We start from the raw sequence: 93,612 nt of genomic DNA on the forward strand, positions 1-93,612 counted from the left end.
GAGGGCCAGTAGACGAGCCTTCGATGGCACGTGCTCAAGGTTCGCTGTCTCCGAACGCCCATCGGCAAGATCACGATCTACAGCTGGAGTACTAAGAGCCCACTCGACAGTCCCCATATCCTGCGCACCGAGGCCACATCGGTACATTTCGTGTTATGGACCAGCACCGGTGTGTCGCCCGCGACCACATAGTACGTGTGCAGGTCGTCAACGGTGAGATTGTAGGCCGAGTGAAGCCGGTGGTAGCGGTGGACGCCGACCACTGTGACGGTCCTGCCGCTGCTGGTGCGCAGGGTCTGGCCGGACTGGAGGTCGCCGGCGTCGATCCAGCGGTGGGCGCTGGGTGACCAGAAGGGGTGGTGCTGTGTGGCGGTGATCCGCGCATGCCCGACGTCGATCGTGATGTCGGCGAAGTCGGTGTCGTCCGGTGTGTAGATGGTGCGGGTGACGGTGTGGGTTTCGGTGCGGCCGCTTTCGGGATCGGTGGCAAGGACCGCGTCGTCGACCCGGACATCCTCGATCTGCTTGGTCGTGCCGTCTGCCATCACCACGCGTGTGGTGCCAGGGAAGCTGTTGCGCTCGCACGCCTTGGCAAGGGCCCTACTGGCTTTGGCTGCGATACCGGCGATGGCCTCATCGGACAGAGGGAGGGCGCGCAGGACTTTCCAGGCGTCCACGAATCCGATTCCGGTCTTGGCAGAGGCGTCAAGTGCCGTGACGGCACGCGCGATCGGGCCGAGTGCGCCTTCGACCGGGACGTATGTGGCGATGCTCCAGGCGCAGGCGGACTTGCTGCCGTGCCAGCAGTCCATCAGGTCTGCGGCGAAGAAGTGGAACAGGATCGATCCGGCCACGTCGCCGAAGAGGCTCTGCCATCCGGCTTCGACGATCTGTTTGCCGGTGAACTTGTGCGTCCAGCCGTCGATCTTGATGCTCTTCAGCGTCGCCCGCTGGAGGAACTGCCACGCCGCCTTCGGGCACCCGTCCGCGGTGGCCTGGGCCTGGTCGTCGGTGCACAGGTAGAAGTCGGCCTCGTAGGTGACGACCAGGTCGTACATCGCGTCGCAGCCCTTGAAGGCTGCTTCCGGCATCGACGGGCATGTGCCGATCTGCTTGGAACTGACGATCTCGACGGTGGACTCGTCCGGGACGGAGAACACACCGGGGATGCCCGTACCGGACCCCTGGGATGCTTCCTTGTTGGCCTCTGTCGCCTCCGTTTCCGCGGCGGCTTGCTGGGCTTCCTTGGCGTATTTGTCGGCGTCCTTCGCGGCCTGTTCGGCCTCGGTCGCCGCCGTGTCGGCTCGGGTGGCTGCCGCGCGGGCGTCCTTGGCGTCCTGTTCGGCCTGGGAGGCTGCTGAGCGGGCTGCGGCCGCGTCGAGTTCTGCCGTGTCGGCGGAGTCGCGGGCGTTCTTGGCGTAGCCCTCGGCGTTGCCCGCCGCCTTGTCGGCTGCTGCCGCGTCGTCGGCTGCCTGCTTGTCGTACTCGATGGTGCGGGCCAGTGATGCCTGCGCCGCTGCCGCGGCCTTGGCGGCGTCGGCCGCGTAGCCGAGGGCGTCCTTGGAGTAGGTACGGGCGTCGGCGGCGTACTGGGCGGCGTTGGCCGCGTGCTGGTAGGCCTCCTTGGCGTCGCCCTTGGCCTGGTCGGCGAGGTTCTTGGCGGCGTCGGCCTCGGCGGCGGCATTCTTGGCGTGCGCGTCGGCGACGGCCTGCTGCTGCTCCGCGATCGACTTCGACGCCTGTCCGGTCAGTACGACCAGGCCGGCCGCCGAGTCGGTGTCGACATAGCGCGATCCGAGCTGGATCGCGTCGTTGGCCGGGTTGGCGACCTGCTTGGCCGCTTCACCGGCGTCCACGGCGGCCTGCGCGGTGACATGGGCGAAACCGGCGGCCTTCGCCGAGGCGGCGAGGGCCTTGGCGGCCTCCGCGTTGGCACCGTCGGCCTGGGTCTTGGCGTCCTTGGCGTGCTGTTCGGCCTCGTTGGCGAGCTTGACCGCGGCCTTGGCCTCGGTGGCGGCGTCCTGGGAGGCCTTGATGGCGTCGGCGACGGCGCTGGTGGCGGTCTTCACCGCCGCGTCGGCCTTCAGCTTGTCCGCCTGGGCGGCGTCCGCGTCGGAGCGGGCCCGCTTGGCGGCCGCCTCGGCGCGGGTGGCCGCGGCGTCGGCGTCGGCCGCCGCCTTGGTGGCGGCGTCCGCCTCGGAACGGGCCTTCGTCGCAGCGGCTTCGGCGTCGTCGGCGGCCTTGTCCGCGTTGTTCGCCGCGGCGCGTGCGGCGGTCGCCGCGTCCCCGGAGTCGAGGGAGTCGGCGTAGGCCTCCTTGGCGTCCGCCTTGGCGCGCGCGGCGTCGGCCTTCTGCTCGGCGTCCCAGGCGTCGTCCCGCAGGGACTGGGCGTGGTCCTTCGCCTTGACCGCGTCGTCGCGCCGGTCCCCGGCGGTCTTCTCGGAGGCTTCCGCCTTGTCCTTGGCGTCCTTGGCCTTGGTCGCCTGGGACTCGGCGTTCTTGCGGTGCTGGGCGGCCTCGGCCTGCTTGGCGGCGGCGTTCTCCTTCTCCGCCTTGGCCGTCTTCTCCTCGGCCTCGGCGGCGAGCCGCTTGGCGTGCGCGTCGGCGGCGGCCGCCTTCGCATCGCCCTCCGCCTTGACCGCGTCGGCCAGTTTCGCCTCGGCGGTCTCCTTGTCCTTCTTGGCGTTGTCGCGGTGCACCTTCGCGGCGTCGGCCGCGGCCTTGGCCTGCAACTCGGCCTTCTCCGCGGCCTTCTTGCGGAACTCCGCCTTCACCTGCGCGGCCTGGGCGAGCGCGCGCTCGGCGATGGTCTGGCTGTCTCCGCCGGAGGCGCGGGTGGCGGCCTCGGCGGTCTCGCCGGCCTTCACCATCGCCGCAAGCGCGGCCGCAGCACCCTGGGTGACCTGAGCCTTCTGCTGCCCGACCAGCAGACCGCGCCCCCGCGGCGCGCCGTTGGTGTCGGCGATGGTGTAGGAGGCCCGCTCGGCGGTGTCCGAGGCGGTGGCCGCCTTCTTCACGGCAGCGAGCTGGGTCTTGAGGGTGTCGAGCTGCTTCTTCGCCGCCGTCTGGGCGGCCGTGATGCCGGCCTTGGCCTTGTCGAACTGGGCCTTGGGCGGCACGGTGCCGGTGTGTCCGGAGGGTGTGACGTCGAACTGCTGCGGCCCCGTCCCGTTGCACGTGTACAGCCACGAGTTGTAGCCGTTGGTGTACTCGTGCAGGTCAAGGCACTTGTCGGTGCCGACGTTGCGCAGGCTGCCGGTGGCGCGGAGGTTGAACTCCCACGTCTGCGCCGGGGATCCGCTGCACGTCCAGATCTGGATCTTCGTGCCATTGGCCGGGTTGTTGTTCGAAACGTCCAGGCATTTGAGGGAGTTGACGTTCTGCAGGTGCAGTCCCCGGTCGTCGCCGTAGACCTTCCACTCCTGCGCTGCCGAACCGTTGCACGTGTACAGCTGGACGGGGGTGCCGTTGTCCTTCTTCGCGCCCTCGACGTCGAGGCACTTGCCCTGCGCGGCGTGCACCTCGATCACCGCCGGGGCGTCGCCGACCCAGCCGGCCCCGCCTGCGGACCAGTAGTCCTGCCAGCGCGCGAGGTGGTCGGCGACCCACGAGTTGCCCAGCAGGTCACCCAGCGCTTTGGCGCCGGTCGCCAGGGACTTGGTGGCGTCCTTGTTGGCGTTCAGGATCTGGTTGCGCTGCGTTGTCTGAGAGGCGATCTCCTGCTGCCACTCCGTGGCGGCAGTGCCGGAGACGGCGCCCAGCACGTTGCCCGGATCGATCGGGTCACGCCACGCGCACGCGGCGAACCGGGACTTGAGGTCCTCGACCGCGATGCGGTACTCCGCCGTGCCCGGCTGCGGGGCGCTACGGGGGAATCCACCGGACGCCAGGAACATCCGGGCGTTGTCCGCGCCCGCGTTCTCCCCGGGAGCCCCGTGCAGCTGCTTGAACGCGTCCCGCTCGGCGAGGGCACGGTTCCACTCGTCGGTCGGCAGCCCGGCGGGGTCGGGGTCCTTGCCGTAGAGAGGGCTGCCCAGGTCGTCAACGGCCTTGAGGGTCGCCGCGTCCGCCTTGGGCGTGGAGTCGGTATAGAAGTCGCCGTCGTTCTTCCAGAACCGGTCGGCGGTCCACTTCATCAGGCCGGTCTGGCCGTAGAAGTCTTGCTGCCCGTCACCCGGGAACCCCGGAGGCCAGTGGAAGTCGGTGTCGGTGAAACCTGCCGGGTTCGTCAGACCCTCGAGCGGCTTCCGCCATCCGTCCCGTAGAGCGTGGAGGGCATCCAGTTCCTTGCCCGCCGCGTCCCGGTCCGTCTGGTACGCGGTGGCGAGCGGAGTCCTCTCCCAGCTCTTGCGGTCGGCCAGCGTATGAAGCTTGTCCGCAGGCTGGTTCAGGCCGTCCTGCGCGGTCGTGGCCATGGACGGGCCGCCCAGCCGCAGTACATCGGCCATGAGGCACTGGTCCTGCCGCAACTGCTCGGCAGCCGTGTCCACATTCCAGTCGTAGGAGGCAGCCGCCGGATCGGCGTCCCCTCCACGGCCGAGCAGGTCGGGCTGGACCGCCAGCCCGCCGAGGACGGCCAGCGCGGCCACGGACGTGACGACGGGAGTGAAGAATCCGGATCTTCGTGATCCGGGCATAGGGAACCACGGTCTGGGGCGCAACAGAGCAACTCTTTCTTCGTTCAAGGGGGGCGGGCCCGGTGGGTCAGGCCCGGTCGAAGACAAGGGGGAACACCGGTCCTGAGTGGTAGTCAGGGGCGCGCAGCGCGGGCTGGACAGGCGTGCGCGGACGGCCGGTGTGACGGCATGGCGAAGCAGCCCCTCCCCGTGGGCGACGGTGTTCCCCCGGTCGCCGAATGACAGACGCGTGTGTCCGGACTGGTCAAGATCCACCGCACGCGGCGCTCACCATAGACAGGGAACACGTGAACAGAACAGGGAGAATTCAGGGCCTACAGGCGCATGCACACACCGTTCTGGGGAGACGAGAACCGTTCCGGAATACGTCGTTCACGTGCGCATCCCATGCGGGACCTGTGTGATTCATGTGAAGCGGAATGGCGGCTGAAGCCTCCGGCAACTTTCCGCACCCGCCACCAGGTGATGCACGTCACGACACGGAAGCGGAGAACGGTACCGCCACACTCCCGGTAAACGCGAGCCGCACCGAGAAGACGAACAGCTATCCGAGGGGCCTCAGTACATCTACTACCTCCCTGACGACCACAACAAGGGCAAGGCGTTGGCCACGATCGACCACGGACTGACCTCCGGCAGCTGACCTCGATGGGGAAACTCCTGGAGATGTGGGCCGAGTTCGCTCTCGCCCTGGCCAATGCCGGGATCGGCTACGAGCTCGGTGACACCAAGATTGCGAACCCCGACTTTCTGTTCACCCGGACCGGCGCCGTCTGTGCCGGAGTCGAGGTGACCGCCCGGGCGCCGCGGAACATCAACGAACTCGTCGAGCGTGTGGAAGCGGCCAGCGGCGGCCGGTTCGATCGTGCCCCTTGTCGTGGTGTAGCCGATCAACTGGTGTGCTTGTTCGTGGTGTTGGGGAGTGCGGGGGCGCTTTCGGGGAGCTCGGGGTAGAGCTTGTCCATGCTGCCTTCGGGGATATAGCGGCGGGGGAAGGCGATCCATTCGTCGTGCATCTCGCAGAGCACGGCGGTCGTCAGCCGTTCCAGGGCGGGTGGGTTGGGGAAGACCTGGACGACGTCGGTGCGGCGTTTGATCTCTCGGTTGATCCGTTCCAGAGGGTTGGTGGACTGGATCTTCTTCCAGTGTCGTGGTGGGAAGTCCGCGAAGGCGGTCAGGTCCTCCTTGGCGTCCAGGAGTATGGCCCTGACCTTGGAGAACTGGCCGCCGAGCATGTCGGCGACGGTGTCCAGTTGGGTGCGCACGAGGTCCGCGGTGCGCTGGGTGAAGATTGTGCGGATGTCGCGGCGACCATCTCGCCGGACTCCTTGTCGATCACGCCGAAGACGTTGCGCAGGAAATGAACCCTGCACCTTTGCCAGGCGGCCCCGAGCATCACCTTGCGGACCGCGGCGACCAGGCCGGAGTGGTTGTCGGTGATGACGAGGCGGACGCCGGTCAGGCCGCGTTCGCGCAGGGAGCGCAGGAACTCCTTCCAGAACGCTTCGGTCTCGTTGTCGCCGACCATCAGCCCGAGGACCTCGCGCCCGCCGTCCTCGGTGATGCCGGTGGCGATGACCATGGCCTGGGAGACGATCTGGTGGTTCACCCGCACCTTGCAGTAGGTGGCGTCCAGGTAGACGTAGGGGAAGCGGGTGTGGTCGAGGGGGCGGGTGCGGAAGGCGGTCAGCGGTTCGTCCAGGGCCTCGCAGATCCGCGAGACCTCGGACTTGGAGATCCCGGTGTCCCCGCCCAGCGCTTTGACCAGGTCATCCACGCTGCGGGTGTTCTGTGCTCGTCGGCTGGTCAACCGTCCTCATCGGTACGCCCACGGCTGCTGAAGATCGGCAGCGTGGAACGATGGTCGCCATGTCTGGTCAGGTCTGGGTGTCACTCATATCGTTGGGCGGCGTTGCGCTCGGTGGCGTGCTGTCCTTCCTCGTTCAGTTCGCTACGCAGCGGTCGGCGGAACGAACGGAACAGCGGCGGCAGCAGACCGAGTTGTCGGAGGCCCGGCGTGCGGAGCGGCTTGCGCTGCTGGAGCGGTTCGTCGAGGTGGGGGCCGAGGCGGAGCGCGCCGCCTTCAGCCGACCGCACGAATGGGACGACACCAGCGCCTGGTTCCTCACGACCCAAGACGCCATGAACCGGCTGTGGGTCGCCGAGCGGCTGATCCGTATCCAGTTCCCCCTTCCTGTGCATGACGCAGCACGCAAGTACTTCCTCGACCTCAACCGGACCGTGTGGGAAGGCTTGCCCGACGGCGAGAGCGTGCGTGACTACCTGGAAGACAACAGGCTGGCCTTTCTCGACGCGGCCCGAGCAGTCATGGGATAGCCCGCTGCGGACCCCGAAGCTCCTTTACAGGGCAGCCCTCAGCAGCCCAGTTGCGGCTTCGACAGCTTCTGTTCCTGGCAGCTGACCACTGCCTCCGCCACTGCCTTGGCCTCGGGTCCGGCTGCGCGGCGCAGGGCGGCGGGATCTGGGCCATGCCCGGACAGTGGCCACGCGAGGGTGGACTGACACCATCTGTGCCCTCTCCCGTACAGTCCGTGGTGCCAGTGCTCCGTTACGGCCAAGCCCAGCGGTTGACCAGGAGAAAGAAACATGGACACCGAAGCCAGCCTCGGCTCCCTTCCGTACGTTCCCGGAACCGGGCGGCCAGTCCCCGAAGCCGAGCCTGAACTCGTGGAGCAGTGGCGATCGGGAGGAGGCGAACTGGCCGAGCTGCTGTCCCAGGTGCGCGAACGGTTCGGCGGCATCGCCGCGTTCCGCCTCGGGCCGGCCCCCACCGTTCTTGTCACCGACCCGCAGGCAGTCCAGCACGTACTCGCCCGGCACCCGGAGCGGTACGTCAAGCGCTCCCACCGCGCCCGAGTGCTGATCGGCGACGGCGTCCTCGCCGCCACCGGTGAGGCATGGAAGCGCCAACGCCGCTTGCTGCAGTCCCAGTTCACCGGTACCGGGATGCGCCGCTACGAACAGCGGATCACCAAGGCCGCCCGGACCACCGCCGGGCGCTGGGACGGCTACGCTCGTACCGGGCAGACCTTCGACGTCGGGCAGGAGATGCGCCGCTTCGCCCTTGACGCCATCTGGCGCTCTCTTACCGGGCACCCCCTCGACGACGGGACCGAGCACGAACTGGCCGCCGTGGCCGCCGTGGCGACCGCCCTTCCGACTCTGCCCGCTGACGTCACCGACGCCCAGGACGCCGTTGCCGCCGATCTCGCCCGGATCGATGCAGTCGCCCGGCACGCCATCGAGGCCGCCCGCAGCGGGGCGGCCGGCCCCGACGGCCCGGGCCTGCTACACGTCCTGACCGACGCTGCCACCGAGCACCCCGAGTACACCGACCAGCTGATCCGTGACGAACTGGTCACGTTGCTCGTGGCCGGGCACGAGACCACCGCCACCACCCTGACCTGGCTCTACCTGCTCCTCGACCAGCACCCCGCCGCCCGCGAACAAGCTCTCGCCGCCGGCGGCGAAGGCTCAGCTGGGCGCCGCCAGGCCATCCAAGCCCTGGTCCACGAGACGCTCCGGCTCTACCCGTCCGCCTGGATCCTGCCCCGCCACGCCACCGAGGACGACACCCTTGCCGGCTACGCCGTCGAGGCGGGCACCGACATCCTGATCTGCCCGTACCTCACGCACCGCGATCCTGAACTGTGGCCAGACCCAGAGCACTTCGACCCCCGGCGCTTCCTCACCCCGGACGGCCGACCTGCCCACCCGGGCGCCTACTTCCCCTTCGGTATCGGTCCCCGCGCCTGCCTCGGTCTGCAATTCGCGCTCCGCGAATCGACCGTCCTGCTCGAACACCTCCTGCCGGTCCACACCCCGGCCTTCCACTCCACTCCCACGAAGGCGGTGTACGGCATCACCGTCCGCCCCGACGGCCCCACCCCCGCAACCTTGGTATTGCCACTCACCTGAGGCGGAACGGTACGGAGGACGGGCAGCGCATACTCAGAAAAGATTGAAAGAGCCCAGCGAGGACCGGTACTACGCATAGTCATTGACAACGGAGTTGCGGATCCTAGAGCCTCCGCTAACTTGAAGTCGCAGGTCAAAGGGCTGGTGTGACCGGTACTCAGGGTGCTCACGCTGGTCGTGGGCGGGAGTCTCTGGAGTAGATCGTCTGTCAGCGGTTGACTTCGAGGTCCGCCGTTCTCCGCCAGAGGCGCGCCACCGGCGCGCAGCCGAGCATGTATGGTCGGGCGGCAACTGGGCCCCGGCTGCTTTCCTCAGACGCTGTTGCCAATTCGGGGTCTGCTTCGCCCCGCTGATCATTGGTCGAGTGGGGGCGCAGGCAGTGCCCGGTACTGAACCGTCCGGACGCCGTGGAGCGGACGGTCGAGGCGTTCACCAACGGCCCGAATAAGTCGACGCCCGAGCAGGCGTAGGAGCTGACGAGGTGATCCGCACGTGCATCTGTGATCACGAAACCGCACAGGCAGCCCCTGTCAGCTTCTCGGCCGGCGGGGGCTTCGTCGTTTTCTACCGGCCCGCTGCCAGTGGACGGGAGGGAACGGCCAATTCCACGACTGAGAACCGGACAAACAGCGGAAAGTTCGCGCCACGGATCTTGTGTGGCGCCTGTGAACTCATGAGGGTGGTCGGTGGCGCAACACGCGTTCGATTTTTCTTAGGGGGAAAAGTGAAAGCACGTTTTGTCGTCCCGCTTCTCGCGGCGGGGGCCCTGCTGGTGCCGGCTGCCACGGCGTCGGCTGCGGCAGCTCCGAGCGGCAGCACGGGAAGGGCCGTCGCGAGGGCTGCTGCCTTTCCCGTGTGGTGCACGTTCCAGGGTGAGAAACCGTTCCAGGTCACCCATGGCGGCCCGCTGTACGCCCAAGGCCATTACACGGGTTGCTCAACTCCGGCACCCGACCAGTGCCGGGTTCAGGTCGATCTTCAGGAGTACGTGCGCGACGGGTACTGGCGCGCGGTGAAGCACAAGGACAGCGGGTGGACGAGGTGCAGCGGGCGCTACACCACTCCAGGGCTCACGTGCGTGCATGATGGAGAGAAGGAAACGTACAACACTCAGGTGACCCTTCAGGTCGAGTACCACGGACGCTTCAGCGAACCCGGAATCGCAGACACGCACAACACCGTGATCGACTGCTGAAGTCCGGTCACCCGTAACGGCCTGCCGGATTGATTCGGTAGGCCGTTTTCGGCTTCGGTCGCACAGATGAAAGTGAGACAGCAGCATGCACGTTCATTTCGAAGCAGTAGACCCAGAGAAAATGATCAGGTTCTGGGGCGGCATCCCGGGTTGGGGTGGGTACAGCGTCGGCGAAGCGGAATCTCCGGCTGTGCTACCGGTCGTCACCGTCCTTGTCGGAACGATCGCCGAACAGGTTCAGACGCTGATCGCCAAGGGCGCCTCTCTCGTGGAACCTCACGATTGCATGCACGCCCTCATGACGGATCCGGAAGGCAACAGGTTTATGGTGGTGCTCGACCCCGACCACGAAGCATGACGTTCTCCAGCGTGGATGCGGCCCGGCGTACGGCACTCGCCCTTCAAGGGCGCCGGGTGGACGATCCGGTGTGGGGCGCCTTCACCGTCGCTCCGACGTCGAGGCCGATGGAACCTGCTGGCCAATCCAGGTCGCTTTCTCGGCGGCCGGATGGCGCTGGGAGACGGCTTGCACCGCCACGTGAATCAACGACGACGCGAGGGCGCCGACAGCCAGCGCGGGTGGAAGACGTGCGGGAGGCCGCCGAGTAGGAGCGGACAGCTCTGCGGTTCCCGCTCGCTGAGGCCGGGTGGCCTTCTACGACCCAGTGCATGGATCCCGAGCTGCTGGAACGGATCACCGCGCGGCGTGCGGAACTGGACGAACTCGAAGAACAGCTGGCCAAGCAGTTGGCAGAGGTGCGGGCCGAGCGGGACGAACTTGCCGTCGCCGAGCGGATCCTGGAGCAGGTGAGCGAACAATTCGCCGACGAGCGCGCCTCAGCCGCGCCGATGCTGCGGATCCTACCGCCCGGGCCGGATCGCGGTGATCGTCCTGGCCGTGCTGCGGCACGATCAGCGCCTGGCCGACATGGCCGACGGCAACAACGTGTCCGAGTCCACCGTCCGCCGTTGGCGCGACGAGCTGATCGCCCTGCTCGCAGCCCAGGCACCGTGCCTGGACCGCGCCTTGAAGAGGGTCGCTAAGACAGGCGGGGAGGTGGTCCTGATCGACGGCACCCTCATCCCCACCCAACGTCGCACCGGCAAGGCCAACCGGCGGAACTACTCCGGCAAACACCACCATCACGGCCTGCACTTCCTCGCCTTGACCGACGAACGCGGCCGCCTGATCTGGATATCCGCCGCCCGGCCCGGCCGCACCCACGACATCACCGCCGCCCGCCACGACCACATCCTGGCCCACCTGCGCGCCGCCGGCCTCGGCGCCCTCGCGGACCTCGGCTTCCGCGGCCTGGACAACGACGTACGCGACCCCGTGATCGTCACCGGCTTCCACGCCAGCCGCACCCACAAGCTCACCCCAGGCCAGAAGGACGCCAACCGCGTCCTCGCCAGAGGACGCGCGCCAGTCGAACACGGCTTCGCGCACCTCAAGAACTGGCGGACCCTCACCAAGCTCCGCACCGACCCCGCCCGCGCCACCCGCATCCTGCCAGCCTTGCTCGTTCTGACGAACCTCGAAGTCAACCGCTGACAGACAATCTACTCCACAGGCTCCCGCCCACGACCAGCGGGAGCACCCTGAGTACCGGTCACACCAGCGCTTTGACCTGCGACTTCAAGTTGGCGGAGGCTCTCTGCGCCGCATCGCTCGCACGTGCACGGCCAGGGGTCCTTGGCCTTGGTGAACACGGTCCTGGGTATGCACCCACTGCGCAGCATCAACTGCCTTGCTTCTTCCGGGTCTACCCGTCTTCCCGACACCAACCTGACCAGCTCCCGGCGCACTCGAGGATCTCTGATGATGCGGCATCGGCCGTCACAGTGCGCCTAGCGTCCGCACCGAGTATCGAAGATCCGGCATGCGTGCTGCTGATACGACCACTGGCGGATCAAGCAGATCTGTCTGCCTCGGGAGATGAGTGAGGTTCCCACAGCACGACCGTTGAGGTTTCGTCGGTGCGGGCGACATATAGCCGGTCTCCGATCCGGCACTCGATACGCCACTCGTGGGTTTCGGTGTTCTCCGACGCCGTCAGGAGGCGGGGCGTGGGTGCGTCCGGGGGAGACACCGCCGCCGAGGACGCCTTCACTTTTGCCCATGCCTGGTCGAAGTCCCAGTCCGGCGGTGACGGGGTGTGCGAGCGTCGGCGGTTCCAGCGGGCGCGCAAGGAGGAGCCGCCCGCGGTCAGCAGGAGTGTGGTGATCGTGGAGACCGATGCCTCACCGGCAGCCGCCAGCAGGTCGGCCGCGCCGCGTTCGGGTGTACGCGACGCTGCCAAGGCAGCACGTGCGACGCGGAGTTCGGTCTTCTCCACGTCGGACAGCGGGGCAGGATCGGGCATCAGCAGCACAGCGATCGTGCCGGCGGGTGAGGGCTCGAGAGGGAAGGCGATCGGGTAGGTCGGTGCGCTCAGGTTCTCTTTCGCAGCGGCTTCTTGTGACATGTGCTGTCTACTCCCGGAGCAGTAGGGTCTGCCGCTAATCTCCCCTGAGGGAGATGATGGGCATGTCGGGCACAGATATGACGTCCGGACATTCATGGGCGCTGGAATTGTTCTGGCGGGTCGGAACATATCGGTCGATCCGTAGATTGCGCAGGCGAGTTGGGGATCTGCTGATCGCTGCGCCGTTGTCGGCCCTCGGACTGGTCTGGGAGTGGCGTCGAAGCGACACCAGGCCGCTGCCGGCGAACTGGGCCGAGTCGCCGGGGCACGCGTGGGTGGTGGTGTCCCAACAGCACCAGGGGCCAAGGTGGTTGGATCCCGACATGGTCCTGCCGGTCCTGGACCGATGGATCAACGGCACGCGCGCGATGGCCTGGTTTCCGGTCCTCCTGGCTCTGGTGGTCTTCCTGGTGCTGCGTGGGCGTGTGAAGGGCGTCCTGAACGATGTCCTGCAGGTCGACTCGGACGTCCAGGAGTACTCTCCGACGCGCCGTGACTGGGTTGAACTCGCCCGGAAACTGCTGCTCGTGCCGAGTGTTGCGATCGCGGCGTCCGTCTACCTTTTGTGGGACGGATACGGAGACTGGAGCGCACGCTATGTGCCGCTGCTGGTCGCCGTCGGCGCCGCCTTTCTCGTCGGGCGCATGGACAGCACGATTTCACGGCGTCCGCAGACCAACGCCGGATGCCGAGTTCCGATGCGCACGCTGCTGTCACGCCGGGGGCGGCGCGCTGTCCGGGAGGTCGCTTTCCAGCACGCACTGTTCCAGGCGGGCGCGGGATGGTGGAACGTCGACGTCGTGGAGGAAGGCCAGTCACCGGAGCCGTACTCGGGAGCCGACGAACATGACGGCGGGCGCGCGAGGCGCAGGGAGTGGTTCCTGCAGCGGGCCGGGGCATTCCGGGATGCCGGAGGGGCCGCCTCTCTCGGTTGGTACACGGGCTGGGCCATCGACATGTGCGTGAACGTGGGGGACCTGGAGACGGCGGAGGATCTGCTGCGCGTGGCCGCGGACGTGGCCGGAGCGGCTGAGACCAGGTCCTGCCGTGCCGCGGAGGCCGCGTTGCTGGACGTCGTCGGGGCTCCTTCGCTGGCGGCCGAGCAGTGGCGGAAGGCCATGGCGGGGCCGGGTCGGGTCCCGCTGGCTCTGCGGGTGCGGGCCGAGCAGTGCCCTGCCTTCGTCGCCTCGAAGGGGCGGACGCCGTCGGCGTGGCGGTTGACCCGGCTCGCGTGGTGGCAGACGGGGCAACTGCTCGTAACCGAACTGGCTGGCCGGCTTCAGGAGGACTGGCCGGGACCCGCTGAGGACAGGGGCGTCGCCCGACTCGATGAGCTGATCGAGGCGGTCGGCGTGGCCGCGCTCCTGGACGATACCGACGTATACGCGGGGGCTGCGAGGGACAAGGCCGCGGCCCTGTACTCCCTGGGCGAGGCCCGGGCGGCGGCAGGCCGTACCATGCCTGCCGCCGATGCCCACCTCGCAGCCGTGGAGGCGTATCTGACGCTGCGTCACCCCTGCGGAGTCGGCCGTGCACTGGCCTCGGCATGCCTGGCGTTTCTGTCGCATCCCCGGCTTCGTGCCACGGACGCGCAGCACGCCCTGGACCTGCTGCGCGTCGCCCTCGGCCTCATGGAGCAACGGCGGGCCGCGTTGCGTGATCCCGATCGCCGCAGTGCGGTGGCTCGTCAGGACGAACCGCTGCATGATGCCGTGCTGGACCTGGTCGCCGAAGACCGGCACTGCGATGCCGCCGCACGCGCGGAACTCGCGCTGTGGCTGATGGAGTCGCGGCGACGCAGTATCAGGGACCATGTCCTCGCCGATGCCGGCGTCCCGGACGATGCCGAATTCGCCGCGCAGTGGCGCGAGCTGGACTCCCGGGAGGCAGAGCAGCACGTGCCGCCGCCGCACTCAGGCTGGGCCAAGGCGTGGGAGGAAGCGCTGGCGGCTCCCGAACTCGCCGATGCCAAGGCGAACGTGTGGGCGACGATCACCGCGCTGCACACTGCCCTGCCCGCGCCGACTGCCACCGACATGTCCTCGTCGCTGCGCCGCGCCGGCGACGCGGTGGTGCTCGCCTTCCGCACCCGGCGTACCCCGTCGGCCGGTTGGACGGTGGACACGGTCATGGCCGCCCCGGGCTTCCCACCGCGGCTGTACCGTGCCGTTCTGCCTGCCGCTCGCCAGCACGACGGTGACCCGGTGTCCGTCGCCCACGACGCGTGCCTCACGCTGGATGCTCTGCACAGCGGTGACCACGCCGCCGTGAGCCATCTCATCCGCAACGTCGGTTGTGACCTCTTGGCCTGGAAGGACATCGCCGCCGCGGTGCTGCCGCCCAGCCTCAGCCGAGTTCTCACCGTACGACGTTCGACAGCACGCCGGCCCGTCCTCATCGTCGTCCCCGACGGCCCCGTCGCCGCACTGCCGCTGGCGGGACTTCCCTTGGACGACGGCGAATTGCTGGGCGAACGCGCCCTGGTGACGCTCGCTCCATCCCTCGCCGTGCTCCGTGAGCCGGAGCCAGGCGGAGCCACCGGTCCGATCACGCGGCGGGTGATTCTCCACCTGGATGCGCATGCCCTGAAGGTCTACGGCCAGGAGACCGATCTGCACGCTGGCGACGCACGCGTGCAACTGAGCACCGACCGCGCAAGCCTCATCGAGGAACTGCGTGCCCGTCCTGCCGCGGACATGGCCCTGCTCGCGGCCCACGGTGAGTTGGTCCGTACGCCCGGCGCACCGGATACCGGGAACGAATGCCTGCCGCGACTGGCGGACGGCAGCACCCTTTCCGCTGCGACGGCGTTGGGTCTGGCCTGGCCCAACACCGTTCTTCTCGGGACCTGTTGGGTCAGCCGCCTCGACACCGCCTTCGGCCGTGACCCGGTCAGCTTCCCCATGTCATGTCTGCTCGCCGGAGCGCGGACCGTCGCCGGGGCCACCGGACCCGTCCAGGACAAGGTCGCCTCGGACGTCTTCGGCGGAAGCACCGCGGAGGCCCTCGGCGGCCGGGATCTATGGGACTCCCTCCACCTGCGTCTGCGCCGTCATCTGCGCGACGGTTTCGGGGACGCGGCCGCTCCCGTGGCTGGACCCGGCATCGCCGTGTGGACCGTCCAGCCGCCAGTCGCGCCGGCTCCAACAACCCACCGCCCTCTGTGGGACCGCGACGGCCTGACCACAGGAACCGCCCGCAGCGATGAGTCGCCCTTCCACACACGGACCGGACACGAACTGCTTCTTCCCACGGCCTCCGAGGCACTCTCCATCGCCCTGCGCCACGCGGCGGGCGGCGCCCGACCACAACAGGTCGTCGACACGTCGGGACTGGCCCTGGCGATAGCGGCCACCGACCCAGTCGGCAGATGGGAGGACTTCGCCGACATGGACGGCGGTGCGGGCCCCGCCACATTGCCGCTCTCGGAGCAATCCACCGTCGACGTCGTTCTGGCGGACGGAACCTGGGTAGAGGCCACCGTCACGGTGGCCGTCGCTCTGGAGATTGCCGAACTCCTGCGCCGCCACCTCGACGACGAGTGGCTGCACCCCCAACACGCCGTGTACGGCCTCATGCACGTCGAGGAGACAGACGGGCCCCGGCCATCGATCTTCTTCTATGCGTCACCGCAGCGAGGACGGCAGAAGCTGGCCGCGCACGCGTTCAACGGCGCCGACCTGCCCCACCCCGACGAACTTCCCAACGACGACGATCATCCTGGCCCCCAACCCCCGGCCGACGACGACCTGGCGATCCGCCTTCGCGGACTGGGCCGCCAATACTTGAAAGTGGCACTCATCGCGGCGGCAGTTGCTGGCATCATCCTCGGCTTCTTCCTGCCGGACATGGCCCAGGTCGCCCGTACTCCGTCGCTGGGTGCGCAGTTCCGGCCCGTGCGCCTACCCACGGGCGAGATCGTCAACGAAGTTATCTGGACGGTCGACGGCGGCCCCGCAAACGCTGCTGGACTGCATGCCGGCGACATCATGACCGCACACGGCAGCCTGCCCGACGGCCGCATGGCGCTGATCGTCTCCTCCCCGGCCGGCACGCCGTTGCGCCGACTGACCCTGACGCCAGTGGCACCACAATGCCTGGTGATGCGCTGCTGAGGTCTGCCCGGTGCACCCGGAACGTTTCGCGGTACACGCCATCGCCGGTCGGCGACGGCGCACAACAGCATTCCGCCGACCCAGTACAGGTGGACTGACCTGGCTGTTGTGGCTCTGGGCGGCGTCCGTCGTCTGATAGACGCAACTCCCTTAGCAGTAGTGGCGAACAGCATCCTCCGTCACAGATACATATGTAGAGTCGCGAACACGAGGATGACGGCATCCCTTGAACGCGTCCTGCGCGCCTTCCTGGAGGACCCCGCCGCAGCCCGCTACGGCTACGACTTGATGAAGGCGACAGGACTGCAGAGCGGAACGCTCTACCCGCTGCTGGCACGCCTGAAGGACGACGGCCTCGCCGACTCCCGGTGGGAACCTCCGGGCGAGGACGGTCAACGTCCCCGTGTCTACTACCAGTTGACCGCGGAAGGCGTCAGCCGGGCACGCCTGGAGCTCGCCCAGCTCTCCCTGAGCCGCGCGGACATCCAGGCCGGCGTTACCCGCCCCGTCCCCGGGAGTGCCGGATGAACTGTTCCCCCCGGCCGCAGCGTGTGGCCGAGTTCCTCCTGCGCCGCGCCTGCCGCAAGCTGTCGCTGGCGTCGGCGGCGAGGGATGAGCGAGGCCCAGGTGAAGCGCCGACGGTGGGAAACAGTCGCCTGCCGGGACACGTCGGGGGAGCTGGAGGAGGGTGCGGCCTTTGGGGCCGTGGGAGGGGTGCGCGCTTCGCTGTTCATGACAGGCGGAGCAGTGAGGGAAAGCTGGACGGGGCGGGCTGCGCGGCGTGCTGCTGGGCGTGCGCGCGGGCACAGCTGCGGCGGTGGCGTTCGCGGCCGTGTTCGGCACGTTCGAGAGCGGCCATGGTGGTGAGGGCGGCGACAGGACGAGCCGCCGTTCGCAGGCGGCGCGGCAGCGCGGGAGGCCGTCCGCCCGCCTTCGACCGCCAGGACTACAAGGCCCGCCATGCGGTCGAGTGCGGGATCAGCCGTCTCAAGCAGTACCGGGCCGTGGCCACCCGGTACGACAAGCTCGCTGTCCGCTTCGAGGCAACGGTCCAGATCGCGGCGATCCAGCAGTGGCTGTGAGCCGACGGCGGCCCACACGGCCGTGCCATGCTGACGTCCGAGCCGACAGCACACCGTGGGGAGAAGTCCAGTGGCCGCCAAGTACTACTGTGCAGACAGCGAAAACGGCGACCACATCGACGACCCCTCCGAGGACGCCCTGTTCGACCTGGTCAGAGACTTGAACGACATAGACAACACGTTCGTCGTCATCCAGCCCGACCAGGACGATCCTGCTTGGTTCGCGTCCGTCGCTGTCCTGGACGAGGGCGGATACGAGATTGTCCGGCGCGACACGACCCGCCGTGAACACGAGGTTGGCACCGACACCAGCATGGGAAAGATCGCAAACGACCTCATCATTTGGCTGGCCGCACGCGACTTCAAAAACACGCCTAGAGGGCTCCCGTGACCGCAGGAGCGAACACAGCGCCCGCCGGCGCATCCCCGGAGCGGGCGCTGTCGTTGATCCGTCAGGCAGCCCAGTCGAGCCCCAGCACTGTCAGCTTGTCGGCAGTGAGTGTGACTGGGCGCTTGGGGCGCCCGGCCGCGGGGTCGCCGGGGCGGTGGTAGACGGTCGCCAGGTGGCCTTCTTGAAACGTCGTCAGTACGCCCCGAACGACCAGAAGACGCCCACCTCGTCGTCGGTCACCGCGATCAGGCCCAGGTCCTCGGAGAAGTCGAGGCCGTTGAGGTAGTCGCAGGTGAGGAAGCCATGGGATTCCGTGCCCTGGAGGCCTGCTGCGAGGAAGTCCGGTGCCGGGTCGGATGCGGCGGCTGTCGCGTTGGTCCAGTAGCGCGCGGTGGGCCCGTACCGGTCGAGCAGGGTTCGGGCATCCGCCAGTACGGCGTCCCGGTCCGGGCGGGAGTGGACGGGGGCGGGCTCCGACTGCCATTCCTCGGCCATGATGGCGAGCGTGGTGATCGCCGCCTCCGCCTCCAGGGGGTACAGGCGGCCGGGAAACTCTGGTGCGTCCGGGAGGTCGAAGGGGTACGCGGGCGCCGTGTGGCGGGCGGCGTTGGTGCGGTCCTGGTCCAGTCGGACCCAGCCCAGGGGGTCGGCAACCGACCGGTGCAGCACGGCGTGGACGTCGTACGCCCAGTCGTCGTGTCGCCGGGGGCCGGTAGCCGCGAAGGTGTACGTGTCGTCGAGCAGTCGCAGCGCCGCCGCGTTCCAGGGACAGCGACGGGAGCGGAACTCCGTTAGCAGACTGCCGACTTGGCGGGCAAAGATGCCCTTCGGTTCGCAGGGGATGCGCCGGAGCTGATCGAGGGCCCAGTGGACGAGCCCGGCCCTTCCTTCCGCTGCGAGGCAGACCAGCCCCTGCGGGAGCGGGAGGTCCGTTCCGTCCCAGAGCGCTTCCAGGTGTGCATCGAGCAGGTCCAGGGTGGTCTGGTCGGCAGGCAGGGACATTTCGCCACTCTAGGCTGTCGCTTTCGGACTGTGTCGGCCCGGGGTATCGGCAAGAGGCGCGCTGCGGCGAACGGTCCGGAGGTGCATCGACACCGTGCCTCAGCCGGCCCGAGGAAAGCACGGTGCTGTCGAAACTCGGGCTCTGGCACAGATTTCGTGATCGGTTACGGCGTGTGTTGGTCACTGGTACCCGGCAGTGGTGCACTGATGGCCAGATCTTCGTCGAGTCTGGCTGCCAGGTCCTCGGCGAGAGTCGGAACATGGCGAGTGGCCCACTGCTTGGTCAGAGTGAGAAAGCCTTGCAGTCCCTCCTGCACGGTATGCAGGATCCCCGGTAGGTCACCCACCACGATCTCGATGGGCTGCCCGGAAGGAGTTTTTTTGAGCGTCTACGCTGTCCGGCCACAGCTGCATGATCTCATCGGCATGCTCAAGCCTTGGTGAAGGGTCATGGCCGAGCCACAGGGTCTCTCCGTCTGCGACGTCGAGCCACTCGCGCCAGTCCTCCAGCCCACAACAACATCCTGGCTGGACGGTGACGTTGGTACGGGTGTCGTGGACGCGCAGCCCTCCTGGTGCGATGACTTTGTCTGTCTCCAGCAGGCGGCGAATCGCCTCGCTGGCGTCCATCAAAGGGCGATCCTCGTCACCTGTCCGCGAGTTGTAGTCAGCCAGCATGGCCAGCGCGCTGCCGACTTCGAGCGGGGACATGCTGCTCGACAGAGCCATGAACTGGTACGGAGGCAGGTCAGCCACCGGCCAGAAAGAAAAGCCAACGGTGTCTGGGGTTTCCAGGACGGCATTCACGATCAACACCGCGTCATTCTCGCCTGGGGCGGTTCAGCCCGCCTAGCAATTTCTCCCGGCGCTCATCACGCCAAGAGAACGCGCTTCCGGAGGAGGTTGAAGCCGGCGCTGCCGAACATCTGGCGCTTGAGCATCTTGATGCGGTTGACGTGCCCTTCCACGACTCCGGAGCTCCAGGGCAGGGTGAGGCCGGCGACGACGGTGTCACGGTCGCGGTCGATGCCCGCGGCGAGGATGTGGAGACCGGGCAGGTCATCTTGGCGGACGGCATCGAGCCACTCGGGCAGCCGTTGGCCCTGTCGCTCGGTGAGGATCTGAGCGAACGAACGGACATGTCTGGTGAGGGCTTCCAGTTCGGGGCAGTGGGCCAGGACGGCCTTCATCCGGAGCTGTTCGCCCTCGGAGAGGGACTCGGGGTGCCGGAGGATCCAGCCGGCGACCGTGCGAACAGGGCATTCGCCGCCGCCTGCGCTCAGGCCGGTGTCCGGCAGTCCATGAGCGCCGTCGGCAGCTCGGCGGACAACGCCGCCGCCGAGAGTTTCAACGCGAGTGGCCTCGGGAGCCGTCGTGGCGGTGGATGCTACGGAACCCGAGGCCCTGCACCAGCGGTGGTACTCGGCGTGGTCGTCGACGAACACACTCCGGCCCGGTCAGCCCCGACGTCAACGCCCGTGCCTTGTCTTTTCCCCTGGGAGCGGCTCAGCTCAGAATGCCAGTGATCTCCTGGTTGGTGAGGGCCTGGGCGATCTGCCAGCGCATGCCACCCCGGGAGCCCTTGACGATGACCACGTCGCCGGGCTGCAGCAGCTTCTTCAGGAGGTCGGTCGCGGTCTCGTTGTCCCTGACGATGGCGACGTCCACGCCAGTGTCCGCAGCACCGAGGGCGAGTTGTTTGGCCATCTCTCCGCCCACCGCGACCACGACGTCGGCGCCGTACTGGCCGGCCATCTGGCCGACGTCCCAGTGGGCTTTCGCTGCTTCGTCGCCCAGTTCCAGCATCTCGCCGAGGACAGCGATCCTGCGCCCGTCTACGGGCAGTGCCTTTGTCCCGACCTGGTCGCTCACGCCTCCCCCCGCCTTGCCAGGGGCTCGAAGGTGATCGCACGGCCGGAGTACGAAGCGGCTACGCGGCTGAGTGGCAGCCGGTCGTGGGTTTGCCCCCAGCGCGACGGGTCCCGGAAGTGCACCGTCGGCACCGCTTCGGTCTCGTAGCCGCGTGCGACGACCAGGTGCCCGCCGCGGCGGCCGTTCTCTGGGAACTGCTCGCTCACCGAGATGATCATCGGGGCGTCGGCGAGACGCTGCCCCAGCTTCTCCACCGGAACCGGCTGCGCCTCGCCGACGACACCGAACTCTCGTGCGAGGTTAGCGATGGCTGCATGAACCCAACCACGTTCTACACGGGCGCCGCGCTTCTCGCCGAGCTTGAGCAGCTCGGTCACGCTGGGCGAGGCGCCCGTGTAGGCGAGCAGGATCATGCGGAGCGCCGCCATGCCGCATGCGCGGTCGGACCATTCAAGGCGGTCGCCGAGTGCCCAGCCGCCTTGCTGTTCCCATTCCTCTGCCGGAATGAGTTGTCGGCACATGGGAACCTGGTGGATCACGGACACAGGCAGTGCTCTCCCCTGGGGACTAGGCAGCGTCCCGCGGTTCCGGCGTTCCGGTGAAGACGGGCACGGGCAGGGGAACATCGTATGCGGGCCGGGTCAGCGCCTCGTGGAGATACGCCCGCACCACATCGGTATGGCTCAATCCCACCAGTCCCGCGCCGGTGATGAAGTTGGCTTCTCGAGACATGCCTGGCGTGGGGTTGATCTCGAGCGCATACGCCGCGCCGGCGCTGGTGACCATGAAGTCGACGCGGATCGCTCCCCGACAGTCCAGCGCCTCCCACAGGATGCAGGCGTAGCGCATGCTGACCGCAGTCAGTGCCCACGGAACCGCGAAGTCGCAGCTCTTCCGTCTTCGAGTTGGAAGTGCCAGATGACCACGATGGGGGAATCGTCCAAGGCCGCGGCCGATGCTTCTGGGCACCAGTGCAACAGGTCCCAGGACATATGAGTGCGTTGTGGCAAACCGGATTTCGTTCGAGGTGTGCGGCGGCTGATCATCTGGAAAGAGGTATGGGTGCGGCCGCGGGCATGAAAGAACGGGCCCCTTGGTAGTGACGCTTTCGAGCGCCCCGGGGTATGAGAGCGCGCCCCCTCGTGCGCTCCTGACAACCAGTCGGTTGTCCGGATAGCGTCGCTGGGCCGGGCGGGGTCGGGGCGCCACAAACTGGGGCCGCCGGGACCCCGGAGAGGGGAGATCCGTTGAATCTGGATGAGGTCTCGTACGAGCGTCGCAAGTTGCTGGCGGTCGAGGCTGGCATCTCCTTGAAGGACATGACCGGTAAGGACTGGGCGATTGCCGCCACCTCGCTGGTGCCGGCCGTCGGCCTGCCCGTCGCCGGCTGGCAATGGCACCGGCGGCGGTCTCTCGGCATCACCATGGTCACGGTGCAGGCGGCGAAGGAGGTCTTCAACTTCCCGGACGGACACCCGGTCAGCGGCACGGTCTACGCCGCCCATCCTCACGATCACGCCAGCTACTACCCGCTGCATAACGTCCACGGCTATCTGCTCCGCGGCCGGGTGGAGGAGCTGGCCGTCCTCTTTCGGACAGCCGGCGCCGGTTTCATCGAGATCGAGGCCGCGGACACCGCCAGTGAACACGAGCTGCAGCTGGCGCTCGGGCTGCCCCTGGTGACCCAGACCGGCCTTCCCATCGGACAGGGAACGGCCGGAACCGATTTCTCGTGGCGGAAGCAGGCCCGTGTCGCCTACCGGTGGCAAGGAGGTCTCGGCCCATCGGTGCAGGGGGAGGGGGCCGATCCCCTGGCGCACCCCTTGCTGGCGACCGAGCCGGTGATCCGCGACATGGTGAGGACGCTGGTGGACAGCACGATGTCGCAGGCTTCGGCAGTCATGGAGTCGTCCAAGGACTTCGGATTCACCCCGGAGCTTGCCGCCAAGGTGCAGCAGCAGGGTTTACAGCTGGGCGGAGCCTTCCGTCGGCACACCTCCAGCCGGCTCGTCGTCCGCGTCGCACGTGATCCCGACGGATTCAACTACGACGGATAGCCGGGGACTTCACGAGCAGGGAGCCGGGCCGAGCCGAGCCGTGGAGAAGGAGTTGTCAGCGTGCCGAGGAACAGTCGGTCTTCGCAGGATTCCGTGGCGCGGCAAGTCGTCCGACTCGTCCTCGATATCCAGGAGCGACACGTCTCGGAGGCCGTTGCCGTCGAGCGGGTCCGTTCTCCGCAGTGGGCTTTCTCCCAGGAAATGGCAGAGCAGACGGCCGGGGCTTCTCGCGAGGCGATGAGAGCAAGGCGCCCGCGCGATGCCTACTTGTACGCCCGCCTGGCCTTGGAGGCATCGGAGATCCGTTGGGGACGGACGCGGTCGAGCCCGTGGTGGTCTGCGGCTGACGCGCTGGTGGACGCGGCCCGCCTCTGTCTTGCGGCCGAGCCGGATGCCGGGCGCTTTCGCCTGGCCTGCGACGTCGTGGACCAGCAGATCGCACTCCTCCGTGCGGACGGCGATGTCGTGGAACTGGCGGAGACTCTCTTCGCGGCCGGAATTTTGCGTGTCCATCCGCACTCAGCCGTTGCGCTGGACACGGCGGCGTCCCTGGGCATGAGGGAGCGTCAGGAGACCAGGCACTGGCGCAGGAATGTGCTCATCGCAGACCGGCGGTCTCCCGAGCAGGGCGAGTCCATGCCGCCCGCCCTGGACTGCGCCATGGAGGCACTCACATACCTCCATGAGGCAGTGGACATCAGCGAAGGCCATGTCAAGGGACGCTGTATCAATGCCGCAGTCGAGGCGTTAAACCTGGTTCAGGCCGCCGCGCCCCAGCCGGACCGTGCGGCGTGGATCGATGACGTGAAGCTCCAGTACAGCAGGGACGCCCTCCATCTCCTCGACCCGGAGGCCGAGCCGCACGCCCGCCTGCAGTTGCAGCGGGTCCTCGCCTCACATGGTGCGGCGCCCCCGGTGCGCTCCTTGGCCGATCTCTTCCCGCTTCCCGTGGCGGGACTGCCGGTCCGCTACGGAGACCAACACGCGATGGCCATACTTGATCAGGCTCTGCGTCTCCTCACGGAACGGGGCGAGCGGGGCCTCCTCCGGCAGCTCATTGCCGGAGTACAGGAAAATGCCGCGCATTCCCCCCGAGCGGTGGCCCAGCGCGGGCTCTGGAACGCACAGATTCACGTGCTTGAAGACGATGTCCGGGAGTGTCCTGCACCCGGTGACTCAATCCAGGATCCCGACGAACGTGAAGTCCCCGAAAGCCTTGGTGAGCACTCGCCGAAGCATCGAGCCGCCGAGCTGTTCCACATGGCGGCGCACCTGTACGAGCGCCATGACAGCTTCAGGGCGATGCAGCTCATCGAGCGCGCCGAAGCGCTTGAGGTAGACCATGCCGACCTTGACCTGCAGGCAGTTGTCCACCTGGCTGCGAACGTCTGCGCTCATGCGGGCGCCATGTACGAGGAGAGAGGGGAGGCCCTCCCCGCCGTAGAGGCGCGTGCGCGAGCGATCAGGTACTACTCCCGCCTCCACCTCGTCGATCCGGCGCTGCACGAACTGGACATGATGGTGGACTGCGCCACGGAGGCAGGCGGAAGCGCCATGCGTATGGCGGCGGAGATGCTGAGCTTCCGGTTGGTTCAGGTACTGCCGACATCGGTCGACGAGGAAGCCGCGGTGGCCCTCAATTTCGCCGGCCAGCGCCTGGTGTCAGGACTGGTCAGCGAACGCTTCGACGCCGAACTGCTGTGGTCCCTGATCACGGCCGCCAAGGGATTCCACACCGCCGCCGCACTCCATGCCCCCGGCCCGCGCCCGCGCCACCCCCTCCTCGACTCCACCCTGAACCGGATCGCGGAGCTGGAGAAGTCAGGGACCAGCCCGGTGCCGCCGCGACTGGACGCAGCCGTCGAAGACCTGCAACTGCTCTGCTACACGGGTTCACAGGAGAACAGCCCGGGCGACTCCAAGGCCCAGTACCTGGACAATCTGCGGCGTACGTACGACCGCGAGAGTTGTCTCGCGCTCCACGCGCTGTCGAGCCGCAGCGATCCGGTCATGTCCCTTACGCCGTTCGAGGACCTCCGGGGAGTGCTGGGGCCGGAGACCGTACTCGTGAACATGTTCATGGGAATGGAGCCCGGCGGTAGTTCGCAGGCCGATCTACCGGACGCGGGCCTCGCTCTGTATGTACTCGCCATCACCCACGAGTCGTTTCACATGGACGTCGTTCCCTTCTCCGGACTGAGGGCCGGACTGGTCAGGATCAGTTCGGAGGGCTACAGCCATCTGATGCACCCGCTTGCGCAGATCGGCTTCCATCTGCGGACCCAGGTCCTCACCGATCCACTGCACCGCCCAGTGGCCCGGGAAGCGGAGGACCACCTGAATTTCGAGCGGCTTTTCGGAGAGATCGCCGACGTTCTCCCGGAACTCCGGCACAGCGGGAAAACGCACCTATGTTTCTGGGGCCATGGGCCGTTCCACTACCTGCCATTCTCCCTTCTGCATCTCGAAGGCCGGCCGCTTGCGGATACGTGGACCGTCACCTCCGTGCCGAGCCTGAGCAGTGTCAGGGTCCTTCGTGCCGATGCCGAGACCACCGCTCGCCCGCGGGGGAGCGACCTGCTGACCGTGGGGGCGGCGCTGGGTGGCGCTGCTTGGGAGCTGCAGGCAGAACCGGCGCTGGAGGAGCACGCGCGCGCGGTGGCCCGCGCCGCTGCGGGCACCGCGCTCACCGGCCCGGAGGCGACTGCAAAGACATTCATCGCCCGCGCTCCCGGCGCCCGATATCTGCACATTGCCGCGCACGGCTCCCTTGACCAGGCCGCGCCGTCGTTCCAGTGCCTCTACCTGAACCCTCCAGACAGAGAGACGGAAGGACGACTGTTCGCACACGAGGTCCTCAACATGGATTTGCGCGGCGTCGAGTTGGTCACGCTCAGCGCATGCGAGTCCGCGCTGGGGCGGTTTGACCTGGTGGACGAAGTGCGGGGACTGACCGCGGCATTCCTGATCGCCGGTGCCGATGCCGTCGTCGGATGCCTGTGGCCCGTACGCGTGCCGGTCGCCACCCACTTCTTCAGCGCCCTCTATCAAGCAGTGCCGCACCAAGGTGACGCCCGATCCGCCTTCCGGCACGCCCAGAAATCCACCCGTGGGGCGTTTCCCCAGTACCGGGATTGGGGCACGTTCGCGTACTCGGGCGCCTGGCGCCCCATAGGAGAAAGGGTGCCTCAGTGGACATCATAATTCCCGCCCAACTACCAGAGCACGCAGTCGACCTCATTGTTCCGGCAACCCTCCAAAGTCCCTCCGTGGAAGACAGGATCCGCAGTCGCCTCACCGTGAGCGCTCCGTTCGTCGCTCGTCTCACCCGGGACCAGGTGGCCGACGCGGGCGGCTTCCCCACGCCGTCCCGGGGCGACGCGACACCCTTTGACTACTTCGTCCTGGCCTTCTTCTGCGGCTACCGCCCTCCGCCGGAGGGGATGTCGGAGCCGTTCGTGGACTCACGGATTGGCGTACGGCTCGGCTGCACGGACGGCGAGCCGCACCCCATTGCGCTGTCCCTCTCTCCGTCGACCTCCGCCGTGCCGGTACCGCCGAACTTCCGGTTCACCGTCAGCGTGCCACTTGTGGTCGTCGAACCCGCAGTGGAGTATGCTCCCGCAGCCGACCGTCAGGAGCAGTACATCGTCGCGATTGGTCGAGGACAGAGCGACCCGGAATGGCATCTGAAATCGGTGCGCAACCAGCCGCTCATGGGAGACGTCCAGTTTGCGCTGCTCGTGCAGAGCCCACCGACTCGCCTCGTCACCGCTGAGATCATCGTCGCGGCCACCGTGCGGCGGCGTGGGCTCCTGCGCCGCGGCAGGGCGGACCTGCCCTCGCTGCTGCACCGCATCGACTTGCGAGGCGCGGCTGAACCCGCCGTACTTGCCGCGTCCGTGGAAGAGCTGCCCCCCGGGAGGTAGGCGACCGTACTGGTTGTGTGTCAACGGCCATCGGGATGGTCTTGTCAACTTGGTGGGGTTCGGAGTGTGTTGGGGCTGACGGGGCGAATGGAGCCGTCGGCTGGTGCTGTGGTGAGGGTGCCGCAGGTACGCCTGTGATCTTGTTCCAGATCGTGAAGCGGATGGTCATCTCGGCGCGGTAGTCGGGGGCGGTCAGAAGGTGGCGGCGGGGCCGGAAGTGTGGCGAGACGGCGCTGAACACCGAGAGGAATTTCTGGGCGCTGGCGGGTGAGCGGAAGCCCTTCATGGCGCGTTCGCGCTGGCGGGTCGGCTGGTGGGAGTTCTCCGCCCGGTTGTTCAGGTACTTGGACTGCCGATGCTCGACGGAGCGCATCAGCTCGCGGTGGGCGACGCCGTAGCTGCGGAGCTTGTCGGTGACCAGCGCCCGCGGCACCCGGCACTGCTTCTTCATCAGCTTGGCCATGAACCGCCTGGCGGCCTTGGCGTCGCGCCTGCTCTGGACAAGGACGTCCAGCACGTTGCCGTCCTGGTCGACCGCGCGCCACAGGTACCGCCGCTCGCCGTTGATCTTTACGAACACCTCGTCCAGGTGCCACTTGTCACCGACCCGGGGCTTTCGGCGGCGCAGCCCGGCCGCGTACGCGGGTCCGAACTTGGCGCACCACTGGCGGATCGTCTCGTAGGAGACGATCACGCCGCGGGCGAGCATGAGTTCCTCAACCTCGCGGAAGCTCAGCGGGAAGCGGTGATACAGCCACACGCAGTAGGCGATGATCTCCGCCGGGTACCGGAACCCCTTATACGACGGCGACCCCGCGTCCAAGACTGCCCTCCCCGCGATCACATCCCCAAGGTCATCCCAGATCTCAGCCAAGTTGACGACGCCGACGGAATGCCCGCGTGGGCTCAGCGGGGGCGGGCGGCTGTAGGCCTGATGTCCCCTGCCATCCAATCGAGTCGTTTGACAGCGAACCCAGCCGTTTCGGCTTCCATGACAGTGAACCCAGTCGTGTGGGGTGAGCACGCTGGGGGTGTTGATGACCGTACCGGCTGGGAGCGGACAGGTCCGCCCAGAAACTGGTCCGGGAGACGGAGGCCCGCGGCGGAAACGCGGTCATGGTCCTTGTCCAGCTCTTGGAGGAATCCGTAACGACCCTCGTGAAGCGCCGGACGGGACTTGCCTAGCCGGTCAGCGCGGAGCGGACCCGCGGGGGAACCGGGCGGCCCGGGCCGCCCGGTGGGATTCACGGGTTCAGGGGTTCACCACGCTCCAGCGTTCGGCGCGGATGTCGTTGCACGAGTAGAGCCTGACCCTGCCCGAGCCGGCGCTGGGGGCCATGAGGCACAGGTGGTTGGCCTCGTTGCGGTAGCGGACGGTGCCATCCGCGTAGGTCTCGGACAGCCAGCGCTGACCGGCCCCGTCGACGCCGCGCGGGTCGTCACACGTCCGAAGCACCGCATCCGTCTCCGAGTTGGCGTGCTCGTCACGGACGCCCAGGCACCGGTTGTCGCCGTCCATGCTCTGCAGGCGCACCAGGTTGTCGGCCGAGTCGATCCGCTGGATGTTCCAGCCGAAGTCGACCTGCTCATACCTCAGCCAGTAGACCCACCACCACCAGGGCGGAGTGGGCTGGGTGATGACCCCGGTGCCGGGAACCGATCCTGACCGGCGCAGGCGGCTGCCGTTCGCCAGGTCTTCAAGGCGTACGTTGCCGGTGGTCGTCGGCCAGTCCTTAGGCAGCGCGGCGGGGTTGGTCCACCACCGCTGGGCGACGTCCTCCGTGCACGGTTCCAAGGTCACCTGCTTGTTGGACGGGGTCAGGCACATCCCGGGGAAGGCCACGTTCTGCCAGCGCTGCGGTCCGCCGCTGTCGCCGTTCCACCCCGGGTCGTCCTCCAGGTGGCTGGTCGTCCACTGTGACCGCGGGTCGGAGCAGTCAGCGGTGACGGCCTGCGATGACGTGTCCCTGCGGGTACCCGTGGGGGCGGCGATGCAGAGTTTCGAGACGGAGTTCCGCAGGGAGTGGGTGAGGGCTTCGCCGTCGGTGTACTCGCGATAGAGCTGGGCGCCGCCGTTGTTGGGAGCGGCGATCTCCATCGTGCCGTTCGCGTTCTCCTGCACCACATTGCCGTTGGGGGTGCCCACCGTGGTGGCGTAGGGGTGCGACGGTCCGTTGGGCGCGACGGGCGGTGTCGTCCGCGAGAAGCCCACGGCCACGTGGTCGGATCCGGCACCGTCCGCGCGGGTCGCGGTGAAGCCGCCGGGCAGACCGCTCGCGACCGCGTAGTCCAGCTCGCTCGGCCTGTTGCCGGCGATGTACGTCGGCTGACCGGTGCGCAGCAGGTTCTCGTTGGTGCGCAGGTGCAGCGACTGGTCACGGGCCTCGGCGTTGCTGCGGTTGAGGATGTTCACGTTGTAGTCACCCCCCAGGACCCAGTTCCGGCCGCGCTGGTCGTTCGTGGCCATGAATTCGCGGACCCGGTCGAGCAGTCCGGTATGGGTTGCGTCCCCGGTCACGTCCTCGCCGCGGGCGTGCGTGTTCCAGTACCAGGTGTTCCCGAACAGCAGACCGAGCAACGGGCGTGCCCGGTAACGGTTGTTGGGGGCGTTCGGGTCCGGGTCGTAGTACGCGTTCTCCAGGACGCGGACCTCATCGGCCCGGGTGTCAGTGACCGTGGCCAGGTTCATCTGGCCGCCGTCCCAGGTGTCCTCATTCGTGGCGCTGATCCTGCGGGGGTCGGTCTGCAGGTAGTACACGTAGCGGTTCTGGTGGTTCGGGCCGCCCGCCCAGGTCGAGATCGTGTAGCTGCTGGGCTGGGGGCTGCGGTTCGGAACGATCCGCATGGACCGGTAATTGGTCCGGTGGTCGTCCACCGCCGGAGGCGGCCCGCTGCCGGCCTCCTGCAGCATCACCACCGGGTAGCTGGCGACCAGGCGGTTGATCTCCGAAGTCCACCTCGCACCGTCGTCCGAGCCGTGCATGTTGTATGTCGCGAACGATGAACTGCCGTCACGACTCACGGCGTGCGCCGACGTGGCCGTCAGCGGCACGGCCAGCATTGCCGCAAGTCCGCCCAAGGCGGCGGTCACGGCGATGATCCATCGTCGTGACCGCCGCTTTGCCCCTAAGGCCCCAGAAGCCTTCAGGCGGTTGTCTCTACTCAACGATCAAGCCTCTCCCGTTGGCCCCAGGCCGATCCGGTCCGGGGGAACTGCCGAGGCCGCCGACTCCACGTGGCGGCACCGTGCTGCCGTACCGGCAGCAAAGCGGGACCGGGCCCGCCCCTGGTCCGCTGTCGAGCGGGTGGTGCACGGACCGTCGAACGAGCGGTCACCGGCCCGTCGGTCAGAGGAGACGGAAGATCGAGCTCAGCGGTTCAGAGCCCCGTCGATTTCCGGCCCCTCCCCCGCACCCCGCGTCCCGTGACAGCCGTCAGGCGCCTGGCCAGTGCGAATGGCACCGCGAAGTTCGCACGTGCACTCGGCGCAGCGGCTCGGCGCCACGGCCCCGGATCGTCCCGGGAAGGCGCCCCGTCCTAGCGATACGCCGCATCAGGCCGAACTCCCACAAGGCAAGCCGATGTTGTCCTTAATCCGGGCTGTGTGGAGAGAAGAGGCAAAGGGGGAACAGTGAAGCGGCGGCCTTCTGGAGTACAAGGGTGGGTTGCACGGCCGGGCGCGGCGCGCAGCCGACCGGCAGGATGCCCACGGAGCAGAGAGCACTTCGCCCGGTACGAGGCACGCGCTGCTGAGGCCCTTGCCAACCAACTTAGTCGCCGCAGGTCAGCTCGCAGCGGACGACTGGCCTTGCTGTCCAAGGACACCTGAACTGCCTCACCCAGCTCCTTGCCTGGGTGCCGACTGCGTCCATGTGCGGACCACGCACTGTCGAGCAGTGAGATGTGGGTCACCTCCGGGGCGTCGGTGTCACACTCCGGGGGCTCGCCGCCCTCTCAGGGGGAAACCGTAGCGACCGCGGCAGGAGGCACTCATGAGCTCCGACACCCGGCCTGGCGCACTGTGCAAGTCCCGGCCAGACGGCATAGATGGCGACACGCTCCCCGGTGTCCTGGTCAACGGCAGCCTCGCTCCGACGCGACGCTACGGGATGTCCGAAGTAGCAGCAGGGGGCTGCCAGACAAAGCCGCGGCCGGAAAGCTCGATGCCCGGCAGGACCTCCACCGGCCCCGCCCAGCCCGACGGCACACGCCACGGGGGACCCTCAGGCCCGACGGGCCGACGAGAAGGGAAAGATCATGACCAGGTATCGGAAGACAGGGCGCGCACTGACCGCCGGCGCGGCTCTGCTGGGCGCACTGGCGCTTTCGGGACCGGCGCACGCCGCCGACCGCACCTCCATCGTCGCCTACGGCGCTCACACCCGCGCGAAGGCCGTGTCCTACGGTGCGAACGGCGCCGTCAGGGTCTGCGACGTCTATCCGGACGGCTACGGCGTCGCCGTCCGCTACTACCGCAAGGTCGGAAACCTTCAGACGCTGACGAACTACAACGGCACCTGCAGCGAAACCACCGACATCCAGAGCAATCCGATCATCCTCTTCACGGCGTGCGTGGTCATTGACAGCGTCGACTACTGCGCCTCCCCGTACCAGGACACCGGCCGGTAGCCCGCGCGCTCCCACGGGGTGCCGCAACTGGCGTGACCACGGACAGCAGCCGTGCCTTCAGGCTGGCGCCGGCCCCGTACGGCGCCCGCCGCCACGGGGCGGGCGCCCGCCGGTCCGTCGACCGGCTGCTCGGCGGTGCGCAGCCCCGCCCTCCACGCTGCCCGGCGTCTGCGGTGGCTGCGCCCGGTGCCTCAGGTGAGCTACCGACGAAATGCGGCTTGTCAGGTGACGGAATGCCGGTCGTGGGTCAGCGGTCCGGGCGGTCGGCTCGTGTCCGGCGGCGTTCGCGCCGAGGCGGGTTCCCAGTTTGGGAACGCGGGACCTGGCGGGGGAACTCCGGTCGCTCCTCGTAGGTGAATTCCGTGGCCAGCGTGAGGGCGCGGCGGGCTTCCTCTGCCGTGGTTGAGGGCTGGTCGCGTTCCCGGGCGTGGCCGTGGATCGCTCGTACAAAGCTCTCCAGCCAGCCGGTGAGTGCGTTTCCGGCGGGGTCGTATCGGTCGTCGATGGTGTCCGCGAGTTCGCCCAGCAAGTACGCCGCCCAACTGTCCAGGACCAGGCCGTCGCGCGGTCCCAGGCCACCGGCGGCGCGGCGGCAGTGCGCTGCCTGGGCTTGTGATCACTCCGGAACCTGGAGAGGAGCTCGGGGTGGCCTCCGCGGGAGCGTTCAGGAAGCGGCGATGGCCGGTTCCGCGAAGCCGTGCGGTTTCGCGGCGGAGAGGTGGCTGGCCTCTCCATATCGGCTATCGTGCGGCGTCTGGCCCGCCGGGAGTTCGTCGATCCCTTCAACCGGAGGCTGCGGCGGTCTTACGGTATCCCGCTCGCGACGCGGTTCAGTGCGCTGTCAGGGCGTCGAGGACCGGACCGGTGGGCGGTCAGCTCCTCGAGTCGGGAGCGTCTCCAGCGCTGCTGGCGCGGTCGGCCGACGTTGCCCCGGCGGTATTCGAACCCGTCGGGCTGCTCGAGATCGGACAGGAGCCGTGCCCGAGTGTGCTGATGAAGCTGTCCGTTGCTGTAGCCCGAGGATGCGGGCCGCTTCCGCGGCGCCGACCAGGTCCTCGTTCTCGTCCTGGTCGGCGGCCGCAGCACACCGCGCTGGAGGGCGGCGGCGACGGTGGCGCGGCGCCACTTCTAGCGGGCCCGGCCGCGGCTGCCTTCTTCCCTCTCCAGGGCGTCCGGCTCGGGCAGTTCGGGGATGCGCCCCTGGTAGAGGGCACTGGAGAAGGAGGCGGTGCTGCCGTAGTCGAGCAGGCTAGCGGCTGCTGAATGGCGGCGTCGATGCGGCCGAACTCCCCGCCGAGTAGCCTGAATTCACCAGTGGCCGGTGTAGGCCGGGCAGGCGGGGGAGGGATGCTGGGTGCGGTTCGGGGCGTGGGTCGTGGAGGGAGAGCTGGGGCGCGGTGGCATGGGCGTGGTGTATGTGGCCGTTCACAGTGAGAGTGGGGAGCGCCGCGCTCTCAAGGTCATCCACGCGCCCGCCGGGGCCGATGAGGAGGTGGCCCGCTTCTCCCGTGAGGTGCGCGTTTGCATGGCGCTGCATCACCCGCACGTGGTGCGCGTGATGGGGGTGGAGCGCACAGGGCCGGAGAACGGCGCCTTGCCGATGGAGGCTGAACCCTGCTGCCTCGTCATGGAGTTGTGCGAGGGCGGCAGTCTCGCCGACCGGGTGCGCTGCGACGGACCGCTTCCGGTGCGCCAGGCCCTGGAGTTCTTCGACGGTGTCCTGGCCGGGCTCGGCCACGTCCACCAGGAGCACGGCTTCGTCCATCGCGACATCAAGCCCCACAACATCCTGCTGGCTTTCGGCTCCGACGGTCGGACCACGGCCAAGCTCGCAGATTTCGGCCTGGCCAAGGCATACGACAGCGCCGGACTCAGTGGGCTGACCCGCACCGGCGCGGTCATGGGCACTCCCGCCTTCATGCCGAGAGCCCAGCTCATCAACTACAAGTACGCGACCCCCGAGGTCGACGTGTGGTCCACCGCCGCCTCCCTCTACCACGTCCTCACCGGCTCCACGCCCCGCGATCTGCCGCCGGGCTGGGACCCCTGGCTGGCCGTCGCTACCAGTCCCGTCGTGCCGGTCGGCAAGCGGGGGGTGAGCCTGCCGCCGGGGCTGGGCGAGGTCCTCGACCACGCGCTCAGCGATGAACCCGACGGAGGTTTCCAGACCGCCGAGGCGCTGCGCGCCGCGCTCAAAGGGAGCTGAGATGGAAGCGGGCAGCACATTCCTGGCGGAGTTCACGGTGGAACGGCCGCTGGGCAGCGGAGGGTTTGCCGGTGTCGTACTGGTCCGTTCGCGTCGTACCGGCGAGCAGTACGCGGTCAAGCGTCTGCACCGCGCTGATCCAACGCACCAGGGGAGGCTCCTCGCCGAAGTGCAGCGCTGGATCGACCTGCCGGCCCACCTGCACATCACGCCCTGCCGGTTCGCCCGCAGTCTCGGCGACGAGGTCGTCGTCTTCAGCGAGTATGCTCCCGGCGGCTCGCTGGCCGACCGGATCCGCTCCGGCGCGCTGTACGAGGGCGGTGAACGAGCAGCGCTGCGTCGTGTCCTGTCGGCAGCGGCCCAGTCTGCCTGGGGACTCGCGGCCGCGCACGATAACGGGTTGCTGCACCTGGACGTCAAGCCCGCAAACCTGTTGGTCGACGGGAACGGCACGGTACGGCTGACCGACTTCGGGCTGGCCGCGGCGCCAGCCTGGGGTGAGGAGCAGCGCCTGCAACTCGAAGCGGTGGTCCAGTACATCACCGCTGTGCCGGGTACCGGCGAGGAGGAGCGCGAGCTGATGCGCAGCATCCTGCGCCAGGAGCTGCACCCGCCCCGCCCCGGCTCCGAGACCTCCCTCCAGGTCTCCGGCGCTGCCGTCGGCACACCCGCGTACGCATCGCCCGAGCAGGCCGAGGGACGGCGGGTCGGTGTCCCGGCGGACGTGTGGAGCTGGGCGGTGACCGTCCTGGAACTGCTGGTGGGCGAGCGCACCTGGCCCGCGGGAACCGTGGCCGGCCTGGTACTGCAAGCCGCTCGGACACGGCCGCTGACCCCGAAGTCGCTGCGGGTGCCGCCCGCGCTGGCCGACCTGCTGGAGCGCTGCTTCCGCAAGGAACCCGGCGAACGCCCCTACCCTCTCGGCGAGATCGCCGAGGCCGTCCTGCGGATCGCGGAACAGGAGACTGGCGAGTCAGTCGCGGCGGCACCACCTCCCCAGGCCCCGACCGCGCCAGGCCAGAGGGGGCCGCGGTACGAACGGCGCGTCCCTGGCGGGGGAACGTGGCGCGACCCGCGCGCACTGCTGCACTACGCCTACCGCACCGCGGGTCTCGACGAGCGGGATGCCATGGACTTCTGGCCGCTCGACGTCGGTGGCCCGCGCGCCCAACTGCTCGGCGACCTGCGCGCGCTGCGGGAGGCCCGGCGAGTGCTTGACGGCCTGCCCCGGCAGCAGCAGGACGCTCCGGAAACGGCGTACGCGCGCGGCCGCTGCGTGGCGGAGACCGCCCGGGTCCTCGAAGCGCTCGGCGACATCGACGGTGCCCTCGCGCACTACCGCACAGCCGCCGACCTCATCGACCACCTGGCTGACGATCACCGCAATCTGCTGTCGGTCGTCCTCGGCTCACTGTGCCGCCTCCAGCGTCGCGCCGGGGACCTGGCCGCCGCCCTCGACACCGCCGAGCGCGCCGTGGCCCTGGCGCGGGGCCTGCCGGGTGACAGGAACATCCTGGGCCACGCGCTGCTGCTGGAGGCGAACGTCCTGAGCGACCGGGGCGCCGGGCAGTTTCGAGAAGCTCTGTCGGCGCGGGCCGTCGAGCTGTACGAGGCCTCTGCTGAGGAGTTCACGGGGTCCGACGACCCGCTCGACGTCGTACCCACCCTGATGAGCCTCGCCGCCGTCGAGAAGACGCGCGGCAACGAGCAGCGCGCCGCCGAGCTGTGGCGGAAGGCCGACACACTCCTGAACCGGCACCTTGACCGCGCGCCGGCCGACCGGCGCGCACGTGAGCTGCGTGCCGCCGTCTCCGTCCAGCGGGCGCAAGGAGGGGCGTCGGGGCACGCCGCCGCCGCCGTCGAGGTGCTGACTGCCATGGTGCGCGGGGAGGGCATCCACCAACTGGCCGGTCGCCTTGGCGAGGCGCTGATCCTGCGCGGCCGGGACGAGGAGGCGGCCGACCGGGTGCATGCCGCGCGCGACAGTTACGCCGAAGCCGTGCGCCACCTGGAGCAGGCCGTACTCCTGGCGGGCGACGCCGCTGACGCCGACCATCTGGCCAGAGCCCACGACAACCTGGCCAATCTCGTCGGGGTCCTGGAGGATCCAGTGCGCGGCCTTGAACACGCTCGCACCTCGCTCGACCTGTGGCGTCGGCTCACAGGAATGGACGGCTTGGCCGTTTGGGGCCGCAGGTTCGTCCATGCGCTGTCCAAGCTCGCCCACATCGCGCTGGACGCCGATGCGCCCGAGGAGGCCGAGCGGTATCTCACCGAGGCGCTGGAGATCCTCGTCGCGCCCGAGTACGCCGACAACGCGCTCGTGCCCGACCCGGAGGCGGCGGCCGTCCACCGCTGCCGGGCCGTGTGGCTGCGGCGCACCGGCCGGCCGCAGGAAGCGCTGGAAGCATGTGGCCGGGCCCTCGACTCCCTGCGCGCATCCGATGAGACACCGGGCGAGGCGGACGACGTCGACCCGGCTCTACGACCGGCGACGGCCAGCATGTACGTGCTGACCCTGGAAACTCTGTCCGCGGCATACGGCGACCTCGGCGCGTACGAACGGGCTCTGCACGCGCAGGAGGCCGCGCATGCCGCGCTCGCTCGGTCGCCCGGCATCCGCGCTCCGTCGGCGCTGCTCGCACAGAGCGTCCAGCGTCTGGCCAACTCCCGGCTGCAGTACGGCATGCACGGAGAGGCGGCCGAGGCCGCGCGCAGTGCCGTCGACCAGTACTCCGCGCTGATCGCCCGGGGCCGGGGCGACTTCGCCGCGGAAGCCTCACGCGTGACCGGCACGCTTGCGACAGCACTGCTCTGCCTCGGCGACGTCGAAGGTGCCGAGCGCGCCCTGGAGCAGATGCTGTCCCGGCACGGCAGCCTGGCCACCGACGATCCGGCGCTCGGCCGCGCCGCCCGCTTCGCGACCCGGTGGCTGCCCGACTCGCCTAAGCCCGTACACCGCAGGGGCGGCGACGTGCACGCCTTCATGTTCGAGGCGCTGAGCAACCAGCAGCGGGACCTGCGTTCGTTGCTCGCCGTCACGTCCGCCGGTCTTCCCGCCCAACTCGCCGCATTCGAAGGCGACATGCGCTCGGCTTCCGACATCGGGGCTCAGGGCGCGCGACGCGACGCATCCCTGCTGCTCGAGCAACTCGCGGGCAAACTCGTCTGGCTCACCGCCAGGCACCCCGGTACGAGCGTCGAGCAACTGTGCGGGGAGGCTGCCCTCCGGCTCGGCACGTTCGCCATGATGTGCGGTCGTGACGCGGCCGCCGTACGCGGCTTCGCCCGGGGGACCGCGGCCTACCGCACCCTGGTGGTCGACTACGGGCGGCGCGACCTCGTCGACCGGTACCTGCGGGCGCTGTCCGCACCGGTCATGTTGCACGGCATGCGCGGAGACACGGCGTCGGTGAGTGCCTCGCTGCGCGAACTCCAGGAGCAAGCACGGCGCCACGACCGCCGCAATGCCGCCCGCTGGGTCGAGCAAGCTCGCGCCTCCATCGCGGACTTCGGCGTGACGCGCACCGCCTAGGAGCCGATGGCCCGCAGCCACAGCGGGGCGCCCACGAGGATGCGTTCGGCGCCGTTCATCTCCGGCTCGTGCCGGAAATCCCACCGGCCCGGGGTGAGCGTGACGTCCTTGTAGATCACGGCCGCGTACTGACAGGACTCGATGCCCGCGATGGTGTAGGCGCGGGTTTCGGGGCGCCCCGGGTGGTCGGACAGGTCCGCGTGTGCGCCTTGGTACAGCGCGGCTTTCAGCGCCTCGACCGCGACGGACTCGTCGTCGTGGAAACGGGGGACCCTCGCTCCCCGGGTGGCGACGAGTTCCTCGATCGCGGGAGCGGCGGACGACGTCCACCCCGTGACCGGGCCCTCCGGCGCGGTGTATCCCGTCAGGTTGCCGAGGCTGCCGAACAGGCACAGGTCCACGCGGCGCCCACGCCTGCTGATCGTCCTGACATGCACCAGGCACGTCTCTTGACGGAGACTGTGCTCCGTCACGGGACCCCACCGCTGGAACTCGGTGACATCGGCCCGTCCGTGTCCCTGCACGAAATGGAGAGGGCCGGGAGTGTCGGGATCGGAGACAAGCTCGTTACCCAGCTTCTTCGAGACCTTCTTCATGATCTCGAAGCGAGTCACCTTGTTACGTTCGTGACCGCTCAGTTCGATTCCCGCACCACCGGCACCGACCTTGACGACCGACTTGAGACGGGGGTCGACACGAATGCCGTTCGAATCGATCACCTCTTCGACGAGTCGCTGCGACCAGTACACGATTCTGCCCGCGGGCGTTTTGGGCATTGCTCGACCTCCGTGAAGCTCCGGCCTGCCACGGAGGGGAGGCCGCCGCTACAGGAAGACGACCGATGTGCGGCTGAAGTTCCCGCTGACGAACGGGCCTTGCCGACTTTCGGCGACTCTGTGGAGCAACGGTAGGGAAAGCACCAGTTCCAGGTGATCACGGTCAACATTGTCCTGCTGACGCTGGTGGTCGTGGCGGCCTGGGGACGCTTCGGCCCATACTCCTTCTGACGGGCTTCGACGGCCGGCGGTCCACGCCCTCGGTGCTACCGGGGCAGCTTGGCGGCGCGCTCGGGGTGGGCGGCGGTCACGTCGCGCATGGCGGGCTGCTCGGTGATGCCGAACAGGCGCATCGGCCTCAGGTCGTCGGCGCTATCGGACGCCTCGTTGAGGATGCGGTCCTGGCGCAGACCGCTCAGCGTCAGCCCCCGGGGGGAAGGGCTCCGCTCAGAAGGCCGATGCTGATGGCCGGGTGGTCGGGGGCGACCGCGGTGTTCTGGCTGACCAGCAGGTGGGGGTTGGTCGAGGCGGGCCACCGCTGGTGGCGGTAGGTCGTCCCTGAACCTGCTGCCGTTGCTGGCCTGGAAGGACCAGCCGACCGGCCCCGACGGCCATCGCACACCGCCGAAGGTCAGGCTGATCACGTGCTCGGATTCGGATGGGCCTTCACCTGTTTTGCCGGGTTGATATGCGACCGTAGTCACGGCGGCCGAGACCCTCGTCGCCCATGCCGAGGAACTCCTCGACATGGGACCGCTCTTCTGGCTGGTGGCGCGCGTACCGGAGCCCATGGAAACCTGGCCCTGACCGTCCTGCGGGCGGCCGGCAGTGAAGCTGTGGGTACGGATACCCCTTCAGTGACCGACGTGGACATACCCGGCCCACAGTGAGGGGCTGGCCGGATACCGGTCACGCAGGGCGCGTACGGCCCGGTGCAGGGCCTGGGCCGACAGTTCGGTGCGGGGTGGGGTGCTGCCGCCGTGGGTGAGGTCGGCGTAGGTCGCGCGGGTGATCTCCACCGAGGTGGTGTCGTTGACCGGCCAGAGGGTGCCGATGACGCGTCGGTATCCGGCGAGTTGGAAGGCCCCGGTGATGTGCAGTGCCTCGTCGGCGTTGTCCGGGTGCGTGTTGGAGGTGCTGCAGGCGGACAGGTAGGCGAGGTCCGCGTAGGGCAGTTCCATGGCGGAAAGCTGTTCCACGGTCAGCGGTCGGGTGAGGTGGTCGTGGAGCAGCAGCATGCCGGCGGCGGGGTTCTCCCAGAAGGTGAGGCCGTGGCAGGAGAAATGGGCGACGGGGTAGGCGGGCAGCGCGCGGACGACGTTCTCGTACGTGGCCTGCGCGCCGGACAGGACCAGGGCGTTCGGCAGCAGTTCCGTGAGGGCCGCGGCCTCTGCCGCCGCGCCCGGCAGCGAGGGGGCGTTCTCGGCGTCGGGCACCGCCACGACCAGCGTGTGCAGGGTCGTACCGGCCGCCGGGGGACTGAACCGGCCGGCCAGGGCGCGCACGGTGGTTGTGTAGGAGGAGACGGCCCGGTCCATCACCGTCGCCTTCCCGCCGCTGTCGTGATGGCCGGCGGCATGGAGCGGGAAGTACGCCATCAGGCCGACGGGGCACCACCAGATGCGGGGCGGGGGCTGCGTATCGGAGGACGGGGCGGTGAGGCCCAGCGCGTCGAGCACGGGCGCGGTGACGCGGTCCCACAGCCAGCGCAGGATCTCGTCCAGGTCCCGCTGGGCGTCCCGACGGGTGAGCAGCGACGGGTCGTTCGGGGCGGCGAAGACGGCACGAGTCAGGCGCAGAAGGTGGGCGATGACGTCGGCCTGGGTCAGGCCGGTCAACGGGACCGGCAGGACGGGCTGTTCGGCGTCCGCCCGCAGGATGAGTGCGTCGCAGCGCCGCTCGGTGATGTTCACGATCACTACGGGGCCCTGATCGGCGTGGCGGCGCAGCGCCTGGACGGAGGGCGCCCGCAGGAAGCCTGCCATGCCGTCGAGGCTCCGGATCCGGCTCATCAGGTCGTCCCAGTTCCCGTCGTTCCCGTCGTTCCCGTCGCGGGCACGGGCGTTGAGGGCGGTGCGCAGCCGCAGGAACTCGGCATGGAGCTGGGGTGACCGGTGCCGCAGCAGCCTGAGGTCACGGGCCTCCAGCGTCCGGCCGTGCAGGATTCCGCGCGACAACTCCAGAAGTTCCAGGGCCCGTTCCGGTCTGCCGAGCTCCAGTGCGGCGGCAGCGGCACCGTCCGGCAGTCCCTCGATCTGTCTGAGTCCGATGATGTTGCCCATGTAGGACAACCAGTCCGGGGTGAGCTGCGGCAGCAGGGCAACTGCGGCTTCGTAGGCGGCGAGTGCGGCGTGCGGGTCGCCGAGGGCGGCCTCCATGGCGCCCAGGTGCTGGAAGCTCTTGATCCGTACGTTGGGCGGTCCGGCGGCGGACGCGGCCTCGGCGAAGACATGCCGTGCCTGGCGCCGCCACGCGGCGGTGTCGCCGTCGCCGTGCCTGGCCAGGTCGCGCAGGGTGACGCCCAGATGCCACAGGCGATCGCCACGTTCCCGGTGGTCGGGCGGTGTGGCAGCCGCCACGTGCTGGAACAGCCCCAGCGCCTCATGCAGCGCTACGGCGTCCGTGCCGCGCGCGTCCACGCTGGAGCGGTACAACAGGATCGTTGCCAGGGCGAATTGTGCCTCTGTGCGCCAGGGGCCGGGGTCGGGCGCGGCGGCCACGGCTGTGCGGGCGGTCAGTTCCGCCTCACTGAGTGCGAGTTGGTCGTTGGTCATGGCGTGCAGGGAAGCCAGCGACTGAGTGAGGTCGATGAGAGTGTCGGCGTGCTCGTCGGCGGCTGACGGCGTCTCGATCGTCGCGCGCATCAGGTCGATGGCCCGGCGCATCAGGTCGGGGTCCCTGCGGTCCTGGGCGAGCAGCCTGACGGCGGATGCGAGACGTGTCCGACGCGTGTTGAACTCGGGATCGCGCCGCGGTGTGGCCGCAAGGCACTGTTCGCTCAGGTCGACCGCCTCGACCAGCAGTCGCGTGTCCGTCGTCGCGTCGTGCAGTGCCCTGAGAGCGCGGACGAGATCGAACTGTGCCCCGGCACGGTCGGAGGTGCTGATGGCCTCGGACAACGCCTCGCGCGCGAGACCGACGGCTTCCTGGAGCGGTTCGACGTGTGCGGTGGCGCCCGCGAGATGCCGCAGCGAGGTGATCAGGGCCGTCCGGAACATGGGGCGGAGCTCTTCGCCGGGCGGGACGGTGGCGTAGCCCTCGCGTGCCACCTGGACGGCCTCGGCGGGGGCGTTCCGGTCCCCGCTCCGCTCGAAGTGCTCACCGAGCTGGACCACCAGATAGAACTGGTTCACCTGGCGCATGCTGTTGCCGTGCGGCGTCGCCGCCACGGCCTCGCGGAAGGCGAGCACCGACTCGGCCACGGGCTCGGGGGAGTCCGTGCCCTGTGCGACCATGAACAGCCGCTGCCCCAGACTGTTGAAGACCGTGCCGCGCTCGTGGTGGCCCGGCGGCACCAGCGGAACGCAGCGATGCAACAGGGCGATCGACGCCGCGAGATCCGCTTCCCGCGCCATGCCGGTTCTGCGGCCGGCGCGGTCGGAGAGCAGTTCCGCGGCAGTGAGCAGCACTTCGAGATCGTACGGATCTTCGGCCGCCAGTTCGTGCAGCCCGGCCAGAACGTCGGACGGGTCGGTGCCCCGCCTCTCATGCACTTCGGCCATGAAGAGCAGCCTGCGGCGCTTCAACTTACTCACGGCTTCCTCCTGGTCCCCCGCGGCGTCCCGGCATCACACTGGCGCCACACCGCCGACCACCGTAGCGGGATGCACCGGATCCTGGGGCCCCGTAGAGTCACCAACTCCGGGATCATGCAACTGACATGGCGATCGCGAAGGCAGGGAGCCCTCGGTGGACGAACTCGCGGAACGGCTCAGTCGCGTGTGCACACTCATGGGTGCGGGCGAACTGGAGGAGGCGGCGCGTGAGGCGGGCGCGGCGGAACTCGTCGGGGCTGTTCTTGCGGCGCTGCGCGGAGACGAACCTCTGGCACGCTCCGTGCTGGAGCGTCGGCTGGACACCCTGGACGACCGTATGGCCGCGGCCGGCTTCGGCTTCGTGACCAGGGCGGCGAAGGGCTTGCCGACTCTGCCGGGGAACAGCGTCGGCCGTCCGGTGGTGCACCGGTGGACCTGTCCCGCCGCCCACCCCTGCGAGCGGTTGTCGAGCGCGGAGTTGTACCCGGAGGCCCCCGTGTGCGCGATGACTGGCCGTCCCTTCGTCTATGGCCGGGTCCGGCTGTGACCACCTTTCTGTCCGCCCTCGCCGGCAAGGCCGCCGAGAAGTGGCTCGCCCTGCTCGTCCTGCCCGGGGTGGTCTACCTCGCCGGTGTGGCCGCCGCCGTCGTATTGGGACACGCCCACGCCTTGGATCTGGCTGAACTCCAGCCCGCCATCGACCGGTTGGCCGCCCACCCAGGAGCCTCCAACGCCGGTGCGATCCTCCTCGTGGCCGCCGGTGTGCTGGCGGCGGCCACGCTGGCTGGAATGTGCGCCAGAGCGTCGGCCGTCGTCGTGGAGCGCCTGTGGACCAGTCGGGGCGACCGGTGGCCCGCGCGCCTTCTCGTACAGCGCAGGGTCCGCCGCTGGCGACAGGCCGACGCGGCGTGCGAGGCGGCCGGGACCCGCGCCGAACTCGCCACGGCCATCGAACGGCGCGACGCCATCGCCCTCGTCCGCCCCCGGCGGCCCACCTGGATCGGCGACCGCCTCCACGCGGTCGACCGGCGGGTGTACGACGCCTACGACCTGGACCTCGGCGCCGCCTGGCCTCGGCTCTGGCTGACGGTGCCCGACGCCGTCCGGGCCGAACTCCTCTCCGCCCGCCAGGCCTACGGCGCCGCTTTCGGGCTCGCCGGATGGGCCGCGCTGTACCTGCTGCTTGGCGCCTGGTGGTGGCCGGCGCTGCCCGCCGCCGCGGTCGTCGCGGCCACGGCATGGATCCGGGGCCGCGCGGCCACGGCGGTGTTCGCCGATCTCGTCGAGGCCACCGTCGACCTGCACGCCATCACCCTGGCCCAGGAACTCGGCCTGACTGGCGAACGGCCCGCCCTCACCAGGGAGGTCGGCGACGCCATCACCACCACCCTGCGCAAGGATCCGCCGCCCGATCCACGCCGTGATCCGCCGGGCGCCGTCTGATCGCGGCGCCCTGCCTCCCGACAGGTCGGCTGCCAGCAGATCAGCACACCGGCACCGCCAAGTACTGGTTCTCCCGGAACTTCTCGATCCCGACCCGCCCGCCCTCCCGGCCCATCCCGGAGATCCGCGCCCGTATGAGCATGAGTGCCGATGGCTACGTGACCACTCCGAGCGGCTGGCCCGCGCTGACGGCCGATCCCGAGGCATAGCCGGCGGCAGCACCATCGGTCTGCAGGACTGCAGGCGGTGGTCTCATGAACGGCGCCGCCCCGCGCCGATACGCTCGTGGCGTGGACCGCAGCAGTAGAGAGCCCGACGACGCGTTCGCCGGGGAAGCTCAGGGCGAGCTGTCGCCCCGGGCGGCCCGGGCGGTGTGGTGGGGGTCGGCCGGTCTGGTGCTCGCCGTCCTGGGTACCTCGGTGCTCGTCGCCGGCGCCGAGCACGGCCGACGGCTGCCCGTGGCCGTGGCTCTGGTCCTCGCGCAGGCCTGGGCCCTGAGGTGGCAGGCGCGCGCCCCGGTCGCCGTACTGGCCGCGAACGCGGTGACGGGGCTCGCGGTGTGGGCGATGCTGCCCGCGGTGACCTTGACGGGGGCGCTGCTCGCGGCGCAGGTCTCATTGTGCGTGCTGTCGGCCACCAGGCCACGGCGGGCGTCGGTGCGGGCGCTCGCGGCGATGTGCCTGCCGGCGCCGCTGGCGTTCGGGGCGGGCGGCCCCGCGGGTCTGACGGTCTATCTGCTGGCTGTGGTCCTGGCGTGGACCGTGGGGCAGTGGCGCAGGGCGCAGCAGGAACGGATGCGGGCGGAGCTGCGCCGGGCTGTGGTGGAGGAGCGCGCGCGGATCGCGCGCGAGGTGCACGACGTCGTGGCGCACACCCTGTCGGTGATGGTCATTCAGGCGGGCGCCGCCGACGACGTGTTCATCCAGCGACCCGAGCAGGCCCGTCAGGCGCTGCGGGCCATCGAGATGGGAGCCCGCTCGGCACTCGGCGAACTGCGCCTGCTGCTGCGCGCGTTCCGGCCTGATGCGGGGGAGGGCGGGGTTGGGGAGCAGCGGGCGCCGGTGCCCTCGCTCGCGCGTCTGGACGAGCTGGCCGACACGGTGCGCGCGACCGGGATGACCGTGTACGTGCACCGCGAGGGTGCCACCGGCGGGCTGCCGGCCGCGGTGGACCTGGCGGCGTACCGGATCGTCCAGGAAGCCCTCACCAACACGCTGCGCCACGCGGCCGGCGCCGACGAGGTGAGTGTGCGCGTGATGGCTGAAGCGGAGTGTGTGGAGGTCATGGTGGTGGACAACGGGCGTGCGCCGCAGGGCCGTTCGGTCGCGGCGGGAGCGGGACGCGGTCTGGTGGGGATGAAGGAGCGCGCACGGCTCGTGGGTGGCAGCCTGCGCGCCGGTCCGCTGTCCGGGGGCGGGTTCGAGGTGGCGGCGCGGCTGCCGGTGGAGGGCGCGTGATGACGTTGCGTGTGGTGGTGGCCGACGACCAGGTCCTGGTTCGTACCGGATTCCGTATGATCATCGACGCCCGGGACGACCTGGAGGTGGTCGGTGAGGCGTCGGACGGCCGGGAGGCGGTGCGGCTGACGCGGGAGCTGGCACCTGACGTGGTGCTGATGGACGTACGCATGCCCGTCGTGGACGGCATTGAGGCGACCCGGCAGATCGCGGAGTCGGATCGTGGGGCCCGGGTGCTCGTGCTGACCACCTGGGACGTGGACGCGCACGTCGTCGCCGCCCTGCGGGCCGGGGCGAGTGGTTTCCTGCTGAAGGACATCCGTCCAGCCGAACTCGTCGACGCGATCCGCCTCACCGCTCGGGGCGACGCGCTGCTGGCGCCGGCTGTGCTGAGCCGCGTTCTCGACCGGTTTCTGCGCACCACGCCCGACCTGGCGCCGCCGCCCTCCCTGCGGGAGCTCTCCGGCCGCGAGCGGGAGGTGCTCACCCTGATCGGGCAGGCGCTGTCGAACGCGGAGATCGCCGAGCGACTGCGTCTGTCGGAGGCCACCGTCAAGAACCATGTCACCGCGGTGCTGCGCAAACTGGGCCTGCGTGACCGCGTTCAGGCCGTCGTCGCCGCCTACGACCACGGCCTCGTGCAGCCGCGCCGACCCTGACGGCCTCGCCTCCTCCGCAGAGCCTCCTCCTCAAGGAGGAGGCCGGGCCGCCATCCTCCTGTGTTCCCAGTGCCAGTCCGTTCCCGCGGCCGATCCGTGGCCGGGGCAGTCGGCCATAGCGTCGAAGTGTGATCGACGACCTGGCCTGCCTCATGTATCTGCTCGCCCACGACGACGCGGCCGAAGGCCCTTACGACTGTTCCCGCACGGAGCTGCTGGTCCGTGCCGCAGCCCTGGCCGACCTCGCGTCGCGCGGCCGGCTGGGGGAGGCGGGTGGCACGGTCACCGTGTCCGGCACGGAACCGATCGGGGACCCCGTCCTGGACGGCGTGCTGCGCGACGCGGCCGACGGTCACGGCTGGAAGCACCTCATGCGCCGCCACCGCAAGCAGACGATGACACAGGTGGAGGACCGGCTCACCGCGGCGGGACTCCTCACGGTGAAGGCGCCCCGCACCCGCTTCGGCACCCGGCGGCTGACCGTGAGGGACCGCGCCGTGCCCGCCGCGCTCTGCGCCCGGGCGTCCGCAGTGCTGTACGGGGACGGCCCGGTGCAGGAGATCCCCACCGCCGACGGCGTGCTGCTGGCGCTGGCCGCGGCGGGCGGCATCCGCTCGGTCGTGTCGCGGCAGGACCAGAAGACCTTCCAGGCCCGTATCGACGCCTGCACGGGACGTCTCGCCGCCCTCGCGCCCGGCCTGGAGAAAGCTGTACGCGCTCTGCCGACGACCATGATCGCCGTGCAGGGCGGCATGGGCGGCGGCTGACCGGATGGGGAGATGATGAGCATGCACCGCGTCCTGACCACCTTGGGCAGCGTCCTGACCGCCGTGCTCGCGACGGCCTGGTCCGCAGCGCCACCGACCGAGTCCGCCGCGCCTGTCGCCGCCACGACGGTACGTATCCACGGCGGCTTGGTGCGGGGCGCCGCCCACGACGGCTACCGCACCTTCGAGGGCATCCCCTACGCGGCGCCCCCGGTCGGCAGGCTGCGCTGGGCGCCGCCCCACCGCCCGGTCCCCTGGTCCGGGGTGCGGGATGCGACCAAGCCCGCGAGCGCCTGCCCGCAGCCGGCCGGCGAGGTGCCCGGCGGCAGCACCGATGAGGACTGTCTTCACCTGAACGTCACGACGCCCGACGGGGCGGGACCGGCACGCCCCCGGCCGGTGATCGTGTGGCTGCACGGCGGCGGCTTCACTACCGGAGCGGGCACCTCGTACGACGCCCACCGCATGGCCACCCGCGGCGACGCCGTGCTCGTCACCGTCAACTACCGCCTCGGGGCCCTCGGTTTCCTCGCGCACAGCGGGCTACCCGGCTCCGGCACCTTCGGCCTGGCCGACCAGCAGGCGGCACTGCAGTGGGTCCGCGCCGAGATCGGCGCCTTCGGTGGCGACGCGCACAACGTGACGCTGGCCGGCGAGTCGGCGGGCGGCTTCAGCGTCTGCGCCCAGCTCGCCTCACCCTCCGCCGCGGGCCTCTTCGACCGGGCGATCATCGAGAGCGGCCCGTGCACCGGCCGCCTCGACCGGCCGTTCGCCCCGTCCTCCGTCCCCCTGTCCACGGCGCGCACCGCGGGCGCGGACCTCGCGGCAAAGGTCGGCTGCGGCTCCGCCCGCGACGTCCTGGCCTGCCTGCGGCGCGTGAACGTCTCCCGGCTGCTCGCCGCCCAGGACACCGACCAACAGCCCGCCCACACCACCCCGTTGCTGCCCAGCGACCCCGCGGCGGCGATCGCCGCCGGCCGCTTCCACCGCGTCCCCGTACTCATCGGCAACAACCACGACGAGGGCAACGGCTGGGCCGCCGGGATCATCCAGGCCGGCCATCCCGTCACCCCCGACACCTGGCCCGACGTCGTGGCCTCCTTCTTTCCCTCCCCGGGGCAGGCGAAGGCAATCGTCCGCGAGTACCCGGTGCACCGCACCGACGGAGGCCCGGTGTTCGGCGCGGTCATCGGCGACGCCGACTTCGCCTGCCCGACGGCGCGCACCGACGGCCTGCTCGCCGCCCATGTACCCGTCTGGCGCTACGAGTTCGCCGACAAGCACGCCCCGCCGCTCACCTCGGACACACCGCCCTTCCCGCTCGGCGCACCGCACGCGAGCGAACTGCCCTACCTGTTCGACCTGGGCGGCCGCCCCCGCGACCTGACCGCAGCACAGCACCGGCTGGCCGACACCATGATCGACTACTGGACCCGTTTCGCCCGCTCCGCCGACCCGAACGGCCCGTCATCGCCGCACTGGTCCCGGCACACGGTGCTGACCCTGGCACCGGACCACATCGCCCCCACTCCCACGGCGCAGCCCCGCCACCACTGCGCGTTCTGGAACACCCTCGGATGATCACAGAAACGACGGCAGTGAGGGTCAGCCAGCTCGATATCGCCCGCACGGGGCAGAACCACGTCCAGCGTCGAGAAGCACCGACAGCGGCAGGATTCACGTTGTCGGCAACGAACCAACGAGGCACCCACCACACGGACCCCAGGGGGACAGCCATGAACGAAACCATCGCCAGGCGCCTGACAGGCCTTGCCGGCATCGCCACCGCGGCCGCCTTCATCGTCGAAGTACCCCTGTACTTCATCTACTCCGGCCCGCCGCCGGACTCGAACGTCCTGGCCAGGCTGCTGATCGGAATCTTCGCGCTGGCGTTCCTGATCGTGTGGGTGACGGTCTTCCGCGAACTGGTCAAGGAGGCGGACCCCGCCTACGAATGGGTCGGCACGATGGCCTTCGCCACCGGACTGGTCTACGCGACGATCACCCTGGTCTCCAGCGGGCTCGAAGCCGGCGCGGTCATCGTCGCCGACCACCCGATCGACCCGACCGTCACGGTCAGCGGCACCTACGTCCTCTACGGGGCGATCGGCCGCCTCATGCTCGCGCTCTTCCTGACCGCCGTGGGCTACGGAATCGCCCGTACGAAGCTGCTGCCGCGCTGGACCGGCCGTTCCGCCTTCGTCCTGGCAGGGGTCAACCTGCTCTTCGTGCCGTCCCTGTTCTTCGGCAACACCCCCGCGCACTTCTACGCGGCGAACGGCTGGGGCACGACCGCCCTCATGGGCGCCATCTTCAGCTACTGGATGCTCGCCCTGGGCATCTCCACCTACCGCAGCGCCACACGACGTGCGCCCGCCGGCTCACCAGCTGTGCAGCACTGACACCCCCTGCGCAGAAGATGGTTGCTCTACGCCTACTCACTGCCGCAACCGCTCGTCGCCGCCCGCGTCCGCGCCGTCTTCCCCATCCTGGGCAGCCCGGCCGGCCTCGCCGCCGAAGCGACCGTGTGCGCCATGCTCCTGCAGACCGTCAGCCGCGGCGACAACCTCACCCTTACCGACCCGCTCCACCACCGGTCCGAGGAACTGCGTCGACGCTGACGGATCTTGCAGAGGAGAGAGCGGCCAGATCAGTCCACCCACTTCCGATGTCACGGACTTCGATTGCTCCGGCCTGCGGCATGCACTGGATCCAACACCGTCGCCCGAACGCCTCCAGGATCTCTTCCACGGAGCCGACGTCGCGCACATCGGGCCAGGCCCGCGGATCCATCCGCGCGACCTCCACGAGCGCCATCACTTCCTTCCGGGCCCGGTCGTTCGGCAGCTGCGCCATGACCTCGACCGCGAGTTCCTCCACCGCCACGCCGTTCTGCATTCCGCACACCCCCGTGTGATCGACTCGGGCAGCAGCGTATAGAGGAGCCGCCGATCGCGCTCCGGCCTGTGGATAACCCGGCTCGGGGATGGTCCAGGGGCGGCGAACGTTGGATTTGCGCCCGCGTCATGGTCGGGGCGACCACGGGCCCCACCACGGGTCTGGCCGTGCCGCGCTCACCCCCGACCACGGCTGGCCAGCGCGTTACGTCTGCCGATATGCGGACCTGGTCCAGTGGACTCGCTGGTCGGGGTCGTGGACGGGGCGCCACACGCGTGCGGAGAGGCCGTGGTGGAGCAGGTCGGCCAGCGACGCCGCGAAAACGGGAACGTCGTGCAGGAAGCCTGACGGCGCGAGCTGCCCGGCACCCGCGCGCAGAGCCGTGATCCGGTTCTCGATGCCGGCGGGTCCGGTGCCATCCAGGACGAACAGGACGCGGGGAAAGAGCGGGTAGCGCCACCGCCAGTCCTCCAGCTCCTGGCCGATGGACGGCCGGCGGCGCCCCGGGATCGTGGGCACGTAGCGGTAGAGGCGCTCGTACGCGGGCAGCTTGGCGGCGAGGCGTTCGGGGCCCATGGTGGCCCGGTCGACCTCCACGAACGCCCGCAGCATCACCCCGTTGTCGCCGTCGGCGGGACCGCGCCGGTAGTACATGAGGGCGTCGGGGATGACGGCCTCGCCGCTCCCGATCGGGTGGTGGACCTCGGGGATCCAGTCCAGTGGCCGGAACAGGTCGCCGCGGCGGCGGGCGTCCTCGAAGAAGGCGAGCGCGGTCCAGGTCACGGTCAGCGTGTGGCCGGCCTTCAGCCGTACGGCGGTCGGATCGGACACGGTCCTGGAGGGCCGGTGCCCGCGCATCTCGGGCCACTCGGACGCCAGCTGCACGCCGTATGAGGTGGGGAACCACACCCGGGTCCGTCCGGCCTGCGGCAGGGTGATCCGGTCGACCAGCCCCTCAGCGCGCAGTCGAGCCAGCCGCCGCCGGGTCTGCTCGATGCGCACCGAGGGCGATCACCCGGTGCACCTGCTCGGTGGTGGCCATCCGGTACTGCGCCAGCACCGCCAGCGCCAGCCGGTCCCCGCCGCCCGCGTCCACGTCGATCATCGAGGTCCGCTCGCTTCCTGTCCGGTACGGCGCCGTCCTGGCGCCGCGCGTACCGGACAGGCCAGCAGCCGGCCCCGACCAGACCACCGACCACGAAGGCCCGACCACAGTTACGAAGCGACAACGCCTCCGTGGACCAGGCCGGAATCCCCGCCGACAACCCCGCCGACAGCCGTCTGCACCCTCTGCCGCGCCTGCCTGCGAACCCGCAGGTCACCACGCTGGTCTGGTCGTGGTCGGGAGGCCGACATCCCCTCTACGCCCCCGAGTCCACGCCCCACAGCAGGAAGAAAAAAGAAGAAGTGGGTGGGTGGGACAGGCCCCCGGGCGGCGGGCGAGGGGATCGGGCGCCGCCGGTGTTGCTCGCGCGCGACGGCGGGGCCGCGCGCGACGCCGGGCGGACAAGCCGTCCGGCCGGTGAAGTCGGGGTGCGCAGCGGGTTCGTGCCGGAGGCCCGTGAGGAGTTCGTCACCGTGGTGCTGGCGCGCGTTGCCGCGGGAAGCCCCGCTTCTATGCGGACCAGTCGAGGCCCAGGTGGGTGAGGGGTGGGAAGGGCCGGGCGTGTAGTGCACTTCGGGGGACCGGGCGTGGGTGTCTCGGCTCGTGCGTCGGCAGGGTCGCGCGGCCCGGCAGACACACTCGAGGTGGCTGGTTCGTGCCGTACGAAGACGGCACGGACCATCACCGCGAGCGTTGTTCAGACTCAGGCGCCGTCAGGCCTGGCCTTCCGACGTCTGCCGGGACTGGCGCAGGCCGATGGCTTCGGCGGGACCATGCCCAGCGGAGCAGGGTGGTGAAGGCAGCGGTTGCGGTGCCGGCCAGGAATTCCGGGGGTGCGTCGTAGAGGACTCGCATCATCCGCCTGCCGCCTGCCGCCTGCCGCCTGCCGCCTGCCGCCTGCCGCCTGTGCTGTCTGGCTGTGCCGTGTCGCGGCGGCGCTGCGCATCAGCTCTGTGTGGCGTCTGCCCAGTCGGTCCAGCTTGCGCCGCACCCGGTTACCGAAGGCCTCCGGGTCAGCGGCGCGATCATCCAGACCGGCACCGACTCCTATCGCCTCGCCCACACCAAGGCCCACGCCCAGGAGAGCGCCAGCAGCTGAGGGAACTGCCCGAGCACCCCACCGCCCATGTCCGGGTGATGGATGGCCATCACCCAGCTCGGCATCGCCAGCTCCAACTAGCCCCGCCCACGTATGCCGACCGTGCCGAGCTTCCTGCTGACCGGCTCTACTACCACCTAGGTCAGCTCGAACGGGCCGGGCTGATCGAGATCTCCGAGTACAGGCCGCTGGCCCGCGGCAAGTTCGAGCTGGACGCGGCGATGACCTGTCTGGACAACGACGCCCTGCGGCAGGCGCGCCGTCATCCGCTCTACGAGGAGCGCTATGTCCTGCTCACTCCGGTCGACGGGCCGCTGGGCGCGGTCGGCGCGGCCTCGTGGTCGCAGGCCGCGGTCCTGCCCCCTGTGTCTTCTGGTCCCCGGATGCGCAACCGGCGGATCATCGACGAGTGCTTCGCGGCCGACGGCGCCCTGGCCACGCCCGCGATCGAGTCAGACAGCGTCGCCGGACTGTACGCCCACCTGCCCGGCGGACGATGGTCCAGCGTGATCTCGCACGCCTGGCTGCACATGTTCGGCGTACCGGAAGGGATGAGGGGCGTACCGCTGGAGGGACCCGCGCACGGACCGCGGGTCGGGCTGGTCGTCGCTCGCACCGAACCCGCCTCGGTTGTCGAGCAAGCACTTCGCCCGCCGGCGCGGGAAGCCGGGGTGCGGGAGGCACTGGACGAACTGCTGCACTCCTACCCGCACGGACGCGGCTGATAGAAGCGGGCTATCCCGACATAGCGAGGATCGCTTTGACCTGGCCGAACGACCCCGAGGATCGTGAAGTGCACCTTCCCGCAACGCCAGTTGAGGAGCCGCGACATGGCCAAGGTGCTCTGCGTCCTGTACGAGGACCCCACCGACGGATACCCGACCACGTACGCCCGCGACGACCTCCCCACGATCAACCACTACCCGGGCGGCCAGACGACCCCGACTCCCGAGGGGATCGACTTCACCCCCGGCCACCTCCTCGGCAGCGTTTCCGGCGAACTCGGCCTGCGCAGCTACCTGGAGAAGGCCGGCCACACCCTGGTCGTCACCTCCGACAAGGACGGCGACGGGTCCGTCTTCGACCGCGAACTGCCCGACGCGGACGTCGTCATCTCGCAGCCGTTCTGGCCGGCGTACCTGACGGCGGAGCGCATCGCCGCGGCGAAGAACCTGAAGCTGGCGGTGACCGCGGGCATCGGCTCCGACCACGTCGACCTCGACGCCGCGATCGCGCACGGGGTCACGGTCGCCGAGGTGACGTACTGCAACAGCATCAGCGTCGCTGAACACGTCGTGATGATGACGCTGTCGCTGGTGCGCAACTACCTGCCCTCCCACCAGGTGGTGCTGGACGGCGGCTGGAACATCGCGGACTGCGTGGCCCGCTCCTACGACCTCGAGGGCATGCACGTAGGTACGGTCGCCGCCGGTCGCATCGGCGTCGCGGTGCTGCGCCGGCTCGCGCCCTTCGACGTGAAGCTGCACTACACGGACCGCCACCGCCTGTCCGAGGACGTCGAGCGTGAACTCGAGCTGGTCTGGCACGAGAGCACCGCCGACATGGTCCCGCACTGCGACGTCGTCACCATCAACGCCCCGCTCCACCCGGAGACCGAGGGACTCTTCGGCGACGAACTGCTCGCGAAGATGAAGCGCGGCGCCTATCTCATCAACACGGCCCGGGCGAAGATCACCGACCGGGACGCCGTCGAACGCGCCCTGCGCAGCGGGCAGTTGGCGGGTTACGCGGGCGATGTCTGGTACCCCCAGCCGGCTCCTGCCGACCATCCCTGGCGCACCATGCCGCACCACGGCATGACCCCGCACATCTCGGGCTCGTCGCTGTCCGCGCAGGCCCGCTATGCGGCGGGCACCCGCGAGATCCTGGAGTCCTGGTTCGCCGGTCGTCCGATCCGTGAGGAGTACCTGATCTCCGACGGCGGCGGGCTGGCCGGAACCGGCGCACATTCCTATTCCGTCAGCAAGTGATCCGGGGAGGCCACCGTTTGTGAGGTGACGGCCTCTCGGCATATGTGACGGACAGTCCGGGACCGTGCGCGGGTCGGTTGCTGCCTGGCTGGTCACGTTCGTGCCGGGCACGGCGGAGGCTGTCCGGCCGGATGCGGTGCCGGAGTCATGGGCACCCGAGGCAGCCGTCGAGGCAGCGGTCTCGGAACTGCTGGTGGAATGTCTCCCGTCGTGGCGGAAGGCCAGTGCGCCGCCCGCACTTGCGCCGACGACGGATGCCGCGATCAGGACGGCGACAGCGGCCCGACGCCGGGAGGATCTCTCCGGGGTGGTAGCGAACTGGGGCCAGGCGAGGTCTTCCGGTGCGGGCACGGACCACTGCGCTGTGACCAACTCTCCGATCAATGTCGGTTCGTTGGCTTCTGCCGCCGTGTGGCCGTTGAGTACCTGGGTCGACTTGGCGGCCAGCAGCCGTGCGCAGGCATCGGCCGCTTCGGCGGCGTCCGGTCGGTCGGCAGGTTCCTTGGACAGAGTCCGTTCCAGGAACTCCTTGAGTGCCTCGGGTATGCCGTCCAGGTCTGGCCGACTCGAGGTGACGCGGTAGGCCACTGCTTCGGGAGCACCGGTGCCGAAGGGCAGTCGGCCGGTGGCCGCATAGGCCACGAGTGCGCCCCAGGCGAACAGATCGCCCTCCGCTGCGATGGCGCCGCTGTGGTAGTGCTCGGGGCTGATCCAGCCCGGGGTGCCGGTCAGTACGCCAGTGCGGGTGACGCTGGTGCCATCAGCTGCGTGCGCGATGCCGAAGTCCAGCACACGGGGGCCGGCCGGGGTCAGCAGTACGTTCTGCGGTTTGACGTCCCGGTGCACGACGCCGGCGCCATGGATCGCCGAGAGAGCCTGCGCAGTGCCAGTGGCGAAGCCGTACAAGGTGCCCTCGGTCAGCGGACCGTGGGCGGCCAGGTGTTGAGCCAGGGTGGGACCCGGGGCATAGGCGGTCGCCAGCCAGGGGGCGTCGGCATCGGGGTCGGCCGCCAGGAGCGGCAGCAGGAACGGGCCCTGCACCCGGGCGGAGAGGCGAACCTCACGGCGGAACCGGGCCCGGAACTCCGGATCGCCCGCCTGCACGGGATGAATCACCTTCACCGCCACCCGTTCCTCGCCGTCGGTGAGCGCGGCATACACGGTTCCCATGCCGCCCACGCCGAGTCGGCCCACCACGCGGTAGGGGCCGACACAGGAAGGATCACCAGGGCGAGCGGGCTGGATCCGCCCGCCGGAACCAACAGCGTTCACGGATTGTCCGACCGATCATTGCGGGGAGGTGGGTGAGGCCGGATGCTATCTCTCCCGCGTCTCAGCCAGTTAAGGATCTGCCCTTGGCCTGCACAGATGGATGGCGCCGGAGGCGAACCATCCGCGTGCCGTGGCCTCTGCCTCTTCGGACAGATCGTCGACGAAGACCACAGCCGGGCCGTGCTGCTGACGTAGAAGGGATTGCGCGAGCGCCGGGACCGGTCCGCGGAATCCGTGCCCGCGGGCATTCTTCCGATTCTGTACACGTTTCGCAGGCGGTCGTCGGTGACGACGACATTCTCGAACTCGCCGCCCTTGACGCCGCATCGGGTTGAGAACGGCGTCTGCTCGTCGATGAAGCGCGTGACGCTGATGACTCCCTGGTTGGGCATCTCGCGAAGGCCGTTGGAGAATCATCGGGTCCGTAGCGGCTCACGCGCCGGTCTGTTACAGCAGGTTCGCGTACTTCAGCGTGCCCGCGATCCCGCGGTGGGTGAGCATGAGGTATTTGGTGTTCTCCTGCGTCCAGCCTCCTTCTGCGAGCGCAGCGCTTGCCACTTCAAGCCGTTGAGGGCGGGCTGCTGCGGCGGTGTTGAGGAACAGGCGCACCTCGCCCTGTTGCCGCTCTCCGACGGCCTCCTGGCCCTATGGGTAGATTTTCTGCGTTGAGTCACCGAAGAGACCGACGACGCCTGCTTCCCGGCCCGGAGCAATTGTCAACTCCTGTGGATCGCTGGGTTGTACTCCAGTGCGACTTCGTGATCTGGCTAGGCGTCGAGGTAGTGGTAATCCCCATCCGGGAGGCCGATCACCAGGCCGCCGTTGTGGACCCTCCACTCGCTCATGCCGTCGACGTCGTGGCTGACCAGAAACAGCCCCCGGGGCCTCTCGTCGTACTCGTCATCCTGGTAGGAGGCCGGGATCTGGGCGATCTGACGCAACCTCTCCTCGAACCAGCCGAGGGACACCGCGCGGATGTCGCCCCCGTAGAAGGCCCACCTGACGTTGTTGTACTGCCGAGCGGGGAAGGCCCAGCCACCGCTGTAGGTGCGCTCCGGATCGTCTGCTTCCACGATTTCCTTGATCTGGGCCAGCTGTCCGTCGTCACACTCCAGCCAGCCCCTGACCGAGACCATGGTTCCCACGACGGTTGCTCCTCATTCGGCGGCGCGCTGCCCTGCACACGGTTCCTATGCGCTTGCACGCTAGGGGTGACCTGCTCGGTCGCGCAAAGGGATAGACAGGTGGAGCAGCCGCCTCGGGCGAGAGCGCGCCATCCCCATCCGGTCGGCCCTCGCGATGTGCGCTGGGCCCGGGTGAGTATGAGAACGGCCAACGCGTGATCAGCAGGGGTTGTGTGGGCTCCTGAAGATCGTGCGATGGCCGCGGGCCACAGCATGACGCGGCCCGCTGGCAGGCGATGTTCGACCAGGCCATGGCCCGCATCGCGGGCCGGTTTCGCCGAGTGGAACCGCGGGCGACGGCGCGGGCGTTCATCCTCGGACTGCTGTCCGGCGTCGAACGCAAGAACTGCCGGCAGCTGGCCGAATAGGCTGGCCATGCCCGCTCCGGCGCGATGCAGAGGCTGCTGCGAAGCGCACGCTGGGCTACTTTCAGACATCGTTCGCCCAGCTGCTTGGTACCACGGTCCGGCGCTCGAAGATTCCGAGAAGTACCCACTCCGCTGGAACGCCCATGGCCCGGCTGGGGGTTCCTGGGTTCGGGGACGGCTTGGTGCGCGGTGGTCGGCGTGGTCTTGTTGCGCTCCCGTACCGGCGATGGCCGGCGAAGGTCGGCGACGGCCGGCCACCGGCCACCGGATTCGCCACGGCGTTTGCGTGTGGCGATCTGATCGGCCGCTTGCGGCACCACCGCGCGAACGCCCTGCCTGCTGAGGTGAGTTCGGATGGCTCGCGAGGAGCGAGGCCGGCTTCGCGCCCGCGACCGTGGGTGTGCTTGCACAACTACCAGAACGGTCGTGAAGAGGCAGGTCAGGACGTCTTTCGTCGCCAAGGCGCCCGCAAACGGTCACCGATCCGTGGATCCGGCTTCAAATCTTGAGCACAAATTCCACACGTCCCTCTCTTCAGACGGGCCCCGATGGTCTAGATTGACCGTGCTTCGCATGCTGGGACACGAGGCGACAAATGATGATCTATGGGTCCGGCGATGTAGATGGCCAGCAGCGTTGTCTCTGGCGCCAGACGTGGGGGTGATCAATTCTTGGAGCCCGAGAGGGGCTTTGGGTGCGGGGAGCATCCGAGGTTTCGACGGGTTCCCGCGCACCTCAAGAGCCTGGCAGGGCGTGCAAGTCCGCTGCCGCCAGGGTGGGTTGTTCACGTAGCTCTGAAATTGCCGGGATGTCATGCGCGGGGGGTGGGGGCCCCGTGAGGGGGAACAGCCGGCGGGAGGCGGGGGCCTCCCGTAAGGGGCGAAACAGTGTGAGGCGAACACGTCGAACCACTGGGGACCTTGGGGGGTTCTGTGCGGCAGGGGGGAATAGTCGGCCCTTATCCGTCGGCGCGCGGGCGTCTGGCGGACGGGGCAATCAGCCAGCCCGCGATCGAATGGGAGCAGCGGTACAGACGTACCGTGATCATCAGCGACACCGTGGCCACCGCCTTGGTGGTGGCGGCGATCGGCGACTTCTTCGGGGCCCGGGACGCGGCCAACTGGCATGAGAAGTGGGGCATTCTTGCCTTCGGCACTCAGGTGCTGGTGCTGGGCGCGCTCGCGGTGAGCCGCTCGTGGTCTCCGGCCGTACTCGGCCAAGGCGCCGAGGAATTCCGTCGGCTCGGACGCTCACTCTTCACGGCGACCGTCGTCCTGGCGCTCGGCGGGATCGCCCTGACCTCGCGCAACATCAAGCTCTGGATCTTCGTCGCGATCCCCGCGATCGCGCTCGTCACCATGACCGCGCGGTATCTGCTCCGCCTGTGGCTGCACAAACAGCGCAAGGAAGGACGATGCCTGAGACCGGTGCTCGCTGCCGGGAGCCCGGCCACGGTGCGCGACCTGATCAACCGCACCCGCAAGTTCCCGCACCTCGGCTGGCGGGTGGAGGCGGTGTGCACGACGGACGGCCGAGGGCTCGACGGTGACCAAGGCGGGCTCGACGGCGACCAGTTGGACGGAGTGCCGGTCATCGGCCTGCTGGAGGACGTCGCCAAGCACGTCCGCCACGACGGCTACCGCGTCGTCGCGGTCACACCGGACCCGCACTGGTCACCGGACCGGCTGCAGCGGCTGGCCTGGAACCTCGAAGGCAGCGACGCCGAGATGATCGTGGCCCCCGTGCTGATGGAGGTGGCCGGCCCGCGGCTGCACGTCGACGCGGTGCTCGGGATACCGCTGCTGCGGGTCAGCATGCCGACCTTCACCGGAGGCCGTCGGGCGATCAAGGGGGTCGTCGATCGGATGGGCGCGGCGATCCTGCTGATGCTGTTCGCGCCACTGATGGCCCTCGTCGGGCTGCTCGTGCTGGTGGACAGCCGGGGCGGGGCCTTATACCGCCAGCGCAGGGTCGGCAAGGACGGCCGCGAGTTCACCATCGTCAAGTTCCGCACCATGGTCGCCGAGGCCCACGGGGCACGTGCCCAGTTGGCCGACCGCAACGAGGGCGCGGGCCTGCTGTTCAAGCTCCGCCGGGATCCGCGGGTGACCCGGGTGGGAGCGGTGCTGCGCCGGTACTCGCTCGACGAGCTCCCACAGCTCTTCAACGTGCTCACCGGATCGATGTCGCTCGTCGGACCGCGGCCTCCGCTGCCGGAGGAGTGCGCCGCGTACGACCCGGACATCCGGCGGCGGTTGCTGGTCAAGCCGGGGCTCACCGGCCTGTGGCAGATCAGCGGACGCAGCGACCTGCCGTGGGAGGAGGCGGTCCGCCTCGACCTGCGGTACGTGGAGGACTGGTCGCTCGCCCTGGACACAGTGATCTTGTGGAAGACGCTGCGCGCCGTGCTCCACGGGCAGGGGGCCTACTGATGCGCGAGGGTCGTCCGACCGGCGCGCGGACCGCAGGCCGCGAGGGCCTGCCTGGGGGGAGAGACGGGGCATGAGAGTCAGCGTTTTCGGGCTCGGCTACGTGGGCTGCGTATCGGCCGCGTGCCTGGCCAGCATGGGGCACGAGGTCATCGGGGTGGACGTGAACCAGGTGAAGGTCGACCTGGTCAACGACGGCAAGGCCCCGGTGGTGGAGGAACGTATCGGCGAGCTCATCGCCGAGGTCGTGCGGAGCGGAGCGTTGCGCGCCACCGGCGACGTCCGCGAGGCGATCATGGGCAGTGAGGTGTCGCTGGTCTGCGTGGGTACGCCGTCGGAGCCCAACGGCAGCCTGTGCACCACCTACTTGGAGCGGGTCACCGAGCAGATCGGCGCCGCGCTGGCCGAGCGGGGCGGGCGGCAGACCGTCGTGTTCCGCAGCACCATGCTCCCGGGCACCTGCCTGAACCTGCTGGTACCGATCCTGGAGAAGAACGTCGGCGGCACGGCCGGGGTGGACATCGGGGTCGCGGTCAACCCGGAGTTCCTGCGCGAGGGCACCAGCGTGCAGGACTTCTTCGACCCGCCCAAGACCGTCATCGGCGAGCTCGACCCGGCGAGCGGCGACGCGGTGACGGCGCTGTACGACGGCCTGCCCGGCGAGGTGTTCCGGGTGCCGGTCCCGACCGCCGAGGCGATCAAGTACGCGGACAACGCGTTCCACGGCCTCAAGATCGGCTTCGCGAACGAGCTGGGCGCGGTGTGCCAGGCGCTCGGCGTGGACTCACACCAGGTGATGGACGTGTTCCTGGCCGACCGCAAGCTGAACATCAGCCCCGCCTACCTGCGGCCCGGCTTCGCCTTCGGTGGCTCCTGCCTGCCCAAGGACCTGCGCAGCCTGGTCCACGCGGCGCAGCGGGCCGACGTCTCGGTGCCCATCCTCTCCCACGTGCTGGCCTCCAACTCCGACCATCTGCAGCGCGCGGTGGACCTGGTCGAGCGCACCGGCAAGCGCCGGGTGGGCCTGTTCGGGCTGTCCTTCAAACCCGGCACCGACGACCTCCGCGAGAGCCCGCTCGTCGAGCTGGCGGAGAGGCTCTTCGGCAAGGGGTACGACCTCAAGATCTACGACGCCAATGTGAGCCTCTCCCGGCTGCTCGGCGCGAACCGCGAGTACATCGAGAGCCGGCTGCCCCATCTCGCGCAGCTGCTCGCGGACTCCGTCGACGAGGTGCTCGAGCACGCCGAGGTGTGCCTGGTCGGGACCAGGGATCCGGCCGTGCTGTCGGCGCTGCCCCATGCGGACGGACCGATGATCGTCGACCTCATCCGCCTTCCCGACGCCGAGGCGCGCCGGGCCGAACCGGGATACATGGGCCTTGCTTGGTAACGCGACCAGCGGCGACGGGACGGGCCGGCGCGCGCTGATCCTGGTGGAGAACCTCTCGGTCCCCTTCGACCGGCGGGTGTGGCAGGAGTGCACGACGCTGCGCGACGCGGGCTGGGAGGTGCACGTCATCTGCCCCCGGGGGGAGAAGCGGGACACGGAGCCGGAGGCGGTGATCGACGGGGTGCGGATCCACCGCTACCCGTTGCGCGCGGCCACCGGAGGACCGGCCGGCTACCTGCGGGAATACGGATCGGCGTTGTGGCACACCGTCCGGCTGGCCCGCAAGGTCGGCCCGGTCGACGTGGTCCACGCCTGCAACCCGCCCGACCTGCTGTTCCTGCCGGCCCTGTGGATGAAGCGGCGCGGCGCGCGGTTCGTCTTCGACCAACACGACCTGGTACCCGAGCTGTACCTGTCACGGTTCGACCGCGGCGAAGACCTGCTCTACCGCGCCGTGTGCGCGCTGGAGAGGCGGACCTACCGGGCCGCGGACATCGTGCTCGCCACGAACGAGAGCTACCGGGACGTCGCGCTGCGCCGTGGCGGCCGACGGCCGGAGGACGTCTTCGTGGTGCGCAGCGCACCCGCGACCGACCGGTTCCAACCGGTGCCGCCGGAACCGGAGTTGAAGCGCGGCAAACCCCATCTGCTGTGCTACCTCGGCGTCATGGGTCCCCAGGACGGCGTCGACTACGCCCTGCGGGCCCTGGCGAAACTGCGCGACGAGGTCGGCCGCACCGACTGGCACGCGGTGTTCGTCGGTGCCGGCGACGCCTTCGACGCGATGGTGGAGCTGTCCGGGCGGCTCGGTCTCTCCGAGCAGGTGCAGTTCACCGGGCGCATCCCGGACGCCGACCTGGTGCGCTACCTGTGCACCGCGGACGTGTGCCTTTCCCCCGACCCGCACAATCCGCTCAACGACGTGTCGACCATGAACAAGGTCCTGGAGTACATGGCGATGGGGCGGCCGATCGTCTCGTTCGACCTCCGGGAGGCGCGCGTCTCCGCCGCCGAGGCCGCCGTCTACGCGCCCGCCAACGACGAGGCCCAGTTCGCCAAGCTCATCGCGCTGCTCCTCGACGATCCGGAGAAGCGGGCCCGGATGGGAAAGATCGGCCAGGAGCGGATCAGCGGGCCGCTGTCCTGGCGGAACTCGCAAGCGTCACTGCTCGCCGCCTACGCCGCCGCCTGCCGGGACCATGCCCCGGTGTCGGCGGGCGGGCCGGTCCGTACGGGGAAGAGGCCGCACCATTGAATGACGACACGATCCGCCTGGTCACGATCGGACGGATTCTCCGTCGGCGGTGGCGGCTCCTCGCCGTCCTCGCCGTAGTGGGCGCGCTCTTCGGCTACGGCACCTCGGTGCTGCTGCTTCCGCCGCGGTACACGGCAGAGGCATCGGTACTGCTGCCGGGGCAGTGGGAAGAGCGCGAACTGCTGACCCAGGTGGACATCGCGACCAGTTCGGCGGTGGTCGACCGCGCCGCCGCCGCGCTCAACTGGAAGGGCGTCGACGGCACCGAGCTGCGGGACGACGTGAGCGCCAAGGCCGCCGACGGGAACATCATCAAGATCTCGGGTACGGCCGACACCCCGGAGCGCGCCCAGCGGCTCTCCGACCAGCTGGCCCAGCAGTTCGTCACCTTCGCGACCCGCATCGCGGGCGGCAGCACCGACCCCGAGGCGGATACGGCGACAGAGGCGCTGCGGAAGCAGGTGGCGGAGACCAACCGCCGCATCACCGACCTGGCCAACTCGGCAGATCCTGGGCAGACCGTGGAGGCCGTGCAGGCCCGCACCGAGCTCGAGGGTCTGCGCACCGGGCTGCAGGACGCCATGAAGAAGCTGGAGGAGGCCAACCCGACGACCGCCAAGGCCGGCATGGTCGTCATGGGGCCGGCGCCCCGACCCACCGGCGCGGCGGCGCCGACGAGGATGCAGCTCATCGTCGTCGGGGCGCTGCTGTTCGTCCTGCTCGCGGTCATCGGCCATCTCGCCGCCGCACGGGTGAGCCGCCGGCTGCGCACCGAACCGGAGATCGCCGCGGCGCTCGGCTCGCCGTTCCTCGGCACTGTCGACGTGCCCGGTGAACAGCGCGGGCACCGGCCCGAAAGCCGTGGCTCACGGGCCCGGCTCCGCCGGCTTCTCGGCATCGACACCCGGTGGGACATGCCTGCCCCGCAGAGATCCGGCGACGAGGCCGAGAGGCGGATCCGCTACCGGCGGGTGTGCGCTCGCCTCCGGGACCAACTGCCCGCCCCCCGGCGGCTGCTGGTCGTCGTACCGGAAGGCGACGCGGTCGCCCGGCTGGCCGCAGGACAGCTCGTCGCCGAGGCCACCAGTGATCCGCAGCTGCGGGTGGTGGAGGTCTCGGTGGACCGGCCGATCGTGCCGGACCGCGACACCGAGTCCGGTGTCCTGGCCGTCCTCAGCGCGGGCAGCTGGACCGCCGAGGAACTCGCCGGCATCGCCGAGGCGTGTGCGGACGGCGGGCACGAGGTCGTCGGCGTCGTCGTCGCCGGCACGGTCCGCAACCGCCCGGCGCGGACTGCCGACCGCCCTTCTGACGAGGCCACCCCGGCGCTCGCGGTCCACGGCCACGCGACAGGAGATTCAGCGTGACGACGAGCACGACTTCGGAGTCGTCGGCCGCCGCTCCGCTCCTCGACCTCCAGGCGCTGGTGGTCGCGGTCCGCAGACGCCGCCGGCTGTGGAGCGCCATGGCGCTGCTCGGACTGCTGATCGGCGCGGCCGTGGCGGTCCTGCTGCCGCCGGCACCGGCCGCCGTGACCAAGGTGCTGGTCGCGCATCAGGAGGACCAGCCGAACGACACCGGAACGCTGATCCGCACCGACGCCCAGCTGCTGGCGACCTCGAGGATCGCCGGCCAGGCCCTGCGGATCCTCAAGTCCCCGGAAAAGCCGGAGGACCTCATGCGGGACTACCGGGGCACCGGACTGACCAACAACGTCCTCCAGATCGATGTGACAGGCAAGACCGACGCGGAAGCGGTGGCCCGGGCCGAGGCACTGGCCGAAGCGTTCGTCGCGGACCACGCCAAGCGCATCCAGGCCATCGCCGACGCCAACGCCAAGGGCCTGCTCGATCAGCGTGACCGCATGCAGGTGGAGCTCGCCGACGTCAACAAGGCGATCGGCGGCCGGTCGCCCGGCACCGACCCGAAGGACGCGGCGAACCTCGAGTCGCTGTTCGCCCGGCGGGCCGAACTCACCTCACAGATCTCCGACTTCGGGCAACGTGCCGAGGAGGCGCGCGTCGGCGCGCCCCAGCTCGTCGCCGGCACACAGATCGTGGACGCCCCGCGCGCGGTGCGGCACTCCCTGCCCAAGGCCGCCGTCACCAACGCCGTGATCGGACTCGTCCTCGGGCTCTTCCTCGGGCTCGCGCTGGCCGCGGTCGCCGTGGTGGTGGCGGACCGCCCCGTGCTGCGCCGGGACATCGCCGCGAACCTCGGCGCCTCGGTCATCGCGGAGCTGCCCCGCCGGTCGGGCAGGCTGTGGCAGCGCCGACGGACCCGGGTGGCACGCGAACGGCTCACCACGACCCTTGCCCGCACCGTGCGCGGCTCCGCGGAGCCGCTGTCGCTGCTGGAACTGGGCTGTGCGCGCAGCACGAGCGTGATCGCCCTGGGCCTCGCCCGGGCACTGGCGGAGGACGGGCCAGTGGTCGTCATCGACGGTCTCCCTCGCCCGCAGCTCGCGGGCCGCCGCCCGAAGCCGGGAGACCCCACCGTGGTCAGCGGCGAACGCGCCGCGGCCGTGTCGCCTCAGGAGCGCCGGTTCGGCGTCGGCTCGGTGGCGCCCGGCACGGCGTGGACCGACCTCCAGTATCTCGGCACCCAGACCGTGCTCGTCGTGCGTGCCGGGCACGGCGGCGCCGCATGGCTGCACACCGTGGCGCGGCAACTCGCGGACCAGCGCATTCCGGTGATCGGTGTGGTGCTGATCGACCCCGATCCGCGTGACCGGACCGACGGCACGCTGTGGGACGGGCTGCACACCGCGCTGCGCGGCCGGAGCGAGCGGCCGGCCCGGCAGAGCGGGACGGGCCGGCTGCGCACGGAGCGGCAGCCGATGCGGGCCGCACGGGTCCCGGACAACGACCAGGAGGTGCGGTAGGACATGTGTGGCATCGCAGGCACTTACCGATGGCCGGACGGAAAGGTCGTGACCGACCGGCTCACCGACACCCTCGCCCACCGCGGCCCGGACGGCGCGGGCCGCTACGGCCACCCCGTCGGTGACGGCGAAGTGCAGCTCGGGCACCGCCGGCTGGCCATCATCGACCTGTCCGAGACCGGTGCCCAGCCGATGGTCTCGGACGGCCTCGCTCTGACGTACAACGGCGAGCTGTACAACGCGCCCGAGCTGCGTGCCGAGCTGGCGGCCACCGGGGTGCGCTTCCGCGGTACCTCCGACACCGAGGTACTCCTTGAGGCCTGGCGACGCTGGGGCACGGACTGCCTGCCCCGACTGCGCGGCATGTTCGCGTTCGCCGTCTTCGACGAGCGAACCGGTGACCTGGTGCTCGCCCGCGACCAGCTCGGCATCAAGCCGCTGTTCCTGCTCCGGCGCGGCGAGGGCCTGATGTTCGCCTCCGAGCTCAAGGCGCTCGCCGCCGCGACCGGCGGGTCGCTGGAGGTGGACCATGCGGCGCTGGTGGCCTCACTGCTCTACTACTGGGTGCCGGACTCGCGCTGCGCGTTCCGCGAGGCGGAGAAGCTGCCGCCGGGGAGCTGGCTGAGGTGCCGGCCCGACGGCCGGGTGGAGCGCGGCCAGTACTGGAACCTCCGGGACATCGCCGCCGAGGGCCGGGAGCGGGCCCGGGCCGGCGAGCAGCCGGACCTCGCCGCCGTCGTCGAGGAGTCGACCCGGCGCCACCTGCTCTCCGACGTACCCGTGGCGACCTTCCTCTCCGGCGGCCTCGACTCCAGCTACCTGACCGCGCTGGCGGCCCGCTACCAACCCGGGATCTCCGCCTACACGATCGGCTTCCGCGCCGAGGACGCCAAGTTCGAGGCGATGCCGGACGACCTGCGCTACGCCCGGCAGGTGGCCGAGCGGTTCGGCGTCGACCTGCACGAGATCGAGATCGCCCCGAACGTACTCGACCTGCTGCCGCAGATGACGTACCACCTGGACGAGCCGATCGGCGACCCCGCCGCGATCAACACGTACCTGATCTGCATGGCCGCCCGGGAGGCCGGGGTCAAGGTGATGCTCTCGGGGATGGGTGCCGACGAGCTGTTCGCGGGGTACCGCAAGCATCTGGCCAACCTGCTCGCGCTGCGCTACCAGCGCGCCCCGCGACCCCTGCGGCGCGGGGTGTCCGGGGTCGTGGACCGGCTGCCGGTCGCCACGTCCCGCCGGGGGTACCGGTCGGTGCGCTTCGCGAAGCGGTTCCTCTCCTTCGCCGATCTGCCCGAGGAGACCGCGTTCCGGCGCAGCTACACCATGTACGACCAGGACGAGCTGCTCGCCCTTCTCGATCCGGACCTGGCCGGGACGGTGGACGACGTGGTGACCGAACACGCGGACGTCTACCAGGACAACGACCTCGACGACTTCGTCAACCGCATGTGCCTGACCGACGCCCGGATGTTCCTGCCGGGCCTGAACCTCGCCTACACGGACCGGTCGAGCATGGCCGCGTCGACCGAGGTACGGGTGCCGTACGTGGACGTCGAAGTGGTGAAGGCGGCGTTCGCCGTGCCCGGAGATCGCAAGATCGTCGGACGGCAGGGCAAGGCCGTCCTCAAGGAGGCGGCCACCTCGGTCCTGCCCCGGGAGATCGTCTACCGGCCCAAGGGCCTGTTCAGCGCCCCGCTGCGCGCCTGGATGAGCCGGGACCTGGCACCGCTGGTGCGCGAGGTGGTCAACGACGGCGAGCTCGTCCGTTCCGGCCTCCTGCGCCGCGACGCGCTGGCGCGCATGGTCGCCGAGGACGCCGCCGGGCAGCAGGACTTCTCCAAGCATCTGTGGCACGTACTGACCCTCGAGTACTGGTATCGCGACGCGACCTCCGGGTCCGGCCAGAGCACTCGGTTGACGGCTTAGGAATCAGGAGTTCGGGTGAAGCAGGTCGTACAGAACTACAAGAGCGGCGAGCTGGCGGTGCTCGACGTGCCGGAGCCGGGGTGCAAGCCGGGCGGTGTGCTGGTCCGCAGCGCCTTCTCGCTGATATCCACCGGAACCGAGCTCATGAAGGTGTCCGAGGCCGGCATGTCGATGCTGGGCAAGGCCCGCTCCCGGCCGGACCAGGTGGCCAAGGTCATGCAGAGCGTGGCCACCAACGGGGTGCCCGCCACCTACCGCAAGGTGATGGGCAAGCTGGACTCCTACACGCCGCTGGGCTACTCGCTGTGCGGGGTGGTCGAGCAGGTCGGCGCCGGGATCGACGACGTGAAGGTCGGCGACCTCGTGGCCTGCGCCGGCAACGAGCACGCGCTGCACGCCGAGCTGAACTGGGTGCCGAGGAACCTCTACGCCCGGGTGCCGGACGGCCTCGCGCCGCGGCACGCGGCCTTCGGCACCGTCGGGTCGATCGCGATGCAGGGCGTTCGCCAGGGCGAGCCGCAGCTCGGCGAGGTGGCGCTGGTCATCGGTCTTGGGCTGATCGGGCAACTGGTGGTGCAGCTCCTCGCCGCCGCGGGAGTCCGCGTGGTCGGAGCCGACCCCGACCCGGTGCGCTGCGAGCTCGCCGAGCGCCTGGGCGCCGCGGCCTGCGGGGATCCCGCCTCCGCGGCCGTGGAGGCGGCCGTCGCCGAACTCACCGGCGGGCACGGCGTGGACCAGGTGTTCCTGGCCGCCGGCGGCGGCAGCAACCAGCCCGTCGAGCTGGCCGCCCGGCTCTGCCGGGACCGCGGCCGGGTCGTCGACATCGGCAAGTGCCGCCTGGACCTGCCGTGGAACGCGTACTACGAGAAGGAACTCGACGTCCGCTTCTCGCGCTCGTACGGCCCCGGGCGCTACGACCCGGAGTACGAGCTGGAGGGCCGCGACTACCCGATCGGCTACGTGCGCTGGACCGAGCGCCGCAACCTGGCGTGCTTCCTCGATCTCCTCGCCCGCGGCAGCGTCGACGTGGAACCCCTGGTCTCCCACATCGCCGAGTTCGACGACGCCGTCGAGACGTACCAGCGCCTGAAGGACGGCGAACTGAAGGCCGTGGCCGTGCTGTTCCGGTACCCCGAGCAGAAAGAGGAAGCGGCGGAGGCCGAGGTTCCGGCCGTCGCCGTGCCCGCGGTGAAGCGATCCGGCGGCAAGGCGCCCACTCCGGCCCGGTCCGCCAAGGCTCCGGTGCGCCTCGCGTTCGTCGGCGCGGGAAACTACGCGACGTCGATGCTGCTGCCGCACCTGGCAGGGCGCGAAGGCGTCGAGTTGTCCACGGTCGTCACCACGACGGCGCTGTCCGCGGCCAACGCGCAGCGGAAGTTCGGCTTCGCCGAGGCGACCACCGATCTCGACGCCGTGCTCGGCGACAAGTCCATCGACGCGGTGTTCGTGGTCACCCGGCACAGCTCGCACGCCGAACTGACCCGGAGAGCACTGCTGGCCGGCAAGACGGTGTTCGTGGAGAAGCCGTTGGCGCTCACCGAGGACGAGCTGGCCGACGTACTCGCGGCGGTGGAGGAGTCCGGCAACGACCGGCTGCAGGTGGGCTTCAACCGCCGGTTCGCGCCGCTGCTGCAGGAGGCCAGGAAGCGGTTCGGCGCCCGGACCGGTCCGGCGAGCCTGCGCTACCTGGTCAACGCGGGCCGGCTGCAGCACGGCAGCTGGTACCTCCAACAGGGCACCGAGGGCTCGCGGTTCGCCGGCGAGGGCGGCCACTTCATCGACACAGCGAGCTGGCTGCTGGACGCCGACCCGGTCTCGGTGTACGCGACAGCCGCGCCCGGCAACGAGGACCTACAGGTCGTCCTGCGCTACCCGGACGGGTCCACCGCCACCATCAGCTACGTCACCACCGGCGCGGCCGGCTTCCCCAAGGAGACACTGGACCTCATCGCGGACGGCAAGGTGCTGCGGCTCGACGACTTCGTCCGTGCCTCGGTGTTCGTAGAAGGGGGGGTCGGCCGCAAGAAGTGGGTCAGCTCGCGGCTGCCCAAGGCCCGGGACAAGGGCCAGAACGCCGAACTGGCCGCGTTCATCAAGGCCGTACGGACCGGCGGGCCGATGCCGGTGCCGCTCGAGTCGCTGGTCGCCACCACGGCGGCCACCCTCGCCGTGCAGACCGGCCTGGCCGGCGGCGCGCCGGTGACGCTGGCGAGGGCCCGATGACTGTGAACTCGGGGAGTCCGGGCTGGTACCTGCGGCGGCTGTCCCGGATGGGACCGCGGGAGGTCGCGGGCCGGGCGGCCGACACGGTGCGCAGACGGCGGTGGCGGTCCGCCCGGCCGGACTGCCCGAGCGTGACCGGCGCCCGGTTCACCGCGGTGCTGCCCACCGGGACGATCGCCGCCGTACCTCCGGACGCCGCGAAACGTCTCATCGCCGAGGCGGACCGACTGATGTACGGGCACGTCGAGTATTTCGGGGTGGTCCGCGACGACCTGACCGACCCGGACTGGTGGTGCGACCCGAAGACCGGGCGCCGGGCTCCGTGGGGCTACGCCTTCGACGTGCCGTACCGGAACGAGGACGCGGTCGGCGACATCAAGCAGATCTGGGAGCTGTCCCGGCATCAGTACCTCACCGTGCTCGCCGCCGCCTACGCGATCACCGGGAACGAGCGGTACGCCGAGCGCGTGGCCGAGCACCTGCGCTCGTGGTGGGCGGCCAACCCACCGCTGCGCGGCGTGCACTGGATCAGCGGCATCGAGCTGGGCATCCGGCTGCTGTCCTGGGTGTGGATCCGCCGGCTGCTCGACGGCTGGCCGGGCGCGGCCGGGCTGTTCGAGGGCAACCCGATGGCGCTGAACCAGATCTGGCACCACCAGCGCTGGCTGGCCGCCTTCCCCAGCCGGGGGTCTTCGGCGAACAACCACGTCATCGCCGAGGCCGCCGGGCAGTTCGCCGCAGCCTGCGCGTTCGGGTGGTTCCCCTCCTCGGCGCGTTGGCGAGCCGGCGCGCTGCGGTCGCTGGAGCGGCATCTGCGCGGCAACACCTTCGACTCCGGCCTCAACCGCGAGCTGGCCACCGAGTATCACGGACTTGTGCTGGAGCTCGGCCTGGCCGCGGTGGCCGAGGCGGATGCCGCCGGCGTGCCGGTCCCCGCGTCGATCCGGCTGGTGCTGCTGCGGATGACCGACGCGCTCGCGGCCGTCGTGGACAGCCGGCTACGGCCGCCGCGCCAGGGGGACGCGGACGACGGACACGGTCTCGTCGTGGACGGCGCGGGCACCGACCGCTGGGCCTCGCTGCTGGCCACCGGCGACGCCGTGTTCGGCCGGCTCGCATGGTGGCCGACGGTGACCGGCACCGATGTGCGCACCCCGCTGCTGGCCGCGCTCATCCGGCCGTACTCGGCAAGTGGAACAGCACCGGCCGTGACCCGCCCGGCAAGCCGCCCGGCCCACTTCGCCGACGCGGGGCTCACCGTCCTGCGCGGTCCGGGAGAGATCTGGTGCCGCTGCGACGGTGGTCCGCACGGCTTCCTGTCCATCGCCGCGCATGCCCACGCGGACGCGCTGTCCGTGGAGGTCCGGCACGACGGGGTCGACGTGCTCGCCGACCCGGGGACGTTCTGCTACCACGGGCAACCCGAGTGGCGCCAGTACTTCCGGTCGACCCTCGGTCACAACACCCTGCAACTGGACGGCAGTGACCAGTCCGTCTCCGGCGGCCCGTTCCTGTGGACCCGGCAGGCCCGCAGCCGCGTCCTGGTCGCGGACGCATCCGACGAGGGTGTGGCCCGCTGGTGTGCTGAGCACGACGGTTACCGGAGCTCCGTGCACCGCCGCCGGGTGGAACTGACGGCCGCAGCCAAGGAGCTGAAGGTGGTGGACGAGGTGCGCGGCCCGAGCGGGGCCGTGCAGCTGGCGTTCCACCTCGGCCCGGCGATCGCCGCGGACCTGGCGGACAACCGGGCCGTGCTCACCTGGACCCGGGACGGCGAGGACCGCTCCGCGGAGCTCGACCTGCCCGGGCAGCTGTCCTGGCGGGCGCATCGCGGCGAGATCGACCCGCCGTTGGGCTGGTACTCCGCCGGCTTCGGGCGCAAGGAACCCACCACCACGCTGGTCGGCACCGGCTTCGCCGATGGCGCGGAGGGGTTCACCACCGTCCTCAGGTTCCGCGGCTAGGGGGGCGCGTGGGGATCAAGAGGCGGCACTGGGCGTTGGCGGTGGCACCGCTGGCGCTGGCCCTGCTGGCGACGACCGGCTGTGAGAGCACTTCGGGAACCAAGTCGGAGTCGAAGGCCGCGCCATCCACGTCCGCCACGTCCGCGGCCCGATCCGTGGCCCGGGTGTGCGCCGAGCCCGCGGCCGGGCCGGCGAAGGCACCGGCGGGCGCGGTGACGGTCGACCCCGCGGTGGTCGGTGACCTGGCAGCGAAGACCAAGAGCAGCCCTCCGAACACCACGTTCTGGCTCAAGCCGGGCAAGCACAGGCTCGACCCGGACCGCTACGCCCAGGTCATCCCGAAGGAGGGGGACCGCTACCTCGGTGCACCGGGCGCCGTGCTCGACGGCCGGGAGAAGAACCAGTACGCGTTCGCCGGCAGCGCCCGCGACGTCGCCATCCGCTACCTGACCGTGCAACGTTTCGTGGCGCCGCCCGACGAAGGCGTGGTCAACCATGACTCGGCCGACGGGTGGGTGATCGAGCACGCGACGATCAAGGACAACTCCGGCGCCGGGCTGATGGCCGGTGCCCGCCAGCAGGTCCGCGCCAGCTGCCTGCGCGACAACGGCCAGTACGGCATGAACGCGTACAAGGCCAACGGCCGCATCAACGGCCTGGTGGTCGAGGGCAACGAGATCGTGGGCAACAACACCGGCGACTGGGAGCGGCGGCGGAAGGGCTGCGGCTGCACCGGAGGCATCAAGTTCTGGGCCGTCAACGGCGCCGACGTACGCGGCAACTGGGTGCACGACAACCGCGGAACCGGGTTGTGGGCGGACACCAACAACAACGACTTCCGCATCGAGAACAACGTGCTCGAGGACAACGACGGTGCCGCGCTGATCTACGAGATCAGCTACAACGCGGTCATCCGGAACAACACGATCCGGCGGAACAACTGGGTCGAGGGCCGAAAGGGAGCCGACAGCGGCGACACCTTTCCGTTCGCGACCGTCTACCTGTCCGAGTCCGGCGGCGAACCACGGATCCGAGCCCGCACCAACAGGATCGAGATCTACGGGAACGTGTTGGAGAACAACTGGTCCGGGATCACCCTGTGGGAAAACGCCGACCGTTTCTGCAACAGCCCGGCCAACACCTCGTCCGGTGACTGCACCCTGCTGGTGAAGAAGACCAGCAGCTGTGTGAGACCGGCGATCGCCAAGGCGCCGCTCTACTCGGACTGCCGATGGAAGACCCAGCGGGTGGACATCCACGACAACCGCTTCGTGCTCGACGAGTCCGTCGTCAAGTGCACGGTGATGTGCGACCGCATGGCGGTGCTGTCCAACTACGGCACCTATCCGGACTGGTCCCCGTACCACGGCGAAGGGGTGGCCGACGCCATCACCGAGCAGCAGCACAACCGCTGGCACGACAACGTCTACGTCGGGCCGTGGAAGTTCGTCGCCGAGGACCAGAGCCGGGTGCTCGACTTCGGGCAGTGGCAGGCGACGCCGTACGAGCAGGACAAGGGCAGCACCCTCGACCTACAGGCCGGTGGTTGAGATGGGTGAGAACCTGACGCGCGGACCGGACACGGCGGGGACGCTGCCCGGCGCCGAACCGCGCCCGGCCGGCACACCGAAGACCGTCGGGATCGCCTGGGGGCTGCTGGTCCTCAACACGCTCGGCTCCGCCGGGGCGAAGACCATCGTCCCGCTGCCCCGCTCCCTCATCCAGATGGTCACCATGGGCTCACTGGTCGCCGCGTTCGCGCTGGCACTCGTGGTCAACCAGCGGGTGCGCATCAGAGCCAGCGCCTACGTGCTGCTGCTCACCCTGCTGCTGGTGTCCAGCGCGATCTCCAGCGCGAGCCTGGAGTCCGGGACGGGCGCGCTGTTCCGCTGCTTCCGGCTGACTCTCTTCGTCGGCACCCTGTGGCTGCTCAGCCGCTGGTGGGACGGCAGCCTCACGTTCGTCCGCTACCACATCCGGGCGTACTTCGCGGTCCTCGGCTCGGTGGCCCTCGGCCTGGTCGTCTCCCCGGGCAAGGCCCTGCCTGACCTCTACGGCGGACGCCTCGTCGGCGCGCTGTGGCCGCTCACCCCGCCGCAGATCGGGCAGTACGCGGCGGTGATCATCGGGCTCACCGTGCTGCTCGTCATCGGCAGGCGGACCGACCGGACCAGCGCCGTGCTGGTCATCGTGCCGTCGCTGGTGCTGCTCGCGCTGACCCACACCCGGACAGCCACGCTCGGCCTGCTGCTCGGGCTGGCGCTGGCGATCGGCTCGCTCGTCCTGACCAGCGCCGCGGCCCGCGGGTTCTTCACCTGGGCCGTGCTGTGCTCGGTGGTGGCCGCGGTCGGCTTCGCCTCCGCGCTGCAGACCTGGTTCCTGCGCGGACAGAGCCAGGAGAACTTCTCCAGTCTCACCGGCCGGGCCAAGGTCTGGAACGCCCTGCTGGCCGAGCCCCGGTCCACCTCGGAGAAGCTGTTCGGAGTGGGCCTGGGAGACAAGTCGTTCGGCGGGCTGCCGATCGACAACAGCTGGCTGGCCGTCTACAACGAGCAGGGTCTGATCGGTGTCACCCTCGTCGCGGTGATCACCGTCGTGCTGGGCGGCGTCGCGCTGCTGCGCCCGCCGTCCCTGCAGCGGGCCTGCGCGATCTTCCTGATCAGCTACTGCGCGATCGCCTCGTACACCGAGGCCGGCCTCGGCGACGCCTCGCCGTATCTGCTCCATCTGGCCCTGGCCGCCTCGCTGTTGGCGGCCCCCGCCCAGGCCGCTCCGCTCGCGCTGCCCGAAGCCCCTCGACGGCACGTCCCGCGCTGGGCCCGTAGATCGGAGGTGACCTGACCATGCACGTCCTCGTGGTGCACAACCGCTACGCCTCGGCGCAGCCGAGCGGGGAGAACAAGGTCGTCGACCAGGAGGTGGAGCTGCTGCGCGCGGCCGGCCACCGGGTCGAGGTGTTCGAGCGGCGCAGCGACGACATCGCCGCCCGGTCCCTCCTCGGCAAGGTCGCCGTGCCGCTCCTCGTGCCGTGGAATCCGGGGGTGCGCACGGAGCTCGCCGCCCGGCTGCGCGCCGAGCGGCCGGACGTGGTGCACGTCCACAACGTGTTCCCGCTCCTGTCGCCCGCGGTCCTCGCCGCCTGTGCCGACGCCGGTGTGCCCGCCGTCGCCACGCTGCACAACTACACCCAGGTGTGCCCGCCCGGCACGTTGCAGCGGGACGGCCGACCGTGCACCGAGTGTGTCGGGTCGACGCCACTGCCCGCCGTCCGGCACGGCTGCTACCGCAACTCCCGCCTCGCGACGGTGCCGCTCGCGGTCAGCCTGTCGGTCAACCGGCGGCGGTGGTGGACCGGCGTGGAGCGGTTCCTGTGCATCTCCGCGGCGCAGCGCGAGGTGCTGGTGCGGTCCGGCATGCCGGCCGAACGGCTTGCGGTGAAGCACAACTTCGTGCCCGAACCGGACACGCGCCGGGAAGGCGGGGGAGAGCAGTTGCTCTATCTCGGCCGGCTCGCTGAGGCCAAGGGAGTGCGGCTGCTCATGGCCGCGTGGGACGAGATAGCGGCGAGCGGCGGTGTGGGCGTCCCGCTCGTGATCGCCGGCACGGGGCCGCTGGAACGAGAGGTGACCGCCTGGGCGGCGGGCCGGGACGACGTGCGCTACGTCGGCCTGTTGGACCCGGCGGAGTGCCGAAAGGCCATCGCGCGGTCGGTAGCCGTGGTGGCTCCCTCGACGTGGCTGGAGGCGTTCGGCCTGGTGGTCGTGGAGGCGATGGCGGCCGGGGTCCCGACCGTCGCCGCCGGTCACGGCGCCTTCGTCGAACTCGTCGAGGACGGCGTCACCGGGCTGCTGCACCGGCCGGGTGAGGCAGCCTCGCTCGCGTCCCGCATACGCCGGATCGCGGCCGAGCCGGCCCGCAACCAGGAGATGGGCCAGGCGGCCCGGCGCCGTTACGAGCAGGGTTTCAGCCCGGCCGTCGGCCTGGAGCGCCTGATGGAGGAGTACCGCACCGCGATCGCGGGTCGGTCAGCACTGGCTCGTGGTGGGGACACCCGCGCGAGCAGGGGGGATGGGGACAGCAGATGACACGATGCCGACTCTGCGGCTCGGAAGCGATGACGAGCGTCGTCGACCTTGGGGCGACGCCACCGTGTGAGAGCTTTCTCGCCGCGGCCCAACTGGACCGGCCGGAGCCTGCGTACCCGCTGCACCTGCGGGTCTGCACCGACTGCTGGCTCGCGCAGATCCCGCCGCTGATCACGCCGGAGGAGACGTTCAAGGAGTACGCGTACTTCTCCTCGTACTCGACCTCCTGGGTGGAGCACGCGCGGACGTTCGTCGCCGACGCCGTACAGCGCCTCGCCCTCGGTTCCGACGCCTTCGTGGTCGAGGTCGCGAGCAACGACGGGTACCTGCTGCGGCACGTGGTGGACCGGGGGATCCGCTGCCTGGGCATCGAGCCGTCGGTGAACGTCGGTGCCGCGGCGCGGGAGGCCGGTGTGCCCACGTTCACGGAGTTCCTGAGCCCCGACACCGGCTCGGCGGCCCGCGCCGAGCACGGCCCGGCGGACCTGGTCGTGGCCAACAACGTGTACGCGCACATCCCCGACGTGGTCGGGTTCACCCAGGGGCTCCGCGCCCTGGTCGCCGACGACGGCTGGGTCTCCATCGAGGTGCAGCACCTGCTGACCCTGATCGAGGAGAACCAGTACGACACGATCTACCACGAGCACTTCCAGTACTACACGGTCGCGTCCGCGATCCGGGCCCTTGCCAGCGGCGGACTCGCGCTCGTGGACGTCGAGTTGCTGCCCACGCACGGCGGCTCCATCCGCCTGTGGGCCCGGCCGGCCGAGGTGGCAGGGGAGCCGTCGCAGCGGGTGGCCGACGTGCTGGCCCGGGAGAAGGCCGCCGGGCTCCAGGAGCTGTCCGGGTACACCGAGTTCTCCGCCCGAGTGGCCAAGGTGCGCCGAGATCTGCTGCGGTTCCTCATCGAAGCGGCCGAGCGCGGCGAGACGGTCGTCGGCTACGGCGCCCCGGGCAAAGGCAACACCCTGCTCAACCACTGCGGTATCCGGCCCGACCTGCTCGCGTACACGGTCGACCGCAACCCGTATAAGCACGGCAGGTTCACCCCGGGCACCCGCATCCCGATCCTGCCGCCCGAGCAGATAGCCGCCGACAAGCCGGACTACGTCCTCGTCCTCCCGTGGAACCTGCGGACCGAGCTGGTCGAGCAGCTGTCCTTCGTCCACGACTGGGGCGGTCGGCTGGTCTTCCCGATCCCGGAACTGAGCATTGTCGAGGTCGCGCAGTCGAAAGAGGTCACAGCATGAAGGTCGTCCTGTTCTGCGGCGGTTACGGGATGCGCATGCGCAACGGAACCTCCGACGACGTCCCCAAGCCGATGGCCATGGTCGGGCCGAGACCTTTGATCTGGCATGTCATGCGCTACTACGCGCACTTCGGGCACAAGGAGTTCATCCTGTGCCTCGGCTACGGGGCCCACCACATCAAGGACTTCTTCCTCAACTACGAGGAGACGGTGTCCAACGACTTCGTCCTGCGGGGCGGGCGGACCGAGTTGCTCTCCACCGACATCGCCGACTGGACGATCACCTTCGCCCAGACCGGCATCGAATCGCCCATCGGGGAGCGGCTGCGCCGGGTGCGGCACCACCTGGACGGCGACGAGATGTTCCTCGCCAACTACGCCGACGTGCTCACCGACGCCCCGCTGCCGCAGATGATCGACCGGTTCGCCCGGCGCGACGCCGGTGCGTCGATGATGGTGGTGCCGCCGCAGTCGTCGTTCCACTGTGTGGAGTTGGGCGAGGACGGCCTGGTGGGAGGCATCACCGCGGTGAGCGAACTGCCGCTGTGGGAGAACGGTGGCTACTTCGTGCTCCGCCAGGAGGTCTTCGACCACATACCGGAGAACGGGGACCTGGTCGCCGACGGATGCGCCCAACTGGCCAAGCGAGGGCGGCTGGTGGCGCATCAGCACCGCGGCTTCTGGAAGCCGACGGACACCGTGAAGGAGCGGGCCGCGCTCGACGAGGCCTACGCCCGGGGCGACCGTCCGTGGGCCGTGTGGGAACGGGACGTCGCGGGGGTGCGCGCGTGATCCGGCTCGGGGTCGGTCGTCTGGACCGGATCGTCGCCGTGGGCGCGCACTGCGACGACATCGCCATCGGCGCCGGCGGCACGCTGCTGACGCTGTGCCAGGCCCTACCGGGCGTCCGCGTCGACGCGCTGGTGCTCTCCGGCGGCGGCAGTGAGCGCGAGCAGGAGGAACAGGCCGCGCTCACCGCCTTCTGCCCGGGCGCCGACCTGCGGCTGACCGTGCACAAACTGCCGGACGGCCGACTGCCCGCGCACTGGGAGGAGGCCAAGGCCGCCGTCGAGGAACTGCGCGCGCAGACCGAGCCGGAACTGGTCCTCGCGCCGCGCACCGACGACGCCCACCAGGACCACCGCGGCCTGGCGAAGCTCATGACCACCGCGTTCCGCGACCACCTCGTACTCGGCTACGAGATCGTCAAGTGGGACGGCGACCTCGGCCGGCCGGCGGCCTACCAGCCGCTGGAGACCGAGACCGCCGAAGAGAAGGTACGGCTGCTGCAGGAGCACTACCCGTCGCAGCGGCACCGGCCCTGGTACGACCGGGAGGCCTTCCTCGGCCTCGCCCGGATCCGCGGTATCGAATGCCACGCGCGCTACGCCGAGGCCTTCGCCGTCACCAAACTCACGCTCAACCTGGGGGGTTGAACACCTTGCGCGTACTACTGACCGGACACCAGGGATATCTGGGCACCGTGATGGCACCCGTCCTCACCGCCGCCGGACACGAGGTCGTCGGCCTCGACGCCGGCCTGTTCGCCGACTCCGTCCTCGGCCCGCAGCCCGCCGACCCGCCGGGCGTACGGGTGGACCTGCGCGACATCACCGCCGAGCACGTGGCCGGGGTCGACGCCGTGATCCACCTGGCCGCGCTCTCCAACGACCCGCTCGGCTCGCTGGCGCCGGAACTCACCTACGACATCAACCACCACGCGTCCGTACGGCTGGCCCAACTCGCCCGCGACGCCGGAGTATCACGCTTCCTGTACGCGTCGACCTGCTCCGTCTACGGCGCCTCCGGCGGCGACGACCTGGTGACCGAGGACGCCCCGCTGCGCCCCGTGACGCCGTACGCGGAGTCGAAGGTGCGGGTGGAGGACGACCTGCACGCGCTGGCCGACGGCGACTTCACCCCGGTGTTCATGCGCAACGCCACCGCCTTCGGCTACTCGCCCCGGCTGCGCGCCGACATCGTGCTGAACAACCTGGTGGGCCACGCGCTCCTTTCCGGCGAGGTGCTGGTCCTCTCCGACGGCACCCCCTGGCGCCCGCTGGTGCACGCCGCCGACATCGCGCGCGCCTTCACGGCCGCGCTCACCGCGCCGCGCGAGGCGGTCCACGACCGGGCGTTCAACATCGGCAGCGAGATCAACAACGTCACCGTCGCCGAGATCGCCGAGCAGGTCGCCGAGGCGGTGTCCGGCGCGAAGGTGAGGATCACCGGCGAGAACGGGGCCGACCCGCGCTCGTACCGGGTGGACTTCTCCCGCTTCCGCGCCGCGATCCCCGACTTCGACTGCGAGTGGACGGTGAAGCAGGGAGCGCTCGAACTCGCCGACGCCTACCGGAAGTTCGGGCTGACCCGGGAGGACTTCGAGCAGCGCTTCACCCGCCTCGCCGTACTGCGCGCGGCCTCCGACACCGGCGCCGTCGACGACACCCTGCGGTGGCGCCGGTGACAGCGGTCGGCGAGGAGATGCACGCACTGGTGGAGCGGCTGTACCCGCTCTGCCGGAGCATCACCGGCGACGGTGTGCGCGCCACCCTGGACATCGTCGGCGAGTACGTCCCGTTGCAGGTGCACGAGGTGCCGACCGGGACGCAGGTGCTCGACTGGACGATTCCGCAGGAGTGGAACATTCGGGACGCGTACATCGCCGACAGCACCGGCCGGCGGGTCGTCGACTTCGCCGAGTCCAGCCTGCACGTGCTCGGCTACAGCGTGCCGGTGTCGCGGACCATGCCGCTCACCGAGCTGCGCGAACACCTGCACACGCTGCCGGAGCACCCGAACTGGGTTCCGTACCGCACGAGTTACTACAAGCCGGAGTGGGGATTCTGCCTGGCGCAGGACACCCTGGACGCGCTGCCGGACGGCGACTACGAGGTACGGATCGACTCGACCCTCGCGGACGGCCACCTCACCTACGCCGAGCACGTCGTTCCCGGACAGGTGGCTGACGAGGTCATTGTCTCCTGCCACACCTGCCACCCGTCGCTGGCCAACGACAACCTGGCCGGCATCGCGGTCGCGACCTTCCTGGCCCGCGCGCTGGCGCGGCAGACGCCGTACTACACCTACCGGTTCATCTACGCGCCCGGCACCATCGGGGCGATCACCTGGCTGGCCCGCAACGCGGAGCGGATCGAGCGGGTCAAGCACGGCCTCGTGCTGGCCTGCGCCGGAGACACGGGCCAACTGACGTACAAGCAGAGCAGGCGAGGCGACGCGGAGATCGACCGGGTGCTGCGGCACGTGTTGGCATCGTCCGAACGCCCGCACCGCGTCGACGAGTTCACGCCGTACGGCTACGACGAGCGGCAGTACTGCTCACCCGGGTTCAATCTCGGCGTGGGCTCGCTCAGCCGGACCCCGTACGCGGGCTACCCCGAGTACCACACCTCGGCGGACAATCCGGACTTCGTCTCCCCGGAGGCGATGGCCGACACCCTCGCCGTCTGCCGCCAGGCGTTCACCGTTCTCGACCGCAACCGGCGGTACCTCAACCTCAGCCCCTACGGCGAACCCCAGCTGGGCCGGCGCGGGTTGTACGACGCGCTCGGCGGACGCAGCGACACCAAGCAGGCTCAGATGGCCATGCTCTGGGTGCTCAACCTCTCCGACGGCGAGCACAGTCTGCTGGACGTCGCCGAACGGTCCGGGCTGCCCTTCGACAGCGTCGCCGGCGCGGCCGACGCCCTGCACGAGGCCGGACTGATCAAGACATGACACCGACGACCACCGACGGGGAGAATCCTCAGACGACGGCGAGACCCGCCCGGTCCGCCAAGCGGGCCCTCGTCGGCCGGCTCTCCTGGGGACTGGCCGACCAGGCGGCCTCCAGCATCAGCAACTTCGCGGTGGGCATCTACGTGGCCCGCTCGCTGGGCGTGACCGCGTTCGGCGTGTTCAGCCTCGCCTGGGTGACCTACGGCGTGGTGCTCAACGTCTCCCGGGGCCTGGCCACCGACCCGCTCGTGGTCCGCTTCAGCGGAGTACCCGAGGCGTCCTGGCGCGGGGCGGTGGCCCGCTCGACGGGCACCGCGCTCGGCGTCGGCACGGCCCTCGGAATGCTCTGCCTGGCGGCCGGACTCGGCCTCGGCGGCCGGGTCGGGCCCGCCTTCGCCGCCCTCGGTCTCATGATGCCGGGGCTGCTGCTCCAGGACGCCTGGCGGTTCTCGTTCTTCGCCGCAGGCGACGGGCGGAAGGCCTTCGTCAACGACATCGTCTGGGGCATCGCGCTCATCCCGGCCATGGTGGTGGCGGCCCATGTCGACACCGTGGCCGCCTTCGTGCTCGCCTGGGGCGCGTCCGCCACGGTCGCGGCGGGATACGGCTGCGTCCAGTCCGGCATCCGGCCCCGCACGGCACAGGCCCGCGGCTGGCTGCGCGAACAGCGCGACCTCGGCTACCGGTACCTGGTCGAGAACGTCAGCCTCAGCGGCGCCAGCCAACTCCGGGCGTACGGCCTCGGCGTGATCGTCGGAGTGAGCGCGGTCGGCGCGGTACGCGGCGCCGAACTCCTCCTCGGCCCCTTCCTCGCCGTACTGATGGGGCTGTCCCTGGTCACCGTCCCCGAGGCGGCACGCGTGCTGCGGCAGGCCCCGCACCGACTGGGCAGGTTCTGCCTCTACCTCGGCGGGGGACAGGCCACCGGAGCGCTGCTCTGGGGCTCGGCGCTGCTGCTGATGCCGGACCGGCTCGGCGAGTTGGCGCTCGGCGACGTCTGGCGCTCCTCCTCGCACCTCATCGTGCAGATCACCCTCAGCGTCGCCGGGGCGGGCCTCGGCACCGGCGCCGCGGCCGGACTGCGCGCGCTCGGCGCGGCCCGCCGCAGCCTGCGCTGCCAGCTGTTCGCCTCCGCCTGCTACGTCGGCGGCGGGCTCGGCGGGGCGGCCCTCGGCGGCACGTCCGGTTCGGCCTGGGGCGTCGCCGCCGCGACCGTCAGCGCATCGGCCGTGTGGTGGCTGCAACTGCGCTCCGCCCTGCGCGAGCGCCACCGCGAACCCATCCCCGAAGTGAGGACCGCATGACCGACCGACCGCGGCTGAGCATCGGCCTGCCCGTGTACAACGGCGAGGAGTACCTGGCCGAGTCGTTCGACGCCCTGCTCGGCCAGACCTACGAGGACTTCGAACTGGTCGTCTCCGACAACGCCTCGACCGACGGGACCGAGGACATCTGCCGCAAGTACGCCGCGCAGGACTCCCGCATCCGGTACCACCGCCTGCCCCGGAACATCGGCGCCACGCCGAACCACAACCATGTGTTCGCCGAGTCCCGCGGCGAGCTGTTCAAGTGGGCCTCGCACGACGACCTCTACGGCCGCGACCTGATCCGGCGCTGCATAGAAGCACTGGACGAGCGGCCGGACGTCATCCTCGCCCACACCGACCAGGCGGTCATCGACGGCGACGGCCAGGTGACGGTGCCCTACGAGTACACGCTCGCCACCGGCTCCCCGCACGCGCCGGAGCGCTTCCGCAGCCTGCTCTTCGAGCCGGGCGGCGACGACTTCTACGGCGTCATCCGGGCCGACGTGCTGCGCCGGGTGAAGCCGATGGACAGCTACCACCACGCGGACCGCACCTTCGTCGCCGAGATCACCCTGCACGGACGCTTCCACCAGGTCCCGGAACTCCTGTACTTCCGCCGCGACCACCCCACCCGTGCCGAACGCGCGAACCCCTCCAAGCGCGCCCGCTGCGTCAACCTGGACCCGCGCCGGGCAGGCGCGCTGCACCCGACGCCCCGGCTGCTCGCCGAGTACGTCTGGGGCTTCGCCTCCGCGATCCGGCGGGCACCGCTGTCCCCGGCCGACCGGCGTGCCTGCTACCGCCACCTGGCTTCGTGGATGACCAGCCGGGTCCGCCCGGGCGCCGGCGAGCGGGTCGAGGACCGCGCCCCGGTCGACCCGTCCCAGCTCACGGTCTCCGTGGACGCCCTCGTCGCCGGCCGCGAGGGGAGGCACGCATGACCTCCGCGCCCCAACGACCGGTGCGCGTCGGGGTGTTCGGCCTGCTCGGCTCCGGCAACCTCGGCAACGACGGATCGCTCGAAGCCGTCCTCGGCTACCTCCGTACCGACCACCCGGACGCGGTCGTGGACGCGCTGTGCGGCGGACCCGAGGCCGTGACGGCCCGGTTCGGGATCCCCGCCACCCGGATGCACTGGAACCGCGCCGAGTACCGCACCGCGTCCCGCCTGGGCTCGATCGCGTCGAAAGGTCTGGGCAAGTTCGTCGACATCTTCCGCACCGCCGCCTGGGTACGCCACCACGACGTGGTGATCGTGCCGGGCATGGGCGTCCTGGAAGCCACCCTGCCGCTACGGCCCTGGGGCTTCCCGTACTCGCTGTTTCTGCTCTGCGCGAGCGGCCGGCTGACGCGCACCCGGGTCGCGCTGGTCAGCGTCGGCGCCGCCGAGATCCGCAACCGGCCCACCCGCGCCCTGGTCCGCTGGTCGGGCCGCATGGCCGCCTACCGGTCCTACCGGGACGCCCAGTCCAGGGACGCGATGCGGGCGATGGGCGTGAACACCGCGCGCGACGAGGTCTACCCGGACCTGGCGTTCTCCCTGCCGGCGCCGCCCGCGAGCGCGCCCTTGGACGTGCCGGGCACGGTCTGCGTCGGCGTCATGGACTTCCACGGCGGCAACGACGACCGCGCCCGGGCCGACGAGATCTACGGGCGCTACCTTGACGGCACGATCCGGTTCGTCCGCACCCTGGTCGAGGAGGGCAGGCCGATCCGGCTGCTCACCGGCGACCAGTGCGATGCCTCGGTGGTCGCCGCGATCCTCGACGCGGTGGACTCACCGCTGGTCACCGCCGCCGAGCCGGCCTCACTGGCCGACCTGATGAAGGAGATGGTGACAGCCGACACCGTGGTGGCGGTCCGTTACCACAACCTGATCTGTGCGCTGAAGACCGGAACGCCGGTGCTCGCACTCAGCTACGCGGCGAAGAGCGACGCGCTCATGGACCGGATGGGCCTCGGCGCCTACTGCCACCCGGCGCGCGAGGTCGACGCCGACCGGCTGCTGGAACAGTTCCGGGCGCTGGAGAAGCGATCGGCCGAGCTGCGGCAGATCCTCACCGAGCGGAACCTGGCCGCCACCCGGCAACTGGAGCACCAGTTCACCTCCTTGACCGCGGCCGTGTTCCCCGCGACCGACCACACGCACGCTCACGCTCGGCAGGAGTCTCCATGAAAGCGACCGAAGTCCCGGAGATCACCGGCGCGTACCTCTTCGAGCCGACGCCGTACGCCGACGAACGCGGCTTCTTCTGCCGCACCTTCGACGCCGACGTGGTCCGCTCGGTGGGCCTCGACCCGGACGCCTTCGTCCAGGACAGCCTGTCCCGCTCGGTCCGGGGCGTGGTGCGCGGCCTGCACCTGCGTTCCGGCGCCGGCGAGGCCAAGTTGGTGCGGTGCTCGTACGGGCGGATCTTCGACGTCGTCGTGGACCTGCGGCCGGATTCACCGACTTACCGCCATTGGGTTTCCTTTGAACTCACAGGAGAATCACAACCAACTCTTTACATTCCCGCGGGATGCGCGCACGGTTTTCAGGCACTGACCGACACCGCCGACACCTCGTACCGCATCGACCGCCCGCACGATCCGGCCGAGGACGTGACCATCGCCTTCGACGACCCGGAGCTGGCCATTCCCTGGCCGCTGCCGGTCGCACTGATGTCCCAACGGGACCGTGAGGCGCCGAGTCTCGCCGAGGTCCTGAAGCACAGAGAAAGCTGAGGTCCCGTTGGACACCGAAGAGCTTCACCTGCCCCTGTCGCGGACAGCCAACGAGCGGCTGCACGCCATGATCCCCGGGGGCGCGCACACCTACGCCAAGGGCGACGACCAGTACCCCGAGAACCTGGCCCCGGTCATCAGCCACGGCCGCGGCGCCCACGTGTGGGACATTGACGGCAACCGCTACGTCGAGTACGGCTCCGGCCTGCGGTCGGTCAGCCTCGGCCACACCCACCCACGCGTGATCGAGGCGGTACGGCGGGAACTCGACCGCGGCAGCAACTTCGTCCGGCCGTCCATCGTGGAGGTCGAAGCTGCGGAACGCTTCCTGGCCACGGTGCCGACCGCCGAGATGGTGAAGTTCGCGAAGAACGGCTCCGACGCCACCACCGCCGCGGTGCGACTCGCCCGCGCCGTCACCGGGCGCACGCGGGTGGCCCTCTGCGCCGACCATCCGTTCTTCTCCGTCGACGACTGGTTCATCGGCACCACGCCGATGTCCGCAGGCATTCCGGCGGCGACCACCGAACTCATCGTGTCCTTCCCCTACGGAGACCTGGCCGCCACGGAGGAACTGCTCACACGTCACCCGGACGAGGTCGCCTGCCTGATCCTCGAACCCGCCACCCACACCGAGCCGCCGCCCGGGTACCTCGCGGGCCTGCGCGAGCTGGCCGACCGGCACGGCTGCGTACTGATCTTCGATGAGATGATCACCGGCTTCCGTTGGTCCGAGGCGGGCGCCCAGGGCCTGTACGGCGTCGTCCCCGACCTCTCCACGTTCGGCAAGGCGCTGGGCAACGGATTCGCCGTCTCCGCGCTGGCCGGGCGCCGCGATCTGATGGAGCTGGGCGGGCTGCGTCACTCCGGCGACCGGGTGTTCCTGCTGTCCACCACGCACGGCGCGGAAACGCACTCCCTGGCAGCCGCGATGGCCGTGCAGACCATCTATGCCGAGGAGGGCGTCACGGCGCGGCTGCACACCCTCGGTGAGCGGTTGGCCGCCGGTGTCCGCGACGCCGCGGCCGCCATGGGCGTCGGCGACCACATCGTCGTCCGGGGCCGAGCCAGCAACCTCGTCTTCGCCACCCTCGACGAGAACCTGCAGCCGTCGCAGCAGTACCGCACCCTGTTCCTGCGCCGGCTCCTCGAGGGCGGGGTGCTGGCCCCGTCGTTCGTGGTGAGCAGCGCGCTCGACGACGCCGACATCGATCACACCGTCGACGTGGTGGCCCAGGCATGTGCGGTGTACCGGAAGGCACTGGACGCCGCCGACCCCACCCCCTGGCTGTCCGGACGACCGGTGAAGCCCGTATTCCGCCGCTTGGCGTGACGTGACGTCAGCGACTCTCCCGTCGGCCTGAGTCGGTCATCTGGTCGGTCGTCTGGTCGGCCATCCGGTCGGCGAGATGGTCGACCAGCCACGCGGTCGCCGGTATCACCGCCAGCGCGGTGCACCAGCCGCCGAGGACGTCGGTCGGGTAGTGCGCGCCCAGGGCGACCTGCGCCCAGCCCATGGTGGCGCCGGCGACCAGCGCCGCGGCGAGCACCAGTGACGAGCCGGCCGTCCTGCCGAGGCCGAGCCGACCGGTCGAGAGCAGCGCCGCCATGAGGGCGAGCGCGGTGAAGAAGGCAGTGTGCCCGCTCGGGTAGGACAGGTTGCCGTCGCCGTGGATGGTGCGTCCCACCAGGTGCTTGAGCAGCGTGGTCGTCCCCACGGTCATGCCGACGCCGGCCACGACGAGCACCGCTGCGCGGGGTCGCCGAAGCAGCAGGCAGCCCGCCACACCGGCCACGATCAGCATCGCCGATCCCGCGGGTTCCCCCAAGAAGTCGAAGGCCAGAGCGACGTGCCGCCACGGTGGCCGCACACTGTCCGCCGTCGGCCGGATGAACCACCTGTCCACCCTGCTGGGCTCGCCATGGCCGGCGTACAGGACCCCGAGTACGACGACCACCAGCGTGGCGAGCACTGCGATCAGCCTGAACCATGCGCGCAGCGACGGGGGCAGCACCGCGGGCGTCGGTCGGCCGGTCACACGTTCACCGCGTCCGGTCGACCTGCGGTAGTGACGTCCAGGTTCTCTCCTGCCAGGTGATCCAACGCGAGCCCCTCCGTCGTGTCCGATTCACCCTCAAGCGACCGTGACCGCCCCGCGGACACCAGCTCCTGGCCTGTACACCTCCGAGGGAGCCGTCAGCACCCTAACCCCAATCCGGTCGCGGCAAACCGCCGTCGGACAGTCTCGGAGCGTGAGCCACACCCTGATGCGTAGCGGATGTTCGCGGACAGCGACTTCGAGCCTGAGGTGCCTGGAGGGGCAAAGTTCCCCTCCAGGCAACCGACTTGAGGCTCCAGAAGCACCCGAGCTTCTGCGCCGAGTACGACACGAGGACCGTCCATGTCCCGGCCCCCACTCATCTGGTCGCATGTCGCAGGGCAGGCGACTCGCCCGCGCCATGGCGGCTCCTGGGCCAACGGCGAAGAGATCCGAAAGGTGGTCAGCTCCGTCCGCTACCTGCTGGAGCAGCTACCGACCGAGGCCACGATCGGCGTGGTCACTCCGTTCAAACCCCAAGCCGAGGAACTGCGCAACCAGTTGAACGGATTCGTCGAGGACCGTGTGCGCGTCGGCACGGTGCACACCTTCCAAGGCGGCGAGCGCGATGTCATGGTGTTCTCCCTCGTCGCTGGTGAGGGCATGCATCCCGGTGCGATCAGCTGGGTCAGCGGCCAGCTCAACCTTTGGAACGTCGCCATCACCCGGGCGCGCACTCACCTCATCGTGGTGGGGGACAAGGACCTCTGGCGCCGTCAAGGCGGTGTCGCCGCCGCACTTCAGGACGCCGTCGAACACGCTCCCCTCACCCGTGAAAACTACGGGGACGAACGTCTGAGGCGCCTCTACCAGGTCTTGTCCGCACCCGCAGGAACAACCGTCACACTCGGCGAGTGCGTCAACGGGCACCCCGCCGACGCGCTTGTCAGGACCTCAGACGGTTCCGTCCAAGCGCAGTGTTGCTCGACCAGGGTCCCGACGACGACAGCGACGCGGCACGTCACCTGCGGCTGATGCTGCATCGTCGAAAGCTGCTGGACGGCGGCGAGCAGGGAAGTACGGCCATGCGCTACCCGGCTTGGCTGTACGACGTCAACGGCGGCTGATCATGAGGCCGCTTGAGACTCTGCGCTGTCGGTTACTTGCCGTACGCCTGCTTCCAGCGCGCCCGGTGGCGGGAATCTCCCTGTCCATGGCCGTTCACGCCGCTCAACGACAAGAGGGAAGCACCGTTGTTCCAGAGTCCGAGGTGATCCCGGTGTACGGCGAGGATTCCATGCTCCACCGCGAACTTCTCCGAGGGACGACTGAATCGCGTGGTCGTCACGAACACGGCTACGTCTGCCCGGAAGTGCACCTTGGCTCCCAGCAGATCGCGCAACTCCCGACTCGCGATGGTGCTGCTCGGTGCGTACCGCTTGCATTGGACCACCATGGTCCGGCCGTCCGGGAGACGCCCGAGGACGTCAGCACCGTTGTCATGCGAACCGCCCACCCGCCGGACCTCCGTGCACCCGTCGCGGCGGCACAAGCTCGCGACCAGCTCCTCGAACTCGGTGCCGGTCATGGCATCCACCTCGGCGAGGGTCCGGCGGCCAGCCTTCATCTCCTCGTCCTGTCGCCAGCGGCGGTCCCGCGCACGCATGATCCGGTCCGTGCGCCACAGCCACCAGCCCATTGCTCCGATGCTGCCGAGGAGCAGGGCCGTCGTGACATACGGCCACACGGCCGACCAGAACGTCACCAGGAGGACCAGCAGCACGCCGGCGCCGATCACGACCGACTTCAGCCGCGCCTTGCGCCGCCTGCGAGCAGCCGATCCCCGTCCACGCCGAGTAGCCATCTCCGCCTCCCCCTGCCGTCCCTGATGGGCAGTCTGGGCAGTTCAGGGCGGTGCGAGAAGAGCGCGAGTCAGCCATGGCCTGATCGGCTCACTGCATTAGGAAGCGCGCTGCCTGTATGGCCTGGTCCACGGTTCCGATGGCCCTCCAGCGTGCCCCACTGGCAGTAGCGCCCATCCAGGCTTCCGAGCGCCGTCGTTCCGTTGGCGACCGAACGCGGCGTGAGCTCACCACCGGCGCCTGGGTCTCCGGTCCGGCGGAGCAGGCCGTGTGCGGTCACGCCGTTGGCTGGAGGATGGCCAGAGGGCACGGCCCGTGACCAGATCGCTGGCAGAGCCGGAAAGGTGACCGGCAGCAAGAGTGACGGGCCGTAACTAGGGGCCGCTCTTCTCTGACGCGGTGGTCCTCCCGGGATGGGCTCGACGTCCTCCACCCGCAAGGGCGCCGACCCGGTTTGTTCTTTTCCCTGTTCCCAGCGGAGAACAGGTCGACGGAGCCTGGGCGGGTGTCCAGTGCAGCTGCCTCGACTCATAGCCTGGTAGGCCTGACCATCGCTGCTGATAGTGCTTCAGTACTCTTCAGCGCATCGTGGGAGGGGGCGCTGGTGAACCGTTTGCGCATAACGTTCGGGCTTGTCGTCGTGATCACGGGCACGGTCTGGCTGCTCGACGGCGGCTCGGCTCTCCGCTCGGGTGGGCGCTGGGTGCTGATTGCATTGCCGTACACCCTGATTGCACTGGGGCTGCTGCTGGTCCTGCGTGCAGCCCTGCCAAGGGGCCTGTTGGCCGGCCCACTGACGCTGATTGCTGGCGGGGCGCTGTGGGTCGCGTATGACCTTGGGTACTTGGGTGGCACCGCGGGGAGCAAAGTGCTGCCGACACTGGCGATCGTGTCCGGGGCGTCGCTGGCCTTGATGGGTAGTGGCGCAGGTCAGACTGGTGGCGAGGATAACCCGTTGAGGCGGTACCGGAGTGTGCTGCTGCCGGTGAGGCGGAAGGTGATAACCGGCTCCACCGATTTGGTCAAGGTCGGCATCGGGTCCTTTTTCGGAGACGCGCGGATCGATCTCTCCAGCGTTTCGTTCGCGCGTGACCGCACGGCGCGCGGACGGCGTGTCCTCCATGTCGATGTCACGGTGCTGTTCGGCCGAGTCGAGCTGCTCCTCGACGCCGCGTGCATCGTCGTGAAAGGCAACGTGGAGAACAGCCCGGCAGTTCACTTCGCCGAGCAGGTCCAAGTGCATGTGACGCCGCCCGAGGGTTCGGAACGGCAGATTCTGCTGAATGTCCTGGGAGTCGGTGGTTCAGTGGCGATCCGTTCACTGTGACGTGTCCTACGCACTGTCCGGGTGCTTGAAATTCTTGCTCTGCAGGGTCTCGTGATCGCGAAGCGGGGCGACGGAACCCGGCTTGAGGAAATCAGTGATGTCCTTGTTGAGCTGGTACTCCTCTCGTGGGTTGTCGGGCAACTCGTAGTGCATCGCAGCGGCCAAGTCGAACCGGTGCAGGTCGAAGACCGTAGCGAGAAGCCTGGCGTGGCCGCGGGACGCGGCTATCGCGCCTCGGTAGGCGAATAGAGTCAAGGCCCCCGCGAGGAGTGGCGCCGCAGACCAGAGATCGAGGCGGGCCAGCAGCGGGGCCGTGGCAACAGACAACAGGCCAAAGGAGATGCTCAAGGAGGCCGTCGAGGTGATCAGTTCAAACTGGCGGGCGACCGCACCTTCGAGGCGATCGGAGATTTGCGGGTACAGTCGCGGATACACGGCCATCATGTCCAGGCCGTACCGGTCTCCCGCCACCCGCTCGCCGCGGCGGAGAACATTCCCGAGCAGGGTCGGCATGAGGTCCGTCCGATGGGATGCCGCTTCGAGATGCTCCGCCGCCAGCCTGTCGTCGGTCGGGTACGCGTCACGCACGTTCTCTGCTCGCGATTTCATGCGCACCACTCGCGAAATCCTGCGATCACGGCGGGCGAGTTCCTGAAGCGTGGGATTTGCGCCAGGCGGTGGCATTGTGAGAGCGAACTCGGCCACGATCTTCGCGTCGTCCCTGCGTCGCCGGTGGCGCTCCACGGCGGCGGGGACCAGCCCAGCGATGGGCGAAGGACTGGCCCAGTAGCCCTCAAGCAGTTGGATCAGGGCCGTCTCAAAGGGGCGGAGAAGTATTCCGCAAAGCAAGGCGGCCACTCCGAACAGGGCGATGGCGAGCGCGTCCCGCTTGCCTTCCGGAAGAACGTGGTCGAGCTGTACGGGCTCGTTCGGCGAGTACGCGCCGGCCCGGATCAGCACGACAACGGTCGTGACGACGACGGTGGCCGGAAGGACATTCAGCAGGCTGAAGCGCGAGCCGCCGAGGGCTTTGGTACTTGCGGAGACCAGTCCCCTGAGCACGCTCACGACCTCCTTGAGGTGCCGAACTTCACCACGAGGCATCGATTACACTGCGGACACTCCCGCCCAGGATCCACATCCGCCGCCGCAATGACGAAATTGGTGCGGTCGATGGAGCCAACGCAACCGATGCAGATGAAGACATCGAGGTTCGTCGCGCCGACGAGCGTCCCCAAGCGTCCAGAGTCCTCCGCTGCTCGGTACACCGCCCGGTCCATCGACTGGCCGCAGCACAGTTGGTTCGCGTTCGATGAGACCGTGCGGACACGGTTGGTGCCTGCATCGCACGATGGGTCGGAGCACACGAAAACCCGCTCCCCGTTCCGCAGTTGGCCAGCCGAGCCAAAATGTGGCTCCGATTGCACCAACAGCAGCCGTTGCACCAACAGCAGCCGTACCAACAACCCCTGATATCGGTACCCGCTCAGCCCACGTGCCACAGCGCCCTCCCCGAAAGCGGTGCCCTGAGTATGCCGTCCGGCCCGCCGCGCCGACGAGATATCCATCAACTGCTCAGGGATGGGCATACCACTGCGAGGCCACATCCCGCGGGGTGGAGCCTCTGGGCGTTGGAAAGGGAATCCGCTGCGCGCGGGTGCAAACCTCCAGGTCGCAGCCTTCCGCAACCGGCCCCTGGACGCCGGGCCGTATGCGTTCGTCTGGGCCGACGCGCTGACCCAGAAGGTCCGCGAGGGCGGCCGGATCATCAACGTCCACGCGCTGATCGCGGTCGGCGTCAACTCCGATGGCCACCGCGAGATCCTCGGCCTGGACGTCGCCTCCAGCGAAGACGGCGCCGGCTGGCTGGCCTTCCTGCGCTCCCTGGTCGCGCGCGGTCTGTCCGGAGTCCAACTCGTCGTCTCCGACGCCCATGCAGGCCTGGTCAACGCGATCGGTGCTGTGTTGCCCGGCGCTTCGTGGCAGCGCTGCCGCACGCACTACGCTCGCGCGCTGCTGAGCCAGGTTCCGAAGTCGGCCCAGCCGTGGGTGGCCACGCTGCTGCGGACCGTCTTCGAACAGCCGGACACCGACGCCGTGAAGGCCCAGATGCGGCACGTTCTGGACGCGCTGGAGGCCAAATTCCCTAATGCCGCAGCCCGCTTGGACACCGCCCAGCACGACGTGCTGGCGTTCACCGCATTCCCGCGTGAGAGCTGGCGGCAGATCTGGTCCAACAACCCGCAAGAACGGCTGAACAAGGAGATCAGGCGTCGCACCGACGTCGTCGGCACCTTCCCCGACCGCACCGCCCTGATCCGCCTGGTCGGTGCCGTGCTGGCCGAACAGAACGACGAGTGGACCGAAACCCGCGATACATGGGACTCGACCTGCTGGCCAAGGCCCGCCTCCACCCGATCGAGTCAGAAACCAACGAAGCCGACCTGCCCACCGAACTCACCGCATAGCCTCAAAGACGAGAACACCGAGTGGCCGTCAATACACCACTCCCGCGGACGTGACCCCGCCCGCAACACCCGAGGCTGTCGCCGCGGCGGAAGAGGTCATCGGGTTCCCGTTGCCTCCTCTTCTGCGGCGCTTGTACGTTGAAGTCGCCAACGGCGGATTCGGCCCGAACGAAGGAATCCTGGGAGTGAGCGGTGGGGCTGCGCAGGGCAACTTTGCGGACATCGCCGAGCTGTATCGAGACGGCCCGGATCCGTCCGGCCGCGTCCCGGCCAGCCTGGTGCTGATCGACGACTGGGGCTGTACCGTCTGGTCGCTGGTCGATTTCCGCGATCCTGCGGGCGCCATGTGGTGCAGCCATGAGGGCGAGTGCTGGCCGCAGGGAGTGAATCTCGCGGAATGGCTGACCGGCACGCTGGCAGGAACCGTGACGGTGGAAGCACTGCTGGAGAGTCAACCCATCTCGTAGATCAGCTGCCCTAATGCCCTGAGCCGACACTTCGCCGTCGGGGTGCGGGACTTGAGCCCACGACCTCTTCGTCCCGAAGCAACTTGTGCGGGGGCGGTGCCTTGGGCTGGGGTGCCCGTCACCTGCGCTGATGGTCCGCAGGCGTCCGGGGGTGTCCGCTGGTGTTCGTCGGCGTTGTCACGCAGTTAGACACTCACCCAGTGCGGTGCTCATGCAGAGGAACCATCGGTGAGGGTCTCCTGAGCGCCGTCCTGCGAGCCCGCTGCCTCCGTCGTCCGGCCTGGCGAGTGCCGTAGCGCCCTGAACCGTGGGGGAAGGGCTGGGCAAGCACGTTGCGGGGCAGGCTACTTGGCGGCACATGGGCAGTTCGATCGAGAGTCACCGGTCTATTTGGGGGACACGTGAGCTTGGCGGTTCAACTTCCAGCTCTGATAGGCGTAGTGATCGGCGGGGTCGTCTCCTCCGCCGGCAGTGCGCTTTCTGAGCGCTTCCGATGGAAGCGGGATGTGCAACGTGAGTGGAGTCAGCGCCGATTCGAGGCGTACCGAGAGCTAATCCATGTAGCACATATTCAGGTTGGGGCTGCGCGTTCGCTTGCTACGACAAGAAATCTCCTTGAAGGCCCCCCTCCCGTTTCTGTTGAAGACGGGATGAAAGAGATCGCCGAATCCGATAGACGCCTGGCACTTGCATACGAAACGGTACAAATGATCGGAGATGAGCAAGTTGGTAGGGCTGCACATGCGTTTCGCTCGGCCTTGTGGCAACTGAGCGACTACGCACGCGGGTTGATTGACGTGGACGCGATGGAGTGGGAAAAGGCATATAGGAGATACCGGACATCGCGTGACGGATTCCATTCCGCTATTCGTCACGATCTCGGCATAGCTGGGCGAGGGTATCAGCGCAATACAGCAAGTTTTTCCTCCCGTCCCCCCACCGTTGGCTCCCCGTAGGACGAGCAGATACTGCTTTCCGAGCCCGCCACTGTCAAAGCCCCGCTTTAGGAGGTGTCCCGTAAATGGTCTCCGAGCTGCCTCGGGCGTGGGGCTCCGTGGACTGAGTCCCTCGTCTATCCGGCGAGGGTGAGGTTGTGCAACCGGGCAATACCGGGCATGGCGTGGTGGACTCCGTCGCCTTTGAGGCGGCAGTCACGGAGGATCTTCCACGTCTTCATGCGGGCGAAGACGTGCTCGACGCGCGCGGACCTGCTTGTGGGACTTGTTGTGCTCTTGCTTCCAGCCGGGTCTTCGCCCTTGCGCCGACGGTGGGGCATGACGAGCCCGGTGCCGGGATAGCCGCCGTCGGCGATCGTGACTGTCCTGCCAACGGCGGCCTTGGTGCCGGATTCCTCCCACGCCTTGCAATCATGGCGATTGCCGGGCAAAGGCCGGCCGACCACGACGACCAGCCGAGTATCGGCATCGATGACGACCTGATGGTTGGTGGAGTACCGGTAGTTCTTGGACTGCTCGGACACGGTGTGATCGCGGGCGGGCACCAGCGTGCCGTCCACGATGAGCACGGTGTCTTTGGTGAACCGCTTGCGGGCCTGGAGAGCGAGCATCGGCCCGAGGCGATTGATGATGCGGTCGGCCGCGGACTTCGAGACCCCGAACAGCGGAGCGAGCTGGCGCATCGTCAAGTTCGTGCGCCAGTACGCCGCCACCAGCAGTGCTCGGTCCTCCAGCGGCAGGTTCCACGGTCGGCCCCGCCGCGCCGCATCCTCGCGGCGCAACATGGTCACCAGCTTGGCGAACTGGCGCGGGCTCAGCCCAGTGAATGGGGCTATCCAGGTCGGCTCCGACGCCGTGATCACACCAGTCATCGCGTGATCATCTCAGTTGCACGTGTGGCTCTCTCCAGCCGATCCTGTGTACTCGACGGATGAGGAGGACGACGTGGGGCTGATTCTGTTCCCGGGCGACGGGGACACCACCGGTCCGGATGTCGCCTGGTCCTACACCGGCTTCAACGCGTTCCGCCGCCGCTTGACGCAAGCGGAAGGGTTCGTCCTCGATGAGATGCGGGGCTTCGGCGGAGAGCGCCCCTGGAGCGATGTCTTCACCACGCTGGAGGCCTTCCTCGACCGTCCGGACGACGGTGGCGGTGAGCTCTCGACTGCCGAGTGCACCGCGATCTTGCCCCGGTTGGAAGCGATCACCGGCGAATGGCAAGAGCAGGCCGCCGACCCCCTCCTCCAGCAGCACATCGAAGACGCCCGACAACTGGCGCTCGTCCTACGCCTCTGCATCCAGAAGGACGTCGAACTCCTCTTCCTGTGACGTCTGTCGATCCGGGTCCACTCACCATGGCCGCCACAGTTACGGGACAGCCCTTAGAACTCCTAACAAAGTGTGAGGTTCCTCAGTCGGCGCCAGCAGATGATGCTGCAGGCCAGGCTGAGGAAGGCTTCATGGATGTCGTCGCGG

At 69.5% G+C, this 93,612-nt stretch carries 70 protein-coding genes and 7 pseudogenes; 52 read left to right on the plus strand and 25 right to left on the minus strand.

Annotation, left to right across the window (positions count from 1 at the left end):
* Positions 1-77: 77 nt before the first annotated feature.
* The 3 genes and pseudogenes from ACZ7M3_RS48075 to ACZ7M3_RS48085 form a co-directional block, all read right to left on the minus strand.
* Complete coding sequence (locus tag ACZ7M3_RS48075; RefSeq protein WP_472072471.1) at positions 78-4,637, minus strand: RICIN domain-containing protein; 4,560 nt, start codon at positions 4,635-4,637, stop codon at positions 78-80.
* A 570-nt stretch (positions 4,638-5,207) separates the two neighbouring features.
* Positions 5,208-5,531, minus strand: a complete 324-nt coding sequence (locus ACZ7M3_RS48080) for a hypothetical protein (RefSeq protein WP_472072473.1) — start codon at positions 5,529-5,531, stop codon at positions 5,208-5,210.
* A pseudogene (locus ACZ7M3_RS48085) lies at positions 5,528-6,426 on the minus strand (IS256 family transposase); the annotation flags it as partial. The gene ACZ7M3_RS48080 and the pseudogene ACZ7M3_RS48085, both read right to left, overlap by 4 nt.
* A gap of 71 nt (positions 6,427-6,497) precedes the next feature.
* On the opposite strand from ACZ7M3_RS48085, the gene ACZ7M3_RS48090 reads away from it, so the two are divergent.
* The 4 genes from ACZ7M3_RS48090 (at position 6,498) to ACZ7M3_RS48105 (ending at position 10,129) form a co-directional block, all read left to right on the plus strand.
* Positions 6,498-6,974 carry a hypothetical protein gene (locus ACZ7M3_RS48090; protein ID WP_079090108.1) on the plus strand — a complete coding sequence of 159 codons (477 nt, stop codon included), beginning with the start codon at positions 6,498-6,500 and terminating at the stop codon, positions 6,972-6,974.
* Positions 6,975-7,244: 270 nt separating this feature from the next.
* A complete protein-coding gene (locus tag ACZ7M3_RS48095; RefSeq protein WP_472072475.1) occupies positions 7,245-8,576 on the plus strand; it encodes a cytochrome P450 in 1,332 nt (443 codons plus the stop codon).
* Between the two features lie 481 nt (positions 8,577-9,057).
* Positions 9,058-9,771: a hypothetical protein gene (locus ACZ7M3_RS48100; RefSeq protein ID WP_472072477.1), complete on the plus strand. Its 714-nt coding sequence runs from the start codon at positions 9,058-9,060 to the stop codon at positions 9,769-9,771.
* 85 nt (positions 9,772-9,856) lie between these two features.
* The gene (locus ACZ7M3_RS48105) at positions 9,857-10,129 is read left to right on the plus strand and encodes a VOC family protein (protein WP_143138195.1); all 273 of its coding nucleotides are present in this window, start codon (positions 9,857-9,859) and stop codon (positions 10,127-10,129) included.
* A 185-nt stretch (positions 10,130-10,314) separates the two neighbouring features.
* Here ACZ7M3_RS48105 and ACZ7M3_RS48110 read toward each other — a convergent pair whose 3' ends face one another.
* Complete coding sequence (locus ACZ7M3_RS48110; protein ID WP_388212282.1) at positions 10,315-10,590, minus strand: hypothetical protein; 276 nt, start codon at positions 10,588-10,590, stop codon at positions 10,315-10,317.
* Positions 10,591-10,669: 79 nt separating this feature from the next.
* Here ACZ7M3_RS48110 and ACZ7M3_RS48115 point away from each other — a divergent pair, with 79 nt between their 5' ends.
* A complete protein-coding gene (locus tag ACZ7M3_RS48115) occupies positions 10,670-11,326 on the plus strand; it encodes a transposase family protein (protein WP_472072479.1) in 657 nt (218 codons plus the stop codon).
* A gap of 358 nt (positions 11,327-11,684) precedes the next feature.
* Here the strand turns inward: ACZ7M3_RS48115 and ACZ7M3_RS48120 are convergent, their stop codons facing one another.
* Positions 11,685-12,239: a hypothetical protein gene (locus ACZ7M3_RS48120; protein WP_472072481.1), complete on the minus strand. Its 555-nt coding sequence runs from the start codon at positions 12,237-12,239 to the stop codon at positions 11,685-11,687.
* 311 nt (positions 12,240-12,550) lie between these two features.
* Between ACZ7M3_RS48120 and ACZ7M3_RS48125 the strand changes: the two genes are divergently transcribed.
* From ACZ7M3_RS48125 to ACZ7M3_RS48140, 4 genes and pseudogenes are all read left to right on the plus strand, one after another.
* A complete protein-coding gene (locus tag ACZ7M3_RS48125) occupies positions 12,551-16,354 on the plus strand; it encodes a CHAT domain-containing protein (RefSeq protein WP_472072483.1) in 3,804 nt (1,267 codons plus the stop codon).
* Positions 16,355-16,567: 213 nt separating this feature from the next.
* Entirely contained in the window at positions 16,568-16,882 is a 315-nt protein-coding gene (locus ACZ7M3_RS48130) for a PadR family transcriptional regulator (RefSeq protein WP_472072485.1), read from the plus strand.
* Between the two features lie 365 nt (positions 16,883-17,247).
* A pseudogene (locus ACZ7M3_RS48135) lies at positions 17,248-17,436 on the plus strand (IS5 family transposase); the annotation flags it as partial.
* Positions 17,437-17,506: 70 nt separating this feature from the next.
* A complete protein-coding gene (locus ACZ7M3_RS48140) occupies positions 17,507-17,827 on the plus strand; it encodes a hypothetical protein (protein WP_472072487.1) in 321 nt (106 codons plus the stop codon).
* Positions 17,828-18,019: 192 nt separating this feature from the next.
* Here the strand turns inward: ACZ7M3_RS48140 and ACZ7M3_RS48145 are convergent, their stop codons facing one another.
* The 6 genes and pseudogenes from ACZ7M3_RS48145 to ACZ7M3_RS48170 all read right to left on the minus strand — a co-directional run bounded on the left by ACZ7M3_RS48145 (position 18,020) and on the right by ACZ7M3_RS48170 (position 21,550).
* Complete coding sequence (locus tag ACZ7M3_RS48145; protein ID WP_472072489.1) at positions 18,020-18,829, minus strand: hypothetical protein; 810 nt, start codon at positions 18,827-18,829, stop codon at positions 18,020-18,022.
* A gap of 339 nt (positions 18,830-19,168) precedes the next feature.
* A complete protein-coding gene (locus ACZ7M3_RS48150) occupies positions 19,169-19,645 on the minus strand; it encodes a hypothetical protein (RefSeq protein ID WP_472072491.1) in 477 nt (158 codons plus the stop codon).
* A gap of 56 nt (positions 19,646-19,701) precedes the next feature.
* Positions 19,702-20,082 (minus strand): annotated as a pseudogene (locus ACZ7M3_RS48155) (ISL3 family transposase); the annotation flags it as partial.
* A gap of 253 nt (positions 20,083-20,335) precedes the next feature.
* On the minus strand, positions 20,336-20,701 hold the full coding sequence (locus ACZ7M3_RS48160; RefSeq protein ID WP_472072492.1) for a glutamate ligase domain-containing protein: 366 nt from the start codon (positions 20,699-20,701) through the stop codon (positions 20,336-20,338).
* Entirely contained in the window at positions 20,698-21,246 is a 549-nt protein-coding gene (locus ACZ7M3_RS48165) for a C39 family peptidase (protein WP_472072494.1), read from the minus strand. Before ACZ7M3_RS48165 ends, ACZ7M3_RS48160 begins: the two co-directional genes overlap by 4 nt.
* Positions 21,247-21,268: 22 nt before the next feature.
* Positions 21,269-21,550 carry a hypothetical protein gene (locus ACZ7M3_RS48170; protein WP_472072496.1) on the minus strand — a complete coding sequence of 94 codons (282 nt, stop codon included), beginning with the start codon at positions 21,548-21,550 and terminating at the stop codon, positions 21,269-21,271.
* 398 nt (positions 21,551-21,948) lie between these two features.
* Here ACZ7M3_RS48170 and ACZ7M3_RS48175 point away from each other — a divergent pair, with 398 nt between their 5' ends.
* Both ACZ7M3_RS48175 and ACZ7M3_RS48180 read left to right on the plus strand, forming a co-directional pair.
* On the plus strand, positions 21,949-22,758 hold the full coding sequence (locus tag ACZ7M3_RS48175) for a hypothetical protein (protein ID WP_472072498.1): 810 nt from the start codon (positions 21,949-21,951) through the stop codon (positions 22,756-22,758).
* A 60-nt stretch (positions 22,759-22,818) separates the two neighbouring features.
* Complete coding sequence (locus ACZ7M3_RS48180) at positions 22,819-25,962, plus strand: CHAT domain-containing protein (RefSeq protein WP_472072500.1); 3,144 nt, start codon at positions 22,819-22,821, stop codon at positions 25,960-25,962.
* Between the two features lie 846 nt (positions 25,963-26,808).
* Here the strand turns inward: ACZ7M3_RS48180 and ACZ7M3_RS48185 are convergent.
* Together ACZ7M3_RS48185 and ACZ7M3_RS48190 are read right to left on the minus strand one after the other, a co-directional pair.
* Positions 26,809-27,510, minus strand: a pseudogene (locus ACZ7M3_RS48185) (IS6 family transposase); the annotation flags it as partial.
* A 429-nt stretch (positions 27,511-27,939) separates the two neighbouring features.
* Positions 27,940-29,778, minus strand: coding sequence for a ricin-type beta-trefoil lectin domain protein (locus tag ACZ7M3_RS48190; protein WP_472072502.1), 1,839 nt, complete (start codon positions 29,776-29,778; stop codon positions 27,940-27,942).
* A 1,166-nt stretch (positions 29,779-30,944) separates the two neighbouring features.
* Here ACZ7M3_RS48190 and ACZ7M3_RS48195 point away from each other — a divergent pair.
* The 3 genes from ACZ7M3_RS48195 (at position 30,945) to ACZ7M3_RS48205 (ending at position 37,057) form a co-directional block, all read left to right on the plus strand.
* Positions 30,945-31,316: a hypothetical protein gene (locus ACZ7M3_RS48195; protein ID WP_472072504.1), complete on the plus strand. Its 372-nt coding sequence runs from the start codon at positions 30,945-30,947 to the stop codon at positions 31,314-31,316.
* Positions 31,317-32,670: 1,354 nt separating this feature from the next.
* Entirely contained in the window at positions 32,671-33,522 is an 852-nt protein-coding gene (locus ACZ7M3_RS48200) for a serine/threonine-protein kinase (RefSeq protein ID WP_472072506.1), read from the plus strand.
* Position 33,523: 1 nt separating this feature from the next.
* Entirely contained in the window at positions 33,524-37,057 is a 3,534-nt protein-coding gene (locus tag ACZ7M3_RS48205; protein WP_472072508.1) for a serine/threonine-protein kinase, read from the plus strand.
* Here the strand turns inward: ACZ7M3_RS48205 and ACZ7M3_RS48210 are convergent.
* From ACZ7M3_RS48210 to ACZ7M3_RS48220, 3 genes are all read right to left on the minus strand, one after another.
* On the minus strand, positions 37,054-37,833 hold the full coding sequence (locus ACZ7M3_RS48210; RefSeq protein WP_472072510.1) for a hypothetical protein: 780 nt from the start codon (positions 37,831-37,833) through the stop codon (positions 37,054-37,056). The two genes, ACZ7M3_RS48205 and ACZ7M3_RS48210, sit on opposite strands and share 4 nt — an antisense overlap.
* Before the next feature lie 266 nt (positions 37,834-38,099).
* The gene (locus tag ACZ7M3_RS48215; protein ID WP_472072512.1) at positions 38,100-38,477 is read right to left on the minus strand and encodes a hypothetical protein; all 378 of its coding nucleotides are present in this window, start codon (positions 38,475-38,477) and stop codon (positions 38,100-38,102) included.
* 210 nt (positions 38,478-38,687) lie between these two features.
* Positions 38,688-41,588 (minus strand): CHAT domain-containing protein, encoded by a 2,901-nt coding sequence (locus ACZ7M3_RS48220; protein ID WP_472072514.1) that lies wholly within the window; start codon positions 41,586-41,588, stop codon positions 38,688-38,690.
* A 154-nt stretch (positions 41,589-41,742) separates the two neighbouring features.
* Between ACZ7M3_RS48220 and ACZ7M3_RS48225 the strand changes: the two genes are divergently transcribed.
* The 8 genes from ACZ7M3_RS48225 to ACZ7M3_RS48260 all read left to right on the plus strand — a co-directional run bounded on the left by ACZ7M3_RS48225 (position 41,743) and on the right by ACZ7M3_RS48260 (position 48,535).
* Entirely contained in the window at positions 41,743-42,135 is a 393-nt protein-coding gene (locus ACZ7M3_RS48225) for a hypothetical protein (RefSeq protein WP_472072516.1), read from the plus strand.
* Positions 42,132-43,031, plus strand: coding sequence for a hypothetical protein (locus tag ACZ7M3_RS48230; RefSeq protein WP_472072518.1), 900 nt, complete (start codon positions 42,132-42,134; stop codon positions 43,029-43,031). Before ACZ7M3_RS48225 ends, ACZ7M3_RS48230 begins: the two co-directional genes overlap by 4 nt.
* Positions 43,032-43,321: 290 nt before the next feature.
* The gene (locus ACZ7M3_RS48235; RefSeq protein ID WP_472072520.1) at positions 43,322-44,488 is read left to right on the plus strand and encodes a sensor histidine kinase; all 1,167 of its coding nucleotides are present in this window, start codon (positions 43,322-43,324) and stop codon (positions 44,486-44,488) included.
* Positions 44,488-45,147, plus strand: a complete 660-nt coding sequence (locus ACZ7M3_RS48240; RefSeq protein WP_472072522.1) for a response regulator — start codon at positions 44,488-44,490, stop codon at positions 45,145-45,147. The genes ACZ7M3_RS48235 and ACZ7M3_RS48240 overlap by 1 nt, the downstream gene beginning before the upstream one ends.
* Positions 45,148-45,275: 128 nt before the next feature.
* Positions 45,276-45,914: a GOLPH3/VPS74 family protein gene (locus tag ACZ7M3_RS48245; protein ID WP_472072524.1), complete on the plus strand. Its 639-nt coding sequence runs from the start codon at positions 45,276-45,278 to the stop codon at positions 45,912-45,914.
* 15 nt (positions 45,915-45,929) lie between these two features.
* Entirely contained in the window at positions 45,930-47,495 is a 1,566-nt protein-coding gene (locus tag ACZ7M3_RS48250) for a carboxylesterase/lipase family protein (RefSeq protein ID WP_472072591.1), read from the plus strand.
* A 155-nt stretch (positions 47,496-47,650) separates the two neighbouring features.
* Positions 47,651-48,316 (plus strand): hypothetical protein, encoded by a 666-nt coding sequence (locus ACZ7M3_RS48255; RefSeq protein WP_472072526.1) that lies wholly within the window; start codon positions 47,651-47,653, stop codon positions 48,314-48,316.
* A 21-nt stretch (positions 48,317-48,337) separates the two neighbouring features.
* Entirely contained in the window at positions 48,338-48,535 is a 198-nt protein-coding gene (locus tag ACZ7M3_RS48260) for a hypothetical protein (protein ID WP_472072528.1), read from the plus strand.
* Positions 48,536-48,578: 43 nt separating this feature from the next.
* Here ACZ7M3_RS48260 and ACZ7M3_RS48265 read toward each other — a convergent pair.
* From ACZ7M3_RS48265 to ACZ7M3_RS48275, 3 genes and pseudogenes are all read right to left on the minus strand, one after another.
* A pseudogene (locus tag ACZ7M3_RS48265) lies at positions 48,579-48,812 on the minus strand (hypothetical protein); the annotation flags it as partial.
* A 204-nt stretch (positions 48,813-49,016) separates the two neighbouring features.
* The gene (locus ACZ7M3_RS48270; RefSeq protein WP_472072530.1) at positions 49,017-49,814 is read right to left on the minus strand and encodes a replication-relaxation family protein; all 798 of its coding nucleotides are present in this window, start codon (positions 49,812-49,814) and stop codon (positions 49,017-49,019) included.
* A complete protein-coding gene (locus tag ACZ7M3_RS48275) occupies positions 49,768-49,917 on the minus strand; it encodes a hypothetical protein (RefSeq protein ID WP_472072532.1) in 150 nt (49 codons plus the stop codon). The genes ACZ7M3_RS48270 and ACZ7M3_RS48275 overlap by 47 nt, the downstream gene beginning before the upstream one ends.
* Before the next feature lie 955 nt (positions 49,918-50,872).
* Here ACZ7M3_RS48275 and ACZ7M3_RS48280 point away from each other — a divergent pair.
* The 3 genes from ACZ7M3_RS48280 to ACZ7M3_RS48290 all read left to right on the plus strand — a co-directional run bounded on the left by ACZ7M3_RS48280 (position 50,873) and on the right by ACZ7M3_RS48290 (position 53,007).
* Positions 50,873-51,016, plus strand: a complete 144-nt coding sequence (locus tag ACZ7M3_RS48280; protein WP_355979186.1) for a hypothetical protein — start codon at positions 50,873-50,875, stop codon at positions 51,014-51,016.
* 38 nt (positions 51,017-51,054) lie between these two features.
* Positions 51,055-51,741, plus strand: coding sequence for a LysR substrate-binding domain-containing protein (locus tag ACZ7M3_RS48285; RefSeq protein ID WP_472072534.1), 687 nt, complete (start codon positions 51,055-51,057; stop codon positions 51,739-51,741).
* Between the two features lie 105 nt (positions 51,742-51,846).
* Entirely contained in the window at positions 51,847-53,007 is a 1,161-nt protein-coding gene (locus tag ACZ7M3_RS48290) for an NAD-dependent formate dehydrogenase (RefSeq protein ID WP_472072536.1), read from the plus strand.
* Positions 53,008-53,535: 528 nt separating this feature from the next.
* Here ACZ7M3_RS48290 and ACZ7M3_RS48295 read toward each other — a convergent pair.
* Positions 53,536-54,177: pseudogene (locus tag ACZ7M3_RS48295) on the minus strand (serine/threonine-protein kinase); the annotation flags it as partial.
* Positions 54,178-55,046: 869 nt separating this feature from the next.
* The gene (locus ACZ7M3_RS48300) at positions 55,047-55,415 is read right to left on the minus strand and encodes a hypothetical protein (protein WP_472072593.1); all 369 of its coding nucleotides are present in this window, start codon (positions 55,413-55,415) and stop codon (positions 55,047-55,049) included.
* Positions 55,416-55,699: 284 nt separating this feature from the next.
* Between ACZ7M3_RS48300 and ACZ7M3_RS48305 the strand changes: the two genes are divergently transcribed.
* The 22 genes from ACZ7M3_RS48305 (at position 55,700) to ACZ7M3_RS48410 (ending at position 84,350) form a co-directional block, all read left to right on the plus strand.
* On the plus strand, positions 55,700-55,831 hold the full coding sequence (locus ACZ7M3_RS48305) for a hypothetical protein (protein ID WP_472072597.1): 132 nt from the start codon (positions 55,700-55,702) through the stop codon (positions 55,829-55,831).
* A 932-nt stretch (positions 55,832-56,763) separates the two neighbouring features.
* The gene (locus tag ACZ7M3_RS48310; protein WP_472072538.1) at positions 56,764-58,263 is read left to right on the plus strand and encodes a sugar transferase; all 1,500 of its coding nucleotides are present in this window, start codon (positions 56,764-56,766) and stop codon (positions 58,261-58,263) included.
* Positions 58,264-58,333: 70 nt separating this feature from the next.
* Positions 58,334-59,650, plus strand: a complete 1,317-nt coding sequence (locus tag ACZ7M3_RS48315; RefSeq protein ID WP_472072540.1) for a nucleotide sugar dehydrogenase — start codon at positions 58,334-58,336, stop codon at positions 59,648-59,650.
* Positions 59,640-60,905, plus strand: coding sequence for a glycosyltransferase family 4 protein (locus tag ACZ7M3_RS48320; protein WP_472072542.1), 1,266 nt, complete (start codon positions 59,640-59,642; stop codon positions 60,903-60,905). Before ACZ7M3_RS48315 ends, ACZ7M3_RS48320 begins: the two co-directional genes overlap by 11 nt.
* Positions 60,902-62,272 carry a Wzz/FepE/Etk N-terminal domain-containing protein gene (locus tag ACZ7M3_RS48325; RefSeq protein WP_472072544.1) on the plus strand — a complete coding sequence of 457 codons (1,371 nt, stop codon included), beginning with the start codon at positions 60,902-60,904 and terminating at the stop codon, positions 62,270-62,272. The genes ACZ7M3_RS48320 and ACZ7M3_RS48325 overlap by 4 nt, the downstream gene beginning before the upstream one ends.
* On the plus strand, positions 62,269-63,789 hold the full coding sequence (locus tag ACZ7M3_RS48330; RefSeq protein ID WP_472072545.1) for a Wzz/FepE/Etk N-terminal domain-containing protein: 1,521 nt from the start codon (positions 62,269-62,271) through the stop codon (positions 63,787-63,789). The genes ACZ7M3_RS48325 and ACZ7M3_RS48330 overlap by 4 nt, the downstream gene beginning before the upstream one ends.
* Before the next feature lie 3 nt (positions 63,790-63,792).
* Entirely contained in the window at positions 63,793-65,727 is a 1,935-nt protein-coding gene (gene asnB, locus ACZ7M3_RS48335) for an asparagine synthase (glutamine-hydrolyzing) (protein WP_472072547.1), read from the plus strand.
* A gap of 15 nt (positions 65,728-65,742) precedes the next feature.
* Complete coding sequence (locus ACZ7M3_RS48340) at positions 65,743-67,950, plus strand: bi-domain-containing oxidoreductase (RefSeq protein ID WP_472072548.1); 2,208 nt, start codon at positions 65,743-65,745, stop codon at positions 67,948-67,950.
* Entirely contained in the window at positions 67,947-69,914 is a 1,968-nt protein-coding gene (locus tag ACZ7M3_RS48345) for a heparinase II/III family protein (RefSeq protein WP_472072549.1), read from the plus strand. The genes ACZ7M3_RS48340 and ACZ7M3_RS48345 overlap by 4 nt, the downstream gene beginning before the upstream one ends.
* Before the next feature lie 8 nt (positions 69,915-69,922).
* On the plus strand, positions 69,923-71,464 hold the full coding sequence (locus ACZ7M3_RS48350) for a right-handed parallel beta-helix repeat-containing protein (protein WP_472072551.1): 1,542 nt from the start codon (positions 69,923-69,925) through the stop codon (positions 71,462-71,464).
* A gap of 1 nt (position 71,465) precedes the next feature.
* Complete coding sequence (locus ACZ7M3_RS48355; RefSeq protein ID WP_472072553.1) at positions 71,466-72,755, plus strand: O-antigen ligase domain-containing protein; 1,290 nt, start codon at positions 71,466-71,468, stop codon at positions 72,753-72,755.
* Positions 72,756-72,757: 2 nt separating this feature from the next.
* Positions 72,758-73,999, plus strand: a complete 1,242-nt coding sequence (locus tag ACZ7M3_RS48360; protein ID WP_472072555.1) for a glycosyltransferase — start codon at positions 72,758-72,760, stop codon at positions 73,997-73,999.
* Positions 73,996-75,249, plus strand: a complete 1,254-nt coding sequence (locus ACZ7M3_RS48365; RefSeq protein ID WP_472072557.1) for a class I SAM-dependent methyltransferase — start codon at positions 73,996-73,998, stop codon at positions 75,247-75,249. Before ACZ7M3_RS48360 ends, ACZ7M3_RS48365 begins: the two co-directional genes overlap by 4 nt.
* Positions 75,246-76,040, plus strand: a complete 795-nt coding sequence (locus ACZ7M3_RS48370) for a sugar phosphate nucleotidyltransferase (protein ID WP_472072559.1) — start codon at positions 75,246-75,248, stop codon at positions 76,038-76,040. Before ACZ7M3_RS48365 ends, ACZ7M3_RS48370 begins: the two co-directional genes overlap by 4 nt.
* Positions 76,037-76,684 carry a PIG-L deacetylase family protein gene (locus ACZ7M3_RS48375; protein ID WP_472072561.1) on the plus strand — a complete coding sequence of 216 codons (648 nt, stop codon included), beginning with the start codon at positions 76,037-76,039 and terminating at the stop codon, positions 76,682-76,684. Before ACZ7M3_RS48370 ends, ACZ7M3_RS48375 begins: the two co-directional genes overlap by 4 nt.
* 5 nt (positions 76,685-76,689) lie before the next feature.
* Positions 76,690-77,715, plus strand: a complete 1,026-nt coding sequence (locus tag ACZ7M3_RS48380; RefSeq protein WP_472072595.1) for an NAD-dependent epimerase/dehydratase family protein — start codon at positions 76,690-76,692, stop codon at positions 77,713-77,715.
* Positions 77,703-78,986 (plus strand): DUF4910 domain-containing protein, encoded by a 1,284-nt coding sequence (locus ACZ7M3_RS48385; RefSeq protein ID WP_472072563.1) that lies wholly within the window; start codon positions 77,703-77,705, stop codon positions 78,984-78,986. Before ACZ7M3_RS48380 ends, ACZ7M3_RS48385 begins: the two co-directional genes overlap by 13 nt.
* Positions 78,983-80,290, plus strand: coding sequence for a hypothetical protein (locus tag ACZ7M3_RS48390; RefSeq protein WP_472072565.1), 1,308 nt, complete (start codon positions 78,983-78,985; stop codon positions 80,288-80,290). Before ACZ7M3_RS48385 ends, ACZ7M3_RS48390 begins: the two co-directional genes overlap by 4 nt.
* Positions 80,287-81,234: a glycosyltransferase family 2 protein gene (locus ACZ7M3_RS48395; RefSeq protein ID WP_472072567.1), complete on the plus strand. Its 948-nt coding sequence runs from the start codon at positions 80,287-80,289 to the stop codon at positions 81,232-81,234. Before ACZ7M3_RS48390 ends, ACZ7M3_RS48395 begins: the two co-directional genes overlap by 4 nt.
* Positions 81,231-82,469 carry a polysaccharide pyruvyl transferase family protein gene (locus tag ACZ7M3_RS48400; RefSeq protein ID WP_472072569.1) on the plus strand — a complete coding sequence of 413 codons (1,239 nt, stop codon included), beginning with the start codon at positions 81,231-81,233 and terminating at the stop codon, positions 82,467-82,469. Before ACZ7M3_RS48395 ends, ACZ7M3_RS48400 begins: the two co-directional genes overlap by 4 nt.
* The gene (rfbC, locus tag ACZ7M3_RS48405) at positions 82,466-83,017 is read left to right on the plus strand and encodes a dTDP-4-dehydrorhamnose 3,5-epimerase (protein ID WP_472072571.1); all 552 of its coding nucleotides are present in this window, start codon (positions 82,466-82,468) and stop codon (positions 83,015-83,017) included. Before ACZ7M3_RS48400 ends, rfbC begins: the two co-directional genes overlap by 4 nt.
* A gap of 7 nt (positions 83,018-83,024) precedes the next feature.
* Positions 83,025-84,350, plus strand: a complete 1,326-nt coding sequence (locus tag ACZ7M3_RS48410; protein WP_472072573.1) for a glutamate-1-semialdehyde 2,1-aminomutase — start codon at positions 83,025-83,027, stop codon at positions 84,348-84,350.
* A 7-nt stretch (positions 84,351-84,357) separates the two neighbouring features.
* Here ACZ7M3_RS48410 and ACZ7M3_RS48415 read toward each other — a convergent pair whose 3' ends face one another.
* Positions 84,358-85,056, minus strand: coding sequence for a phosphatase PAP2 family protein (locus tag ACZ7M3_RS48415; protein ID WP_472072575.1), 699 nt, complete (start codon positions 85,054-85,056; stop codon positions 84,358-84,360).
* Between the two features lie 363 nt (positions 85,057-85,419).
* Between ACZ7M3_RS48415 and ACZ7M3_RS48420 the strand changes: the two genes are divergently transcribed.
* Positions 85,420-86,091, plus strand: coding sequence for a DEAD/DEAH box helicase (locus ACZ7M3_RS48420; protein WP_472072577.1), 672 nt, complete (start codon positions 85,420-85,422; stop codon positions 86,089-86,091).
* A gap of 124 nt (positions 86,092-86,215) precedes the next feature.
* Here the strand turns inward: ACZ7M3_RS48420 and ACZ7M3_RS48425 are convergent, their stop codons facing one another.
* Positions 86,216-86,920 carry a restriction endonuclease gene (locus ACZ7M3_RS48425; RefSeq protein WP_472072579.1) on the minus strand — a complete coding sequence of 235 codons (705 nt, stop codon included), beginning with the start codon at positions 86,918-86,920 and terminating at the stop codon, positions 86,216-86,218.
* A 602-nt stretch (positions 86,921-87,522) separates the two neighbouring features.
* On the opposite strand from ACZ7M3_RS48425, the gene ACZ7M3_RS48430 reads away from it, so the two are divergent.
* Complete coding sequence (locus tag ACZ7M3_RS48430; protein WP_472072581.1) at positions 87,523-88,245, plus strand: hypothetical protein; 723 nt, start codon at positions 87,523-87,525, stop codon at positions 88,243-88,245.
* A gap of 6 nt (positions 88,246-88,251) precedes the next feature.
* Here the strand turns inward: ACZ7M3_RS48430 and ACZ7M3_RS48435 are convergent, their stop codons facing one another.
* Positions 88,252-89,313: a hypothetical protein gene (locus ACZ7M3_RS48435; RefSeq protein WP_472072583.1), complete on the minus strand. Its 1,062-nt coding sequence runs from the start codon at positions 89,311-89,313 to the stop codon at positions 88,252-88,254.
* Between the two features lie 603 nt (positions 89,314-89,916).
* On the opposite strand from ACZ7M3_RS48435, the pseudogene ACZ7M3_RS48440 reads away from it, so the two are divergent.
* Positions 89,917-90,713: pseudogene (locus tag ACZ7M3_RS48440) on the plus strand (IS256 family transposase); the annotation flags it as partial.
* Positions 90,714-90,763: 50 nt separating this feature from the next.
* The gene (locus ACZ7M3_RS48445; RefSeq protein ID WP_472072585.1) at positions 90,764-91,180 is read left to right on the plus strand and encodes an SMI1/KNR4 family protein; all 417 of its coding nucleotides are present in this window, start codon (positions 90,764-90,766) and stop codon (positions 91,178-91,180) included.
* Positions 91,181-92,252: 1,072 nt separating this feature from the next.
* Here ACZ7M3_RS48445 and ACZ7M3_RS48450 read toward each other — a convergent pair.
* Positions 92,253-93,008, minus strand: coding sequence for a transposase (locus ACZ7M3_RS48450; RefSeq protein ID WP_472072587.1), 756 nt, complete (start codon positions 93,006-93,008; stop codon positions 92,253-92,255).
* A 73-nt stretch (positions 93,009-93,081) separates the two neighbouring features.
* On the opposite strand from ACZ7M3_RS48450, the gene ACZ7M3_RS48455 reads away from it, so the two are divergent.
* A complete protein-coding gene (locus ACZ7M3_RS48455) occupies positions 93,082-93,465 on the plus strand; it encodes a hypothetical protein (RefSeq protein ID WP_472072589.1) in 384 nt (127 codons plus the stop codon).
* Positions 93,466-93,612: the final 147 nt, after the last annotated feature.

The sequence above is a fragment of the Streptomyces sp. NPDC111656 genome (assembly GCF_055656965.1).

Coding starts and splice junctions, on each gene's coding strand:
- ACZ7M3_RS48075 (WP_472072471.1), bottom strand. CDS start 4,637: ATGCCCGGATCACGAAGATCCGGATTCTTCACTCCCGTCGTCACGTCC.
- ACZ7M3_RS48090 (WP_079090108.1), top strand. CDS start 6,498: ATGGTCGCCATGTCTGGTCAGGTCTGGGTGTCACTCATATCGTTGGGC.
- ACZ7M3_RS48095 (WP_472072475.1), top strand. CDS start 7,245: ATGGACACCGAAGCCAGCCTCGGCTCCCTTCCGTACGTTCCCGGAACC.
- ACZ7M3_RS48105 (WP_143138195.1), top strand. CDS start 9,857: ATGCACGTTCATTTCGAAGCAGTAGACCCAGAGAAAATGATCAGGTTC.
- ACZ7M3_RS48120 (WP_472072481.1), bottom strand. CDS start 12,239: ATGTCACAAGAAGCCGCTGCGAAAGAGAACCTGAGCGCACCGACCTAC.
- ACZ7M3_RS48130 (WP_472072485.1), top strand. CDS start 16,568: ATGACGGCATCCCTTGAACGCGTCCTGCGCGCCTTCCTGGAGGACCCC.
- ACZ7M3_RS48145 (WP_472072489.1), bottom strand. CDS start 18,829: ATGTCCCTGCCTGCCGACCAGACCACCCTGGACCTGCTCGATGCACAC.
- ACZ7M3_RS48170 (WP_472072496.1), bottom strand. CDS start 21,550: ATGCGCTACGCCTGCATCCTGTGGGAGGCGCTGGACTGTCGGGGAGCG.
- ACZ7M3_RS48195 (WP_472072504.1), top strand. CDS start 30,945: ATGACCAGGTATCGGAAGACAGGGCGCGCACTGACCGCCGGCGCGGCT.
- ACZ7M3_RS48205 (WP_472072508.1), top strand. CDS start 33,524: ATGGAAGCGGGCAGCACATTCCTGGCGGAGTTCACGGTGGAACGGCCG.
- ACZ7M3_RS48210 (WP_472072510.1), bottom strand. CDS start 37,833: ATGCCCAAAACGCCCGCGGGCAGAATCGTGTACTGGTCGCAGCGACTC.
- ACZ7M3_RS48240 (WP_472072522.1), top strand. CDS start 44,488: ATGACGTTGCGTGTGGTGGTGGCCGACGACCAGGTCCTGGTTCGTACC.
- ACZ7M3_RS48250 (WP_472072591.1), top strand. CDS start 45,930: ATGAGCATGCACCGCGTCCTGACCACCTTGGGCAGCGTCCTGACCGCC.
- ACZ7M3_RS48255 (WP_472072526.1), top strand. CDS start 47,651: ATGAACGAAACCATCGCCAGGCGCCTGACAGGCCTTGCCGGCATCGCC.
- ACZ7M3_RS48275 (WP_472072532.1), bottom strand. CDS start 49,917: ATGATCGACGTGGACGCGGGCGGCGGGGACCGGCTGGCGCTGGCGGTG.
- ACZ7M3_RS48285 (WP_472072534.1), top strand. CDS start 51,055: ATGGATGGCCATCACCCAGCTCGGCATCGCCAGCTCCAACTAGCCCCG.
- ACZ7M3_RS48290 (WP_472072536.1), top strand. CDS start 51,847: ATGGCCAAGGTGCTCTGCGTCCTGTACGAGGACCCCACCGACGGATAC.
- ACZ7M3_RS48300 (WP_472072593.1), bottom strand. CDS start 55,415: ATGGTCTCGGTCAGGGGCTGGCTGGAGTGTGACGACGGACAGCTGGCC.
- ACZ7M3_RS48305 (WP_472072597.1), top strand. CDS start 55,700: ATGTTCGACCAGGCCATGGCCCGCATCGCGGGCCGGTTTCGCCGAGTG.
- ACZ7M3_RS48315 (WP_472072540.1), top strand. CDS start 58,334: ATGAGAGTCAGCGTTTTCGGGCTCGGCTACGTGGGCTGCGTATCGGCC.
- asnB (WP_472072547.1), top strand. CDS start 63,793: ATGTGTGGCATCGCAGGCACTTACCGATGGCCGGACGGAAAGGTCGTG.
- ACZ7M3_RS48345 (WP_472072549.1), top strand. CDS start 67,947: ATGACTGTGAACTCGGGGAGTCCGGGCTGGTACCTGCGGCGGCTGTCC.
- ACZ7M3_RS48355 (WP_472072553.1), top strand. CDS start 71,466: ATGGGTGAGAACCTGACGCGCGGACCGGACACGGCGGGGACGCTGCCC.
- ACZ7M3_RS48360 (WP_472072555.1), top strand. CDS start 72,758: ATGCACGTCCTCGTGGTGCACAACCGCTACGCCTCGGCGCAGCCGAGC.
- ACZ7M3_RS48365 (WP_472072557.1), top strand. CDS start 73,996: ATGACACGATGCCGACTCTGCGGCTCGGAAGCGATGACGAGCGTCGTC.
- ACZ7M3_RS48370 (WP_472072559.1), top strand. CDS start 75,246: ATGAAGGTCGTCCTGTTCTGCGGCGGTTACGGGATGCGCATGCGCAAC.
- ACZ7M3_RS48390 (WP_472072565.1), top strand. CDS start 78,983: ATGACACCGACGACCACCGACGGGGAGAATCCTCAGACGACGGCGAGA.
- ACZ7M3_RS48395 (WP_472072567.1), top strand. CDS start 80,287: ATGACCGACCGACCGCGGCTGAGCATCGGCCTGCCCGTGTACAACGGC.
- ACZ7M3_RS48400 (WP_472072569.1), top strand. CDS start 81,231: ATGACCTCCGCGCCCCAACGACCGGTGCGCGTCGGGGTGTTCGGCCTG.
- rfbC (WP_472072571.1), top strand. CDS start 82,466: ATGAAAGCGACCGAAGTCCCGGAGATCACCGGCGCGTACCTCTTCGAG.
- ACZ7M3_RS48420 (WP_472072577.1), top strand. CDS start 85,420: ATGTCCCGGCCCCCACTCATCTGGTCGCATGTCGCAGGGCAGGCGACT.
- ACZ7M3_RS48425 (WP_472072579.1), bottom strand. CDS start 86,920: ATGGCTACTCGGCGTGGACGGGGATCGGCTGCTCGCAGGCGGCGCAAG.
- ACZ7M3_RS48450 (WP_472072587.1), bottom strand. CDS start 93,008: ATGACTGGTGTGATCACGGCGTCGGAGCCGACCTGGATAGCCCCATTC.